Source organism: Haloferax sp. S2CR25 (genome assembly GCF_031624535.1).
Classification (GTDB): Archaea; Halobacteriota; Halobacteria; order Halobacteriales; family Haloferacaceae; genus Haloferax; species Haloferax massiliensis.
Genome location: NZ_JAMQOO010000001.1, coordinates 1 through 112351, shown reverse-complemented (window position 1 = coordinate 112351; position 112351 = coordinate 1). Strand labels below are relative to the sequence as shown.

At 67.9% G+C, this 112351-nt stretch carries 107 protein-coding genes and 3 tRNA genes (1 of these 110 cut by a window edge); 46 read left to right on the top strand and 64 right to left on the bottom strand.

Annotation, left to right across the window (positions count from 1 at the left end):
• Window positions 1–120, bottom strand: the 5' portion of a protein-coding gene (locus tag NDI65_RS00545; RefSeq protein WP_264371801.1) for a hypothetical protein. It extends 15 nt beyond the left edge of the window; 120 of the gene's 135 nt are visible here — the first part of the coding sequence; its start codon is at window positions 118–120; the stop codon falls past the left edge of the window.
• A 292-nt stretch (window positions 121–412) separates the two neighbouring features.
• Between NDI65_RS00545 and NDI65_RS00540 the strand changes: the two genes are divergently transcribed.
• Complete coding sequence (locus NDI65_RS00540) at window positions 413–712, top strand: hypothetical protein (protein ID WP_226908713.1); 300 nt, start codon at window positions 413–415, stop codon at window positions 710–712.
• A 30-nt stretch (window positions 713–742) separates the two neighbouring features.
• Here NDI65_RS00540 and NDI65_RS00535 read toward each other — a convergent pair whose 3' ends face one another.
• The 3 genes from NDI65_RS00535 to NDI65_RS00525 all read right to left on the bottom strand — a co-directional run bounded on the left by NDI65_RS00535 (window position 743) and on the right by NDI65_RS00525 (window position 4738).
• On the bottom strand, window positions 743–1639 hold the full coding sequence (locus NDI65_RS00535; RefSeq protein WP_042666224.1) for a hypothetical protein: 897 nt from the start codon (window positions 1637–1639) through the stop codon (window positions 743–745).
• 75 nt (window positions 1640–1714) lie between these two features.
• Window positions 1715–3748: a hypothetical protein gene (locus NDI65_RS00530; RefSeq protein ID WP_310893102.1), complete on the bottom strand. Its 2034-nt coding sequence runs from the start codon at window positions 3746–3748 to the stop codon at window positions 1715–1717.
• A gap of 156 nt (window positions 3749–3904) precedes the next feature.
• Window positions 3905–4738 (bottom strand): MBL fold metallo-hydrolase, encoded by an 834-nt coding sequence (locus NDI65_RS00525; RefSeq protein WP_089777709.1) that lies wholly within the window; start codon window positions 4736–4738, stop codon window positions 3905–3907.
• Window positions 4739–4986: 248 nt separating this feature from the next.
• Here NDI65_RS00525 and NDI65_RS00520 point away from each other — a divergent pair, with 248 nt between their 5' ends.
• Both NDI65_RS00520 and NDI65_RS00515 read left to right on the top strand, forming a co-directional pair.
• The gene (locus NDI65_RS00520) at window positions 4987–5109 is read left to right on the top strand and encodes a hypothetical protein (RefSeq protein WP_264371800.1); all 123 of its coding nucleotides are present in this window, start codon (window positions 4987–4989) and stop codon (window positions 5107–5109) included.
• Between the two features lie 177 nt (window positions 5110–5286).
• Entirely contained in the window at window positions 5287–5736 is a 450-nt protein-coding gene (locus NDI65_RS00515; protein ID WP_089777708.1) for a TIGR00725 family protein, read from the top strand.
• Between the two features lie 27 nt (window positions 5737–5763).
• On the opposite strand, the gene NDI65_RS00510 is transcribed toward NDI65_RS00515, so the two are convergent.
• The 3 genes from NDI65_RS00510 to dph2 form a co-directional block, all read right to left on the bottom strand.
• On the bottom strand, window positions 5764–7377 hold the full coding sequence (locus NDI65_RS00510) for a DUF6293 family protein (RefSeq protein WP_310893098.1): 1614 nt from the start codon (window positions 7375–7377) through the stop codon (window positions 5764–5766).
• 79 nt (window positions 7378–7456) lie between these two features.
• Complete coding sequence (locus NDI65_RS00505; RefSeq protein WP_089777707.1) at window positions 7457–8017, bottom strand: hypothetical protein; 561 nt, start codon at window positions 8015–8017, stop codon at window positions 7457–7459.
• A 158-nt stretch (window positions 8018–8175) separates the two neighbouring features.
• Window positions 8176–9210, bottom strand: coding sequence for a diphthamide biosynthesis enzyme Dph2 (dph2, locus tag NDI65_RS00500; protein ID WP_008574453.1), 1035 nt, complete (start codon window positions 9208–9210; stop codon window positions 8176–8178).
• 165 nt (window positions 9211–9375) lie between these two features.
• Here dph2 and NDI65_RS00495 point away from each other — a divergent pair, with 165 nt between their 5' ends.
• From NDI65_RS00495 to NDI65_RS00480, 4 genes are all read left to right on the top strand, one after another.
• Window positions 9376–10029, top strand: coding sequence for a dienelactone hydrolase family protein (locus tag NDI65_RS00495; protein ID WP_089777706.1), 654 nt, complete (start codon window positions 9376–9378; stop codon window positions 10027–10029).
• A 72-nt stretch (window positions 10030–10101) separates the two neighbouring features.
• Window positions 10102–10476: a YlbF family regulator gene (locus NDI65_RS00490; protein ID WP_004041523.1), complete on the top strand. Its 375-nt coding sequence runs from the start codon at window positions 10102–10104 to the stop codon at window positions 10474–10476.
• 64 nt (window positions 10477–10540) lie between these two features.
• Window positions 10541–11158 carry a CDP-4-keto-6-deoxy-D-glucose-3-dehydrase gene (locus NDI65_RS00485; protein WP_310893094.1) on the top strand — a complete coding sequence of 206 codons (618 nt, stop codon included), beginning with the start codon at window positions 10541–10543 and terminating at the stop codon, window positions 11156–11158.
• Between the two features lie 26 nt (window positions 11159–11184).
• Window positions 11185–11808 (top strand): transcriptional regulator, encoded by a 624-nt coding sequence (locus NDI65_RS00480; protein ID WP_089777705.1) that lies wholly within the window; start codon window positions 11185–11187, stop codon window positions 11806–11808.
• Window positions 11809–11842: 34 nt separating this feature from the next.
• On the opposite strand, the gene NDI65_RS00475 is transcribed toward NDI65_RS00480, so the two are convergent.
• Window positions 11843–12109 (bottom strand): hypothetical protein, encoded by a 267-nt coding sequence (locus tag NDI65_RS00475; RefSeq protein ID WP_089777704.1) that lies wholly within the window; start codon window positions 12107–12109, stop codon window positions 11843–11845.
• Between the two features lie 73 nt (window positions 12110–12182).
• Window positions 12183–13112: a peptidylprolyl isomerase gene (locus NDI65_RS00470; protein WP_089777703.1), complete on the bottom strand. Its 930-nt coding sequence runs from the start codon at window positions 13110–13112 to the stop codon at window positions 12183–12185.
• 155 nt (window positions 13113–13267) lie between these two features.
• Here NDI65_RS00470 and NDI65_RS00465 point away from each other — a divergent pair, with 155 nt between their 5' ends.
• Genes NDI65_RS00465 through NDI65_RS00450 form a run of 4 tightly spaced genes read left to right on the top strand, consistent with a single transcriptional unit; the run spans window position 13268 to window position 16149 of the window.
• Window positions 13268–13726 carry a hypothetical protein gene (locus tag NDI65_RS00465; protein ID WP_089777702.1) on the top strand — a complete coding sequence of 153 codons (459 nt, stop codon included), beginning with the start codon at window positions 13268–13270 and terminating at the stop codon, window positions 13724–13726.
• Window position 13727: 1 nt separating this feature from the next.
• Complete coding sequence (locus NDI65_RS00460; RefSeq protein ID WP_089777701.1) at window positions 13728–14435, top strand: hypothetical protein; 708 nt, start codon at window positions 13728–13730, stop codon at window positions 14433–14435.
• A complete protein-coding gene (locus NDI65_RS00455) occupies window positions 14432–15865 on the top strand; it encodes a hypothetical protein (protein WP_310893091.1) in 1434 nt (477 codons plus the stop codon). The genes NDI65_RS00460 and NDI65_RS00455 overlap by 4 nt, the downstream gene beginning before the upstream one ends.
• Window positions 15862–16149, top strand: coding sequence for a hypothetical protein (locus NDI65_RS00450; RefSeq protein WP_089777699.1), 288 nt, complete (start codon window positions 15862–15864; stop codon window positions 16147–16149). The genes NDI65_RS00455 and NDI65_RS00450 overlap by 4 nt, the downstream gene beginning before the upstream one ends.
• A gap of 16 nt (window positions 16150–16165) precedes the next feature.
• Here the strand turns inward: NDI65_RS00450 and NDI65_RS00445 are convergent, their stop codons facing one another.
• The 7 genes from NDI65_RS00445 to NDI65_RS00415 form a co-directional block, all read right to left on the bottom strand.
• Entirely contained in the window at window positions 16166–16381 is a 216-nt protein-coding gene (locus NDI65_RS00445; RefSeq protein WP_310893089.1) for a hypothetical protein, read from the bottom strand.
• 193 nt (window positions 16382–16574) lie between these two features.
• Window positions 16575–16976 carry a hypothetical protein gene (locus NDI65_RS00440; protein ID WP_089777697.1) on the bottom strand — a complete coding sequence of 134 codons (402 nt, stop codon included), beginning with the start codon at window positions 16974–16976 and terminating at the stop codon, window positions 16575–16577.
• A 219-nt stretch (window positions 16977–17195) separates the two neighbouring features.
• Window positions 17196–17429 (bottom strand): hypothetical protein, encoded by a 234-nt coding sequence (locus NDI65_RS00435; protein ID WP_089777696.1) that lies wholly within the window; start codon window positions 17427–17429, stop codon window positions 17196–17198.
• On the bottom strand, window positions 17426–17686 hold the full coding sequence (locus NDI65_RS00430; RefSeq protein WP_007274417.1) for a cytochrome C oxidase subunit IV family protein: 261 nt from the start codon (window positions 17684–17686) through the stop codon (window positions 17426–17428). Before NDI65_RS00430 ends, NDI65_RS00435 begins: the two co-directional genes overlap by 4 nt.
• Window positions 17687–17696: 10 nt before the next feature.
• Window positions 17697–20258: a cbb3-type cytochrome c oxidase subunit I gene (locus NDI65_RS00425; protein ID WP_310893086.1), complete on the bottom strand. Its 2562-nt coding sequence runs from the start codon at window positions 20256–20258 to the stop codon at window positions 17697–17699.
• The gene (gene coxB, locus NDI65_RS00420) at window positions 20255–21031 is read right to left on the bottom strand and encodes a cytochrome c oxidase subunit II (RefSeq protein ID WP_089777694.1); all 777 of its coding nucleotides are present in this window, start codon (window positions 21029–21031) and stop codon (window positions 20255–20257) included. Before coxB ends, NDI65_RS00425 begins: the two co-directional genes overlap by 4 nt.
• A gap of 239 nt (window positions 21032–21270) precedes the next feature.
• A complete protein-coding gene (locus NDI65_RS00415; protein WP_089777693.1) occupies window positions 21271–21786 on the bottom strand; it encodes a DUF6789 family protein in 516 nt (171 codons plus the stop codon).
• 114 nt (window positions 21787–21900) lie between these two features.
• Here NDI65_RS00415 and cyaB point away from each other — a divergent pair, with 114 nt between their 5' ends.
• Complete coding sequence (gene cyaB, locus NDI65_RS00410; protein ID WP_089777692.1) at window positions 21901–22458, top strand: class IV adenylate cyclase; 558 nt, start codon at window positions 21901–21903, stop codon at window positions 22456–22458.
• Window positions 22459–22583: 125 nt separating this feature from the next.
• A complete protein-coding gene (locus NDI65_RS00405; protein ID WP_089777691.1) occupies window positions 22584–23792 on the top strand; it encodes a methionine adenosyltransferase in 1209 nt (402 codons plus the stop codon).
• Between the two features lie 53 nt (window positions 23793–23845).
• On the opposite strand, the gene ppk1 is transcribed toward NDI65_RS00405, so the two are convergent.
• Window positions 23846–26308: a polyphosphate kinase 1 gene (gene ppk1, locus NDI65_RS00400; RefSeq protein ID WP_089777690.1), complete on the bottom strand. Its 2463-nt coding sequence runs from the start codon at window positions 26306–26308 to the stop codon at window positions 23846–23848.
• 253 nt (window positions 26309–26561) lie between these two features.
• Here ppk1 and thiI point away from each other — a divergent pair, with 253 nt between their 5' ends.
• The 3 genes from thiI (at window position 26562) to NDI65_RS00385 (ending at window position 28675) form a co-directional block, all read left to right on the top strand.
• Complete coding sequence (gene thiI / locus NDI65_RS00395; protein WP_310893084.1) at window positions 26562–27737, top strand: tRNA uracil 4-sulfurtransferase ThiI; 1176 nt, start codon at window positions 26562–26564, stop codon at window positions 27735–27737.
• 188 nt (window positions 27738–27925) lie between these two features.
• Window positions 27926–28180, top strand: a complete 255-nt coding sequence (locus NDI65_RS00390; RefSeq protein WP_089777688.1) for a hypothetical protein — start codon at window positions 27926–27928, stop codon at window positions 28178–28180.
• A gap of 42 nt (window positions 28181–28222) precedes the next feature.
• Window positions 28223–28675 (top strand): DUF5804 family protein, encoded by a 453-nt coding sequence (locus tag NDI65_RS00385; protein ID WP_310893083.1) that lies wholly within the window; start codon window positions 28223–28225, stop codon window positions 28673–28675.
• 33 nt (window positions 28676–28708) lie between these two features.
• Here NDI65_RS00385 and NDI65_RS00380 read toward each other — a convergent pair whose 3' ends face one another.
• Window positions 28709–29629, bottom strand: a complete 921-nt coding sequence (locus NDI65_RS00380) for a PLP-dependent cysteine synthase family protein (protein ID WP_310893082.1) — start codon at window positions 29627–29629, stop codon at window positions 28709–28711.
• A 145-nt stretch (window positions 29630–29774) separates the two neighbouring features.
• Between NDI65_RS00380 and NDI65_RS00375 the strand changes: the two genes are divergently transcribed.
• Together NDI65_RS00375 and NDI65_RS00370 are read left to right on the top strand one after the other, a co-directional pair.
• The gene (locus tag NDI65_RS00375) at window positions 29775–30155 is read left to right on the top strand and encodes a thioredoxin family protein (protein ID WP_089777685.1); all 381 of its coding nucleotides are present in this window, start codon (window positions 29775–29777) and stop codon (window positions 30153–30155) included.
• A gap of 151 nt (window positions 30156–30306) precedes the next feature.
• Entirely contained in the window at window positions 30307–31086 is a 780-nt protein-coding gene (locus tag NDI65_RS00370; protein WP_089777684.1) for a hypothetical protein, read from the top strand.
• Between the two features lie 14 nt (window positions 31087–31100).
• Here the strand turns inward: NDI65_RS00370 and NDI65_RS00365 are convergent, their stop codons facing one another.
• A complete protein-coding gene (locus tag NDI65_RS00365) occupies window positions 31101–33227 on the bottom strand; it encodes a thioredoxin domain-containing protein (RefSeq protein WP_089777683.1) in 2127 nt (708 codons plus the stop codon).
• A gap of 177 nt (window positions 33228–33404) precedes the next feature.
• Between NDI65_RS00365 and purD the strand changes: the two genes are divergently transcribed.
• Window positions 33405–34691, top strand: coding sequence for a phosphoribosylamine--glycine ligase (gene purD, locus NDI65_RS00360; RefSeq protein WP_089777682.1), 1287 nt, complete (start codon window positions 33405–33407; stop codon window positions 34689–34691).
• A 90-nt stretch (window positions 34692–34781) separates the two neighbouring features.
• On the top strand, window positions 34782–35330 hold the full coding sequence (locus tag NDI65_RS00355) for an acyltransferase (protein ID WP_089777681.1): 549 nt from the start codon (window positions 34782–34784) through the stop codon (window positions 35328–35330).
• A 75-nt stretch (window positions 35331–35405) separates the two neighbouring features.
• On the opposite strand, the gene NDI65_RS00350 is transcribed toward NDI65_RS00355, so the two are convergent.
• From NDI65_RS00350 to NDI65_RS00335, 4 genes are all read right to left on the bottom strand, one after another.
• Window positions 35406–36311 carry a mechanosensitive ion channel domain-containing protein gene (locus NDI65_RS00350; protein WP_089777680.1) on the bottom strand — a complete coding sequence of 302 codons (906 nt, stop codon included), beginning with the start codon at window positions 36309–36311 and terminating at the stop codon, window positions 35406–35408.
• 1 nt (window position 36312) lies between these two features.
• A complete protein-coding gene (dacZ, locus tag NDI65_RS00345; protein ID WP_004976646.1) occupies window positions 36313–37122 on the bottom strand; it encodes a diadenylate cyclase in 810 nt (269 codons plus the stop codon).
• 117 nt (window positions 37123–37239) lie between these two features.
• Complete coding sequence (locus NDI65_RS00340; protein ID WP_089777679.1) at window positions 37240–37602, bottom strand: group 1 truncated hemoglobin; 363 nt, start codon at window positions 37600–37602, stop codon at window positions 37240–37242.
• 301 nt (window positions 37603–37903) lie between these two features.
• A tRNA-Leu gene (locus NDI65_RS00335) sits at window positions 37904–37986 on the bottom strand.
• Between the two features lie 106 nt (window positions 37987–38092).
• Between NDI65_RS00335 and NDI65_RS00330 the strand changes: the two genes are divergently transcribed.
• Window positions 38093–38401, top strand: coding sequence for a cyclin (locus NDI65_RS00330; RefSeq protein WP_089777673.1), 309 nt, complete (start codon window positions 38093–38095; stop codon window positions 38399–38401).
• An 11-nt stretch (window positions 38402–38412) separates the two neighbouring features.
• On the opposite strand, the gene NDI65_RS00325 is transcribed toward NDI65_RS00330, so the two are convergent.
• From NDI65_RS00325 to NDI65_RS00300, 6 genes are all read right to left on the bottom strand, one after another.
• A complete protein-coding gene (locus NDI65_RS00325; RefSeq protein WP_089777672.1) occupies window positions 38413–38619 on the bottom strand; it encodes a hypothetical protein in 207 nt (68 codons plus the stop codon).
• A 29-nt stretch (window positions 38620–38648) separates the two neighbouring features.
• The gene (locus NDI65_RS00320; protein ID WP_089777671.1) at window positions 38649–39149 is read right to left on the bottom strand and encodes a phosphopantetheine adenylyltransferase; all 501 of its coding nucleotides are present in this window, start codon (window positions 39147–39149) and stop codon (window positions 38649–38651) included.
• Window positions 39150–39270: 121 nt separating this feature from the next.
• The gene (locus tag NDI65_RS00315; RefSeq protein ID WP_089777670.1) at window positions 39271–39735 is read right to left on the bottom strand and encodes a winged helix-turn-helix domain-containing protein; all 465 of its coding nucleotides are present in this window, start codon (window positions 39733–39735) and stop codon (window positions 39271–39273) included.
• A gap of 67 nt (window positions 39736–39802) precedes the next feature.
• On the bottom strand, window positions 39803–40879 hold the full coding sequence (locus NDI65_RS00310) for a glutamate--cysteine ligase (RefSeq protein WP_089777669.1): 1077 nt from the start codon (window positions 40877–40879) through the stop codon (window positions 39803–39805).
• 157 nt (window positions 40880–41036) lie between these two features.
• Complete coding sequence (locus tag NDI65_RS00305; RefSeq protein WP_089777668.1) at window positions 41037–41708, bottom strand: fibrillarin-like rRNA/tRNA 2'-O-methyltransferase; 672 nt, start codon at window positions 41706–41708, stop codon at window positions 41037–41039.
• Complete coding sequence (locus NDI65_RS00300) at window positions 41705–42547, bottom strand: NOP5/NOP56 family protein (protein WP_089777667.1); 843 nt, start codon at window positions 42545–42547, stop codon at window positions 41705–41707. The genes NDI65_RS00305 and NDI65_RS00300 overlap by 4 nt, the downstream gene beginning before the upstream one ends.
• A gap of 102 nt (window positions 42548–42649) precedes the next feature.
• Here NDI65_RS00300 and NDI65_RS22195 point away from each other — a divergent pair, with 102 nt between their 5' ends.
• From NDI65_RS22195 to NDI65_RS00265, 8 genes are all read left to right on the top strand, one after another.
• The gene (locus NDI65_RS22195) at window positions 42650–42784 is read left to right on the top strand and encodes a rubrerythrin-like domain-containing protein (protein WP_139043109.1); all 135 of its coding nucleotides are present in this window, start codon (window positions 42650–42652) and stop codon (window positions 42782–42784) included.
• On the top strand, window positions 42781–43203 hold the full coding sequence (locus NDI65_RS00295; RefSeq protein WP_089777666.1) for a hypothetical protein: 423 nt from the start codon (window positions 42781–42783) through the stop codon (window positions 43201–43203). Before NDI65_RS22195 ends, NDI65_RS00295 begins: the two co-directional genes overlap by 4 nt.
• Before the next feature lie 38 nt (window positions 43204–43241).
• Window positions 43242–43613 carry a hypothetical protein gene (locus NDI65_RS00290; RefSeq protein ID WP_089777665.1) on the top strand — a complete coding sequence of 124 codons (372 nt, stop codon included), beginning with the start codon at window positions 43242–43244 and terminating at the stop codon, window positions 43611–43613.
• Window positions 43614–43740: 127 nt separating this feature from the next.
• Complete coding sequence (locus tag NDI65_RS00285) at window positions 43741–44367, top strand: DUF6517 family protein (protein ID WP_193310945.1); 627 nt, start codon at window positions 43741–43743, stop codon at window positions 44365–44367.
• Between the two features lie 82 nt (window positions 44368–44449).
• Complete coding sequence (locus NDI65_RS00280; RefSeq protein WP_167344110.1) at window positions 44450–44605, top strand: hypothetical protein; 156 nt, start codon at window positions 44450–44452, stop codon at window positions 44603–44605.
• Entirely contained in the window at window positions 44602–45585 is a 984-nt protein-coding gene (gene corA, locus NDI65_RS00275) for a magnesium/cobalt transporter CorA (RefSeq protein ID WP_089777663.1), read from the top strand. Before NDI65_RS00280 ends, corA begins: the two co-directional genes overlap by 4 nt.
• Window positions 45586–45808: 223 nt before the next feature.
• The gene (locus tag NDI65_RS00270; RefSeq protein WP_089777662.1) at window positions 45809–46807 is read left to right on the top strand and encodes a transcription initiation factor IIB; all 999 of its coding nucleotides are present in this window, start codon (window positions 45809–45811) and stop codon (window positions 46805–46807) included.
• A 98-nt stretch (window positions 46808–46905) separates the two neighbouring features.
• On the top strand, window positions 46906–47085 hold the full coding sequence (locus tag NDI65_RS00265; RefSeq protein ID WP_008574529.1) for a hypothetical protein: 180 nt from the start codon (window positions 46906–46908) through the stop codon (window positions 47083–47085).
• Between the two features lie 58 nt (window positions 47086–47143).
• Here NDI65_RS00265 and NDI65_RS00260 read toward each other — a convergent pair whose 3' ends face one another.
• Complete coding sequence (locus tag NDI65_RS00260) at window positions 47144–47551, bottom strand: translation initiation factor IF-2 subunit beta (RefSeq protein ID WP_089777661.1); 408 nt, start codon at window positions 47549–47551, stop codon at window positions 47144–47146.
• 266 nt (window positions 47552–47817) lie between these two features.
• Between NDI65_RS00260 and NDI65_RS00255 the strand changes: the two genes are divergently transcribed.
• On the top strand, window positions 47818–48054 hold the full coding sequence (locus NDI65_RS00255) for a UPF0058 family protein (RefSeq protein WP_004041569.1): 237 nt from the start codon (window positions 47818–47820) through the stop codon (window positions 48052–48054).
• Window positions 48055–48220: 166 nt separating this feature from the next.
• On the opposite strand, the gene NDI65_RS00250 is transcribed toward NDI65_RS00255, so the two are convergent.
• From NDI65_RS00250 to malQ, 4 genes are all read right to left on the bottom strand, one after another.
• Window positions 48221–48661 carry a DUF555 domain-containing protein gene (locus NDI65_RS00250; protein WP_089777660.1) on the bottom strand — a complete coding sequence of 147 codons (441 nt, stop codon included), beginning with the start codon at window positions 48659–48661 and terminating at the stop codon, window positions 48221–48223.
• A 61-nt stretch (window positions 48662–48722) separates the two neighbouring features.
• Complete coding sequence (locus tag NDI65_RS00245) at window positions 48723–49637, bottom strand: DNA glycosylase (RefSeq protein WP_089777659.1); 915 nt, start codon at window positions 49635–49637, stop codon at window positions 48723–48725.
• A gap of 90 nt (window positions 49638–49727) precedes the next feature.
• Complete coding sequence (locus tag NDI65_RS00240) at window positions 49728–50672, bottom strand: mechanosensitive ion channel domain-containing protein (protein ID WP_310893070.1); 945 nt, start codon at window positions 50670–50672, stop codon at window positions 49728–49730.
• Between the two features lie 66 nt (window positions 50673–50738).
• Window positions 50739–52229 (bottom strand): 4-alpha-glucanotransferase, encoded by a 1491-nt coding sequence (gene malQ / locus NDI65_RS00235; protein WP_310893069.1) that lies wholly within the window; start codon window positions 52227–52229, stop codon window positions 50739–50741.
• A gap of 207 nt (window positions 52230–52436) precedes the next feature.
• Between malQ and thrS the strand changes: the two genes are divergently transcribed.
• Window positions 52437–54368: a threonine--tRNA ligase gene (gene thrS, locus NDI65_RS00230; RefSeq protein ID WP_089777656.1), complete on the top strand. Its 1932-nt coding sequence runs from the start codon at window positions 52437–52439 to the stop codon at window positions 54366–54368.
• A 12-nt stretch (window positions 54369–54380) separates the two neighbouring features.
• Here thrS and NDI65_RS00225 read toward each other — a convergent pair whose 3' ends face one another.
• The 3 genes from NDI65_RS00225 to NDI65_RS00215 all read right to left on the bottom strand — a co-directional run bounded on the left by NDI65_RS00225 (window position 54381) and on the right by NDI65_RS00215 (window position 57837).
• Window positions 54381–55823 (bottom strand): alpha/beta hydrolase family protein, encoded by a 1443-nt coding sequence (locus tag NDI65_RS00225; RefSeq protein ID WP_089777655.1) that lies wholly within the window; start codon window positions 55821–55823, stop codon window positions 54381–54383.
• A gap of 170 nt (window positions 55824–55993) precedes the next feature.
• The gene (locus tag NDI65_RS00220; RefSeq protein ID WP_089777647.1) at window positions 55994–56491 is read right to left on the bottom strand and encodes a pyridoxamine 5'-phosphate oxidase family protein; all 498 of its coding nucleotides are present in this window, start codon (window positions 56489–56491) and stop codon (window positions 55994–55996) included.
• A gap of 38 nt (window positions 56492–56529) precedes the next feature.
• Window positions 56530–57837 (bottom strand): MFS transporter, encoded by a 1308-nt coding sequence (locus NDI65_RS00215; RefSeq protein WP_089777646.1) that lies wholly within the window; start codon window positions 57835–57837, stop codon window positions 56530–56532.
• Between the two features lie 119 nt (window positions 57838–57956).
• Between NDI65_RS00215 and NDI65_RS00210 the strand changes: the two genes are divergently transcribed.
• On the top strand, window positions 57957–58208 hold the full coding sequence (locus tag NDI65_RS00210; RefSeq protein WP_089777645.1) for a hypothetical protein: 252 nt from the start codon (window positions 57957–57959) through the stop codon (window positions 58206–58208).
• On the opposite strand, the gene NDI65_RS00205 is transcribed toward NDI65_RS00210, so the two are convergent.
• Together NDI65_RS00205 and NDI65_RS00200 are read right to left on the bottom strand one after the other, a co-directional pair.
• Complete coding sequence (locus tag NDI65_RS00205; RefSeq protein WP_089777644.1) at window positions 58209–58439, bottom strand: hypothetical protein; 231 nt, start codon at window positions 58437–58439, stop codon at window positions 58209–58211.
• Between the two features lie 121 nt (window positions 58440–58560).
• Window positions 58561–58634: transfer RNA gene (locus NDI65_RS00200), tRNA-Lys, on the bottom strand.
• A gap of 132 nt (window positions 58635–58766) precedes the next feature.
• On the opposite strand from NDI65_RS00200, the gene NDI65_RS00195 reads away from it, so the two are divergent.
• Window positions 58767–60224 carry a DHH family phosphoesterase gene (locus tag NDI65_RS00195; RefSeq protein ID WP_004970563.1) on the top strand — a complete coding sequence of 486 codons (1458 nt, stop codon included), beginning with the start codon at window positions 58767–58769 and terminating at the stop codon, window positions 60222–60224.
• 4 nt (window positions 60225–60228) lie between these two features.
• On the opposite strand, the gene NDI65_RS00190 is transcribed toward NDI65_RS00195, so the two are convergent.
• The 5 genes from NDI65_RS00190 to NDI65_RS00170 form a co-directional block, all read right to left on the bottom strand.
• Window positions 60229–60522 (bottom strand): PRC-barrel domain-containing protein, encoded by a 294-nt coding sequence (locus NDI65_RS00190; protein ID WP_004041580.1) that lies wholly within the window; start codon window positions 60520–60522, stop codon window positions 60229–60231.
• A gap of 184 nt (window positions 60523–60706) precedes the next feature.
• Complete coding sequence (locus NDI65_RS00185) at window positions 60707–62908, bottom strand: LUD domain-containing protein (protein ID WP_310893061.1); 2202 nt, start codon at window positions 62906–62908, stop codon at window positions 60707–60709.
• Window positions 62901–63404, bottom strand: a complete 504-nt coding sequence (locus NDI65_RS00180) for an LUD domain-containing protein (protein WP_310893059.1) — start codon at window positions 63402–63404, stop codon at window positions 62901–62903. Before NDI65_RS00180 ends, NDI65_RS00185 begins: the two co-directional genes overlap by 8 nt.
• 78 nt (window positions 63405–63482) lie before the next feature.
• Complete coding sequence (locus tag NDI65_RS00175; protein ID WP_089779847.1) at window positions 63483–65327, bottom strand: Nramp family divalent metal transporter; 1845 nt, start codon at window positions 65325–65327, stop codon at window positions 63483–63485.
• Window positions 65328–65449: 122 nt separating this feature from the next.
• The gene (locus tag NDI65_RS00170) at window positions 65450–66100 is read right to left on the bottom strand and encodes an HTH domain-containing protein (protein ID WP_089777641.1); all 651 of its coding nucleotides are present in this window, start codon (window positions 66098–66100) and stop codon (window positions 65450–65452) included.
• A gap of 372 nt (window positions 66101–66472) precedes the next feature.
• Between NDI65_RS00170 and NDI65_RS00165 the strand changes: the two genes are divergently transcribed.
• From NDI65_RS00165 to NDI65_RS00155, 3 genes are all read left to right on the top strand, one after another.
• The gene (locus NDI65_RS00165; protein ID WP_089777640.1) at window positions 66473–68185 is read left to right on the top strand and encodes an L-lactate permease; all 1713 of its coding nucleotides are present in this window, start codon (window positions 66473–66475) and stop codon (window positions 68183–68185) included.
• Window positions 68186–68390: 205 nt separating this feature from the next.
• Window positions 68391–71471 carry an FAD-linked oxidase C-terminal domain-containing protein gene (locus NDI65_RS00160; protein ID WP_310893057.1) on the top strand — a complete coding sequence of 1027 codons (3081 nt, stop codon included), beginning with the start codon at window positions 68391–68393 and terminating at the stop codon, window positions 71469–71471.
• 165 nt (window positions 71472–71636) lie between these two features.
• The gene (locus NDI65_RS00155; protein WP_089777638.1) at window positions 71637–72425 is read left to right on the top strand and encodes a CBS domain-containing protein; all 789 of its coding nucleotides are present in this window, start codon (window positions 71637–71639) and stop codon (window positions 72423–72425) included.
• Between the two features lie 11 nt (window positions 72426–72436).
• Here the strand turns inward: NDI65_RS00155 and NDI65_RS00150 are convergent, their stop codons facing one another.
• From NDI65_RS00150 to NDI65_RS00135, 4 genes are all read right to left on the bottom strand, one after another.
• Window positions 72437–73564, bottom strand: a complete 1128-nt coding sequence (locus tag NDI65_RS00150) for a pyridoxal phosphate-dependent aminotransferase (protein WP_310893055.1) — start codon at window positions 73562–73564, stop codon at window positions 72437–72439.
• Between the two features lie 70 nt (window positions 73565–73634).
• Window positions 73635–74432 carry a winged helix-turn-helix domain-containing protein gene (locus NDI65_RS00145; protein ID WP_310893053.1) on the bottom strand — a complete coding sequence of 266 codons (798 nt, stop codon included), beginning with the start codon at window positions 74430–74432 and terminating at the stop codon, window positions 73635–73637.
• A gap of 222 nt (window positions 74433–74654) precedes the next feature.
• Window positions 74655–75176 (bottom strand): GIY-YIG nuclease family protein, encoded by a 522-nt coding sequence (locus NDI65_RS00140; protein WP_089777635.1) that lies wholly within the window; start codon window positions 75174–75176, stop codon window positions 74655–74657.
• Window positions 75177–75198: 22 nt separating this feature from the next.
• A complete protein-coding gene (locus NDI65_RS00135) occupies window positions 75199–75630 on the bottom strand; it encodes a DCC1-like thiol-disulfide oxidoreductase family protein (RefSeq protein WP_089777634.1) in 432 nt (143 codons plus the stop codon).
• 105 nt (window positions 75631–75735) lie between these two features.
• Here NDI65_RS00135 and NDI65_RS00130 point away from each other — a divergent pair, with 105 nt between their 5' ends.
• The 6 genes from NDI65_RS00130 (at window position 75736) to NDI65_RS00105 (ending at window position 85784) form a co-directional block, all read left to right on the top strand.
• Window positions 75736–78087: a DEAD/DEAH box helicase gene (locus NDI65_RS00130; RefSeq protein ID WP_089777633.1), complete on the top strand. Its 2352-nt coding sequence runs from the start codon at window positions 75736–75738 to the stop codon at window positions 78085–78087.
• Between the two features lie 127 nt (window positions 78088–78214).
• Window positions 78215–79372, top strand: a complete 1158-nt coding sequence (locus NDI65_RS00125; RefSeq protein WP_089777632.1) for an alpha-1 4-glucan-protein synthase — start codon at window positions 78215–78217, stop codon at window positions 79370–79372.
• 124 nt (window positions 79373–79496) lie between these two features.
• A complete protein-coding gene (locus NDI65_RS00120) occupies window positions 79497–80660 on the top strand; it encodes an iron ABC transporter substrate-binding protein (RefSeq protein ID WP_089777631.1) in 1164 nt (387 codons plus the stop codon).
• Between the two features lie 12 nt (window positions 80661–80672).
• Window positions 80673–82268 carry an iron ABC transporter permease gene (locus tag NDI65_RS00115; RefSeq protein ID WP_089777630.1) on the top strand — a complete coding sequence of 532 codons (1596 nt, stop codon included), beginning with the start codon at window positions 80673–80675 and terminating at the stop codon, window positions 82266–82268.
• Window positions 82258–83430: an ABC transporter ATP-binding protein gene (locus NDI65_RS00110; RefSeq protein WP_089777629.1), complete on the top strand. Its 1173-nt coding sequence runs from the start codon at window positions 82258–82260 to the stop codon at window positions 83428–83430. The genes NDI65_RS00115 and NDI65_RS00110 overlap by 11 nt, the downstream gene beginning before the upstream one ends.
• A 2-nt stretch (window positions 83431–83432) precedes the next feature.
• Window positions 83433–85784 (top strand): glycosyltransferase family 39 protein, encoded by a 2352-nt coding sequence (locus NDI65_RS00105; protein WP_089777628.1) that lies wholly within the window; start codon window positions 83433–83435, stop codon window positions 85782–85784.
• Between the two features lie 72 nt (window positions 85785–85856).
• On the opposite strand, the gene NDI65_RS00100 is transcribed toward NDI65_RS00105, so the two are convergent.
• The 3 genes from NDI65_RS00100 to malA all read right to left on the bottom strand — a co-directional run bounded on the left by NDI65_RS00100 (window position 85857) and on the right by malA (window position 92047).
• Window positions 85857–87155, bottom strand: a complete 1299-nt coding sequence (locus NDI65_RS00100; RefSeq protein ID WP_193310944.1) for an MFS transporter — start codon at window positions 87153–87155, stop codon at window positions 85857–85859.
• A gap of 282 nt (window positions 87156–87437) precedes the next feature.
• On the bottom strand, window positions 87438–89912 hold the full coding sequence (gene gghA, locus NDI65_RS00095; RefSeq protein ID WP_310893049.1) for a glucosylglycerol hydrolase: 2475 nt from the start codon (window positions 89910–89912) through the stop codon (window positions 87438–87440).
• Window positions 89913–90007: 95 nt separating this feature from the next.
• On the bottom strand, window positions 90008–92047 hold the full coding sequence (gene malA / locus NDI65_RS00090; protein WP_310893047.1) for an alpha-amylase MalA: 2040 nt from the start codon (window positions 92045–92047) through the stop codon (window positions 90008–90010).
• Window positions 92048–92221: 174 nt separating this feature from the next.
• On the opposite strand from malA, the gene NDI65_RS00085 reads away from it, so the two are divergent.
• Window positions 92222–96757, top strand: coding sequence for a glycoside hydrolase family 15 protein (locus NDI65_RS00085; RefSeq protein ID WP_310893046.1), 4536 nt, complete (start codon window positions 92222–92224; stop codon window positions 96755–96757).
• A 111-nt stretch (window positions 96758–96868) separates the two neighbouring features.
• A complete protein-coding gene (locus tag NDI65_RS00080) occupies window positions 96869–97351 on the top strand; it encodes an SRPBCC family protein (protein WP_089777624.1) in 483 nt (160 codons plus the stop codon).
• 27 nt (window positions 97352–97378) lie between these two features.
• Here NDI65_RS00080 and NDI65_RS00075 read toward each other — a convergent pair whose 3' ends face one another.
• From NDI65_RS00075 to NDI65_RS00040, 8 genes are all read right to left on the bottom strand, one after another.
• The gene (locus NDI65_RS00075; RefSeq protein WP_089777623.1) at window positions 97379–99427 is read right to left on the bottom strand and encodes a response regulator; all 2049 of its coding nucleotides are present in this window, start codon (window positions 99425–99427) and stop codon (window positions 97379–97381) included.
• Window positions 99428–99544: 117 nt separating this feature from the next.
• Window positions 99545–100426, bottom strand: coding sequence for a DMT family transporter (locus tag NDI65_RS00070; protein WP_089777622.1), 882 nt, complete (start codon window positions 100424–100426; stop codon window positions 99545–99547).
• 88 nt (window positions 100427–100514) lie between these two features.
• Window positions 100515–101267 carry a methyltransferase domain-containing protein gene (locus tag NDI65_RS00065; RefSeq protein WP_310893043.1) on the bottom strand — a complete coding sequence of 251 codons (753 nt, stop codon included), beginning with the start codon at window positions 101265–101267 and terminating at the stop codon, window positions 100515–100517.
• 98 nt (window positions 101268–101365) lie between these two features.
• Window positions 101366–102112, bottom strand: a complete 747-nt coding sequence (gene queC / locus NDI65_RS00060; RefSeq protein ID WP_089777621.1) for a 7-cyano-7-deazaguanine synthase QueC — start codon at window positions 102110–102112, stop codon at window positions 101366–101368.
• Between the two features lie 70 nt (window positions 102113–102182).
• Window positions 102183–102956, bottom strand: a complete 774-nt coding sequence (locus NDI65_RS00055) for a 7-carboxy-7-deazaguanine synthase QueE (RefSeq protein WP_089777620.1) — start codon at window positions 102954–102956, stop codon at window positions 102183–102185.
• Complete coding sequence (locus NDI65_RS00050; RefSeq protein ID WP_089777619.1) at window positions 102956–103432, bottom strand: 6-pyruvoyl tetrahydropterin synthase family protein; 477 nt, start codon at window positions 103430–103432, stop codon at window positions 102956–102958. The genes NDI65_RS00055 and NDI65_RS00050 overlap by 1 nt, the downstream gene beginning before the upstream one ends.
• A gap of 119 nt (window positions 103433–103551) precedes the next feature.
• Complete coding sequence (locus NDI65_RS00045; protein WP_089777618.1) at window positions 103552–103935, bottom strand: thioesterase family protein; 384 nt, start codon at window positions 103933–103935, stop codon at window positions 103552–103554.
• An 87-nt stretch (window positions 103936–104022) separates the two neighbouring features.
• Window positions 104023–104301 carry a hypothetical protein gene (locus tag NDI65_RS00040; protein ID WP_089777617.1) on the bottom strand — a complete coding sequence of 93 codons (279 nt, stop codon included), beginning with the start codon at window positions 104299–104301 and terminating at the stop codon, window positions 104023–104025.
• A 169-nt stretch (window positions 104302–104470) separates the two neighbouring features.
• Between NDI65_RS00040 and NDI65_RS00035 the strand changes: the two genes are divergently transcribed.
• Window positions 104471–104851 carry a 2Fe-2S iron-sulfur cluster-binding protein gene (locus NDI65_RS00035; protein ID WP_089777616.1) on the top strand — a complete coding sequence of 127 codons (381 nt, stop codon included), beginning with the start codon at window positions 104471–104473 and terminating at the stop codon, window positions 104849–104851.
• 138 nt (window positions 104852–104989) lie between these two features.
• Here the strand turns inward: NDI65_RS00035 and NDI65_RS00030 are convergent.
• The 3 genes from NDI65_RS00030 to NDI65_RS00020 all read right to left on the bottom strand — a co-directional run bounded on the left by NDI65_RS00030 (window position 104990) and on the right by NDI65_RS00020 (window position 107875).
• Window positions 104990–105063: transfer RNA gene (locus NDI65_RS00030), tRNA-Tyr, on the bottom strand.
• Between the two features lie 74 nt (window positions 105064–105137).
• Complete coding sequence (locus NDI65_RS00025) at window positions 105138–107222, bottom strand: DEAD/DEAH box helicase (RefSeq protein WP_089777615.1); 2085 nt, start codon at window positions 107220–107222, stop codon at window positions 105138–105140.
• A gap of 170 nt (window positions 107223–107392) precedes the next feature.
• Entirely contained in the window at window positions 107393–107875 is a 483-nt protein-coding gene (locus NDI65_RS00020) for a hypothetical protein (protein WP_042664402.1), read from the bottom strand.
• 1323 nt (window positions 107876–109198) lie between these two features.
• On the opposite strand from NDI65_RS00020, the gene NDI65_RS00015 reads away from it, so the two are divergent.
• Window positions 109199–110404: an orc1/cdc6 family replication initiation protein gene (locus NDI65_RS00015; RefSeq protein WP_089777614.1), complete on the top strand. Its 1206-nt coding sequence runs from the start codon at window positions 109199–109201 to the stop codon at window positions 110402–110404.
• 170 nt (window positions 110405–110574) lie between these two features.
• On the opposite strand, the gene NDI65_RS00010 is transcribed toward NDI65_RS00015, so the two are convergent.
• Both NDI65_RS00010 and NDI65_RS00005 read right to left on the bottom strand, forming a co-directional pair.
• Complete coding sequence (locus tag NDI65_RS00010; RefSeq protein WP_310893448.1) at window positions 110575–111144, bottom strand: hypothetical protein; 570 nt, start codon at window positions 111142–111144, stop codon at window positions 110575–110577.
• Window positions 111145–111441: 297 nt separating this feature from the next.
• Window positions 111442–112002, bottom strand: a complete 561-nt coding sequence (locus NDI65_RS00005; protein WP_004970502.1) for a TATA-box-binding protein — start codon at window positions 112000–112002, stop codon at window positions 111442–111444.
• Between the last annotated feature and the right edge of the window lie 349 nt (window positions 112003–112351).

Sequence of the window (112351 nt, the reverse complement as noted above, 5' to 3'; positions counted from 1 at the left end):
CGCGCGGGTGGTCTGGCTCTCGACCGACCGGAGCCCGTCCGACGTCTGGTCCGGTTCGGGAAACTGCTTGTCGTCGCACTCGACGACGCCGACGAAGTCCTGTCGGCGGTCATCTGTCACGCGAGGCGTCTCCTCACCGCCGTCTACGACGACCCGCTCACCGCCTCGGAACAAGAGAGGAAATCGTTGGCTGTTGGACAGATAGTTCCTCCCGGTACCCAGCACGGTCTAGCCTCAATAACGGCTCCGACTGGGAGTCCCACAATGGCGATATCGCAATGCTAAGGACTCAGTAGGGTCATAATCAACACGATAGTAAACCATGAATAAACGAATTGGAATCGCGGTAGCTATCGGGGTCATTAACGCGGTTATCGTCTATTTCAATGGATACTATCTACTGAATTTGTCTATGGATGCTGAAGGTCCCCAACGTCTCCTGTATAACTTCCTTCAGATATTCGGCATGTTTGTCTTGGGCGCAGGTTCATCTTACCTACTTCTCCGATACAAGCTGATACTCCCGGGGATGCTGGCCATTGTATTCACATCCTACAGCCTTTACGACCACTTCTCACCCTCCATGGAGAGTTTCACACCGCTTTACCTCGGTGTCTGGTTCGTGTTCGTCGTCTTCGTTGGCATCGTCGCCATTTTCGAGTATGGCATCCGAAGAGGACTCTCCATCTATCCACCGAACCCGCTGATATAGAACTGAAGTTCTGCTTCGTTTTGTGCTCGGTTAGACCGTCAATTCGGTCTCTACCTCCGGCGACGCGATGGCCCGCTTGACGGTCTCTGCGGCCGGCGTCGCCTCCGCGACGTTCTCCATCAGGACCGTCTCGCTCGGGAACAGGTGTTCGCCGAGGACGAGGCCGTGTTCGCGCGCGGTCGACCCGGTCATCGTGAGGTAAACGCCGATACCGGTCTCCGCGATGGCGGCCTCTTCTTCGGGCGCGCCGTTCGGATACGCGAACGTCACGTCGTCGAGACACCGCGTGCCGAGAACCGCCTCCACGAGGCGCTCGTAGCGCGGCGAGATACACAGGTCGCCCGCGTAGTCCGCGACGAAGTCGCGGTCGAGTTCGGAGCCCGGCGGGAGGAGTTCGGGGTCGGCCATGAGCGTGTGATACACCGTGTCGCCGAGCCCGGAGACGACCCGAACGTCGGTGTCCATCGGGTCGATGCGGGCGTTCACGTCCTCGATGCTCCCGAGGCCCTCGGGCCGGAGCTTGACGACCTCTTCGAGGACGAGGTCGGCGCTGTCGAAGCCGAGGCCGAACTCGTGGGTCCGGAGGGCGCGGAACGGCTCCTCGCGGCCGACGAGGTGGATGTCCACCCCGTCGATTTCGAAGACGACGCTGTCGAAGACGATGCGTCGCGGCATCCCGTCTCGGTCGTCGCGCAGGAGCGTGAACTCCGGCGCGGCCGGGTCCGAGAGGTCACTGTAGTCCGCGAGTCGCTCGTACACGTCGCGTTCCGGATGGGTATGGCCCTTCGTGACCGACTTCTCGTATCGGAGTGTCGAGGTGATTTCGTCCGCCACCTCGGCGATGCTCTCGGTCGTGGCGAACCGTTCGAGCACCGCTTCGAGGGGGCGACCCTTTCGCGGAACAGCGACGCGCACCGTCTCTGTCATCATCGGAACGTCGGGGCGGCCCGCTAAACAGGTTGCGCTTCGCGAAAACGTCTCTCGGGAAAAAGCTCGGAAGCGCTACTCCGCGTCGTCGGTGTCGCCGTCGTCGCCGGCGGCCGGGCCGCCGCCCATGCCGGTGCCGAAGGCACCCGCGAGGCGTTCGCGGAAGGTTTCGAGTTCGGCGACGGTATCGTTTAGCTCTTGGATGTCGTCGCGCAGAGCCTCGATTTCCTCGTCGGCCGCGGCGTCTTCGACCCGCGACTGAACGTCCGCGAGGCGGTCGTCGAGCGCCTCGCGCGTCTCCACGATGTCCCCGTCGAGTTCGGCGATGTCCTCGCGGATGTCGCCGACCTCGGCGTGGAGCGTCGAGGCCTGTTCGGTCGCTTCCGCCGCGTCGGTTTCGGCCCCTTCGAGCCGGTCGACCGTCTCGTCCAACCGACCGGCGATGTCGTCGAGACGCTCGCGGACGGTCACGAGCTCCTCCTCGCGCTTGGCGAGCGTCTCCTCGACGCTGTCGAGGCGGGCGGAACCGGCGTCGATGTTCCGCGAGGCGGTTTCGAGCCGCTCGTCGTGGTCCTCGAACCGGCCGTCGTGGTCGTCCAGCCGGCCCTCGACGGCCTCGAACTGCTCGTTGTGGGATTCGAGCCAGCCGTGGTAGTCATCGAGCGTGTCGTCCGCGGTTTCGAGGTCGGACGCGAGGCCTTCGAGACGGCCGTCGTGGTCGTCGAGGCGGCTCTCGGCGTCGGCGACCCGCGTGGCGACGCGGTCGGAGCGCTCGTCGACCGTGGCGATGGTCTCTTCGGCCGCGTCGAGCCGGGAGGCCGCGTCGTCGACCGACTCGACCGCGCCGTCGACCATCGAGTCGAGGGCGTCGAGGTCTTCGCGGAAGTCGGCCATCTCGGCGCGGAACTCGGAGACGAGTTCGTTCCCGGTCCCCTCCTCGTCGATGAACTCCGCGAGCGCGTCGGAGTACGCCGCGAGGTCCTCCATCTGCGACTGGAGGCGACGGATGCGAACGTCGGTGCTCCGGCGCGTCTCGGCGTCGACCGCCTCGCGCAGGACCTCGATGTCCTCCTCGTCGGCCGCGCCCGACCGAATCTCGGCGGCGAGCGCGCCGACGAGACCGCTCGCGTCGGTCGCGGGCGCGCTTCCGGCCGGAGCCGCGTCGGCGGGGGCGTTGGCGTCGGTGGCCGAGTCCGCTTCGGCGTCGATGTCGAAATCGGCTCCGGCGTCGGGCTCCACCGCCGGGTCGGGCTCGGGCTCGGGCTCTTCGAGATGTGCGGTCACCGCCGGTGTGGTGTCGGCCGCGACGGCGCGCGGGCCGACGGATTCGGCGGTGCCGGCGGCGGCGTCCGCGTCGTCGGTGTCGTCATCGCCGAGCACGTCGTCGTCGGGCGAAGGTGCGACCGGCCCGTCGCCCTCGTCGGACGTCTGCGACTCGGGTGCGTCTGCGTCAAGGTCCTCGTCGTCTCCACCGCGGAAGGCGGCCGCGAGGTCGCCGTCGCTCGGCTCGTCGTCGAGGGCTTCCGCGTCGGCGGTCGCGTCCGCCTCGGCGTCGACGGCGGCTCCGGGCTCAGAATCGGCGTCCGCGGGCGCGTCGAGGACGACTTCCCCTTCGTCCTCTCGGTCCGCGTCGGCGGCGGACGACTGGTCGCGGGGCGGGTCGCGATTGCCCGCGAGCACGTCCCGGACGATCTGACTGCGGTCTTCGCCGAGGATGTCGTCGATGTCGTCGGGGTCGATGCCGCCGTCGACCGGGATGCGTTCGAGCGTCGGCTCTTCGAGGAAGTCAGTCTGGTCGTGGCCGTCGGTGATGCGGATGCCGTAGACCGTCACGAGTTCCTCGCCGGGGTCGAGCGTCCGCTCGTACTCGACGCGGTGGTCCTTGTAGGCCGTCCAGTTGTCGCTCTCGAAGTCGGGGTGGAACCCGACGCTCTCCATCGGGAACGACTCGGGGATGCGGTCGATGACCCGGATTCGGGTCGCCTCGTCTCGCGTCGAACTGATGACGAACTTGATGGCGGGAACGGGAAACTCGTCGGCGGCGAAGGTCTTTTCGACCGTGACCTCGCCGTCGGAAACCGAGGTAACCCCTTCGGACTCGCGGCTCATGGCCGCCACTTTCCCGACATCCATTATAAAACAACCGGGGACCGCGAAGTCGACCCGACGCCGTCCCTCGATTAGACCGTTCCGATGGGATGACTGTCGGTCGACGACGACCGTCGCGGGGCCGCCGTCGCCGGAATTTCGGTCCCGGACGCGGCCTCAGAGATCGACGCGGTCGCCGATTTCGACGAGTTCGAGCGAGCGGGGGGCCTCGAAGCTCTTGGCGTGGTGATGCAGCACCTTCGGGTCGGCGGTCAGGCCCTTCCACATGTCCCAGTGGGTCGGCACGAGGCGGTCGAGGTCGAGGTCGCTCGCGGCCTCGATAATCTGGTTCTCGTCGTTGTACCACTTCGTGCGGACCGGTTCACCGGTCTCCTTGTCGGGGATGTTGCCGACGGTCCCGAACGCGAGGATGCCGAGGTCGAGGTCGTAGCGCTCGCCGATGTCGGCGAACTCCTCGGCGGGCTTGGTGTCGCCGCCGTGGATGAACGTGCCCGACTCGTGTTCGAAGACGTAGGCGACCGGGTGGCTCGCATCGGGGTCGTAGGCGGGTTCGACGTGGACCGTGAACTCGCCGATTTCGACGCTGTCGCCCTCCGCGACCTCCTCGAACTGGTCGTCGGAGAGGTCGTAGTCGTCGAACCACGCCTCGTCGTCGTAGGCGACCGAAAGCGAGTCGTCGGGGGCGACGAACGTCGCACCCGTGTTTTCGAGGATAGGGGCCTGACTCGGGCCGTGGACGTGGTCCGTGTGCTCGTGGGTGGCGAGGACCGCGTCGGCCTCGGTCACGTCCTCGGGGTCGAACGGGACGGGAATCATGCGGACCGTCCGCGGCGGGTCGCCGATGCCGACGTACGGGTCGACGAACAGCGTCGTCCCCTCACTACCCTTGATGACGAACCCGTTGCAGCCCAGATACCAGACGGCAACCGTCTCGGGGTCGGCCGACTCGACCGCACGCGGGAGCCAGTCGCTCCAGTCGCTGACTGTCATAGAGACGTGTCCTCACGCGGGGGGACTAAGCGTTGCGCTCTCTCCCGTTGGACTCGTCGAGCGGGAGCGGACCGCGCGCCCTCTCCCCCTTCCTCCCGGCCGCCTCGACCGCATCTTCAAAATTAGTGACTAATCCGAGAGTGAGTGGTCGAATATCTCAGAACTAGATAGAATTTGAGGACATATGTGTCGTATAAGGTGTTACCCTGACAAGATATTTAATGGTGTATCTCATGCTACCAAACACCATGTCAAGACCCCGCAAACAAACGGCGAACTTCTCTTCGATGGCTCGGACGATGCGCGCGTGCGGTGCGTGGGAAGCGGTCTCCCCGCTGGACGACGACTCGCGGCGAACGGACGAGTTCTGACGCGACCGAGAACGGCAGCCCGACCCCAGTCGGGCGACGCGGCCCCGCACTTATCTTCTTCGGCGCGGTCCGATACCACATGAGCGCAGCCACAATCCGCGGTATCGACGAACGCCGAGGCGACGACGACAGCGATACAGACACCGACACCGGCGGACGCCGAAAAGAGGTGCCGCCGTGCGCGTGAGCGTCGTCGGCGGCAGCGTCGTTCCCGCACCGGTCGAGACCGTCGCGGAAGACGTGGGACGCCTGCTCGCCCAGCGCGGCCACACGGTCGTCTGCGGCGGTCTCGGCGGCGTCATGGAGGCCGCCTGCCGCGGCGCGAAGGACGCCGGCGGCACGACCATCGGCGTCCTGCCGGGCGAGGACCGCGACGAGGCGAACCCCTACGTCGACGTGGCCGTCGCGACCGGTCTCGGCCACGCGAGAAACGCGCTCGTCGCGATGAACGGCGACGCCGTCATCGCCGTCGACGGCGGCGGCGGGACGCTCTCCGAGGTCGGCTACGCCAACGTCTTCGACCGCCCGACGGCCGGAATCAGGACCCAACAGGTCGGCTCGCTGGACGGCTTCGAGCCGTGCGACTCGCCGGAAGCGGCCGTCGCATTCGTCGAAAACGCGGTCTGAGAACCCAGTTCGGTCGCGCCGTTCGTGCTACGCGTCGGCGACGCCCTCGTCGCGCTCGACGCAGTCGCGGAGCAGGTCGTCGACGACGGTCTCGCGGAACGACTCCCAGTCGGTCGTCGACGCCCACAGCCGGCCGGCGTCCGTCGGTTCGAGCGCGTCTCGTCCGCGCTCGCGCTCGCGCGTCGTGACGAACCCGTTCGCGGCGAGTCCCTCGACGGCCACGTCGAGTCTGGGGGCGAGCGCGTTCGAGAGTCGCTTTTCGAAGCGGTCGCCGGTCACGCTGTCGCGAGCGACGCCCACGCAGAACGAATCGAACGCCGACCACGTCTCCTCGTCGCGCGCGCCGGCGACGATGCCGTGGTGTTCGGCGCGCTCGCGGAGTTCGGCGGCGACCGCGCGGCGGGTCCGCGGGCGGGAGCGCGGCGGCCCCGCGACGAGGACGGACAGCACCGCCGCTTCGAGGTCGCCCAACGGCGAGAGCGCGTGGGCGTCGAGTTCGAGGCCCGACTCGCCGGTCGCCGGACCGGACTCGTCGAGTTCGGAGAGGCTCGTCGCGGCCGCTGTGGCCCGCTCGGAGAGGTCGGCCGTCCGTTCTGCGACCGGAGCGGCGGCGGCCGAGAGCTGCGACCGGGCGTCCAGATAGGCGTCGAGGTGCGCCTCGAAGCGGTCGAGCGACTCGAACAGCTCGATGGTTGCCCGGTCTTCGAACTTCCCGAAGCGCGCCTCACAGCTCGTCCGGAAGCGCCCGACCAGTTCGCGGGGGTCGTCTTCGACCGACGCGAGCAGGCGGCTCTCGGCGTCGAGCCACCCGTCGAGCGCGTCGAGGACCGCGTTCGGGTCGCGGGTGTCTTCGGGGTCCGGGCGGGGGGCCTCGGACTCGACGAGGTCGGCCAACTGTTCGCGGGCGCGGCCGACGTAGGAACTCATCGCGCCGAGCGGCGAGTCGCCGCCGGAGCGCGCCCCACGAGCGCCCGCGGGGCGGCCGACACGGGAGTTCGGACGGGACCGGCGGGAGGGGCGAGACTCGCCGCTGGCCTCGGCGAGCGCGTCGCGCAGGTCCGACAGGGCGATGCGGAGCGGTCGAGCGACGGCCGCGGCCGCGGGGCCGTCGGCGACGCGCCGGAACTCGGCGAACGCGTCCGACGCGGCCTCGACGTCGGCGACGAGCGTCCGGAGGTCGTCGATGGCGGCGAGGTCGGGACGGTCGGTCGCGGGAATCGCCAAGAGCGAGACGGTCCCGCGGTCGAGGTCGCCGCCGTCGACGAGGGCGGTCCGCGCGGCGTAGAACGCGGCGGCGACCTGCGGGGGCGCGCCCGAGAGGTTCACCTGCACGTCGCCGTCCGCGGCGGCCTCGCGGAGCAGGTCGGCCGTCGCGGCGTACAGTTCCTCGAACGACGCGGTGAAGGGGAGCCGCGCTTCGTCGAGCGTCCCCCGGCCCGCGAGCCGTTCGGAGACGGCTTTCGCGGCGCGGGCGCTCGCTCGCGGCGCGCCGGGCGTACAGTCGTCCGGGTCGCGACCCTGCTCGGGGTCGGCCTCGTCGCGGACCAGCCGAACCCGGTCTGCGTCGACGTCGGCGGCTTCGAGCGGGGTGACGACCCGCTGCACGTCGAATCCGAGAACGGGGAGGTGGGTCGTCGGCATCTGTCTGACCAATTCGCTACCTGTACCCTGAATGTTGTGGTGCTCCTGAGAGCCGCCTGTCAGAAGCGGCGGCGCGGCGTCAGACCCACTGCCGGATGAGGTTGCGGCCGACGACGCCGAGGCCGAGCATATCGACGACGAACAGGATGACGCTACCGAGGATGGGGACGAGCGACAGGACCGCCGCGACGAGCGCGCCGACCGCGACCGAGACGCCGAGCGGGGGAGACCCGCCGGAGGCGGTGCCAGTCACGAGCGAGCCGAGGAAGACCGTCGAAACCGCGCCGCCGACGATACTAAGCAGGATGAGCGCGAGGAACCCCGGAATCGCCACGATGAGGCCGATGATGGTGATTGCGAGGAGGACGAGGACGATGACGCCGCCGATGCTGACGCCCAGACCCCAGAGGAACGACCCGCCGGGGTCGTCCCGAATCTCGGCGATGGCGTCTCTGGTGTACGCCGGGGCCGCGGCGACGAGGATGCCGCCGACGACGAGGTCGATGAGGAAGCTTCCACCGGCGCGGAACACCGGCGAAATCTGCTGTGCGGATTCGAGGTTCTGCGCGGCGGCGGTCCCCGCGAGCGCGAGGACGCCGAGCAGGCTCAGGAGGGCAGTTCGTGTTCGTGGAGGGACCATACGTGTCCGTCGAATGGCGACTCGTATAGGTATTCTGGATGGACTGTCAGAAAATCGGATACGTCCGAAGCGAGGCGGAAGAGTCGAAACAGGACGCTCCCCTCGGCGGCGTCGCGAGAGCCACGCGCCGGGGCGGGGCGCTCACCGGGAGTCTCGGGCTACCAGGTGCCGTGGAACGTGTCGAATTCGAGGGCGTCGAGCGGCTCGTCGCCGACGGCGATGCGGTACTCCTGCGGCGTGAGCATCGGCTTGTGGAAGCGCGGGCCGTCGTCGGTCGTGATGCGCGGACAGCCGGTGTTGACGAACGCGTCCATGTCGAAGTTGCGGAGGCGGTCCGGCGTCACCTCGTCCATGGTGATGAGATAGGCGTTGTCGTTGTCTTCGAGAATCTTCTCGGCGATTTCCATGCGACCCTGGCCGATTTTCGTACAGAAGATGACGCCCCACTTCTCGGCGTCCATCGCCTTGTGGACCGAGGCGTAGCGCTGTTTCATGAACTTCCGCGTGTCGGCGATGGTGACGACGTTGTTGACGGGGTCGGCGATGACGACGTTCTTGTCGGGGTGTTCCATCGCGAGGCCGAGCGGGTGGAACTTGCCGCCGCCGACGTAGAGAACGTCGTCCGCCGGGATGTCCGCGGAGGCGTAGTTACAACCGAGGACCTGTCCCTCGTAGGTGAGGCGGTCGTCGCCCTTGCGGGTCTGGACGGTGTAGCCGCGCTCTTCGAGCCAGTCGCACATGTCCTCGAAGCGGTTCATGTGCTGGGCGGTGGTGACGAGGCCGACCTCGTCGCCCTCGATGTCGTCGAGCGCGTCCTCCATGATGGGGAAGGGGTCGACGTTGGAGAAAAGCGGGACGTAGATGATTTTGTCCGACTCCTTCATCGGCGAGTGGCCGAAGTGGACGAACACGTCGGTCCGCCGCATGAGGTAGGTGTCGAGGTCGCACGCGCCGTAACACGGCTGACCGGAGAGCATGAACGTCACGTCGTCGTCGCAGAGCTGTCGGAGGTCGTCGGCGACCGCCGGGCCGCGGCGCTTCAACCCCTCGGGGAACTGGAGGCCGACGCGCTTTGCGTCGCGCTCCTCGATGGCTTCGACGATCTGTTCGAGTTCGTAGTCCCACTCCCGGTCGTGCTTGAGCGACATCCCGGTGTTTCGGAGGTCTCCCTCCGAGGTGGCGTCCTGACTCATTGCCCCATCGTTGCGGACGGAGCCGTTTAACCACCGCGCTTCCCCACGAATGAGCGTCACACACCCGCACGCACGCCGAATCGAACCGCGGCGTCGACGGCGGCGTCACCCGGTTACCCCGTTGTCACTCGGGGATTCAAGGCTCGCGGCGGCCTACCGCCGTCCATGTCAGACATCCCCCTCGAACACGTCCACGTCGAACCGTCGGAGCCGGGCGACGGACCGGCTCCCGCCGTCGTCCTGCTCCACGGCCGCGGCTCGAACGAACAGGACCTCCTGTCTATCGCACGGGAGTTCCCCGACCACGTCCACGTCGTGAGCCTCCGCGCGCCCGACCCGCTGCAGGGCGGCTACACGTGGTACGAACTCGACCTCTCCGAGGGCGGTCTCCACCAGAGCCAGCCCCACGCCGAGCAGTTCGAGCGTTCCCGGAGCCTCGTCCGCGAGGCAATCGCCGGCGCGGTCGAGGCGTACGACATCGACCCCGACCGAATCGGACTCCTCGGGTTCAGTCAGGGCGCGATTACCAGCCTGTCGCTCCTCCTCGACGACCCCGACGACTACGCGTGGGTCGTCGCGCTCCACGGCTACCTCGCTGACTCGCACGCCGACCTCGACCCCGACGGCATCGCCGGCAAGCCGGTGTTCGTCGGCGGCGGGTCGATGGACCAAGTCATCCCGGCCTCGCGGGTCGAACGCGCGGCCGAGCGCCTCCGCGAACTCGGCGCGGACGTGACCGCGAACGTCTACGGCGCGCCCCACGGCGTCGGCCCGGACGAACTGCGGGACGTGGTCGCGTTCGTCGAAGCCCGCGTCTGAGCCGCCGTCTGCGGAATCGCCCGTCCTTCCCCGTTCGGCAGGTTGAAACCGCTCGCACCCCAACGCGCGGCTATGAGCACGCAGACGACGCGGCTCGAAGAACTCGGGCGCGAACTCGGCGAAGCCATCGCCGACCATCCGAAGTACGAAGCCTACGAGGAGGCGAAGGCCGCCGTCGAAGCCGACGACGACGTGCAGGAACTCATCACGGAGTTCAACCAGCTCCGCGAGGAGTTCAACGTGTCCCGGCAGATGGGCGAAGCGACCCAAGAGGGGCTCCGAAAGGTCCAAGCGGCCCAAGAGGAACTCCACTCCGAGCCCGTGATGGAGGAGTACCTCCTCGCGCAGGCCGAACTCGTCGGCGAGTTGGAGAAGATTAACGAGGCCATCTCGGAGCCGCTTGCGGTCGACTTCGGCGGCGAGGCCGGCGGCTGTTGTAACGACTGAGGACGACTCGGCGCGACTCGTTTTCGCCGCAGGTTCAAGTACCAAGCCGGGGCCAGCCCCGGCTATGTTGGCAATCGCGGGCGGCAAGGGCGGCAGCGGGAAGACCACCACGACCCTCGGACTGGCGAGCGCGCTCGACGGCCCGGTGCTCGCCGTCGACGCCGACAGGGACATGCCGAACCTCCACGCGATGGCCGGCGTCGAACGCCCGGTGGACGCCGCCTCGGGCGCACCCGCCCGAGAGCCGTCGGTCCGGCCGCATCCGACCGACTCGACCGTCTCCGTGTTGCCGGCGCCAGCCGGGGCCGACGACGACGCCTTCGAGCGGTGGCTCCGAACCGCCGCGGACGACGAGCGGCGCGCGGTCGTCGACTGCCCCGCGGGGGCCGGCCCCGACGCCGCCGTCCCGCTCCGCGTCGCCGACGGCGTGGTCGTCGTGTCGCCGCTGTGCGCGCCGGCGCTCCGCGACGCCGCGAAGACGGCCGCGATGGCGCGGGCGCTCGGCACCCCCGTCGTCGGATGTGTCGTTTCGCGGTCACGAATGGCGCCCGAGGCGGTGTCCGACCTCGTGGGCGCGCCGGTGCTCGGGACCGTTCCGGAGGAGTCGTCGCCAGTCCTCACTCGTCCGACAGTTCGGGCGGCGTACAGTCGGATAGCCGACAAGATATCGGGGAAGGAGTAATATGAGCCTCCGCCTAACACACGGGCATGTCTCGACTGGCGACGGGAATCGACGTGCTCGACCGCCAACTCGACGGGGGCATCCCCGCGGGGAGCATCGTCCTCCTCGCTGCCGACCCTGCCAGCCAGTCCGAACTGTTTCTCCACGAACTGACGACCACGCGGGGGACGCTGTGGCTGACGACGGTTCGCTCCGCCGAGGCCGTCACCGACGCGCTCGAACGGAACCCCGGTCCGACGGGGAACCCCACCGTGCGCGACGTGGGCGGCGACGCCCCGCTGGACGCGGCGAGCAGTCTGGTCCGCGACCTCCCGGAGGGAGCGAACCTCGTCATCGACGTGGTCGACGTGCTCGAACGGAGCGAACCGCCCCGCTACCGGCGGTTTCTCAACGACCTCCAGACCCACATGGTCAACACGCGGGGGCTGACCGTCCTCCACGGCCTGAAAGGCGAGACGGTTCCCGACAACCGCGACCTGACCGAGCACATGGCCGACGTGGTGTTCGACCTCGATACGAAGATAGACGGCTCGGAGATCGTCAACCGACTCGCGGTCCCCAAGTTCCGCGGGGGGCGCGCGCTCAACGAGACCATCAAACTCCGGCTGGCGGAGCGCGTCACCGTCGACACCAGCCGCGACATCGCCTGACCCGAAAGTCGCGTCCGGCCGGGAGAGAGGTCGCTTAGAACGCGAAGTAACCGAACGTGGCGAGCGTGACGACCGCGGTGAGCGCCATCCACGTCCGGGCGGACAGCGCCGCGCCGCGGGAGAAGACGTAGGCGAAGTACGGTACGAGCGGGGAGAGGCGGTAGACGAACGGCACCTCGATACCGGCGCCGTATTCGAGCGAGAGCGTCAATGCGACGGCACAGAGCCCGGCGACGAGCGCGACTTTCACGTCTGTGATGTCGCGGAACTCGTCCGTCGCGGCGTCGTCTGACGAAGCCATAGCTACGAGGCGGTCGGAAGGCGAGTGTCAAGAAGCCGCCGATTCGCCGGGACGGCGAGGGCGGTTGACTCGCTTACTCTTCGTCGGCGTCGAGTTCCGCGGCGAGTTCGTCGGCGTCGATGTCGACGTCCTCGATTGCCTCTTCGATGTCGGCGCCGCCCGCGCCGCCCATCATACCGCCGAGGCCGCCCATGCCGCCCATGCCGCCCTCGATGGTCTCCTGGACGATGACGCGGTCGATGTCCAGCCGCTGCATGATGTCCTGGGCGATCTGCTGCTTGGAGAACATCCACTGCTGGTTCATCGTCATCTGCGGCGTCGCCTCGATGTAGAGCGTGTCCTTCTCGACGGTGACGGTCTCCGTCTCGGGTTCGGCGTCCTCGTCCTCGTCGTCGGACTCGACGACCTGCTCCTCTTCGACCTCGTCCGTCTGAATCCAGACTTCGGGGGCCTGCTGAAGGTACATGCCGAGGAGGCCGGAGGCCTGCTCCTCGCGGTCGTCGACGAGTTCGAGCACTTCGTACTCGTATTCGAGGTCCTCGCCGGCGAGGGGGTGGTTGAAGTTGACGCGGGCGCGACCGCCGATGATGGTCTCCAGACGACCCTGCTCGCCGTCGATGGTGACCTGCGCGCCGGGGTAGCGGTCGTCCTCGTCGATCTTGTTGGCGCTGACCGTGCGCACTTCGTCCTCGTCGTACTCGCCGAAGGCGTCGACCGCCGGAATCTCGACGGTGCCCTCGTCGCCCGCCTCGGCACCGATGAGGGCGTCGTCGACCTCGGGGAAGACGTGGCCGGCGCCGACGATGACGACGCGGGGCTCGAACTCGTAGCCCTCGACGTCGATCTCGGCCTCTTCGGCCACTTCTTTGTCCGTCGTGTCGACGACGTCGCCGTCCTCGATCGTTCGCACCGTGTACGCGAGGCGAACGAAGTCGCCGTCCTGAATACCGGACTCGACCTCTTCATCGACCTGCTCGGCCTCCGCCTGCTGTTCGTCGCTCATACACGCTACGTGACTCGTGCGACCCTTAAGAATCACGTTTCGCCGTCGCGGCGCGTTCGAGGCGGCCGACCGCCGGGAACTCGACCCCGAGGGCCGCTGTGGGGTCGAATCGCTTATATCATTGTCAATAGTTATAGAAAACGAGGCGTGTTCACATGGCACAGACTGGCTTGTTCCTCGGGTTCGTCCTCGGCGTCGTACTGCTGGCGCTGACCGTGTTTCTGACCGGTCGCGGCTGGCGACACTACTCCGTCACGAGCGTTCCGACGCCGACCGGTGGCGGGTCGGCGGGGAGCGGGGGAAGCGCCGCCCGCCGGTGGGCCGACGACCCGACGGTGCTGTCGGTCGTGTTCCTCCTCGCGGCGCTCGGGTTCGGCGCGGTGGCGGTGCTGTTCGTCGGCGGCAGCGCCATCCCCGAGGGCGTGTCGGACGCCGCGGGACCGGTCCTCGTCGCCGGGACGCTCACCGTCGTCGTCGCGTACCTCTTTTACGGCACGTATCACGCTGCACGCGGGCGGGGACTGGCGCGGTCGCAGGCGGCGCTTCTCGGGTCGTGGGTGCTCGGCCTGCTGTTCGTCGTCGGCATCGTGCTCAGGTTGGTGGGCCTCCTCTGAGATGGCGACCTCGTACGCGGGGCGACTCGACCCCCGCCACGCGCCGCGGTTGTGGTGGCTCGCGGCGCTCTGCTGGGTCGAGGCGCTCGCCGTCGGGGCGTATTTCTCCGCCTCGCCGGAGCGCGTCGAGAGCCTCCGGTACCTGTTGTACCCGCTCGTCTGGATAACCGTCGGCGCGGCGGCCGTCCTCTGGACCGACCCGCCGCGGGCGAGCCGTCGGGCGCGACTCGTCGCCGGCGCGGTCGCCGCCGCGTACTTCGTCGTCCTCGCGTCGCTGGCCGGACTGGTGTCCGTGGACTTCGCCGCGCTTCTCGGCGGGAGCCACGGCCACGCCGCCGCGCATCGCCCGACCGGCTGGCAGTTCTCGCTCGCCGCGCCCGGATGGGGGCCGCGGGTCGGCTACGCCGGCGAAGTCGTTTCGGCGACGTTCGTCCCGTACCGCGTGGCCGGCTACCTCGCGCTCGCGTACCTCGTCTACGCCGCCGCCCTCGACGCCGCGAAGAGCGCGCTTTCGGGGGCGCTCGGACTCGTTTCGTGTGTCGGCTGTACCGTCCCGCTCGTCGGCGGTCTCGCCGCGGGCGCGGCCGGCGGAACCGGCGTCGTGAGCGCGCTCCGGGCGCTCTCGGTCGACATCTCGACGCTGGTGTTCGTCGCCGCCGTGGCCCTGCTCGCGGTCGGTCCGTCGCTTGCGGGGCGGACGCGACGATGAGCCGCCGCGCCGAGGGAGGAGAGGTCCGCGCCGCGGCTCGACGCGGAGCCGTCTGGACAGTCGCGCTCGCGGTCGCGTCCGCCGTCTGTTCGACTCCTGCGCTCGCGCACGCCGGCTCGCTGGCCGGGTCGCTCCGCTCGGTTCCGGCCCCGTTCTGGCTCGTCGTCGTCTCCGGCGGCGGCGTCGTCTGCGTCTCGTTCCTGCTGTCGGCGTTCGTCACCGACGACGAGACGCTCGACGCCTTCGGGCGCGCTGGCGTTCGAGTCGGAAGGATCGCCGGGGGCGTCGGCGTCGAAGCCGCGGAAGCCGCGCTCAGGCTCCTCGGCGTTGCCGCGCTCGCGCTCGTCGTCGCCTTCGGACTGTTCGGGCCGCCCGTCGGCATCGCCAACCTCGGCGTCCTGCTCGTCTGGGTCGGCTGGTGGGCCGGATTCACGATGGCCACCTACCTCGTCGGGAACGCGTGGCCGCTCGTGAACCCGTGGCGGACGCTCGGTGCGGCGCTTCGAAGTCGATTCGAGGGGAGGTGGGGGCTGCCGCGGCCGTACCCCGACCGACTCGGGTCGTGGCCGAGCGTCGTCGGTCTCCTCGGACTCGTCTGGCTGGAGGTCGTCAGCCCGCTCGCGGCGGACCCGCGGGCGCTCGCGGTCGTGGTCGTCGTCTACAGCCTCCTCACTGTCGGCGGCGCGCTCGTCTACGGCGACGCGTGGTTCCGCCGCGCCGACCCGGTCGCGCGGGTGTTCCGACTGTACGGCCTGCTCGCGCCGGTCCGACGAATCGACGGCGGCGGCCTCTCGATTTCGATTCCCGGCGCGGGGCTGGCGCGCACCCGCGAGCGACTCGGTGCCGACGACGTGGCGTTCGTCGTCGCGCTCCTCTGGGTGACGACGTTCGACGGCCTCGTCGTCACCGTCGCGTGGGGGCGCGTCCTCGACGCCGCGGCTCCGGCCCCCGCGTGGCTCGCGAACCTCGTCGGAATCGTCGCGGGCTTTCTCGTCTTCGTCGGCGGCTACCGACTGGCCGCGAGCGTCGCCCGCGGAACCGCCGACACGTACGTGACCGTCGGCTTCGTCGCCGGCTGGTTCGCGCCCGCGTTGGTTCCTATCGCCGCCGGCTACCACCTCGCGCACTTCCTCGGCTACGTCGTCGGACTCGCGCCCGCGTTTGTCGCGGTCGCGGCCTCGCCGCTGTCGCCGCCCGCGAACCCCTCGGTGCTGGTCGTTCCGGCGTGGTTCGGCGGCCTCCAGTTGGCGTTCGTCGTCCTCGGCCACCTGCTTTCGGTGTGGGTGGCCCACGCCCGCGCGTTCGACCTCTTTCCGGGTCGGCTGCAACCGCTCCGGAGCGAGTACCCCTTCGTCGCCGTCACGGTCGGCTACACGATGGCGAGCCTGTGGGTCGTCGCCCAACCGGCGGTCGGGGGTGTCGCCGGATGAGCCGCCAAGAACCGGTCGTCGTCCCCGAAACCGCCGTCCCCGACGGCGAGACCGCGGCCGCGACGTGTCCCTACTGCGACCGCCCGTTCCGACGGGAGCGACTCCGAGACCTCCACGTCGGCGACGCCCACGAGGGACTGCGCGACGGCGAAAAAGCGGCGTACGAGGCCGCGGTCGAGGCAGAGGACGAAGACCTATTCGTCTACCATCTGAAGGTTGCGGGCGCGCTCGGCGTGGTCTTCACGGCGCTGTTCCTGCTCGCAGTCGTCGGCTTCAGTCTGTGAGCGCAGCGCGAGTCATTCAGGCGTGACCGCTGTCCCCGCCGTGTTCTCCCTCGTGCGGGTCGGGCAGGCGCATCACGACCCCGGTGAGGACGGCGACGCCGGCCAGCGCGACGACGCCGCCGACCACGACGAACGATTCGCTTGCGCCAACCGCCTCCGAGCCGAGGAGGACCGCGAGTCCGACCACGACGGCTCCGAAGGCGGCCGCGAGTGCGACGGTATTCTGATTCATGCGTGATGTTACCACACCGAGGTCAAAGAAGGTACGTGCGAGTGCGGGAGAGGAGAAACGAGACGTTGTTGAAGTCCTCAGTTACTGATAGTTTGCTGTGGCCGTGCTGAATAGCGTGCGCGAATACGCCACGGAGTGAGTACGTTGCGAGTGATTCCAGCTCGACTGACCTGTACACGCCTGTCGTGAGATCTCAGTCTGACCCAAACAGCGCTTGCGTGAGTGCGCCACCGTAGGCGAATCGCGAACCGAGCCAGAGCGCGCCGAGGGTGACGCCCACTGCCATGAGGTAGGGTCCCGGCTCCGGAAGGCGACCGCTCGCCACGCGGGCAAGGCGGTCCGCCAGAACGATACCGCCGAACCAGACCGCCAAGAACGCGACATGTTGGTGAAGGGACTTCCGTCGGCGCGCGTGACGGTAACCGACGACGAGGAAGCCCACGAGCAGCAAGGTGCTTACAGCCGCGAGGGCGAGAGAGCGGAGCCGTCCGCCGAGCGCAAACGCCGAGGGGATGCCGATTACCATCGCGAGAACAAAGATGGTCTGGACGACCAGTCCAAAGGATGGTTCAGTGTTGGAGGGCTGTTCAGACACAGATTGCGGTCACGGACGACGAAGCAATGAATCTTCTCCACACGGCCGGATACCGGTCGTTCAGGTTGGCTCTACCCTAGTTACCGACCAGACCATCTCTCGTGACGCTCCCCGTTATCCCGGATACTTCGCTGAGTACACCCTCTTTCCGTGTCACACGGATTCTGTCAGGTTCTGAGAGATTCGACAGAGCCACAAAACGGAAACGACAGCGCCCAGTCAGGCCGCGTTCTCGCCGGTCGTCGCGGCGGCGACGACGAGCACGAAGACGGCCACCGCGAGCACGAGACCGGGGCCGACGACGAGCGGGTCGGTGAGTCCCCCGGGGGCGACGCGAGTCATCATGACGGTCACGCCGACGCCGACGGGGGCCGAAAACAGGAGCGCGTAGCCGACCGCGACGAGGGTTTCGCGGGAGCGCCAGCGGGAACGGGAGTCGGCTCGCACGGTCACAGGAGCGAGTACGACGCCGCGAGCGTGAGCGCCAGCGCGGCCGCGAGGCCGATGCCGACCAGATACGTCAGCGAGCGCGGCTCGAACCGGAGGTGCTGGAAGTACGCCGCGACCAACACCGCCTTGGCGGCCGACAGGACGAGGATGACACCGAAGGCCAGCCAGTAGCTCAGTCCGGCGAACTCGACCAGCACTTGGACGGTCGCCGAGACGAACAACACCGCGTAAATCGCCGTATAGAGTTTCGTGGATACCATTTCTGTCACCTCACAGGATGTAGAACAGCGGGAACAGGAACAGCCAGACGATGTCGACGAAGTGCCAGTAGAGGCCGAAGTACTCCACCGATCGGCTGTCTTCGAGGTACGCGCCCCGCCAGGCGCGCGCGGTCAGGTACAGTGCGACGACGAGGCCCGCGATGACGTGGGCGGCGTGCAGGCCGGTCGTGAGGAAGAACGTCGAGGCGCGGACGTTCGTCGAGAGCCACAGCCCCTCGTGGAACAGGTGTTGCCACTCCAGTCCCTTGTTGACGAGGAAGCCGACGCCGAGGACGAACGTGGCCCCGAGGCTCGTCACGACGCCCCACTTGTGTTGCTTCTCGGCCGCGACGAGCGCGAGGACGACCGTGAAACTGCTCGTGAGCAGGATGTAGGTGTTCACGAGCCCCGGAATCGGGTCCGGCGGAATCGGCTCCCAGCCGGTCCAGCCGAAGGCGACGCGGGTGAACACGTAGGCTCCGATGAAGCCCCCGAACAGCACCACGTCGGACGCGAGGAATATCCACATCCCGACCTTGCCGTTGTCGATGCCGGCGAAGGGCCACGCCTCGCCCTCCTCGAAGACCGGGCCGTGGAACGGTTCGAGCCCCATGGCGACGAGCGACCCGAGGGTGACGACGCCGCCCGCGACGGTCGTGGTCGCGTAGGCGGCCCCGACCATCCCCTCGGGGAACGCGGCGTCCTGAAGCGGCGAGAGGCCGAGGAGGACGAGGAACGCGCCGGCGGAGAGGACGAACGGCCAGATGCTCGCGTGGCTCGGCCCCTCGACTTCGGTCGCTTCGGCCGTCGAGAGCGCGGTCGAGACCGGAGTCGTCGCCGAGGCGGTGACGCCGCCGTCGGAGACGGCCGCGCCGGTCGGTCCGCCGGACCGGTCCTCGCTCGGTTCGACCTCGCCGATGTCGAGGAATTCGAGGTGACCGTTTCGGTAGGTCGGCGTCCCGTCGAAGTTCTCAAGCGGCGGCGGCGACGAGACGGCCCACTCGGCCGTCGTCGCGTACTCCCACGGGTTGTCGGGCGCGGGGTCGCCGACGAAGGCGCTCTTGAACAGGTTATAGAACATGATGAGAAACGACAGCCCGAGGACGAACCCGCCGACGGTGGCGAGTTGGTGCCACGGCGCGAGTTCGGGCGCGTAGTCGAACACGCGGCGGGGCGTCTCCCACGCGACGAAAAGCGGGAAGTACAGCAGGTTGAAGCCGACGAAGTAGACGGCGAAGTGGAGTTTGCCGAGGAACTCGTCGTACATCCGGCCGGTCATCTTCGGGAACCAGTAGTAGAGGCCGCCGACGAGCGCCGTCACCCCGCCGACCATCACGTAGTGGAAGTGGGCGACGACCCAGTAGGTGCCGCGGAACTCGTAGTCGAGGACGACCGCGCCGAGGAAGACGCCGGTGATGCCGCCGATGATGAACAACAGGAGCGCCCCGAAGACGAACAGAAACGGGGTCGTAAAGCGAATCTTCCCCTTCAGCATCGTGTAGATGAGCGCGAACACCATCAGGTCGAACGGCAGGGAGATGCCGATGGTGGTTATCATGAACAGCGTCTTCACCTGCAGGTTGATGCTCGTCAGGAACATGTGGTGCATCCAGACGGCGAAGCTCTGGATGGCGACGAGCACCATCGCGAGGATGAACCACTTGCGGCCGACGATGCGGCGGCCGGTGAACGTCTGGAACACCTCGGCCATGACGCCGAGCGCCGGGAAGAAGACGATGTACACCTCGGGGTGACCGAAGAACCAAAACAGGTGCGTCCACAGGAGCGCCCCCGCCGGCGACTCCATGGCGAAGTAGGTCGTCCCGAGCAGGCGGTCCGACGACAGCACCAACAGCGCCGCCAGAAGCGCCGCGAAGGCGAACAGCATCATCCAGGCCGTCAGGAGAATCGTCCAGCTGAACAGCGGGAGGTTCCGGAGCGTCAGCCCCTCGGCGCGCATCCGGTGCATCGTCGTCAGGAAGTTGACCGACGAGACGGTGACGGAGGCGACGAACAGCACGAGCGCCAAGACGGCCGTCGACGCCCCCACGTCCGGCGTGAACGTCGGAACGTTCAGCGGGGCGTACATCGTCCACCCGCCGGAGAAGGTGCCGCCTTGGAAGAACGAGACGCCGAACAGGATGCCCGAGAACAGATACAGCCAGTACGACAGCGCGTTGAGCCGCGGGAACGCGAGGTCCTTCGCGCCGAGTTGGAGCGGGACGACGTAGTTGGCGAAGCCGAACGCGAACGGCGAGAGGAACCAGAACACCATCAACAGCCCGTGGGCCGAGACGGCCTGATTGTACGCGACGGGCGCGAGAATACCCTCGCCGAGCGCGCGCGGGGCGAGCAGTTGGACGCGCATCAGCCACGCGAGGACGCCGCCGAGAACGAGGAAGAAAAGCGACGTGACGATGTAGAGGATGCCAACGTCCTTGTGGTTCGTCGTGACGAACCAGCGCTTGATGCTCCCCGTGCCGGGGAAGTCGTGGCCGTGGTCGTCGCCGCCGTGGGCGACCTCGTGGCCGCCGTCGGCCGCGGCGTCCCGCTCGGGAGACGCGTCGGTCATGGAACCACCGCCGGTCGGAGGTTCGACTCGTTCGCGGTCGCGCTGTCCGTGGTCGCGTTATCGGCGGTCGCGTTCTCCGCGGTCGTGTTCGCGTACCACGCCTCGTACTCGTCGGGCGGCATCACGATGACCTCGGCGGACATGTAGGAGTGGCCCACGCCGCAGAGCTCGTAACACTGCGCGGTGTAGGTCCCCGGTTCGTCGGCGGTGAACCACGTCTCCGTCTCCTGACCGGGGATGGCGTCGGACTTGACGCGTAACTCCGTGATGCCGAAGTTGTGGAACACGTCCGCCGTGGTAATCGTCAGTTGGACGGGCCGGTCGGCGGGGACCCGGAGCACGCCGTCGGTGGTGTGGCCGTTCGGGTAGGTAAAACGCCAGCCGAACTGATAGCCCTCGACGGCCACGTCGAGCGAGTCGTCGTCCGCGGGACCGTCCTCGACGTACAGGAGCGTCAGGTACGTCCACGAGACCAGCGAGACGACGATGACCATGCTCATGAAAAACGAGGTGAACAGCTTCCGGCCCCCGCCGCTCCCCGACGGGAGCTCCCCGAGGACGAGCCGGTTCTCGTCGTCGACGTGACCGTTTCCGGAACCGGAGCGATACCTGTACGCGTTGTAGAGCATGTACCCGACGACGACGACCCCGACGAGCGTCCCCAAAAGCAGGAACACCTCGAAGATGCTTTCGAAGACGAACTCGCGGGTCCCCCGCGGGACTAACCCCGACTGGAGCGGGAACGCGGCCGTCAGTACGAGATCCGTGACCATTGATAACACCACCCAAATAAGATAATTAACGTTCGTGATGATTATTGTTTCGGAGCTATCGGGTTCGAACGGTGTCGAGCGGCCGGTTCCGGTCGTTCACGGCGAGGCGGGGAGAACGGCGCGAGTGCGGACGGTGGAAGCGGGAGACGACAGACGCCGAACGAAAGGCCAAAGAGACGCATGTGGCGGCGAGAGGTGCGGACGACGGCGGACAACAGCGGCCGCGCCCCCGCCGGCGCTCAGACCTCGTGTTGCGGGATATCCGCGAACAGGTCGAGCAGGTAGCCGAGCGAGAGGCCGTACACCCAGTGGGCCAGAAGCGAGAACACGAGGAACGAGGCGACGACGAACGCGTCGGCGGGCGGCCAGAACGCCGGCACGAAGCCGACCCAGTAGAGCGTCGCGAACGACACGCCGCGGAGGTACTCCGGCGACTCCGGCGGGAGGAACGCGCCGACGACGACGAACGTCACCGGGAGGACGACCACGCCGCCGATGCCGAAGAGGAAGGCCCCGAGGGCGAGCGTCGGTTCGTAACCGAAGAACCTCGCCATCCCGGCGAATCGCGTAATCGGTTCGGTCGTAAAGAGGCCGAAGAGTTCGGGGATGCCGACGAGGACGGGCAGCATCAACACCGTCCCGACGAACCCGCTCGCCATCGCGGTGAGGACGACGCGGCCCGTGATTTCGTAGTCGGCGGTCTCGCCGACGTGCTGTCCAACCGCGGTAGCCGGGTTCGGCGTCTCTTGGCTCATACTCCCGTCATACTACGGGTTCTTACATGATAAAAGATAACAAATGCCACAGTACTGAGGGGTCGCCGACGCGAGTCACCGACGTTTTTGCCCCCCGGACGCGCCCGTGAGAGCATGTACGAAGTCGAGGTCAAGGTCCGCGCGGACCACGACGCGGTTCGCGAGCGACTCGACGCGGCCGAGGCCGAACGGGTCAACCGCGTCGCCCAGACGGACACCTATTACGACGCCCCGCACCGAGATTTCGCCGAGACCGACGAGGCGCTGCGCCTCCGGCGCGAATCGCGCTACGAGGGCGGCGAACTCGCCGACGAGGAGACCGTCGTCACCTACAAGGGACCGCTCGTCGACGAGTCGTCGAAGACCCGCCGGGAGTACGAGACGGGCGTCGACGACGGCGAGACGATGGACGACATCTGCGAGGCCGTCGGCTTCGAACCCGCCGCGACCGTCGAGAAAGAGCGCGAGCGGTTCGCCCTCGACGGCTACACCGTCTCGCTCGACTCGGTGTCCGGACTCGGCGAGTTCGTCGAGGTCGAAGTCGAGGTCGAATCCGGCGTCGACGACGCCCGCGAGGGGGCGTTCGCCGTCCTCCGGGAGCTCGGTCTCGACCCCGACGACCAGATTCGGACCTCCTACCTCGGAATGCTGCTCGGCGCGCCCGAGGAGTAGGCGGGCAGACGGCTCTCGGTCGTCCGCGCTCTCGGCAGATACTGCCCGAGCATACTCTCAAGTAATACGATTGTGGCCAAAGGTTTCCGCAAGTTATAGAACCGCCCGCCGGGTACGTCCCGCCAATGAGCGACCGAAATATCCGCCTCGAATCCGCCGACAAGCGCGCGGTCGAGGACCAGGAGGTCGAAATCGTCGAGCGAAAGGGCATCGGGCACCCTGACTCCATCTCCGACGGCATCGCCGAGAGCGTCTCCCGCGCCCTCTCGAACCTCTATCTCGACCGCGTCGGCAAGGTGCTTCACTACAACACTGACGAGACGCAACTCGTCGCCGGCACGGCCGCGCCCGCCTTCGGCGGCGGCGAGGTCATCGAGCCCATCTATCTCCTCATCGTCGGCCGCGCCACGAAGGAGTACGACGGCGAGAAGATTCCCGTCGACTCGACGGCGCTCCGCGCCGCCCGGGAGTACCTCAACGAGAACATCCCCGGGCTCGACGTGGGCACGGACATCATCGTCGACGTGAAGCTCGGCGAGGGCTCCGGCGACCTCCAGGACGTGTTCGGCGAGGAGACTCAGCAGGTCCCGATGGCCAACGACACGAGCTTCGGCGTCGGCCACGCCCCCCTGACCGAGACGGAGCGCATCGTCCTCGAAGCCGAGCGCGCCCTCAACGGCGCGGCCTACGGCGACGACCACCCCGAACTCGGACAGGACATCAAGCTCATGGGCAAGCGCGAGGGCGACGTCATCGACGTGACCGTCGCCGCCGCGATGGTCGACAAACACCTCGACGACATCGACGACTACGTCGCCGCCGTCGACGACGTGCGCGAGTTCGTCACCGACCTCGCCACCGACTACACCGACCGCGAGGTCAACGTCGAGGTCAACACCGCCGACGACTACGACGAGGGCTCCATCTACCTCACGACGACCGGCACGTCCGCCGAGCAGGGCGACGACGGCTCCGTCGGCCGCGGTAACCGCGCCAACGGTCTCATCACGCCGAACCGCCCGATGAGCATGGAAGCGACCTCCGGCAAGAACCCCGTCAACCACATCGGGAAGATTTACAACCTGCTTTCGACCCACATCGCCGAGACGGTCGTCGCCGAGGTCGACGGCATCCGCGACCTGCAGGTCCGCCTGCTGTCGCAGATCGGCCGCCCCATCGACGAACCGCACGTCGCCGACGCGAAGGTCATCACGGACGAGGGCGTCACCGTCGCCGACATCGAAGACGAGGTGGTCGCCATCATCGACCGCGAACTCGCGGACGTGACCGACATCACCCGCCGGACCATCGAGGGCGAACTCAGCACGTTCTGAGGCGTCGCGTCGGCGGTCGCAGAAAAGACCGCGCCGCCCGCGAGGGCGGACGATTACTTCTCGCCGTAGTACTTCTCGACCAGCCGCGCGGCCGCTTCGGCGGTCTTCCGGTAGTCGCGGTCGCCGTCCGGCGTCCGAACCGCGTACTCGTAGTGCCGACTGCTCGGCACGTACCACTTCTCGGGGAAACTGTCGAGGACGTGCCGCGGGTCGCCGTTCTTCGGCGCGCCCGCATCCGCCTCGCCGACGGGGTCGGAACCGGCGGCAACGTGCTTCTCGGACCCGTCACGGGGAGCCATCACGGACGGGTCGGACTCGACGAGAAGCGTCTCGGGCACGTCCGGGTGCGACGCCGAGATACCGCGGTGGACGCCGGGCGTGTTCGACGCCGCGAGCGTCTGATCCATCAGAATCCGCTGCATGCTAATCTCGTGGCCGTCGCCGGGGGCGCGCTGGTCGTAGGTGCCGTCGGCGTTCATCTCCCACGCCTTCCGGTTGTCGGCGAAGCCGAGTTCGAGGACGAACCGCAGCTGCTCGCGGATGTCCGGGTCCTCGACGGGCGCGACGGCCTCCACGCGCTTGTCGAGGTTGCGGGTCATCCAGTCCGCCGAGCCGACGTAGTAGTCCGGGTCGCCCGCGTTCTCGAAGTAGAAGATGCGGGAGTGTTCGAGGAAGCGGTCCACGACGCTCCGGACCGTGACGGTCTCCGAGACGCCCTCCAGCCCGGGGCGGAGCCGACAGATGTCGCGGACGAGCAGGCCGATATCGACGCCGGCCATCGACGCCTCGTACAGTTCCTCGACGATGACGGGGTCTTCGAGGGCGTTCATCTTGGCGACGATGCGGGCGTCGCGGCCGGCGCGGGCGTGTTCGGCCTCCCGGCGGATGCACTTCGTGAACTCGCTTCGCATCGTCACGGGCGCGATGAGGAGCTTCCGGAACTCCTCGTCCAAGGAGGGGCCGGTGAAGAAGTTGAACACCTTCACGAGGTCCTGTCCGATGTCGCGGTCGGCGGTGAGAACGCCGAGGTCGACGTAGCCCTTCGCGGTCCCGGAGTGGTAGTTGCCGGTGGCGACGTGGGAGTAGAGGCGGACGCCGTCTTCCTCCTCGCGGACGACGAGCGCGGTCTTCGTGTGCGTCTTGAGGCCGATGGTGCCGTAGGCGACGTGGATGCCCTCCTCTTCGAGCCGCCGCACCCATTCGAGGTTGTTCTGCTCGTCGAACCGCGCTTTGAGTTCGACCATCGCCGCGACCTGCTTGCCGTTGTCGGCGGCGTCGATGAGCGCCTCGATTACCTTCGAGTCCGAGGCCGTCCGGTAGATGGCGGCCTTGATGGCCAGCACGTCGGGGTCGGTGGCGGCCGCGTCGAGGAACTGTTGGACGGTGTCGCCGAACGAGTGGTAGGGGTGGTGCAACAGCACGTCCTTGCGGCGAATCTCGTCGAAGACGGTGTCGCCGCCCTCCCCGGCCGCCTCGGGAGAAGCCCCGCCCGAACCGATTCCCGCGTCGGTGGGGCCGAGGGCCGAAAACCGCGGGTGCGGCTGGGGCGTCCACGACTCCAACGAGAGGTCCGGGCGGTCGAGGTCCGCGAGGTCCATCAGCTCGCGGTAGTCGAGCGGCCCGCGGAGTTCGAACACCTCGCGGTCGTCGAGGTCCAACTGCTCGACGAGGAGGTCCCGCGCCGCCTCGGGCGCGTCGGCCTCGATTTCGAGGCGGACGACGGTGGCGAAGCGGCGCTGTTCGAGCACCTCCTCTATCATGTCGATGAGGTCTTCGGCGACCTCCTCGTTGCGGCGGACCTCGGCGTTCCGGGTGAGTTTGAACACCGCGGTGTCCACGACCTCGACGTTCGGGAACAGGAGGTCGAGGTTGGCGCGGATGACCTCCTCAAGGAGGACGTACCGGACCTCGTCGCCGTCGGTGTCGACCTCGACGAGTCGGGGGCGGTTCTGCGGAATCTTCACGCGCGTGAACGTCTGGTCGCCGTCGTCGTCGCGGGTGACGACCGCGAGCGAAAGCGAGAGGTTCGAGATGAACGGGAACGGATGGGCCGGGTCGAACGACAGCGGGGTGAGCGTCGGCAACACCGAGAGTTCGAAGTAGTCGCGCATCTCCGCGCGCTGGGCGGGCGTCAGCTCGTCGTAGTCGCAGATGCGGATTCCCGCGTCGGCGAGCGCGGGGCGAATCTCCTCGCGGTAGCACGCGGCCTGTCGCTCGAACATGGGTCGGGCCTTGTCGATGGCCTCCTCCCACTGCTCGCGGGGCGTCCGGCCGTCGGTCGTCCGCTCGGTCACGCCGGCGTCTATCTGCTGTTTCAGCCCGCCGACGCGCTTCATGAAGAACTCGTCTAAGTTCTTCGTGAAGATGGAGAGAAAGCGGACCCGTTCGAGAAGCGGGTTCCGGTCGTCGAGGGCCTCGTTGAGCACGCGAGACTGGAACGCCAGCTCGCTCAGCTCGCGGTTGAGGTAGTACTGCGGGTCGGCGAGGTCGATGTCGGCTGGCGACTCGTCGATCATTGGCATCGAGTGGGCATCGAAGTGGCGGCAGTTGTTCGTCGAGAGCGGCCGCGGGCGGTCGGCGATCGTACGAAACAGAAACGGCGTGAAATCTATTAAGCGGTTTATATTGTTTCGCCGTCTGTCTACGGTTCGGTAAATTGTACTATTTACAGATATATAACACTAATAGCGGTCGAGCGAGCCGTGCCGAGCCGGGTACGGACGCCCCCCGAAACGAGACGCTGAAGGGTGCCCGCGGAGAACGTCGACCGTGAATCAGACGGCGCACGTCGTCCTCGTCGGCTACGGCGAGGTGGGCACGAAGAGTTCGAGCGTCCGGGCGAAGATGGAGGAAAGACTGCGGACGAACCTCCAGGCGGTCCTCGACGACCGCTCGCTCTCGGGCCGCGTCGAGCGGGAGTGGTCCCGCCTGCTCGTCCGCGACGCGGCCGACGCCGAGGCCGTCGCGGCCGCCTGCGCCGAGGTGCCGGGCGTCGTCTGGGCGCGCCCCTGCGTCGCCTGCGACCCCACACTCGACGACATCGTCGCGGTCTGCCGCGGCCTCGCGTCCGACCACCCCGACGGGGCGGCGTTCGCCGTCGACGCCGACCGCGTCGGCGACGCCGACCAGCACGACTTCGCCAGTTCGGACCTCGAACGCGAGGCCGGGAGCGCCGTCGTCGAGGCGACCGGCGCGCCCGTCGACCTCGACGAGCCCGACCGAACCTACCGAATAGAGTGCCGCGAGGAGACGGCGTATCTCTCCGTGCGGCGGTTCGACGGCCCGGGCGGACTGCCGCTCGGGACGCAGGGACGGGCCGTCTCGCTCGTCTCCGGCGGCATCGACTCGCCGGTGGCGACGTGGGAGCTGATGCGCCGCGGCTGCGAAATCGTCCCCGTCTACGTGGACTTGGGCGACTACGGCGGCGCTGACCACCGCGCGCGGGCCATCGAGACGGTTCGGACCATCGCCCGCCGCGCCCCGAACGCGGACATGCGGGTCCACGTCGTCCCCGCCGGCGACGTGGTCGACCGCCTGATGGACACCGTCGAGGACACCCGGATGCTCTCGCTGCGGCGCGCGATGCTCGCCATCGCCGCCGAGGTCGCCACCGACGAACACGCCCACTCCGTCGTGACCGGGGAGTCGCTCGGCCAGAAGTCGAGCCAGACCGGCGAGAATCTCGGCGTCACCGAGGCCGCGGTCGACTACCCCGTCCACCGCCCGCTTTTGACCCGCGACAAGACCGACATCGTCGCGGCCGCCCGCGACCTCGGCACCTACGACGACTCGACGCTCCCCGTGGGGTGCGAGCGCGTCGCGCCGAGTTTCCCCGAGACGAACGCCTCGCTGTCGGCCGTCGAGGCCGCGGAACCCGACGACCTGTTCGACCTCGCGGTCGAGGCCGCCCGGGAGCGGGTGGTCGTCTCGCCCGACGGCGGATGAGAGCGCGGGTGAGCGCGTCCGAGCGAGCAGACCGCGGCTCCCCCCGGACGAACCGTGGCACGGTATCGATACACATCCGAACCGTGTAAACGACCACCACAGTAACGATTTATCAAACGTTCAGATTCGTTTCGAATGAACAATTGCACAAAAATGAATTTATCTACCGTGAGCGCTAGGGTTCTCCCATGTCGAAAACATCGCGTCCCGGTCGCGGACACTCCGGCCCCGAGTGGCGCGTCAGCCACCGGGCGTCGCGGACCGACTGGAGCGACACCGTCGAGCGCTGCGCGGCGTGTCACGCCCGCGTCGACCTGAGCGAACCCCACTATCAGGTCCTCCTCGAACGGGACATCGACAAGCCCGGGAAGATAACCCTCGAACGCGAGCGCCTCGTCTTCTGCGACGAGTCCTGCGCCGCCGAGTGGGAATCGACCGCCTGAGTACCGGAACCGCTTTACCGAGTCCGGCCCCTCCCTCTCGACGTGACGCAGGTCTGTCTCGTCGGCGCGGAGGACGTCCACCTCCAGTACGAACTGCTGTCGCGCGACACCGCGCGCGCGGCGCTTTCGACCTACGACATCTCCGAACCGTTCGACAACTCGCTCGCGGTCGACACGGTGAGCCTCGGCGCGGCCGTCTCGCTTCTCAACGACCTCAACTGGTATCTCGTCCGCTTCGTCGACTTCTCGCTGGTCCGCGAGCCCTCCGTCTCGCCCGACGAGTGGCTCTCGCGCGACCTCGCCCGGCAGATTCGAGACGGAAAAGTCCAACCCGAAGACACCGGCGACCATCTCGCCATCTACGGCGTCGAAGACGGCCGCCTCGTCGAGCCGATGTACGTGACGCGCGTCGACGGCTCGGTGCCCGACTACGACCTCAGAGACGTGGAGCGAACGCTCGTCGTCAGAGTCGCGGAAGACGAGTTCGGTCGGTAAGCGAGGCGACCGGCGAAAAGCCGCTCTGGACCGCTATTCCTCGGCGTCGAACATCCCGGTCGACATGTAGCGCTCGCCGGAGTCCCAGAAGACGGTCACGACGAGCGGTTGGTCTTCCTCGTCGGCCTCGGGGTCGGCGAGTCGCTCTGCGACGCGCTTGGCCGCGAGGAGCGACGCGCCGGACGACTGGCCGACGAGGATGCCCTCCTCGCGGGCGAGGCGGCGACACTCGGCCTCGGCGTCGGCGAGTTCGACGATTTCCACGTCGTCGATGAGGTCGGTGTCGAGGTTGGGGCTGACGAAGCCCGGCCCCATCCCCTGAAAGTCGTTGTCGCCGACCTCGCGGCCCGAGAGGACGGCGCTCTCGGCGGGTTCGACGCCGACGACGCGCATCGAGGGGAACTCCTCGACGAGGCGGCGGCCGTTGCCCGAAATCGTGCCGCCGGTGCCGATGCCGGCGACGAAGGCGTCGATGCGGCGGTCGCCCACCTGTTCGAGAATCTCCTCGGCGGTCGTCCGGTAGTGCGCCTCGGGATTCGCGGGGTTCTCGAACTGCCGGAGTTGGTACATGCCCTCGGCTTCGAGTTCGTCGGCGCGGTCCTTCGCGGCGGAGATGTCGCCGTCGACGAGTTCGATGGTCGCCCCGTAGGCGCGCATGATTTCGCGGCGCTCGGGGGACATCGAGTCCGGCATGACGATTGTGAGGTCGTAGCCCTTCGCCGCCGCGACGACGGCGAGTCCGATACCGGTGTTCCCGGACGTGGGTTCGACGAGGTGGTCGCCCGGCGAGATGTCGCCCGCCTCCTCGGCCGCCTCGACCATCGCCAGCGCGGGGCGGTCCTTCGCCGACCCGCCCGGGTTCTTCGACTCTATCTTCGCCGCGACCGTCGCCCCCTCGGGGGAGTCGACGCGGACCAGCGGCGACCCGATAGCGTCGAGGATACTGTCGTCCATCGACCCTCCGTTGACGGTGCGACACTAAACGACTGGCGGAGGCGGACGATACGGCCACCGTCTCAGGGAGAGACAGCTCCGCGCGCGGACGGCGAGCCCCGCCGCGAGCGCACCCGTTAAATCCGCGCGGCCGGTACGCCCTGTCATGGCTGAAGCCGAGACGCTCGAAACGATGCAACCGAACCCCGCGTGGGACGCGGCCTCGTACCCCGACGTGGTCGACGCCCTCGCGGGCGAAGACTACACGTTCAAGGTCTGGGGCGGCGACTGGTGCGGCGACTGCCGCGGACAGCTTCCCGACTTCGCGGCGGCGCTCGACGCCGCCGGCGTCCCCGCCGAGCGAATCGACCACTACCCCGTCGAGAAGGCCGACGACGGCTCGAAGGTCGGCCCGCTCGTCGAGGAGTACGACATCGAACTCATCCCGACGGTCGTCGTCGAACGCGACGGCGAGGAGGTCGCTCGCTTCGTGGAGGAAGAAGACGTTCCGATTGCGGCCTACCTCGCAGAGCGGCTCTCGAACTGAGCGCCGACTCCGGTTTTTCGTTTTCTCGAACCCACTAATCCGCCCACACAGTCGAATCCCCTGCGTCAATCGAGCCCGCCGAAACCGTGATACGACACCCGCGGGTACGCCGATGCGATGCGACGAGCGCAGTTGTCGCGGGAGTCGGAAGGTGCCTGAGAAGCGCGGTGGAGACGCGGGTGAGCGCCCGGACGACGGGGACGAACCGCGGCACTATCTCCTCGACAGCGACGACTACCGCCGCGACCTCGTCCCGGTGTTCTCCGAAGCCGTCCCCGTCGCAAGCGCGGTTCGGGCGGAACTCGACGAGAGCTGTCTCGACGGAGAGCACGGAGCGTTCGGAGAAGACGGTATCGAGCGATGCGCCGATGCGCTCGCAACCGTCGACGCGCTCGACCCCGAGCGCCCGGACGACGGGACCCGCGTCTTCTCTCTCGACCGCGACGGCGAGGACGCGCTGTTCGCGCTTCTCGACGCCGCGACGACGATGGTCGGGGAGAACTTCGTGTTTCGCCTCGCGCTCCTCGACGAGCGCGGCGACGAACTGCTCGTAACGATTCCCCACGAATCGATGCTCTGGGGCGAGTCGCCGCCGCTCCCCGAGGCGGCCGTGGCGTCGATTCGGGACCTGCTCGCTGACCGAGTCGGTCTGTTCGCGGCGTCGACAGTCCACGAACGTTGGGAGACCGACGACCACGCCTACCGCTTCGAAACCACGGCTATCGTGCAATCGACGCTGGACGGATGGCGGAGTCGAACCCACTGTTCTGCGCTCTCGGCGCGCCGTCTCGACGTCGTCGACGGAACGACGCTCGTCTTCGACACGCCGACGGGTGAGAAAGTCGTCCCGTGCGTGACTCCCGAGCGCGCCGAGCGAGTCGCAAACACGGTGCGGTCGTTGCGGCGGCGGTACGACGGGACGCGGCTCTGAGTCGGGGGGCCTGCTTAGTTGTCGTCGCCCGCGCCCGCGTCGCCCGCCGTGAACCACGCCAGCGCCTCGTCGAGGTCGCGGGTCGGCGCGGAGCAGGTGAAGTTCTCGCAGGCGTAGACGGTGGGTTCGCCGTCGGCCGCCTCGCGACCGGCCCAGATTGGCGGGGCCTCGTCGAGTCCGAGTTCGTCCAGCCACGCGTCGAGTTCCTCGTCGGTGCCGGGGCGACGGGAGACGACGAGGCCGGGGAGATACCGCGAAGCGAGTGTGGCGCGCCACTCGTCGGGCATCTCGTCGGCCGCGACGGTGAGTTCGGGGACGCCGCTTGCGGCCTTCTCGGCGGCGAGCGCGAGCGAGACGTGTTCGAGCGGACTGCCGCGGACGCGGTTGGCGAACGACCCGAGGATCGCGTCCGCGACGTCGCCGAAGCCGTCCTCGGGTGCGAACTGTTCGAGGTCCAAGAACAGCGACGTGGCGACGCCGAGACTCGACGGCGTGGACTGGTCGGTCGGCTCCTGCGGGCGGGTGACGAGCGATTCGCCGCTCTCGGGAGTGAAGTAGAGCGTGCCCGCGTCGGCGTCGTAGAACTCGCGGCGGGTCGCCCGCGCGAGGTCGAGCGCGAACGAGAGCGGCGCGAGGTCGCCGGTCGCCTGATAGAGGTCGAACGCGCCGCGCGCGAGGAAGGCGTAGTCTTCGAGGTAGCCGTCGCCTTTGACCTCGCCGTTCATCACGCGCCGCGAGAGCGTCTCGGTCTCGTCGTCCCAGAGCCGTTCGCGCACGAAGTCGAGGGCGCGGCGGGCGTCGGCCGCGAGCGAGTCGTCTTCGAGGACGGTCGACCCCTGCGCGAACGCCGAAATCATCAGGCCGTTCCAGCCGGCGAGCACCTTCTCGTCGCGGGCGGGGCGCTCGCGTCCCTCGCGGGCGGCGAACAGGGCCGTTCGAGCCTCTTCGAGGCGGGCTTCCACCTCGGACTCGTCGAGGTCGTACTCGTCGGCGAGTTCGGCGGTCGTCGCTGAGACGTTCAGGACGGTCGTCTTGTTCTCGAAGTTGCCGCCGGGCGTGACGCCGTAGCGGTCGCAAAACAGGTCGGCGTCGAGTTCGGGGAGGAGACCGCGCACGTCGTCGGGCGTCCAGACGTAGAACGTGCCCTCCTCGCCGCCGGACTGGGCGTCGAGCGTGGCGAAGAAGCCGCCGTCGTCGTGGGAGAGTTCGCGGCGGACGAACTCGAACGTCTCGGCGGCGACGGTCGCGTACGACTCGTTGCTGGTGAGTCGCGCGGCGTCGAGGTACCGGGCGGCGAGGCCGGCCTGGTCGTACAGCATCTTCTCGAAGTGCGGGACGGTCCACTCGCGGTCGACGCAGTAGCGGTGGAAGCCGCCGCCGAGGTGGTCGCGGAGGCCGCCGTTGGCCATCGCGTCGAGGCTCTGCCGCGCCACGTCGAGCGCCTCGCGGCGGCCGGAGACGGCGTAGCCGCGGAGCAGGGCGTCGATGCGGCCGGGTTGGGGGAACTTCGGACCGTCGCCGCCGAAGCCGCCGTGGTCGCGGTCAGCGCCGCGGAGCGCGGCCTGCACGGTGCTATCGAGCACCTCCGAACCGGGGGCCTCGCCGGCCACGTCGGGCGTCTCCTCCAGTCGGTCGGTGATGGCGCTCGTCCACTGCTCGGCGCGGTTCTCTATCTCGTCGCGGTCGGTCCGCCACGACTCGGCGAAGCTCTCGACCAAGTCGCGGAAGCCCGGCGCGCCGCGGCGGGGTTCCGGCGGGAAGTACGTGCCGACGAAGAAGGGCTTGCCCTCGGGCGTGAGCCAGACGGAAAGCGGCCACCCGCCGCCGCCGGTGACGAGCTGGCAGATGGTCTGGTAGATGCGGTCGAGGTCGGGGCGCTCCTCGCGGTCGACTTTCACCGGGACGAAGTGTTCGTTGAGCACCTCGGCGATGTCGGGGTCCGAGAAGCTCTCGTCGGCCATGACGTGACACCAGTGGCACGCCGAGTAGCCGACCGAGAGGAAGATGGGCTTGTCCGCCTCGCGGGCGGCGTCGAGCGCCGTCTCGTCCCACGGCTGCCAGTTGACCGGGTTGTCGGCGTGCTGGCGGAGGTACGGGCTCTGCTCCTCGTCGAGTCGGTTGCGTCCCACCGGGTCGGACATGCGTCGAGGTCGGCGCTCCGGGAACTAAAGCGGCGTGGAGACGGCCGTCGTGGCCGGCGCGGGGCGTGGGCCGGACAGCGAGTCACCCTCGTTGGCGACCGGACATAACCACAATCGTGCCTATTTCGTCGGCGATAAAGAGCAATCTTTACACTCCCGTGCGCAGGGTATGCGACCATGAGCGAGACCGTCCTTCTCGTCGGCGGCGGCGGCCGCGAGCACGCGATTGCCCGCGCGCTGGCCCCCGACTGCGACCTGTACGCCTGCGCCAGCAACCGAAACCCCGGCATCGCCGCCCTCGCCGAGGGCTTCGAGACTATTTCGGAGACCGACGCCGAGGACATCGTCGCCTACGCCGAGTCGGTCGGCGCGACGCTCGCGGTCGTCGGTCCCGAGTCCGGCCTCGCGGCCGGCGTCGCCGACGCCCTCGACGACGCCGGCGTCTACACGTTCGGCCCGCAGGCGGCCGAGGCGCGCATCGAGACGGACAAGGCGTTCCAACGGCAGTTCATGCGCGACGAGGAGATTCCGGGCAACCCCGACTTCGCCACCTTCGACGACATGGAGGCCGCCTGCGACTACATCGACGACTACGACGGCGACCTCGCGGTCAAGCCCGCGGGCCTCACCGGCGGCAAGGGCGTGAAGGTCATCGGCGACCAGGTGACGCCCGAGGAGGCGAAGGCGTACCTCCGCGACTCGGACTACGAGCGCGTCGTCCTCGAAGAGCGCCTCGTCGGCGAGGAGTTCACGATTCAGGCGTTCGTCGCCGACGGCGAGTTCCGGGTCAGCCCCGCCGTACAGGACCACAAGCGCGCCTACGAGGGCGACGAGGGACCGAACACCGGCGGCATGGGAAGCTACACCGACGTGACGCCCTCCCTGCCGTTCATGGCCGACGGCGACTACGAGGCCGCCGTCGAGGTCATCGAGGCCGTCGTCGAGGCGCTCCCGGAGTACAAGGGCATCCTCTACGGCCAGTTCATGCTCACGACCGAGGGCCCGAAGGTCATCGAGTTCAACGCCCGCTTCGGCGACCCCGAGGCGATGAACACGCTTCCGGTCCTCGAAACGCCCTTCATCGACGTGCTCACGGCCGCCCGCGAGGGCGAGTCGCTCCCCGAACTCGACTTCGCCGAGGCCGCCACGGTCTGTAAGTACGCCGTCCCCGAGGGCTACCCGACGGACCCCGAGGCCGGCGCGGAAATCACGGTCGAGGTGGACGAGGACGCCGACGCCCTGCTGTTCTACGCGAGCGTCGACGACCGCGAGGACGGCCTGTACACGACGACCTCGCGGTCGTTCGCCGTGGTCGGCGTCGCCGACAGCATCGCCGCGGCGGAGGAACTCGCCGAGGACGCGCTCGCCGACGCCGGCGAGGGCTTCCACATCCGCCACGACATCGGCACGGCGGCGCTCGTCCAGCGCCGCATCGACCACATGGCCGAACTCCGCGGCGAGTAAGCCGGGAGCGGTCCCGCGGGACCGGTTCGCTATTTCTCTCGTCGGCCCCGCGCCGAGGGCGCTTTTACCCCCGCGGTCCAATCGACTGACGTGACCGACGACGATGCCGCACCGGCGGACGCAGAGGGCCGCCGACACGACCGAATCCAGCACCACCCGACGCCCGGCCCGCGGAATTCGCTCCAGTACTGGACCGACGCCAAACCCGTCTGGCGCGTGATGCTCAACTACGTGTTCGTCCTCGTCGCCCGCATCGCGCCGTCGCTCCGAGTCAGAAACTGGGCGCTCCGACGCATCGGTGTGACCGTCGGAAGGGGCGTCTCGTGGGGCCTCGAAGCGACGCCCGACGTGTTCTGGCCGGAGCTCGTCACCGTCGAGGACGACGCCATCGTCGGCTACGACGCGGTCATCCTCTGTCACGAGTTCCTGCAGGACGAGTACCGGACCGGCGAGGTCGTCGTCGGCGAGCGCGCCATGATAGGCGCGAAGGCGACCGTCCTCCCGGGCGTCCGCATCGGCGAGGGCGCGCAGGTCGCGGCGAACTCGCTCGTCACGCGCGACGTGCCCGCGGGCGAAACGGTCGCCGGGGTGCCCGCGAGACCGATGTCCGGCGGCGAGGCCGACGGGGACGGGGAGTGACCGACTCGTCGTCGCCGTCAGGTGGCCGTTAGGGCGACGAGCGAGCGACTTCTCGCGGGGCGGTGGGCGTTCGGGTCACCTGCGGACGCGGCCGACGCCCTTGTTGAGGACGCGCGCGTTCGGCACGACGAACTCCGTCTCCTCGGCTTCGACGTGGGTGACGAACATATCGAACTCCTGGACGACGCCGCGGACCTCGCCGACGACGATTTCGTCGCCGATGCTGTACGGCTGGGTGAAAAGGAGGTACGTCCCCGCCGCGCCCGAGCGAAGCAGGTCCCGGAAGGCGACGGCGCTGAAGACGATGAGGCCGAGCAGGTACGCCCCGAGGAGGACGATGAGCGCGAGCGTGGCGACGCCGACCTGCGAGAGCGCGACCAGCGTGGCGAGAAAGAAGACGGTGTACTTGGCGAGCGCGGGGAGGAGATTCACCTGCGGGAGTTTGACCGCGCGGAACCGCTCGGCGACGAGGAGTTCGACCTTGTCGCCGACGACGACCCCGGTGATGAGGACCAGAATGGCGATGAACAGTTGCGGGAGGATGGCGATGACGAGGCCCCAGAACCGGTCGGCGTAGTTGACGCCGGCGAACGACAGCGCGGCGAAGACACTGATTCCGAGGACGAAGTACCGCGTCAGCCACGACAGGATTTCGACCGTCGAGGTCTCGAAGTCGCGGGCGGTCCGCTCGAAGGCCGTGCCCTCGATGGCCTCCGGAACGCCGACGCTGACGAGGAGTCGGTGGACGAGCGTCCCCGCGACGTACGCGAGCACCAAGCCGAAAAGCAGGATGGTGAGCACGCCGAGAAACCGAATCCCGGCGATTCGAACGATGTCGTCGACGACGCCGCCGACCGTCTGGAGCGGGACGACGGGCGCAGACACAGAGACAGATGCGGATGCGGATTCGGGTGCGACCGTGGGCGCTGACGCGGGACCGACCGACGAGTGGACGAGGGACGCCGAAGCGGACCCCGGCATCTCAGTACGCCTCCGGGTCGATTTCGAGAATCATTTTGCCGCCCTTGAACGCCCGAACGAGGCCGTCGGACTCCGAGAGGACGATGGCCGTGGCGTTGGTGTCGCGGGTGATAGCGCCGCCGGCCATGTGGCGCGCGCCCAGCCCCTTCGGGATGTCGACGCCCTCCGCCGAGGGTTCGAGGTAGCGGTACGCCGAGACGATTTTGCCCGAGTCGGAGATGACGAACGCGCCGTCGAGCCGCGAGAACTCCTTGAGCATCACGTTGACGATGGGGTCGCCGACGTAGACGTGGGACTTCTCGAAGGGGTTGTACGAAAGCGGCCGGGACTTGTTCATCACCTTGCCCGCGTCGCCGACGATGAACAGCGCGCCGACGGGTTCGCCCTTCTGGCCCTTCTTGCCCAGTTCGATGGCCACCTCGAACACGTCGCGGATGACGCCCGGGTCCGCCCGGGAGTTCGCGAAGAGGTCGTAGATGCCCGACCGCATGTTCTCGTCGACGCGAACGCGGACGAGCGAGTCGAGGTCGCCGCCGAAGACGCCGACGTTGCAGGCGATGGTGTCGCCGGCCTCGACGATGCTCTGTTCCATCGCGCCCTCGACGCCGAAGCGGATGCGGTCCTTGACGTTCTGGAACTGCAGGGGCAGTTCCACGAACGTCTCGGCTTCGACCGTGTTCTCCGGCGCGATGACCACCGTCGGAACGTCCGTCTCGGCGAACTGCTCGTAGTGGGAGTGGCTCGGCGTGAACAGAAACAGCCCATCGACGTCCGCCACGAGGTCGCCCAATAATTCGGATAACGCCGCCATTGGTGGAGAGACACACCGGGTGAGAAAAAGGGTTGTGTCGCGTCTGACGCGTGGCGTGCGCGATTCGACCGGTCGAGACCGGCGACTGATTCTCCCCGAAGAGGGGTCGAACGGGACCTATCGCCCCAGAATCGGCGCTCTGAGCGCGGCGACCTCGTCGAGAATCGCGTCGGCGTCGTCCGGGGCGACGCCGTTTTCGTTGAGCGCGGCCGCGAGGTGTTCGGCGATGGCGTCGAAGTCCTCGCCCGAGAGGTCGAGGTGGTCGTGGGCCGCCCGCATATCGGCCCCGTCGTACTCGACGGGACCGCCCGCGACGGCGCTGATGAACTTGACCTGGTGGGCGCGCTGTTCGACCATGTCGATGTCGTCGAAGTAGTGCGCGACCGAGTCGTCGGCGAGGACGCGGTCGTAGAAGTCCGAGACGACTGCTTCGACGGCCTCGCGGCCGCCGATGCGAGCGTAGAGTGACTGCGCAGGCATTCGTCCGCGAATTGGACACCACGACGGTAAGGTTTCCTCCGAACGTATGCGGGGTCTTTAAACGCGGAGTACGGGGTCGCGGCGGGGGAACGTACTGACCCGACACCCGAGACCCGACTGTCACTCTATCCAGAGGCCGGATTCACAGGGTGCGTCGCTGTCGCAGTCGGCGGTGAAGAAATCTTCAACGAGAGTTTCAACGGCAGGCGCGCGGGACAGGGTTCGAACCGGGCCGAGACTCGCTGTGCTCGTCTCGTAGGGTTCGAACCTGTCTGCTCCCTCGCTCACTTCGTTCGCTTAGTGCGCGGGACAGGGTTCGAACCTGCGAAGGTCTACACCACAGCGTCCTAAGCGCTGCGCCTTTGGCCACTTGGCTACCCGCGCGCAGTCGGGCGACACGCGCCCTTCGACCGCACATTTCCCGCAACGATATATAAACGTCACGAGCGCCCGCCGCGAGGATTATGCCCCCGCGGCCGCAACGACGACCATGTACAGCGCCCGAGACCAACGAGACAACCGGGAGTGGCTGGCCCGCATCGACGCCGCCGCCGACGGCCTCGAACTCGGCAGCGAGGCCCGCTCGTACGCCTCGGACATGTTTCTCACGCAGTTGCCCGACGAGGAGCGTTCGAAGCGGGCCGTCGCCGCCGCCAGCCTCTACGCCGGGGCGCTCATCGCCGGCGAAGAACGCTCCCAGACCGCCGTCGCCGAGTCGATGGACGTGTCGCGGCTCAGCATCCAACAGCGCTGGAAGGACCTCCTCCGAGAGGCCGGCTTCCGACCGCCGAGTTGGTAGTTGGGAGGCGCTCACTCTGGAGAGTTCGACGGTGCCATCCGGCGAGTCAAGACCGCGTAGGTCACCGCGGTGGCGAGGACGCCGGCGACGAGACCGGCCGGGATACCGACGAAAAGCGAGAAGAAGACCCACCGAGCGGCCATCTCGGTGACGGCGATACCGACGAGGACCGCGGCGACGACGCCGACGGCGAAGCTGGCGAAAAGCGGGTGTCGCATGGGCGACAGTACGACCGTGGGCGTGAAAACTATTCGTCGCTGGGGGGCGTCCGGCCGCGGCCCTCGCGGTCGGGCGTGACGTTGCCGTGGCGGTCTATCTCCCCGGAGACGATTCGCGTCGAGGAGATGCGGTCGCCGTCCTCGGCGGGGACGTGCTCGACGACCTCGATACGGAGGGGTTCGAGGCCCTTCTCCTCTCGAATCTCGTTGACGCGCTCGCCGCCGCGTCGCGTCTCGGGCGAGACGATGAGGACGTCGAATCCGGGCTCGGTCGCGATGCCGGTCGGTCTGTCGAGTTCGCGGACCTCGAACTCGCGGTCGTACGCCTCGGCGAGCGGCCGGAGTTCGGCTTCGAGGTCCGCCTTGCGGTCGTCGAAGGGCCGGACGTAGCGGTCGACGTGTCGCGTCTTCGGCGCGAGTTCGTCGCTCGTGAGTCCGACCGTGACATCACCCAATTCGAACGCCCGTTCGAACAGCGCGAGATGTCCATCGTGGACAGGGTCGAACGTCCCGCCCAGCGCGACGTGCATACTCTCGCGGTAGGCGCGGCGCGACTTAAGCGGGTCGGGTTAGCCTAACGGGCCAACGCGCGGGGTGAGCGGGGGGCTACGAAGCCGGGCGAACCACCGTAGAAGCCGGGAGACCGCGGGGCTACTCCTCGCGGACCGTAATCGTGACCGGTTCGGTCTCGTCGGTGCGGTCGGTTCCGAGGTGTCGGTCGAGGTTGAACACGGCGTTCAACTGCGCCTGCACCTGTCCGGTGACGCCCTTCACGAGGTCGCTCGGAGCGATGGCGACGTACTCGTAGGGGTTGTTGCCCGCGCCGGAACTCTTCCGCTTGCGGCGCTCGACCGTCTCGTCGTCGGCGAGTTCGGCCAGCGCCTCCCGAACCGTACTGGGGTAGAGGCCGGTCCCCTCGGCGACTTCCTCGCTCGTCGAGTGTGGGTGCTGTCGGAGGTGGACGTAGATTCGCGCGCGGGTCTCGGTGTCGAGAATCCACGCGAGCAGGTCCACCAACCCGTCGTCGAACTCGGAGACGGCGCAGTCGGCCGCGCCGCCCGAGTTGTCTTCGTCCGTCGACTCCGCGCTCCCCTCTGTGCTCTGGTCCGCAGACATTTGTGCTACGGCAAAGGTCAAAACTGGGGCGCTAAAAAATGTTTCCTGTCGCGCGTCGGCGTGCGACTCAGTCCAGCGTCAAGTGTTCGCACAGGGCGTCGAGCCCGGATTCCTCGTGAATCCGTCGCTGGACGGCGGTTCCGGATTCGGCGTCGAGAAGCGACCGGAGGCCGTCGACGCCGAGGCGGTCGGACTCGCGTTCGACGAACGATTCGAGGCTCACGACGCCCTCGGAGTCGGGGGCGATGAAGTCGGTGTCACGACCGTAGCGGGTCGCGCGCCACTTGTTCTCGTCGAGGAGTTCGCGGCGGACCGGCGTCCCCGACTCGCCGGACTCGTAGCGGTCGGCGAGGTCCAACACGAGGGCGTGGACGTACTCGACGAAGTCGGCGACGCGCTCGGGGTCGGTCTGGGCGTCGGGGGTGCGGATTTCGACTGTCCCGTGGCCGGTGTGGGGGCGCACGTCGTACCAGAGTTCGCCCCGGTCGTCTATCGAGCCGTACTCGACCATTCGGCGCTCGAAGCGCTGGAAGTCCTCGAAGTCGTCGAAGGCGGTCGGCATGCCGGTGTTCGGGAGGTTCTCGAACACCTTGGCGCGGGCGGAGGCGAGGCCGGTGTCGAAGCCGTTCCAGAACGGGGAGTTCGCGGAGAGCGCCAGAAGCGGCGCGAGATACCAGCGGAGTTCGTTGGCGACCCAGACGGCCTTGTCCGCGTCGTCGACGCCGACGTGGACGTGGAGGCCGGCGGTCGTGTTCCGGTGTTGCGGATACTGAATCCGGTCGAGTTGCGCCTGATACCGGGGTTTGGTCGCGTGGTCGAGTTCGCGCCACTTGGCGGCGGGGTGGAGCCCGGCCGCGGCGATGCGGTAGCCGTGGTCAGCGGCGTGGTCGACGAGCGCCTCGCGGACCGTCTCGACGGCCGAGCCGGCCTCGTCGGGGGCCTCGATGAGCGGCGTCTGCGTCTCGATAGTGAACTTGAACAGCTCGTGGTCGAGCCGCCCTGCGAGCGGTTCCGGAGGCTCCGGACCGTAGACTAAGTCGTCGATACCCGAGGTGGGGCGGCCGTCGGCATCGACGATGTAGAATTCCTCTTCGACGCCGAGCGTCCCCATTCGGTCGAAGGCATCCGCCGACCCTAGTTCCATCGCAACGGCGTAAGTTGCGCCGAATTAAAAACACCGTGGGAGCCGGCGAACGCGTCGCACGACCGCGGGCGAGCGATTCGGGAGCTAGTGACGCTCGGAAATCACGTCTCGGGACACAGTCGTCGGACGGTGCGATGACGGAACCGCCGCCGGCGACCTACTTCGGCCGGGCGACGATGCCGAGGTGGTCCGCGTGAAAGCGGTCGAGGCGGGCGGTTTCGAGGAGTTCGTACGCCGAGTCGAGTTCGGCGAGCACGCCGTCGAACACGTCGTCCGGGTCGGCGGTCACGTCCTCGCTCCGCGCCTTGACGGCCATCAGGAGTCGGCCGTCGTCCGCGAGGAACTGTCGGTTGCGGACGGCGACGGTCGCCTGCCCGCGGGTCGCCACGTCCATGACGAGGCAATCGATGCCGGATTCGACCACGTGAGCGTAGGACTCGGGGTCGCGCGCGTCCTTCAACAGCGGAAAGAGGTTGTCGCGGTCCTCGGCGACGCCGACGAGGTCGCGGACGGGGCGCGGGGCGAACTCCACGGCGTAGGTCGGCCCGGCGAAGTCGGCGACGTGCGAGACGGTCGTCCCCGAGGCCGCCCCGAGGTAGAGCACCGACTCGCCGCCGACGAGGCCCGTGTCCATGCCGAGTTCGAGCATCGCGCCGAGCTTCGAGCGCCCGGCGTCCCACGCGCGCCAGCCGTCGGCGTCGACGGGTTCGCCGTAGACCTGTGCGCCCTCGGTCGAGAGGCGCTCGCGGCCGCCGAACGTCCGGCGTTCGACGCCGTCGGGAAGGTCGGCATCGGCACCGGCGTCGGCCGCGGAACTGTCGTCGCTCATTCGTCGGCCTCCGCGTCGGCGCGGGCGCGAATCGTCTCCATCCGGTCGGCGAGTTCGGCGTGCAGGTCCGGCCGGTAGTCGCCCGAGTAGTGGTCGATGCGCGCGGCGATAGAGAGCTTCCCGGCGAACGCGCGGGCGGCCGACCCGCGGTCCTGCGGGCGCGTCCCACGGACGTACTCGTGGGTGAAGATGACGCCGTGTTTGGGCGACGTGGCGCGGCCCTTCAGGTGCGCGAACAGGGCGTCTTCGGCCCCGAGCACTTGGACCGTGCCGCTCGGCTTCTTGGCGAGGGGTTCGAGACCGCCCGCCAGTGCGATGAGCCGCGCCGCGAGGACGGGACCGGCCATCTCGGCGAGGTTCGGCGCGGCCGTGGGCGCGCGCTCCTCGATGAACGACCGGAGGTCGTCGCGCTCGTCGAGCAGGTCCACCGCGCGGGTGGCGTAGGAGACGACGCGCTCTTCGGCGGCGGTCTTGGGGTCTCGGGCGGCGATGTCGCGGACGCCGTCGAGGCCGCGCGGGACGTCCTCGTAGAGCGTGCCGGCCCACTCGACGACCCGCTCGGCGAGTTCGTTCGCGGTCCGTTCGGCGTCGTCCATCGCGCGCACGGCGTGGGCGAGCTGCACGTCGTCGGCGCGCTCGCGCTCCGCGACGGCCTCGCCGGCGGCGGTGAGCGTCGCCGAGCGGAGTTTGGCGTAGTAGTCGGTCTCGTCGGCGGCGAACCCGGCGTCGACGGCCTCGGCCGGCCAGTCGGCGGGGGCGGGGGCGCGGCCCGTTCGGACTCGCGTCGCCCCGGATTCGGGGTCGTCGGGGTCCGCGCCGGCGAACCATGCGTCTGTCATACTGGCGGATTGCGCCCCGTCCGGGTAAAAGGACACGGACCCGCGGGCGTGACTCCTTATTCGTGGTAAGTTTTAACACACCATATCTCGTACGAATGTTCGATGGAACGCGCTTCGTACGTCTGTCGTGAGTGTCAAACGACCGTGAGCGCCGCGTCGTACCGCTCGACCTGTCCGGAGTGCAGCGGCGAACTGCGGCCCACGTCGGTGACGACCCGCGGACGCGTCGGAGATTGAACGACGCGCGCGGGTCGTCCGACCCGACCGCCGTCCGCTCGCTCGCAGTCACGACCGACGACCTCGTGACCGCCCTCGAAGCGAACCGACGGGGCGACGACCCCGTCGTCCTCCGGGTCACCCCGCCGTTCTACGGGCGGATGCGGGCGCGGATTCACCGCACCGGCGGCGAGGCCTCGGACTACGCCGACCCCGAGCCGATACACCTCGACCCTCGGGTCTTCGTCGCCGACGACGCCCCCGCGTATCCCGAGGTCGACGAGACCCGCCCGGAACCGTACGAGGTCGAAGCCCACCACGAGCGCCACACCGAGGCGGTCCGTGCGTGGCGCTCGGCGGTCCGCGAGCACCTCCGAGAGACGGTCGCGCTCCCGACGGACGCCGGCCCGCACGAGGTCGACGCCAAGTACCTCGGCTGAGCGAACCACTTTTTCCCCGCGGGCCACACCGTAGCGACATGAGCACCGACGAGTACCGCCGCGGGACGGCGGTCGAGCGCGAGCGGCAGCGGAAACAGCGCCCGGCGCGCGGCCGCTACCGCGGGGTGCTGCCGGTCATCTACGTCATCGGGTTCGTCATCTTCACCGCCGTCTCGCTGTACATCGGGCCGGAACCGGCGTTCGCGGTCTACCTCGTCACGCACATTTTCTACGCGGGGCTCGTCCGCGCCGACATCAGGTCGCTCCGCGGACAGGGCATCGACTGGGGCGCGTCGCGGCATCTCTGGTTCGGCGCGGCGTTCGCGCTCCCGTTCGTCGCGCCCGCCTACTACCTCTACAGCGGTCGCGTGATTCGCCGCGAAAACGAGTCGCGGGACCTCGACGACTGAGGCGAAACCCGCAGACCGCTCCGCGGGCCGCATCGCGAACCGCGCCGAAGACCGAACCGCCCGGCCACCGAACTTATGCCCGGTGAGGGGAAATGGCGGAGCAATGAGTTCCAGACGCGTAGTCGCGGTGCTCGCGCTCGCCGCGCTCGTGTTCACGAGCGGCTGTATCGGCTTTCTGACCGGCGAGGAGACGCTGACGTTCGAATCTGAACCCGCCGCGGCCGACGCGACGGTCGCCGCGAACGCCGGCTACGAGACGAACGGGACCGAGACGTTCGCGGTGAACCGGACGCTCTCGTTCGGCGGACAGGAGCGCAAAATCGCCGCCAGCAACCACATCACGACCTACGAGAAGACGCTTGACCTCGGCTTCTTCGGCGAGGCCAGACTCGGCTCGTTCAGCGTCATCTCGACGCCCGCCGTCGAGGTCGCGGGCCAGCCGCGGAGCCCCATCGGCGACTACTCGAACGACGACCTCATCCGCCTCGTCGACAACCGGTATCAGGGCCTCAGCGACGTCGACCCCGTCAGTTCGCGGAACGTCCAGATGCTCGGACAGACGACCAACGTCACGAAGTACAGCGCCACCGCGCGGTTCGGCGGGGACGAGGTCGACGTGTACGTCCACGTGACGAAGGTTCGGCACAACGAGGACTTCATCGTCGCGATGGGGCTGTACCCACAGCAACTCGACGGCGAGGAGGAGAACGTTCTCGAACTGATTCGCTCGGTCGAACACCCGTCTGAGGCGTAGGCCGCACGGGTGAACCGCCGACGGTGGCTCGCGGGGTCGCCTCGGGGGTGCCTTTTTCTCGTCGCCGCGGGTCGGTGAGTCCATGACTCGCGTACGGACCGCAGGCATCGCGGTGACGGCGCTCGGCGTCGTCGGCTACGGCCTCGGGACGCTCGTCACCTATCCGGGACGAGCGTTCTCCGTGACGGCCGTCATGGTCGGCATCACGCTCTGGGCCATCGGGGGTGACGTGCGGTGATTTCGGCGCTCGTCTACCGCGACGACGGCGTGTCGGCCTACGAGGAGACCGCGCTGGACGCGGCGCGCGACGCCGACGGAACCACGTGGGTTCGCGCGACCGCAGCCGAGGAGTTCGACCGCGTCGCCGAGGCGTTCGGCGTCCACCCGCTTTCGGTCGAGGACGTGCGGAACGACGCCCGGCCGAAAGTCGAGGAGTACGACGAGTACACGTTCGTCGTCGTTCGGGTGGCGACGCTCCGCGCGGGCGAACAGGTGTTCGAAGAGGAGGTCCAGACCAGACCCGTGGGGCTCTGCTTCGGCGACGACTGGCTCGTGACGCTGACGCGCCGGGAGTTGGAGCCGATAAACTACGTGTGGAACGCCATCGAACGAGAGGAACCGCGGATGCTCAGGTTCGGGCCGGACTTCGTCGCCTACCGCGTCATCGACCGCATCGTCGACGAGTACTTCGGGCTGTTGGACGAGGTCGGCGAGGAGATAGAACTCATCGAGGACATCATCCTCGAAGGACCGGACCCGGAGGTGCTCGAAGGACTGAACGCGGTCCGGCGCGACCTGCTTTCGTTCCGGAAGACCGTGTGGCCGACGCGGGAGGCCGTCGGCGTGCTCGCCCGCGGCGACCCCGACTACGTCCGCGAGGTGACGGAGAAGTACTACCGCGACGTGTACGACCACCTCGTCGAGTTGGTCGACCTCACGGAGACGTACCGCGACCTCGCGCGCGGCGCGCGGGACATCTACCTCAACACCCTCTCGCAGTCGACGAACGAGGTGATGAAGACGCTCACCGTCGTCGCGACCATCATCCTCCCGCTCACGCTCGTCGTCGGCGTCTACGGCATGAACTTCGACCCCGGCGCGTCGGCGTTCAACATGCCCGAACTCGGCTGGGCCTACGGCTACCCGGCGACGATGCTCGGGATGGCGCTCGTCTCCGTGGTCCTGCTCGTCTACTTCCGGCGGGAGGGCTGGCTCTGAGCGACGAAAGAGATATACTACCCGATTACTCACGCCGACCCGTCGATTCCCGTCGGCTCAATGACGACAAAGCGGCCACATCGTGCGATTCATCCACACGGGGTCAGCGAAACATTTATAAGACTTTCGAACTTACTGTTGGTAAGGCCCCGTCCAAGCCGGATTATTCTTTCGTCTTCTGTGGTCTTCCCGGCCGAGACGTATCCGCGCCTTCCACCCCACCATGAGCGACACCATAACCACCCGAACCTACAGTGCCGACGCAAAGACCCGGGACGCCCGGTCCCGAGAGTCGGAGCGAGACGAATCGCAGCGAGACGAAAAGCAGGTCTGCCCCGAGTGCAGCGGTCACCTCGTCACCGACGAGGAGCACGGCGAGACGATCTGCGAAGACTGCGGCCTCGTCGTCGAGGACACCGTGGTCGACCGCGGTCCCGAGTGGCGCGCGTTCGACTCCGCCGAGCGCGACAGCAAGTCCCGCGTCGGCGCGCCCACGACCAAGATGATGCACGACAAGGGGCTGTCGACCAACATCGGCTGGCAGAACAAAGACGCCTACGGGAAGTCCCTCTCGCCGCGCCAGCGCGAGCAGATGCAGCGACTTCGCACGTGGAACGAGCGGTTCCGCACCCGCGACTCCAAGGAGCGCAACCTCAAGCAGGCGCTCGGCGAAATCGACCGCATGGCCTCGGCCCTCGGTCTCCCCGAGAACGTCCGGGAGACCGCCTCGGTCATCTACCGCCGCGCGCTCAACGACGACCTGCTGCCCGGCCGCTCCATCGAGGGCGTCGCCACCGCGGCGCTGTACGCCTCGGCCCGGATGGCCGGCACCCCGCGCTCGCTCGACGAGTTGGAGAAGGTCTCCCGCGTCGACAAGATGGAGTTGACCCGGACGTACCGCTACATCGTCCGCGAGCTGAAGCTCGAAATCAAGCCCGCCGACCCCGAGCAGTACGTCCCGCGGTTCGCCAGCGAACTCGGTCTCTCCGACGAGGCCGAGCGGCAGGCCCGACAGCTCCTCCGCGACGCGAAGGAGACGGGCGTGCACTCCGGCAAGTCGCCGGTCGGCCTCGCCGCCGCCGCCGTCTACGCCGCCGCCCTCCTCACCAACGAGAAGGTGACCCAAAGCGAGGTCTCGACGGTCGCGGACATCTCCGAGGTCACCATCCGCAACCGCTACAAGGAGCTGCTCGAAGTCCAAGACGGCACCCTGTTCGCGTAAGCGCTCTGTGGTCCCGGTGACTCCGGTGGCCCGCACTTTTTCTCGCCCGTGCCAGCCCGTAACAACATTTATCCGCGCTCCCGGAGGATATACGGGGTATGGTTGAAGCGTTCGTCCGACTCTTGTGCCCCGAATGTGGAAAGGACTGGGAGACGAATCCGACCGAACTCCCCGCTCACCGCGACAACTACTCGTGTCAGGGCTGCGGCGCGACGCGTCGCACGGCCGAGTTCATGCGGACGGAACGCGACCTCCAGACGCTCAAGCAGTTCGAATAGCGAGGCGTGACGGCGGGGCCGTCTCCCGAACGGGAGCGACCCGCCGGGCGTTCGTTTTTCAGATGTCGGGAATCGCCGAGAGCGCACCGCACGCGTCGCACTTCAGCACTTCTGCGCCCTGCTCCGTGACGAGTTTCGTGTCGGGCGACCCGCACTCGCTACAGCGGACGAACGACTCGACGTACTCGTCGAGCGCGTCGGCGATGCGACGCTGTCTGAACTCGCCGGTAAAGCGCGCTCGACCCCGGTCGTCGATCTGGGCGCTCGTTCCCAGTTCCGTCTGGAAGAACTTCAGGACGTGCGTCGCCTCGCGAGCGAGCCGGTCGTGGGTCGCCGCGAAGTTCTCGTAGACCGTGACGCTCCCCTCCTGTCGGACCGTCGGCTCCGGGACGCTGAAGCGGTCGCCGCCTTCCGCCACGTCCGACGACTCCGAGAGCGCGCGGTCCAGTTGGTCGTCGTAGTCCATGCGCGACAGTACGCGCGCGCCGGCGTAAAATTCTCACGACCCCCGGCGCGCGCGGCCGCCGTTCGGCGCGCGAGCTACATAGCTATATAAACTGCTCGTGAGATTCCGCCGAGGCTCACTATCGACGGGCGAAACAACAAACGAATTGCAAACTGACGAATACGAAATTTTCCCTGAGACACCCATAATCGGCGGTTTAAGGGAGTCGGATGCTAACGTGACTCAAGATAATACTATATCCCTCCGGTCTCAAGCCGTGGTTGCTCATGAAGAAGCAGGAACTCATCCACCTGCACGGTCTGCTCGCAGAAGTCCACACCCAGATTGAGGCCTGGGAGGACGAGGAAATCAGTCTCGTCGAGTACAACGAACTCGGCGTACGACCGACATCCATCCACAAGTCCAAGACGGACCACAAAGCAGCCGTGTTTAAACTGGCGAAAGGAATCACCGGAGCGATGCGCGAGGCCGAACCAGAGCCGCTCGCACCGCAAGCCGACTGAACCGAGACAAGAAACGCGTTCTCCTCTGCGACCCTACACCTCAGAGCGACTGCGCCGTGCTCTCGCGGACGACGACGCTTCCGAGCGACCGCCGCGTCGAAGCGGTGGATGAGTTCAGTACGGGCAGAAACAGCGGGCGGGACTGAGGCGGCGGCCCGCCGACGCCTCAGTGGTCGTCGACGAGGTCGTCGAAGTCGACGAGCGTTTCGTCGGCGTCCGACGCCCCGGTTTCGGCGCGGGTGTCGCCCTCGCCGTCCGTCTCGACGGACTCGTCGTCGACTCGTTCGACCGACAGCACCTTCAGCGGGATGTTTTCGAGGCGTTGGCCGATCTCCTTCCGGGCGATGCGCGAGGCGTGTTCCTCCTGTTCGACGTTGAACACCGTCATCTCCAGTTCGAGGGCGACGAGCGCCTCGTCCGCGGCGATGAAGGCGGGTTGGAGTTCCTCGCCGCCGGGCGAGGTCCGAGCGCCCATGCTAATCTCGACGTACTTCAGGTCGGGATTGAGCATCTCCCCGGTCTTCGAGATGGCGATGCGAATCGCCTCGTCGACGGTTTCTACGTCGTACACCGGGACCGCGGCCTCGACGACGACTCTGCAGTCCATGGGTACGAGGAGGTAGTGTGCCGAAGGGTATCAACCTTCTTGCCACGCCGTCTCGCGGCGCTCACTCCCCGCCTGAGCGGAGGTAGTGGAAGACGTACGTCTGGGTGTAGCCGGCGTAGCGGCCGCCGAGGCGCTCGCGGATGGCCCGCGAGGTATCCGCGTAGTTCCCCCGGTCGCAGTCGGGGTAGTGCTCCTCGATGGCCGACCGAATCCACGTGTCGAGCGGGACGGCTTCGAGGTAGTCGAGCGAGAACAGGAGGACGCAGTCCGCGACCTTGTCGCCGACGCCGACGAACGTCGTCAGGAAGTCGCGGGCGTCCTCGTAGTCGCGGCCGCGGGCCTCGGCGGGCGTCGCCTCGCCCGTGGCGACCATCTCGGCCGTCCGCCGGACGTACGGCGCGCGGTAGCCGAGGCTGAGGTCGCGCAGTTCCTCCTCCGTGGCCTCGGCCAGTCGCTCGGGCGTCGGGTACGCGAAGTACGTCTCGCCGTCGAACTCGACGCGCTCGCCGTAGCTCTCTCTGAGCCGCGACTGCATCCCGAAGATTCGGGAGACGCGCATCTGCGCCGAGCAGATAAAGGAGACGAGACAGCCGAACGGCGGGTCGCGGACGAGCCGCATGCCCGGATACGCCTCGTAGGCCCGCCGAAAGAGCGGGTCGTCGGGCATCTCCGAGACGATGGCGTCGAGGTCGTCGTCGAGGCGGAGCAGGTGGGTCAAAAGCGGGACGGCGTCGAGGTTGGACTCCCACTCCAGTCCGCCGTCGGACTGGCGCACCCTGACGACGGCCGACTGGTCGGAGACGCCGTCGAGCGGCGGGACGACCGTCTGGTACCACGCGTCGCCGCCGTGGGCCGCGTCGCGCTCGTACATCCGGCCGTCGGGGCGGTCCCAGAGGTACGACTGGCCGCTCTCCAGCGTCGATTGGAGGTCGAACGCTCCGTCGAGGCTCGCGAGGTCGATGACACCCGTCTCCATCGCTTCGACGTTGGGCGCGGGGGATTTGCGGGTTTCGATGCCGGCGGGCGAGGCGGCGACCCACGGCGCACCATCTCAGGTCGCGTCGCGTCAGCGGTTGCGGCTCACCGGGAAACTGACGCGGTCGGGGTGGTCGCCCAGACGGTCGAGAATGCGCTCGTACAGCCGGTTTTTGACGCGCTGGGCGCGGGTCGGCGGGACGAGCACGCGGAGTCGGAAGACGACCCACGACTCCTCCTGCGCGACGTTGACGGTCGGGCCGTCGGCCACGTCGAGGTCCAGCGGCGACTCGGCGAGTCTGTCCCGGTAGCGCTTCATCGCGGCGTCCATGTCGTCGCCGAGCGCCTCGTCGGCCACCTCCAAGAGGAGTTGACGGACGAACGGGAGGTCCGTCTCGTAGGACACCTGCACCGGCACCTCAGTCCAGACGCGGTCGAACAGCGCGCCGTAGTTGACGACCTCCGAGGAGAGGACCAGCGAGTTCGGGACGGTGACGGTCCGGCCGGTCGGCTGGTTCGACGCGAGGGGGCCGCCGGTCTCCCAGAGCGTCGTGACGAGGAAGTCGACCTCTGCGACGTCGCCGGAGACGGAGCCGATGTTGACGCGGTCGCCGACCGCGTACGGCCGCTTGACGAGGATGTAGAACCAACCGATAAAGGAGAGAATCGGCTGTTGGAGCGCGAAGGTGACGGCGAATCCGATGACGCCGAAGGAGACCAACACGCCGAGCCACTGTTCGGTGAACGCGCCGAGGACGCCGACGAGCGCCACGCCGCCGACCCCGAGTCGCAGGACGTTCCGAACGTCGTGGGCGCGGCGGCGGTCCGCGATGCGCGCGACGAGGAACGCGGCGAGAAAGCGGTAGACGCCGTAGGCGACGAGCGCGACCGCGGCGGCCGACAGCCCCGTCGAGAGGAGCAGGTCGGCGTTGGGCACGTCGAAGTCCGAAAGCGGGGTCGTCGCGCGGACGAGCGCCGAGACGACCGCGGCGAGGAGTCCGGCGGCGAACGCGCCGAGACCGAGGCGGCGAGACATACCGTGGCCGTCGGGTGGGCGACCCAAAAAGGTGTAGTCGAACCGAGGCGAGGGGCGGCGACGGCCTCAGTTGCGGATGTGGAGGTCCGTGAGGTCCGCGAGGCGGTCGGCGACGGCGCTGTCGAGGCCCTCGCGGGTGACGCGCCACTCCCAGTTGCCGGTCTGCGTGCCGGGGGTGTTGAACCGGGCGTGCGAGTCGAGGCCGAGGAGGTCCTGCGTCGTCGTGAACGCGAGGACGGACGCGGAGTTCCAGACGGCGTCGATGATAGACCAGTGAATCTCCGAGCCGTCCGCGCCGATGTTGTAGTGGAGGCAGTCGCGGGTGCGGTCGTCGAGGTCGCGGTAGTAGCCGACGAACGTGTCGGTGTCGTGGGTCGAGGTGTAGGCCACCGAGTTCTCCGGGTAGTGCATCGGCTGGTACATGTCGCCCTCGCGGCACCAGTCGGCGTACTGCGGGACGCGCATGCCGGGGAAGGCGAACCGGTCGCGGAGGTCGACGAGCGAGGGGTCGAGAAAGCCGAGGTCCTCGACGATGAAGGGGAGGTCGCCGAGTTCGCGCTCGACCGTCTCGAAGAAGTCGTGGCCGGGCGCGTCGCGCCACTCGCCGTCGCCGGGGTCGTCCGAGTCGGCGTCGATGGCCCAGAACTCGTCGAAGCCCTTGAAGTGGTCGATGCGGGTCACGTCCACGAGGTCGAACAGCCGGCGGAGGCGGTCGAGCCACCAGCCGTAGCCGTCCTCGCGGAGCGTCTCCCAGTCGTACAGCGGGTTGCCCCAGCGCTGGCCGGAGTCGTCCGGGTTCGGCGGGACGCCGGCGACCACGGCGGGTTCGTTCGACTCGGTGAGGTCGAACGCCTCGGGGGCGGCCCACACGTCGGCGCTGTCGAGCGCGACGTAGATGGGGAGGTCGCCGACGAGGGTGACGCCCTTCTCGTCGGCGTAGTCGGCGAGGGCGCTCCACTGCTCGTCGAAGCAGAACTGGACGAACTCGCGGTAGCGAATCTCGTCGGCGTACTCCGCGCGGGCGTCGGCGAGCGCGCCGGGGTCGCGGGTCTTCAGCTCGGTCGGCCAGTCTATCCACGCCCGCCGGAACTCGTCTTTCAGGGCGGCGAACAGTGCGTAGTCTTCGAGCCAGCCGGCCTCGCGCTCGCGGAAGGCGTCGAAGGCGGCGCGGTCGTCTTCGGTGGCCTCGGCCTCGAAGCGGTCGAAGGCGGTGCGGAGCCGCGAGCGCTTGTACTCGCCGACGCGCTCGTAATCGACGGCGTGGGGGTCGAACTCGGGGACGGGTTCGAGGTCGTCGTCGGTGATCCACCCGCGGTCTACGAGGTCGGTGAGGTCGATGAGAAGCGGATTGCCGGCGAACGAGGAGGTCGATTGGTACGGCGAGTTCGCCATGGCCGGCTCGGTCGGCCCGAGGGGGCAGAACTGCCACATCGACTGTTCGGCGTCGGCGAGGAAGTCGACGAAGGCGCGCGCGCCGTCGCCGAGGTCGCCGATGCCGTGGGGTCCCGGGACCGAGGTGACGTGCATGAACACCCCGCTCTGTCGAGAAAGTCGCATACCCACAGGGTCCGCGTGCGACCCAATTGGTACTTTGGGTCGAAACGGCGGGCCGACGACGAGGGCGCGACCGCGGGAGAGGGGACCGCGTCGGGCCGACGACGCCACAACATCCGTGCTAGCAAATCGCACGAAATCGGGCGCGAGCGGGCGTCGCTCGCGCTCGTCTCAACAACACTTATTCTCCCCCGTCCGTTCCGTGCGCGTATGAGTGAAATCGCTGTCATCCTCCCCGACGGGACGGAACTCTCCGTCGAGGAGGGTGCGACGGTGCGAGACGCCGCGTTCGCAATCGGCCCCGGCCTCGGCAAGGACACCGTCGCCGGCGTCGTCGATGGCGAACTCGTGGACAAGGAGACGCCGCTCCACGACGGCGCGGACCTCGTCATCGTCACCGACCAGTCCGACGAGTATCTCGACGTGCTCCGCCACTCGGCGGCCCACGTCTTCGCACAGGCCCTCCAGCGGCTCCACCCCGAGGCCAAACTGACCATCGGCCCGTGGACGGACGACGGCTTCTACTACGACGTGACGAGCGTCGACCTCGAACAGGAGGACCTCGAAGCCATCGAAGACGAGATGCGCGACATCATCGAGGATGACCTCGACATCGAGCGCGTCCTCGTCGACCGCGAGGAGGCCCTCGAAAAGTACGCCGACAACCCCTACAAGCGCGATATCCTCGAAGACGAAGCCGCCGGCGACGACGAACTCTCGTTCTACCAGCAAGGCGAGTTCGAGGACCTCTGTAAGGGCCCGCACGTCGAATCGACGGGCGAAATCGGCGCGGTCAAGCTCCTGAACATCTCCGCGGCCTACTGGCGCGGCGACGAGGAGAACGACACGCTGACGCGGGTGTACGGGACGGCGTTCGAGTCCGAGTCCGACCTCGAAGAGTTCCTCGACATGCGCGAGGAGGCAAAGGAGCGCGACCACCGAAAGCTCGGCCAGGAGCTGAACCTGTTCGCCATCGACGAGACGACGGGGCCGGGCCTGCCGCTGTACCAGCCGAACGGCAAGCGCATCCTCGACGAGCTCGCGGACTACGCGAAACAGCTCAACCTCGACGCGGGCTACGACCCCGTCGAGACGCCCCACCTGTTCCGGACGGAGCTGTGGAAGAAGTCGGGCCACTACGAGAACTACGTCGACGACATGTTCCTCCTCGACGTGAACGACGAGGAGTACGGTCTGAAGCCGATGAACTGCCCCGGCCACGCGACCATCTTCGACCAGCAGTCGTGGTCGTACCGCGACCTGCCGGTGCGCTACTTCGAGGACGGGAAGGTCTACCGGAAGGAACAGCGCGGCGAGCTATCGGGCCTCTCGCGCGTCTGGTCCTTTACCATCGACGACGGCCACCTGTTCGTCCGCCCCGACCAGATAGAAGACGAAATCAACCTCATCATCGACAACATCCTGACGGTGTTCGACACGTTCGGACTGGACGCCGAAGTCGCGCTCGCGACGCGCCCGGAGAAGTCCGTCGGGAGCGACGAAATCTGGGAGCAGGCCGAGACGCAGCTCCGCGCGGTCCTCGACGACAGCGGCATCGACTACGGCATCGAGGCCGGCGACGGCGCGTTCTACGGCCCGAAAATCGACTTCGCGTTCAAGGACGCCCTCGGTCGCAAGTGGGACGGCCCGACGGTCCAGCTCGACTTCAACATGCCCGACCGCTTCGACCTGACGTACACGGGCGAGGACAACGAGGACCACCAGCCGGTGATGATTCACCGCGCGCTCTACGGCAGTTACGAGCGCTTCTTCATGGTGCTCATCGAGCACTTCAACGGCAAGTTCCCGTTCTGGCTCGCGCCCGAGCAGGTCCGCATCCTGCCCATCTCGGACGACCAGCTGGGGTACGCGAAGAAGCTCCAGTACGAACTCGGCGACTTCCGCGTCGACATCGAGGACCGCTCGTGGACGCTCGGCCGGAAGATTCGGGAGGCCCAGACCGACCGCGTCCCGTACATGGTCATCGTCGGCGGCGACGAGGAAGAAGCCGAGACCATCTCCGTCCGCGACCGCAAGGAACGCGAGGCCAAGGACGTGAGCGTCGAGGAATTCCGCGACCACCTCCACAGCGAGTACGACGAAAAGCGCCCCGAACCCGACTTCCTCGCCGACGCGGAGTGAGGAACGCGGCCGTCAGGCGGTAACTGATTCTCTGTTCCGGCGGTTCCGCGCCGCCGCGTCCAACTCTCGTCGGACCGTCGTTCGGAACGACTCGTCTCTGATGAGGTTCGCGAGCACGCCGAAATGTCCGCAGTCCCACTCGCGGCGGTTCGGCCTCGGGACGCCCCACTCGTCGAGGAGCGCGCGGGCCGTCGAGGCGGGAGCCATCTCGTCGCGGGTCCCGACGAGCGGGAAGACGCGTTCGGGCGCGAGACACGGGTCTTTCGGCGGGTTCAAAAGCGGCGCGAACTCGTGGAGCGCCGCGCCGGTCCAGCCGGCCGCGTCGAGCGCGTCGTCGATGTCGAGCAGTTTCGTGAGGCCGCCGGCGAGGAGCGTCTGGTCGATTGCGCCGGGCATCCCCGCGGGGAACAGCAGGTCGGGGTGCATCGACTCGGGCCAGTCGCCGCACCGGCCGCCGACGTGGAGCGCGACGGTTCCACCGAGGCTGACGCCGCCGACGCCGACGACCGGCGCGCCCTCGGTCCGCGCCCAGTCGGTGAGGACGGCGGTCTCCAGCGCGGCCGCCGAGTAGAGCGTGAACAGGCCGACGGGCGCGCTGGCGATGTAGGGCTCGCCGCTGTACCGGCCGAGTAGCTCGCGGCGGCCGTGCCACGGCGCGTCGGGGAGGACGACCCGGTAGCCCTCGGGGGCGAGCGCGCGGCCGACGTACTCCTCTTCGGGCCAGTAGGTGAGCTGGTCGTCGAACGTCCCCCACCCGGAGTGAAAGACGAGCGTCGGTAGGTCGGCGTCGGTGGCGTCGGCGGGCTCGTACACCCGCGCGGTCGCCCGGTCGCTGAGGTGCGGCGAGGGCGACCGGAAGCGAAGCAGGTACTCGACGGTTCCCGGCCCGCGGACGGTCGCGGAGCGCTCGACGCGGGGGAACTCCTCGGCCGCGCTGGACTCGGCGAAGCCGTACAGTCGCTCGGGTTCGGCGAGCTCGTGGTGCCAGCGGGTCCGCGCGTCCTCGGGCGACGGCGTCTCGAACTTCACCGGCGGCACGAGGTGTTCCTTCGGGAGGAAGCCGAAGATGTCGGTCGGTTTGGCCCGCCGTTCCGACACCTCGCGGCGCTCGCGCTCGACGGCGACGCGCTCGTCGGGCGTCGATTCCTCGTCGCCCCAGAAGACGCGCTCCCAACGCTCCATCGTCTCGTCGTACGCGCCGCGGAGGCGGGCGTACTGCGCGAGAGCGCGTTCGATTCGGTCGTGGAGGTGCGGCGCGGGCGGCGCGCCGACCTCGCGGAGGTACGCTTCGGGCCCCTCCGAGAGCGCCACGTCGGCCGCGGCGCGAGCGCGGACGGCGCCGAACTCGCGGGGGAGCGAACGGGTTTTGAACGCCTCGAACGGGCGCGAGGTCAGCAGTCGGCCGGCGGGGGAGGTGAGCAACCGGTGTACCGCCGGGGTTTCGAGATGGTCCATACGGTGTGATACGAGTGACACGATAATGACCCTAGGCCCGCGTGTCGGAGCGTTAGAACGGCCGAGGGAGTACCAGAACCGGCCTCTCGCACTAATAAATCAAATGGCGCGATATGAAATCCGATTTGCGGTGGAAAACAGACGAATCGAACGGAACGAGACAGCGGCGCTCAGGCCGAATCGAACCGCCACCGCGTCGCGTCGGCGGGGAATCCGGACCACGCCAGCACGCGCTCGGGTCGAATCCGAAACACCGGCGTCCCGTGGCGAATCCCGTACTTCGCCTCGTAGGCGTCGTCGACGCGGGCGAGCGTGGCCTCGTCGGCGGTCTCCGCGTCCAGTCGCTCGGCGACGCCTTCGAGGATGACCACGTCGGTCCCGCTTTCCGTGTGGACCGCGAGGCGCGGGTCGCGCGCGAGGTTTCTGACCCATCTGGTTCGCTCGCCGCCGCCGCAGTGGAACGCGCCGTCGACCCAGACGCCCCAGACCGGGCGGGCGTGCGGTCGGCCGTCGGGACGGGTCGTCGCGACCCAGAACACCTCGCCGTCGGCGAACGCGGCTTCGACGACGCGCCACTCTAGGAGCCCTCCCTTCGAGTCGGGAATGCCGTAACTCGCTTCGGTCTCAGGGCGGTCGCGGGTGGTCGCGGGCGGCGCGTCGTCGGGCATGAGAAAGAGAGGGGCCGCGAGAGATTAAGCGCGAAGTCCTACCACGCCGTGAGCGCGTCGGTCCCGTGGGTCCACGTCAGGGCCGCGAGGAAGGCGAGGACGCCGGTGATGGCCGCCGCGCCGCCGACGAAGAACACCCACTCCATGCCGATTTCGGCCATGAGGTAGCCGCCGAGGAGGGGCGCGACGACGCTGCCGGGCCGCCAGAGGAGTTCGCGGATGCCGAAGCTACTGGCGACGCCCGCGCCGCCGGAGCCCTCGTCGGCGAAAAGCGCCATGCTGGCCGGTTCGCGGAGGCTGTCGGCGACGCCGAGCAGACCCGCGAGGCCGACGAGCGGGAGGAACGCGGGCGAAAGCGGGCCGAGGAGGGGGAACGTCGCGGGGAGCGCGAGCGCCTCGCCGACTGCCGGCGAGAAGGGAACGGCGAGCGCGATGAGACCGTAGAGGCCGCCGCCGACGAAGACGAACCGCGCGCGGCCGTACCCGTCGGAGACGCGGCCGGTGTAGGGCTGACAGAGCATGTTGGTGAACTTCTCGGCGACGACGGTGGCGGCGACGGCGATGCCGCCGTATTCGAGGCCGCCGGAGGCCGCGGAGACGCCGGCGTAGATGGGCACCCACGTTCGGACGAGGGTGACGGCGACGGCGTACTGGACGCGGAACGTCGCCATCGTCAGGATGCGCTCGTTGAGCGCGAGGTCCGTGAACGGAAAGCCGTGGACGCGAGTCTCGTCCGGCGGGAGGAACACCCAGATGGCGACGACGGCGATGGTCAGGAGAATCGTGATGACGATGAAGATGGGCGTGAAGCCGAACAGGTCGTAGAGGATGCCAGCGCTGATACTGCCGAGGATGGAGGCCGCGAAGCGGGCGGCGTTCGCCTTGCCGATGTGGTTCGCGCGCGTCCCCTCGCGGGCGAGTTCGCCGACGAGCGCGAGCGACATCAGCCCCGCGCCGGTGACGGCGACGCCCTGTGCGGCCCGCGCGACGATGAACGAGAGACTGGAGTCGACGAGCGGAAAGGCGGCGTAGACGACCGCGCCGAGACCGACCGTGCCGGCGAGCACGAGGCGTTTGTCGTAGCGGTCGCCGGCCCACGACAGCGGCACGACGGCGACGGTCTGGGCGAGCGTGAAGCCGGTGGTGAACATCCCGATGACGAAGCCGCGGGAAAGCGAGAAGCCGCCGAGCGCGAGGCCGCCGAGGGCGAACTCGGGGACGACGACCGCGCTCGGGTCGAGTTCGTTGATGTACTTCGGGAGGAGGGTGACGAGCGTGATGAAGCCGAAACCGCCGGCGAACCGAGTGAGATACAGCGTCCAGAATCTGAGACGGGTGCGGTCCATGGGCTGTGTGCGGTCAACCGGCGAAAAGAAGTTCCGGAACCGGCGGTCGCCGTCGGCGAGATAAAAGCCCGTCAGATAGCGGCAGTGAACTTTATCGTTCAGGACGAGTGACACATTGCATGGAACAGGTGGGTGGAGAGACGACGGTGAGAGGTTCGGAGACGCGCCTCGTTCGGGTCGAGCGGGAGATGAACGACCACGGTGCGATGACCGTTCGGGTGGTCGAAACCGGAGAGCTACGCACCGTGGTGGCGTGTTCGACTTCGGACCTGCGAGCGCGACTCGCCTCGACGGCGGCGGGCGCGGAGTTCCCGCTTCGACTCGCGCCGTCGCCGGGGCGCGGGAACTCGTGGGTCGCACTCGGGCGGTAGTCAGGAGTCGAAAAGCAGTTTCGCGCCGACCGCGAGGCCGCCGAACAGCACTACGAGCACCGCGCCGGCGACGACGTCGGAACCGAAAAGCACCCCGAAGTCCGGGGTGAGAACCGCAAGGAGCCGTCCGGGGTCGAAGTGGTCCTCGACGCCCGTGGCCAGTCCGAAGACGATGGCGACGAGAAGCGTGATGAAGACGAGGACCAGTTCGGTCCTGTCGCTCTGGTTCATAGTCGGTAGCGTTCGGAGCGGGACATAAAACATCCGAGGGTGGGAAGCCACTCACCTATCAGCTATCCGAGTGATATAGACGGAGCGCCTCGGCTGTCGGAGTTGGTCTGGAAGGAAGTAGTGGGCCGGACGCGATTTGAACACGCGACCGTCTGATTAAGAGTCAGACGCTCTGCCTAACTGAGCTACCGGCCCTTGCAATCTCTCGTAACTGCCGGTAGGTAAAATGACTTTCCTTTCTGTACGACGACGGCAGGGACGCACACGCGCGAAACAACGGACAAACGGTGGGTGTTAAGTGGCGGCCGGCCGGAGTAGCGGGCAACGATGAGTGCAGGGGTCAGCATTTCCTCGATGTCTACGTACGCGATACTCGGCTGCGGGAGCGTCGGGCACGCGGTCGCCGAGGAACTGACAGACGAGGGAAAAGACGTCCTCATCCTCGACAAGGACGAAAGCCGCGTCGAAGCCCTGCGCGACCAGGACTTGAACGCGCAGACCACGAACATCGCCGACCCGGAGCTCGCCGACGCCGTCACCGGACGCGACGTGATTCTCATCCTCTCGTCGGACGTCGAGGCCAACAAGGCCGCCGTCTCGACCATCCGCGACCGCGACGAAGACCAGTTCATCGTCGTCCGCGCCTCCGACCCCGTCTCAGAGGACGAACTGACGAAGCTCGGTGCCGACGTGGTCATCAACCCCTCCGAGGTCATCGCCGACTCCGCGCTCCGAAGCGTCGAGTCCGGCGAGCTCGAATACAAGGCCCGCCAACTGGCCGATATCCTGCGCGACACCGACCACGGGATGGCCATCCTCACCCACGACAACCCCGACCCCGACTCGCTCGCCTCGGCGGTCGCCTTACAGGCCATCGCCCGCGAGTACGACGTCGAGGCCGACATCCTCTACTCGGGCGACATGGGCCACCAGGAGAATCGGGCGTTCGTGAACATCCTCGGCATCGAACTCACCCCGCGGAGCGACTCGAAACCGCTCGAAGAGTACGGCGCTGTCGCGCTCGTCGACCACATGAAGTCGGGGATGCCCGACCTCGGCGACGCCGACATCACGGTGTTTATCGACCACTTCGAACCCGACGACGGCATCGACGCCCGCTTTACCGACGTGCGGCCGAACGTCTCGTCGACCTCGACGATTCTCACGAAGTACATCCAAGAGTTCGACCTCAGCCCGTCGCAGGCGGTCGCCACGGCGCTTCTCTACGGGATCCGCGCCGAAACGCTCGACTTCAAGCGCGACACGACGCCCGCGGACCTGACCGCGGCGGCGTACCTCTACCCCTTCGCCGACCACGACACGCTGGAGAAAGTCGAGTCGCCGTCGATGTCGCCGGAGACGCTGGACGTGCTCGCCGAGGCCATCCAGAACCGCGACGTGCAGGGGTCGCATCTCGTCTCGAACGCGGGGTTCATCCGCGACCGCGACGCGCTGACGCAGGCGGCCCAGCACCTCCTCAATCTTGAGGGAATCACCACGACGGCGGTTTTCGGCATCGCCGACGACACCATCTACCTCGCGGCGCGGTCGAAGGACATCCGCATGAACATCGGGAAGATTCTGAGCGACGCCTTCACCGGCATCGGCGAGGCCGGCGGCCACTCCACGCAGGGGTCGGTCGAGATTCCGCTCGGCATCTTCACGGGCATCGAGTCCAACGACGACAACCGCGACACGCTCCTCCAACTCACCGAGGAGGCGGTAAAGCGCAAGCTCTTCCGTGCGATGGGCGTGGAGGGTGGCGAGAGCGGAAACGGGAGTTAGAACGTCAGGCGACGAGCGACTCTTCGTCTTCTTCTGGGTTCTTCAGGCGCTCGATGACGTCGTTGATGAGGATGACGTCGCCGACGGCGCGAACCCACCGATACGGGATGAGAACGCCCTTTCCGGGTTCGATCTGGTTGCGGAACAGTTCGTCGTTTAGCGCCGTCAGCGCGAGGCCGGTGACCGTCTCGTGGTCCAAGTCGAGGCGGACGTCTTCGACCTCGCCGACGAACACACCGTTGTTCGAGTAGACCTCCCGGCCTACGAGCGTCGTAATCTCTTCGGGCGTCCCGTCCATATCCGCCAACATGGGATGCCGGGTCTTAATTGTTCGTAGCCCGCGAGTCGGGGCGCAGACGCGCGGCAGACGGGCGTCCGACGCCGGCGAGAAATCACCGGACGAAGACGTGTTGTTCGGTTGAGAAGACGGCGAGAGAGTCGCCGCGAACGACGGCCGCGGCGGGGGCCGAAAGCGGGGCGCGTTACCGCCGCGGCGCGACCAGTTGAATCGGGTGTTGCGTCGGCCGGCTGAGCAGCGAATCGAGCTGTTCCAGACAGGAGGTGCCGCTGGCGACGACCGTTCGGTCCCTGTTCTCGTCGGTCTGGAACTGCCCCTGTAACTCGGAGCCGACGTCGACGCTGAGTTCGTAGTACTCGGACTTGTAGCCGAACGACCCGGCCATGCCGCAGCACTCCACGTCGGAGGTGGCGACGTCGTAGTCGAGCTCCGAGAGGACGGCCTCGGTGTGGCCTTCGAGGCCGAGGGTCCGCTGTTGACAGTGGCTGTGGTAGGCGACGCCCTCGCCCGCGCCAGCCGAGAGCGCGTCGGCGTCCGCGCCGTGTTCGAGCAGGCCGAAGACGTACTCCATGACCTCGTAGCTGGCCTCCGAGATGCGCTCGAAGGACTTCTCGGGCAGGAACTTCTCGTACTCGGTTCGGAACATCGCGAGGTCAGACGGCTCGATGACGACGATGTCGCGGCCGTCGTCGATGTGCTCCGCGAGGCCGGCGTACACGTCGTGAGCGTGGTCTTCCGCGGTCGCAATCATGCCCTGCGAGAGCGGGGCGCGGCCCGAGGAGCGAACGTCGGGGACGATAACGTCGACGCCGAGCGCTTCGAGGGTACGGACCGCGGCCTTCCCGCGTTCGACCTGCACGTGGTTCGTGTACACGTCGGGGTAGAGCACGGCGGTACGAACCGGGTCGTCGACCCGAGAGGTGCGGCTCTCGAACCAGTCTTTCAGCGTCTCGCGCTGGAATTCGGGGAGTTCGCGGCGGGCGTCGATGCCGAGGAACCGCTCCATGAGGTCGCGGGAGACGTCGAGGCCGGCGGCCCAGTTGGAGACGGGCGCGAAGAAGCTCCCGACCTTCGCGGCCGTCTCGAAGTTGCCGAAGAAGCGCTTCTGGAGGCTGACGCCGCCGGGTTCCTCGTCGGGGGTGAGTCCCTCGACGAGCCAGTCGAGTTCGGACACCTCGCCGCGGTTGACCCGGTCGCGGACGACCGTGTTTATCCACGGGATGTCGATTTCGACCGGGCAGGCGGTGGTACACCGGCTACAGCCGGTACAGAGGTCGTTGAACTCCGCGGCGCTGTCGAGGCCCTCGACGCCGGCCTCCCAGCCGGTGCCGATGCCGCCGGAGTAGGTCTCGCCGCCGAAGGCGTGGCCGCCGACGTGCTGGAAGTTGGCGCAGACGTTGGAACACGCCGAACACCGGATGCAGTAGAGCGTCTCGCGGAGTTGGTCGTCCTCGCGCATGTCGAACCGCCCGTTGTCGATGAGCACGAGATGGAAGTCGCGGTCCGTCTCGGTCGCCGAAAGCGGCGTGTCGGGAGCGTCGAAATCGACGGTCGGCGACTCGACCGGCGGCGTCAGAAGCGAGATGTAGGAGGTGATGTCCTGTCCCGTCCCCGACTTGCCGATGAGTTCGACGAAGGGCCGGAGGTCCTCGACGGTCGGGATGACCTTCTCGACGCCGGCGACCGCGACGTGCGTGTCGGGCACGACGGCGGTCTTCCGGGCGTTGCCCTCGGAGGTGACGAGCGCCATCGTCCCGGTGTCGGCGGTGATGAAGTTCGCACCGGTCATGCCGACGTCCGCGCCCTCGATGAGTTCGCCGAGCTGTTCGCGGGCGAACATGGTGAGTTCCTCCGCGGTTTCGAGGGGTTCGTCGGGTTCGAACGTCTCGTTGAACAGGTCGGCGATGGCGTCCCGCGACTTGTGGATGGCGGGCGCGACGATGTGCGACGGGGACTCGTCCGCGACCTGCAGGACCCACTCGCCGAGGTCGGTCTCGACCACGTCGATGTCGGCGGCTTCGAGGTCCTCGTTGACCTCTATCTCCTCGGAGGTCATCGACTTCGACTTGACGACGCGCTCGGCCTCCTTGTCCTCGCAGACCTCGCGGATGTACTGGTTCGCGTCGGCCGCGTCGTCGGCGATGTAGAGCGTGCCGCCGTTGGACTCGACGGTCTCGCGCAGTTGGTCGATGAGTTCGGGGAGCCGCTCGATGGCGTCTTCCTTGATGGCCCGCGCTTCGGACTTCAGCCCGTCGTAGTCGTCGAGCGACTGGACCGACTGGTAGCGACCCTCGTTGAACCCGCGGGTGCTCGTGCCGACGGCGTCGCCCTCGGTCTCCATCAACTGTCGAATCTTCGCCGCCTTGGCCTCGCGCGCCTCACTCATCGATAATCACCACGTGGACCTCCTTGGGACCGTGCGCTCCTTTCACCAGCGCGCCCATGTCGGCGGTGGCGCTGGGGCCGGTGGCGATGATGGCCGAGGAGCGTCCCGTGCGGAATTCCTCGCCCAGCCAGTCGAACGCCTCGGGCATGCCGGGGACGATGTCCGACCGCCGGAGGACGGCGACGTGGAGGTCGCCGAACAGGCTCACCGGTTCGATGCCGTCGGGCGTGCCCTGCACGACGACGCTGCCGTAGTCCGCGATACCCAGCCCCGCGGCCGTGATTCCGGCGTTCGCCTCGCGGAGGTCCGCGGGGGTCGGGTCCGTGTTCACCCAGTCGGGGAGGTCGGCCCCGTCGTACGGGAGTTCCACGCCGATGGTCGGGTCCGAACAGACGCTTTCGAGCGCGTCCGCCAGCCCATCGGGAGACGCGTGTGTCCAGCCTACTTCGAGTCGTTCGAGGGAGTCCTCGAACGTCGCAACCGTGCCGGTTGACATACGTGAAGCTAGCGCGTTCTACATAATCGTTCTTCGGGTTCGAGCGCCACGCTGTCGGTTAATTATGAACGATTCGAATCAGGGGAATCGGCCGACTGCTTCGTCCGCGTCGGCGACTGTGCCGGCCGCCTCGCGCTTGCCGGCGGCGGACTTCGTCACCGCGTAGGCCTGCACGACGAAGTAGCCGGCCCAGAGGAGGTAGCCGCCGGTTCCGCCGCCGAGGACCGTCGGGACCGTCCGGAACGTCGCGAGGCCGAGGGTGGTCAGCCACGTCCCGACGAGGAGGACGCTGAAGTAGCCGTAGAAGCCCGTCGCCCACCACATGCCGACGACGCGCGCCCAGCCGGGTTGGACGTGTTCGGGGAGCCGCGTCGTGTTCATCACGAGGACGAGGGCGGTGTAGGGCCACATGATCACGCCGGACATCGCGGCCCCGACGACGAGGAAGAAGAACGGTTCTTGGCCCTCGAACGGCGAGGAGAAAAGCAAGATGATGACGACGCCCCAGACGCAGAAGGCGGTGAGGAGCCGCCAGAACAGCTTCGGGAGGTCCCAGCCGGCCTCGCGGCCGTAGGACTCGTAGAGGGCGTCGGCGCTGTTGCGGACGAACGACTCGACGATGGCGTACTCGGTGGTAAACAGCGCGACGAAGAGGACGGCGAAGACGAGAAACGAGCCGACCGGGCCGAGAAGCGGGACGACGTCGCCGAGCCACATCTGGATGGCGTCGGCGGTCGACCCCGACGCGTAGCGCATGGCGACGCTCATCAGCGCGGGGGCGACGAGGAGCAGGCCGAACACGAACGTGAGCAGGTGTTCGAGTTGGACGACGCGCCACCAGCCGCGCCAGCGGCGGAGGTTCGTCAGCGTCGGGCGGAACGCGAAGCCGTCGCGCTGGATGGGTTCTGGGTCGTCGCCGCGGAGCGGGTTCTTCACGCGCCCCTGATAGTTGCCCATGCCGTAGCCCTTCTCCCGCATCCAGAGGCTCTGAGAGAGGTTCAGGTAGCCGCCCGCGCCGGCGAAGGCGAGGCCGCCGAGGAAGACCGCGATGTCCAGTCCCTCGGGGAGCGTTCCGACCGACCCTGCGGCCGCGGGGAGGTCGGCGAACTCGACCCACGAGCCGGTGACGGCGACGAGGAGCAGGGCCGCGCCGATGGCGACGAACAGGAGGCCGATTTGGAACACCTCGACGGCGTTGTACATGACCGACGACACCTGATACGAGAGCCAGATGACGCCCATGAGGGCGGCGGCGACGAGTTTCCACGTCGCGAGCGACGCGCCGAAGAGCGCGACCGACCCGTCGAGTCCGAGCGCCGTCGTGGCGACCTGCGCCGCGCCTGCGGCCCACCCCGGCCAGCCGAGGCTGATGAGGCCGCCGACGAGGAACGCCCACGGCCAGTACGACCCCACGCGTGCGAACGCGCGGAAGATGCTCTCGCCCGTGGCGAGCGTCCAGCGCTGGAGTTCCGTGTTGATGAGGAACTGCGTGAAGACGCCGACGACGAACGCCCAGAACACCGCCCAGCCGTACTGCGCGGTCAACACGGGCCAAAAGAGCGTCTCGCCGCTCCCGAGCGACGCCCCGAGCATGATTGCCGAGGGGCCGACGACGTGGCCGACGCGCGGGACCCGCGGGAGGTCGGCGAGGCGGAACGACCCGCCGTCGCCCGACTCGGGGTAGTCGTCCGAGTCGTCGGACTCCTCTAACTCCTCGTAGCGAAGCGGGAGATACCACGTGCCGCGGTACTGCTTTCCCTCGACTTCGGAGGCGTAGACGTCGTCGCCGCCGGCGACGCTCGGTTCCGTCGAGGGCGCGGACTCCGAGAGGTCCGAGAGGTCCGCGTCGGAGTCGTCCGACTCGTCGAGCGCGTCCGACCGCGCGGACGCGTCGGCGTCGGAACCGGGGCGACCGTCGCTCACGAGACGGGACACCCCGGAACGGAACTATCGGACGGCGAATCGCTTGACATCGATGCGTTTGCCGGAATTGTGGCCCGATGGTGTATAAATTCGTAGGGTGGCTGTGACGTTCGAAAACCGGACTACCCCCCGAGGAAGTGCCAGATGTGACCGCGCTCTTCCGGCGGGTCGACGCCCGGCAGTTGCTTGAGCGCCGGCTGAATCGCGTTCCACCAGCCCTCGGCCGACTCGAAGCCGGCGGGGTAGTCGTGGTACACGTCCCGCAGGAAGTCCGCCTTCTTCGCCTCCGGGTGGTCGGTGAGGTACTGGTACGCCGCCGACAGCGCCTCGCGGCGGGCGTCGAGCATCGGGCCGCTCCCCGGCAGGTCCGCGCGCTCGATGGCGGACGAGACCGCGGGCGGGTGGTCGAGGGCGTCCGAGTCGTCAGGACCGTCGGCCTCGCCCGAGGCCCCGGTTTCGGAGGGCGAAGCCGGGTCGGTCGAGTCGGCGGCCCGCCCCGCTGTCGACTCCCCGCGGGCGGGCATCGGAACCCAGAACACCCGGCTCCGAGCGCCGACCTTCCGGGTGGCGAGGTCGCCGCGTTCTTCGAGTTCGTTCAGCTTGTTGTGCGCGGTGCGCCGCGAGCAGTCGAGCGCCTCCATCACGTCGGTGGCGGTGAGGGGGCGAGCGGCGTCGTCGCGCTCCTCGAACACGTCCAAGACGGCGTCCAGCGAGATGCGTCCCACGTACTGTCCGTGCTCGTTTCGAGAGCGCGCGCGAGACTCATCGTCCATGATAATTCCAGTTTACACGACTGCATAAGCCTTTGCACACGAGTGAATCTCCAATTCACTCGTGTATTATGGCCGGGAAACACGTGTGTTGTGGCCGTTTCGAGAATCGGTTTTCCAAGATTGGCTCCGAACGCGAATCGACAGGATAGACCATGTAAAACTCGAATTCGCCGGTTAACCGCGTATTTGTCCGGATATTCACGAGTGTACTGGGTTGTGTACTCCGAGTAACACGACCCCGACCGATATGTCATGAATAGCGACGAACGATAGATATATATCACAAAAGTTGTGTATCGGATTCCACGATGCACCGCATCAGGCACGAATCTGGAACGGCACAGGCTGGAACGAACTACGGAGGTGTGCGGCATGGTTAACGCGACCGACGCGCTCATCGCCCTGCTCCCGCTCATCACCATCGCCTATCTGATGGTCGGGCGGTACTGGCCCGCGACGCGGGCGATGCCCGTCGCGTGGGTCGTCGCAATCGGGGCCGGCGTCCTCGGTTGGGGCATGACGCCGCAGTGGATTATCGCCTCGACCATCAACGGCTTCATCACCGCCTCGAACATCCTGTACATCGTCTTCGGGGCGATTCTGCTCCTGTACACGCTCAAGCAGACGGGCGCGTTCGACGCCATCAACAACGGCTTCGCCTCCATCAGCGAGGACCGCCGCGTGCAGGTCGTCCTGCTCGTGTTCCTCATGGGCTCGTTCATCGAGGCGGCCGCCGGCTTCGGCACGCCCGCGGCAATCGTCGGCCCGCTCCTCGTTGGCCTCGGCTTCCCGCCGCTCGCGGCCGTCGTGGTCGCGCTGACGGGGAACCTCATGGCCATCACCTTCGGCGCGGTCGGCACGCCGCTCATCATCGGGATGATAGACATCTTCGACGACGTGCCGGTCATCACGAACGCGCTCGACGCGCAGGGCATGGGCGTCGAGCAGTGGGTGTCGGAAATCGCCGTCTTCGCGGCGATGAACCACGTCGTCGTCGGCATCCTGCTCCCCTTCATCGGCGTCGCCATGATGACGCGTTTCTTCGGCGAGGAGCGCTCCATCAGGCCGGCGCTCGCAGTGCTTCCTCTCACGCTGTTCGCGTGGGCGTCCTTCTCGGTGCCGTACTTCCTGACGGCCTACTTCCTCGGCCCGGTGTTCCCCGGCCTCGTCGGCGCGATGGTGGGGCTACTGCTCACCGTCTCCGCGCTCAAAGCCGGCTTCTTCCACCCCGACGAGGAGTGGGACTTCGCGCCGCAGACCGAGTGGCCCGACCACTGGGTCGGCGACATCCAACCCGGCGAGACGAGCCAGCGCGGCGGCGCGGTCGCCGCCGACGGGGGGGCGGTCCAGCAGATGTCGCTGTGGAAGGCGTGGACGCCGTACGTCCTCGTCGCGGCGCTGCTCGTCGTCACCCGCGTGTTCGACCCGCTGACGAGTTTCCTCACGTCGAACCTCGTCTTCGAGTACGCCGACATCTGGGGCACGGGGCTGACCGGCGACTTCCAGTTGCTCTACCTGCCCGGTGCGGTGTTCCTCGTGGTCCACCTCGCCACCATCGGCCTCCACGACATGGACGCGAAACAGGTCAAAGCCACGTGGGCCGAGACCGTCGAGAAAGTCACGCCGGCGGTCATCGCGCTCCTGTTCGCGGTCGCGACCGTCCAAATCATGCTCCAGTCGGGCAACGCGACGGGCACCGACAGCATGCTCATCGTCCTCTCGGAGGGCATGGCCGGCATCGCGGGCGGCGTCTACCCGTTCTTCGCCGCCTTCGTCGGCGCGTTCGGCGCGTTCCTCGCGGGGTCGAACACCGTCTCCGACATCCTGTTCGGCACCTTCCAGTACGGCGTCGCCGACCAGATCGGCACGCCGAAGACCGTCATGCTGGGCGCGCAGGCGGTCGGCGGGGCCATCGGCAACCTCATCGCCGTCCACAACGTCGTCGCCGCGCTCGCGGTCGTCGGCCTCGTCGGCGAGGAGGGCCGCGTCATCCGCCTCGAACTCATCCCGCTTCTGTACTACGGGACCGCGACCGGCGTCCTCACGCTCCTGTTCAGCTACGTGCTGTTCCCGGGCGTGTTCTGAGCGGCCGGCGCTCCCCGACCCGGCCCTGCCGAGCTACCTCGGCCCGACTCGACTCGACTTGATTCGGTTCGACTTGACTCGGCTCGGTCCGGTTCGATTCGAACCTCGAACCGACTCGCAAACCACCCGGGCGCGACCCGGAGCGACACCCGTCACCGGGTGTCTTTATCCGTTCACGCCAACCGACATACGACAGAGCTAATCAATGGCATCCAACACGCACGAACCGGCCACCGACCCCGCGCTCGCTGGCGATTACGACTACGTCAGCTACGACGTCGAGCGGCCGGGGCTGGTCGACGACCTCGAATCCCTCGTCGAGGGCGACGTGCGCTTCGACACCTACACGAGAACGCTGTACGCGACCGACGCGTCGGCCTACGAACAAGTCCCCATCGGCGTCGTCATGCCGACCTCGACGGCCGACGTGGCGGCGGTGATGGAGTACTGCGCCGGCCGGGAGATTCCCGTCCTCCCCCGCGGCGGCGGCACGAGCCTCGCCGGCCAGACCGTCAGCGAGGCCGTCGTCCTCGACCTCGTCCGCCACATGGGCGGCGTCGAGGAGATCGACCCCGAGGCGCGGACGGCCACGGCCGAAGCGGGCGTCCGCCTCGGCGAGCTCAACGAGGAGCTCGCACCCCACGGCCTGAAGTTCGCGCCCGACCCGGCGTGGGGCGACCGCTCCGCGCTCGGCGGCGCAATCGGCAACAACTCCACCGGCTCGCACTCGCTGAAGTACGGCAAGACGGACTACTACATCGAAGAGCTGGAAATCGTCCTCGCGGACGGGACGGTGACGACGTTCGGCGAGGTGAGCGTCGACGAGCTCCGCGAGTCCGGCGACCCCGACGGCGACCTCGAAGCGCGCATCTACGCCGAAATCGCGCGGATACTCGACGAGGAGGCCGACGAGATTGCAGAGCGCTTCCCCGACCTGAAGCGCAACGTCTCCGGCTACAACCTCGACATGCTCGTCGACGAGATGCGCGGCGAGCGCCGCACGCCGGACGATACCGGCATCGACGGGGACTGGGAGGCCGGCCGCGTCAACCTCGGCCGGCTCATCGCCGGGAGCGAAGGAACGCTCGGTATCGTGACGAAGGCGACCGTCTCGCTGGAGGAGATTCCGAACACCGCGTCGGTGGCGCTTCTCACCTACGACGACGTCATCGACGCGATGCACGATGTCGCGCCCATCCTCGAACACGAGCCCGCGGCCGTCGAGGTGATGGACGACGTGCTTCTCGACCTCGCGCGCGATACCGCCGAGTTCGCGGACGTGGTCGGGATGCTCCCAGAGGGCACGGACTCGACGCTCCTCGTGGAGTTCTACGCCGACTCCGACGAGGCCGGTAAACAGAAGGTTGCGAACCTCATCGAAGACCGCGTCATCGACCCCGACGGGACCGAGTTCGACCCCGACGAGGGCTCGGCCTCGGTGACCGAGACGGAGCGCCGCGCGACCGACTTCATGGAGGCCCACGACGCCGACACCCGCGCGAAGTTCTGGAAGATGCGCAAGTCGGGGCTCCCGATTCTCCTCTCGCGGACGACCGACGAAAAGCACATCGCGTACATCGAGGACACCGCCATCCCGGCCGAGAACCTCCCGGCGTACGTCTCCGACTTCCAGGACATCCTCGACGAGCACGACACCTTCGCGTCGTACTACGCCCACGCGGGGCCGGGCGTCCTGCACATCCGCCCGCTCGTCAACACGAAGACGGCCGAGGGCGTCGAGACGTTCGAGGCCATCGCCGACGAGGTGACGGACCTCGTCGTCAAGTACGGCGGCTCCGTCTCCGGCGAGCACGGCGATGGCCGCGCGCGGACCCAGTGGAACCGCAAGCTGTACGGCGACCACCTCTGGAACGTCTTCCGCGACCTCAAGACCGCGTTCGACCCCGATTGGCTCCTGAATCCGGGGAACATCTGCGGCGACCACGACATGACCGAGAACCTCCGCTTTTCCCCCGACTACGAGTTCGACGCCGGCTTCGAACCGGCGCTGAACTGGGACAACGACAACGGGTTCGAGGGCATGGTCGAACTCTGCCACGGCTGTGCCGGCTGTCGCGGCCAGCAGTCCACCGTCGGCGGCGTGATGTGCCCGACGTTCCGCGCCGCCGAAGAGGAGATTCAGGCGACCCGCGGCCGCGCCAACATGCTCCGGCAGGCCATGAGCGGCGGCCTCCCCGAAGACGAGATGTTCACCGACGAGTTCGTCGACGAGGTGCTCGACCTCTGTGTCGGCTGTAAGGGCTGTTCGAAGGACTGCCCCAGCGAGGTCGACATGGCGAAGATGAAAGCCGAGGTCGTCCACGAGTACCACCAGCGCAACGGCTCCAGCTTCCGCGACAAGCTGTTCGCCAACATCGACTCGCTGTCCAAACTCGGGTCGGCGTTCGCCCCGCTCGCCAACGCGGCGACGAAGGTGCCGGGCGCGCGGACGCTCATGGAGAAGACCGTCGGCATCGCCAAGGAGCGCTCGCTTCCGACGTTCCACTCGACGAGCTTCGTCGACTGGTTCGAGAGCCGCGGCGGGGCCGGCGTCCCGGAGGCGGAGGCCGACCGCAAGGCGCTGTTGTTCCCCGACACCTACACGAACTACAACCACCCCGAGGTCGGCAAGGCCGCCGTGAAGTCGCTTGAGGCCGCGAACGTCCACGTCCGGATTCCGGAGGGCGTCGCCGGCTCCGGTCGGCCCCCGCACTCGAAGGGCTTTCTCGACAAGGCCCGCGCCGACGCCGAGCAGAACGTCGAGGTGCTCGCACCGTACGTCGAGGAGGGCTGGGACGTCGTCCTCTGTGAGCCCTCCGACGCGGTGATGTTCCAGTCGGACTACCTCGACTTGCTCTCAGGCGACGACGTGGAGGCCGTCGCCGAAAACGCCTACGGCGTCATGGAGTACGTCGACGCGTTCCGGCTGGACGAGTCGCTGTCGTTCCGCCCGCAGGACGACTACCTGACGTATCACGGACACTGCCACCAGAAGTCCACGAAGAAGGACCACCACGCCGTGGGCGTCCTCCGCCGCGCCGGCTTCGAGGTGGACCCGCTGGACTCGACGTGTTGCGGGATGTCCGGGTCGTTCGGCTACGAGGCCGAACACTACTCCATGTCGAAGGCCATCGGAAACATCCTCGAAGGCCAAGTGGCCGAGAGTCCGGGCGACGTGGTCGTCGCCCCCGGCGCGTCCTGCCGGACGCAACTCGAAGACATGGACGGCGCGACCGACGACCCGCCGCACCCCGTCGAGGTGCTCGCGCGCGCCATCGACGCGTAACGCGGACGCCGCGGCGCGTCTCGGCGACTCGGCGGTGTGGCATCCCCGGCCGGGTTCGGGCACGACGCCAGTCGCCGTCGCTCCTCGTTTTTCGTCGCAGATACGTTTAGGGCGCTCCGCGGTCAACCGCGGGACGACCGAGATGCGAGGAATGCCATGACACCGATGGAACTCGACGACGTGCGCGTCGACGCGTACATGACGACCGGCGTGGAGACCGTCGGCCCGGGCGCGTGGGTCACCGACGTGGTCGACAAACTCAAGGCCGGCCCGCAGTACGGCGGGCTCCCGGTCGTCGACGACGAGCACCGCCTCCTCGGGTTCGTCGGCGCGATAGACCTGTTGGAAGTCAACGGCGACGTGCGGGTCGAGTCGGTGATGAGCCGCGACCTCGTGGTCGTCCGCCCGGAGATGACGGTGAAGAACGCCGCGCGCGTCATCTTCCGCACCGGCCACCAGTTCCTCCCCGTCGTCGACGACGACCGGGTGTTGCTCGGCCTCTTTTCGAACGGCGACGCGGTGCGGAGCCAAATCGAGCGGACGACGCCCTCGAAGGTCCAGAGCACCCGCGAGATGCTCGAACGGACCCACGACACGTCCATCGGCGTCGGCGAGCGGGAAGTCGAGGTCGGCTCGCTGATTCCGACCCAGCGGGAGGTGTACGGCGACGAGCTCGAAGGCCGGAAGTACGAACTCCAGAACGGCCTCGCGGAGCCGCTCATCGTCGTCTCCCACGGTCCCGAGACGCTGCTCGTGGACGGGCACCACCGGGCGATGGCCGCGAGGCGACTCGGCATCGACCGGATGCTCGCGCACGTGCTCACGGTCTCGCCGGAGGACGTCGACGAGTTGGGCCTGCGCAGGATGGCCCGCCTCGGCGGCCTCCGGTCGCTCGCGGACGTGGAGGTCAACGACTACCTCCAGCACCCGCTCATCGAGAAGACCGAACAGTAAGAAACGCCGCGTTACTCGGCGAGGTCGTCGAGCGCGTCGCCGAAGGCGTCGAGTCCGGCGTCCATCGCCTCGGGGTCGCCGCCCAGCGAGATGCGGAACGACTCCGGCGCGTCGAAGAAGCGGCCGGGAACGACGAGGACGCCGCGGTCCCACGCGGCGTCGACGACCGCGTCGCCGTCGGCCGAGGCGTGGTCGAGGAAGGCGAACGTCCCGCCGGCGTGGATGCGCCCGTCGAGGTCGTCGCGGTCGGCGACGAACGTCGCCAGCAGGTCGTGGTTCGCCGAGAGGTGTTCGCGGGCGGCGGTCTCGATGTCGTCGCCGTGGTGGAGCGCGCGCCGGGCGAGCTTGGTGCTCGGCTCGGCGACCGCGGGCAGGTACATCGACGCCGAGCGGGCGCGCTCGACGACCTCCTCGGGGCCGATAATCCAGCCGACGCGGAGCCCGCCGAGGCCGTAGAACTTCGTCAGCGACCCGGTGACGACGGTGTTGTCGAGACCGGACGCCGTGGTGCCGCCGAAGGGGCCGTCGACCGCGGGGTCGACGAAGGGCGCGTACACCTCGTCGACGAGGAGGTAGCCGCCGGCGTCGCCCGCGGCGGCCGCGACCTCGGCGAGTTCGGCGCGCGGCGTGAGTTTGCCCGACGGGTTGTGGCGGTTGGTGACGATGGCGTAGGCGAAGGCGTCGGTCGAGGCCCCGTCGAGGCGGTGCGGTTCGAGTTCGTAGTCGTACTCCGGCGGGCGGACGAAGCGGTCGACGCGCGCTCCGAGCGCCTCCGACGTGGCCACGAGCGGCTGGTAGCCGGGTTTCTCGACGAGCACCTGCGGACGCGGGGCGTCGGCCTCGTCGCGGTCTTCGTCGTCGCCGGACGCGAGGTCGAGGAGGGCGCAGGCGGCGAGGAAGTTCGCGTTCGTCGCGCCCGCGGTGACGAGGACCGACGACTCGGAGACGCCGTAGCGTTCCGCGAGTTGGCCGGCGAGCGTCGCGTCCTCGGGGTCCGAGCGACCCGCGAGAACCGGCGGAACGAGGTCGTCGCCGCGCCGGGACGAGCCGAGGTCGCTCGTCGCGAGGTCGTGGGTGGCCTCGGCCGCCCGGTCGACAATCCACTCCAGATAGGGGATTCCGGGAAACGTCGTCGTCATTAGGACTCCTTCGCGGTCGCTCCCGTAAGTCGTTGGGGTCTCGGGGACATCGGCCGCAGGCGGCGGGGACTCAGTCGCCCGACGGCCGGGGGAGCGGCGCGGCGTCGTTCCGCCAGTCGTCGATGCGCCGTCTGGCCCACGCCACCGCCGGCCGCGACTCGTTGTAGATGATTCCCGCGAGGCCGCGCTCGGAGTACGCGACGAGAAACGCGACGGGGCTGTCCGGGAGGTCGGAGACGACGAGGCTGTAGGGAAGCGACTCGACCGCCTGAAGCGAGAAGGAGTCGACCGACCACGCCTCGGCGAGCTGCGGCCGATAGGCGGTGACGAGTCGCTGGACCACGTCGTCGGTGGCGACGAGGTCGACCGGGGTACCGTTTTGGACGACGGTCCGGTAGTAGGCGTCGACCTGCGAGGGGAGCGCCCCGCGGACGCACCCGCGCACCGACTCGGCCTCCTCGACGAACGACGTGAGCTTCGAGAGCGCGGGGCCCGAACCCCCGTCGGCGACGGCGATGGCCTCACAGCCGTCGAGGAACGCCGGCGCGAGCGGCACGTCCGAGTCGAGCGAGTCGAGCACCGCGGCGGCCGCGTCGATGTCGTCCAGACACTCGACGAAGTGCGAGTACGTGTCGAGCGCCATTCGACCGGCGAGCGTCGGGCGGTGGACGCCGTCTTTCGTCTCGACGAAGCCCGCGCGCTCTAGCTCGCGGAGCCCGCGGTCGACCGTCGACCGCGACACCGGGAGGTCGCCCGCGAGTTCCGCCGTCGTCCGAGGCTGGCGAACGACGGCGGCGAGCACGTCTGCCCGCGACGCGAGCACGTCGAACACCTCGTTCGCCTCGGGCTGAACCATGTCGAATCTCATGCGCGTGTTACTACTTAAATGGCAGGAGGGAGGAGGGTTAGAATATAAATGAGCGAATTGCTTTTATAGTTCGAGTCATCCGCTGAGTGAGTGATGCGATGGGTGAAGTAAAGCGTGTGGCGGGAGTAGAAGGGTGTGCCGGGGTGCCTCTGACAACCGGCTTATCGTCCGAACCGGGGTGCCCGGTCCGGTTCGGGCGTTAGAAGGGGAAGACATTCCCCTTCACATTTTGCTCCGAAACGCTTCTTCGACGAGCGGAATCGCCGTCTCCACCGAGTCGCCGCGCGCGAGGTGCGCGTCGCACGAGCAGTCCGACGAGCCGAAGCCGTCGACGCCCGCCGGACCGAGCGACGACGCGAGTTCGGTCGCCACCGCGCACTCCACGTCGCGGTCGGTGACGCAGACGACGCGCGCGAGGTCGACGGCGGGGGAGCCGCCGAGGTAATCGACGTGCCAGTGGCGAGCGTCGTGGTCGCCGGCGGCGACGCGTCGGTGGCGGAGAACGCGACGGAGACCGCCCGTCCCGAACGCGCTCCCGACGTAGACGTAGGCTCCCGCCGAGAGGCGGTGTTCGCCCAGCGCGCCGACATCGATTGTCGTCTCGGGCGCGTCGAAGACCAGCGCGTAGGTCCCGACGGGCGACCGGGAATCGAGCGCCAGCGGGTCGGCGTCGGTGCCGAGGGCCGCGGGGTCGAGCGAGTGGACTGTCGGGGCGACGTCGGTCGGGTTCCGCGGGGCGGTCATCGAGTGACGAACGTCGCCCCGACTACGAAAGTTCGGCGGGTCGCTTTTCGGCGTTATCGAGGAGCGCCGAGAACAGACCGGCCGCGTCGGCGTCGAGGTCGTAGACGCTGTGGACGTCGTCGGGGTCGCGGCCGCGGCCGCTGGCGGCGCCGACGACCTTGGCGATTCGGTCGTAGTTGTCGCGGACGAGACTGCCGAGGAGGCCGGGCATTCCGGCCCGGTCGGTGAGTTCCTTCGCGGCGGCGCGGCCGGCGTACACGCGGCGCTCTCGGCGGTCGACGAACACCATGGCGAACGGGACGTCCGCGAACTGGGCGTCGAGGAACGCCTGCGCCGCGTCGTCGTACCACGAGATAGCCGCCACGTCGTCGAGGCGCTTCAGCGCCGATGCGGCGACCGAGCAGTAGGCGCATTCGCCGTCGTAGATGAGCACGGCGTCCGCGGACTCGTTCATACCTTTCGTCGGGACGCAGAGAACAAAAGCGGCGCGGCGGGCGTGCCGCGTGCTATCAGTTCCGGCCTGCGACAGCGTTAGGGCGACCACGTCCGCAGTGGGCGTGTGGACGACCTCATCGAGTGGCTCCGGACCAGACCGTACTACGAGGGGCAGATTCGGTCTCACCGCCGGTTCGAGGCGCGCGACCCCGCCTTCGCCGACGTGGACCTCGAACCGCGGTTGGCGTCGGCGCTCGACGACCGCGGCATCGACCGGCTTTACCGGCATCAGGCCGAGGCGGTCGGGGCTATCCGCGACGGGAACAACGTCGTGTTGGCGACGCGGACCGCGAGCGGCAAGAGCCTCGCGTACACCGTGCCGGCGTTCGAGCGGGCGATGGACCACGGCGGGCGGACGCTCTATCTCGGCCCGCAGAACGCGCTCGTCGCCGACCAACTCGACACGCTGTCGGACCTCGCGCACGGTCTCGGCTTCGGCAGTCGCGTCTCGGTCGACCAGTACACCGGCCGGCTGTCGAAATCCGAGAAGCGCGAGGTGAGAAAGCGGATGCCGACGGTGCTGCTCTCGAACCCGGACATGGTACATTACGCGCTGCTCCCGCACGCCCACCGGCTGTGGGAGTGGTTCTTCTCCTCGCTGGAGACGGTCGTCATCGACGAGGTCCACGGCTATCGCGGGGTGTTCGGGAGTCACGTCGCCCTGCTCGTTCGGCGGCTCAAGCGCGTCTGCGAGCGGTTCGGGGCCGACCCGCAGTTCGTCTGCTGTTCGGCCACCATCGGCAACCCCGTCGAACACGCCGCGCGCATCACGGGCGAGCGCGAGGACTCGTTCGCGCTCGTCGAGGAGGACGCGAGCGGGACCGGCGAGACCGACTGGCTCCTCTGGAATCCCCCGGAGTACGACAATCCCGACGCCGGCGGGTCGGGGCGGCGGCGCTCGGGTCACGTCGAGACCAAGAACCTCTTCGTCGACCTCGTGGCGCGCGGCCACCAGACGCTGGCGTTCACCCGCGCCCGACAGGCCGCCGAGCGGTACGCCTCCGAGAGCGCGAGCGACCTCCGGAGTCGCGGCGAACACGCGCTCGCAGGCGAGGTGGCGGCGTATCAGGCCTCGCTGACCCACGACCGGCGACGGGAGATAGAGGCCGGCCTGCACGACGGCGACATCGCGGGGGTCTGGAGCACCAACGCGCTCGAACTCGGCGTCGACGTGGGCGGCCTCGACGTGGTGCTCATCGACGGCTACCCCGGCACGCGGATGTCCGCGTGGCAACAGGCCGGGCGGGCGGGTCGCGGCGACAGGCCCGCGTTGGTCGTCCTCGTCGGCGGCGAGGACCAACTCGACCAGTACCTGATGAACCACCCCGCGGAGTTCTTCGACGGCGACCCCGAACGCGCCGTCTCCGACCCGGAGAACGACCATCTCCTCCCCTCCCACGTCGCCTGCGCGGCCGCGGAGAACTGGCTCTCGACCGACGACGAATCGTACTTCGGCGGGTCGTTCCCCGGCGTCGTCTCCGACCTCGAAGCCGAGGGCACGCTGGCGCGCCGGGAGACCGACGACGGCCTCCGATGGACCCACGACGGGAGCGAGAGCCCGCAGCACGCGATGAGCCTCCGAACCATCACCGACCGCGAGATACAGTTGATGGACTCGCGGAACGACGAGACCATCGCCACGCTGGCGTTCGACGACGCGCTTCGGGACGCCCACCCCGGCGCGGTCTACCACCATCAGGGTCAGACGTACGAGGTCGCCGAGTTGGATTTGGACCGCGACGTCGCCCGGCTCCAACCCACGTGGGCGGACTACTACACCCGCGTCCTCCACGACAAGCACATCACGGTCGAGCGGGACATCCTGTCGAAGCCGCTTTCGGCGCGGTCCGACGTGGAGGTCCGGTTCGCCGAGGTGACGATGCGCAAGCAGATAACGGGCTTCGAGCGCCGCGACCCGAAACGCGGGACGACCGTCGGCCAGCAACTGCTCGACCTGCCGGAGACGAGTCTGCGGACGAAGGCGCTGTACTTCACCGTCCCCGGCGACGTGGAATCGGAGATGCGCGAGCTATCGAGCGACCGCCCGGAGGGCCGCGACTACGGCTTCGACGGCGGCATCCACGCCGCGGAACACGGGATGATTTCGCTGTTTCCGCTCCGACTCCTCTGTGACCGCGGCGACATCGGCGGCCTCTCGACGCCGTACCACGCTCACACCGACCAGTCGACTATCTTCATCTACGACGGTCACCCCGGCGGGGTCGGCATCACGCGCGCCGGCTACGACATCGTGGAGGGGCTGATGCGCCAGACCGCCGACCTGATTTCGGACTGCGACTGCGAGGACGGCTGTCCCTCCTGCGTGCAGTCGCCGCAGTGCGGCAACGCGAACGACCCGCTGGCGAAGGACACGGCGGTCCTGCTGTTGGAGTCGCTGACGGGGACGCGGGCCTGAATCCGGCGGGGCGGTGCGAACCGCCAGCCTCCGCCGACCCGGCGGGTGAAATATCACGATACCGGCATTTCAGGGCCGCTATTCCGAACCAACAGCTATTTTTGGGAACCCTAAATCTATAGGAGCAATGAACGCGGACATCTGCGTCGTCGTCCCGACCATCCGGGAGTACGAGTGCATGCGGGCGTACTTCGATAACGCGCGCGCACACGGTTTCGACCTCGACCGGTTGTTCGTCCTCCTCGTGACGGAGGACTTCTGCGACACCGAGGGGATGGCGTCGATGCTGGACGACGAGGGGGTTTCGGGCGCGGTCTTCGACGAGGCGGCCCGCGAGGAGTGGTACGACGAACGTGATATCTCCGAGTACTCGCACCTCGTGCCGGCGGCGAGCCACGCCCAGACGAGCTTCGGCCTGCTGTACATGTGGGCGCACTCCGAGTTCGACTACGGCGTCTTCATCGACGACGACACGCTCCCCCACGACGAGTGGGACTTCTTCGGCCGCCACATGGCGAACCTCGACCGCACCGACGAGGTGGAGTCGGTGTCGAGCGACGAGCGCTGGGTGAACGTCCTCTACCAGAACGCCGACGAACACGGGCTGTACCCCCGCGGCTACCCTTACTCGGCGATGGACGAGACCGTCGAGACCGGGACGCGCGAACTCCGCGACGTGGTCGCCTCGCAGGGGCTGTGGACGAACGTCCCCGACCTCGACGCGGTCCGCATCCTGATGGACGGCGACCTCGAAGGGCAGGCCCAGACCCGGACCGACTTCGGCGACTTCGACGGTGATTTCGTGGCCGAACCGGGACAGTACCTCACCGTCTGCTCGATGAACCTCGCGTTCGAGCGCGAGGTCGTCCCGGCGTTCTACCAGCTCCCGATGGACGACAACGAGTGGGAGGTCGGCCGCTTCGACGACATCTGGTCGGGCGTCTTCCTCAAGCGCGCCGCCGACGTGCTCGGGAAGGACATCGTGACGGGCTACCCGCTGTGCGAGCACAACAAGGCCGCGCGGCCGACGTTCGACGACCTCAACAACGAGGTTCCGGGGCTCGAACTCAACGAACACCTCTGGGAAGTCGTGGACGCGGTCGGCGACGACGCCGACAGCTACGCCGGCGTCTTCGAGGCGATGGCCGACGCCCTCGCCGACGGCGACTGGTCCGAGTACCGCAACGGCGACTTCTTCAACTACGTCGGCGAGCACATGCGCGACTGGCTGGACTGCCTCGACGCGCTCGCCGCGCCGCGGGCCGCCGCGCCGGCCGACGACTGATTGGCCGACGGCTAGCTGACGGCGCGCGCCGCCGAACAACCCACCGTCGCTCCCTCTCGCGATTCGACCGCCTCGCTCGGCGAATCGGTAGGTATAAATGATTTAGGGAGACCTAAATCCATATATGCACGAACGCGACCGAGAGCTTCGCGGCCACAGTCGCCGCCGGTTCATCGCGACGACGGCGGCCCTCGGGGTCGGCGCGCTCGCCGGGTGTACCGGCGGCGACGAGGAGACGGAGACGACGACCGAAGCCGGTACCAACGAGTCGGTCGGACAGATCGGGTCCGGGCGCTCCCCGTTCGGCGACCGCGAAATCACCGGCGGCGTGTCCGTCACGGAGATGCCGGACCTCTCGGGCGAACTCACGCTCTACTCAGGGCGCGGGCAGGCGCTCGTCGGCGAACTCATCTCCTTTTTCGAGGAGTACTACGACGAGTTCACCATCCGCCCGCGGTACAACTCGGCGGCCGAACTGGTCAACCAGATTCAGACCGAGGGGCAGAACAGCCCCGCGGACGTGTTCTTCTCGGTCAACGCGGGTTCGCTCGGCGCGCTGAAGGACGCCGGTCGCACGCAGGAGCTCCCGAGCGAGGTGCTCGACCTCGTCCGCGACGAGTTCCACGACCCTGACGGGCAGTGGACCGGGACCTCCGGTCGCGCCCGGACCGTCCCGTTCAACACCGACCAGTTCGACGAGTCGGGCATCCCCGACGACATCATGGCCTTCCCCGACACGGAGGCGTTCCGCGACAACATCGGCTGGGCCCCGACGTACTCGTCGTTCCAGGCGTTCATCACGGCGATGCGCGTCCTCGAAGGCGAAGACGCCACGAGAGAGTGGCTGCGGGGGATGCAGGACCTCGGGGTCACGGAGTACAACGACGAGTTCCTCGTCTCGCAGGCCGTCGCCGACGGCGAAATCGGCGCGGGCTTCGCCAACCACTACTACATCCAGCGCATCCTCGCCGGACGACCGAACGCGCCGCTTTCGACCGCCTTCACCGCGGGCGACGCCGGGTCGATTTTCAACGTCGCGGGCGCGCTCGTCCTCGACAGCACCGACGACGCCGAACTGGCGAGCAACTTCGTTCGCCACCTGCTTTCGGCCGAAGCGCAGGACTACTTCGCGCGGACCACCTACGAGTACCCGCTGGTCTCCGGCGTCGACCCCATCGGCGAACTGCCGAGCATCGACGAACTCAGCCCGCCCGAGGGCCTCGACCTGACGCAGCTTTCGGACCTCGAAGGAACCGTGGAACTCTTGCGTGAGGTGGGCGTCCTCTGAGGTAGCTCACTCATGGCGACCGAACAGCAGACGGGGACCGGTGGGGGAGACGACGAGCAACCGCTCGGTCTGACCGTCGCCAGCGGGGCCGTCGCCGCCGCCGTCGTCGTCCCGCTGTTGTGGCTCGTCAAGACCGCGCTCGACGTGGGGTTCGCCGAGGCGGTGTCGCTCGTCACCCGGCCGACGACCGTCGAAGTGTTCCTGAACAGCGCCGTGCTCGTCACGCTCGTCACCGCCGCGTGCATCGGGCTCGGCGTCCCGCTGGCGTATCTCACCGTCCGGACCGACCTGCCGTTCAGGCGCTTTTGGACCGTCGTCGTCTCGCTCCCGCTGGTCATCCCGAGCTACATCGGCGCGTTCGCGTTCGTCTCGGCGTTCGGCCCGCGAGGCGCGTTCCAGCGGCTCTTGGCCCCGCTCGGCGTCGAGTCGCTCCCGGAGATATACGGGTTACCCGGTGCCGTTTTGGTGCTGACGCTCTACACGTACCCGTACGTGTTCATCACCACCCGGGCCGCGCTGAAGTCGATGGACACCACGCTCATCGACGCCGCGCGGACGCTGAACCACAGCCGCTGGGAGGCGTTCAAGCGGGTAACGATTCCGCAGATTCGCCCCGCGGTCGCCGCCGGCTCGCTCCTGACGGCGCTGTACGTCCTCTCGGACTTCGGCACGCCGGCGATTATGCGGTTCGACGCCTTCACCCGCGTCATCTACGTGGAGTTCGGGACGTTCGGCCGCGACACCGCGACGCTCCTGTCGCTCCAACTCATCGCCGTGACGCTCCTCATCTTGACCCTCGAATCGAAGATTCGGGGCGACGAGCGCACGACGACCGGCGGGCGCTCCGGAAGCCCGATGCCGCTCGGCCGGTGGAAGTACCCGGCGCTCGGCTTCGCGGCGCTCGTCGCCACCGTCGCGCTCGTCGTCCCGCTCGGCATCCTCTTCACGTGGCTCGCGCAGGGCGTCGCCGCGACGAGCGGGTCGCTCGCGTTCCAGCCCGAGTACGCGTTCAACTCGGTCCTCGTCGCGGCGGCGACCGCTGGCGCGGCGACGCTCGCCGGCCTTCCCGTCGCGTATCTCGCCGCGCGGCACCCCTCGCGGCTCAGTTCCGTCTTCGAGCGCGCGACCTACGTCGGCTACGCGGTTCCGGGCGTCGTCCTCGGGCTGGCGCTCGTCTTCTTCGGAAGCTCGTACGCGACGCCCATCTATCAGACGCTCTACCTCCTCGTGTTCGCCTACGTCATCCGTTTTCTCCCGCAGGCCATCGGGTCGCTCCGGGCGTCGTTCCTCCGGGTCGACCCCGCGCTCCCGGAGGCGGCGCGGACGCTCGGCGAGACCCCGTCGGGGGCGTTCCGTCACGTGACGCTTCCCCTCGTCGCGCCCGGCCTGTTCGGCGGCGCGGCGCTCGTCTTCCTGACCACGATGAAGGAACTGCCCGCGACGCTCCTGCTGCGCCCCTCGGGGTTCAGCACGCTCGTGACGCACATCTGGACGGCCTACGAGCAGGGCTACTTCGGCCAGGCCGTCGTGCCCGCGTTCATCCTGCTTTTCGTCTCCGGGCTCTCGATGCTCGTTATCATCACCCAAGAGGGATACGATGTCAAATAGCACACTCTCGACCACCGACCGCTCGAACCGCACGGAATCCACCGGCTCTGAGGCCGACGACGCCGACGCCGCCGGCGTCCTCGAACTCGACGGCGTCTCGAAGTCCTACGGCACCGAGTCGGTCATCGACGACCTCTCGCTCAGCGTCGAGGAGGGCGAAATCCTCACGCTGCTCGGTCCCTCGGGCTGTGGGAAGACGACGACGCTCCGGCTCATCGCCGGACTCGACCGCCCCGACGGGGGCGAGGTCCGACTGAACGGGAACGTCGTCTCCGGTGGCGACACCTTCCGCGCGCCCGAGGAGCGCGGCGTCGGCGTCGTCTTCCAGGAGTTCGCGCTGTTCCCGCACCTCACCGCGGCCGAGAACATCGCCTTCGGGCTGAAGGACCTCAGTGAGTCCGAGCGCGACGAGCGCGTCGCCGACCTCCTCGACCTCGTGGGACTGGAGACCCAAGGCGAGAGCTACCCCGACGAACTCTCCGGCGGCCAGCAACAGCGGGTCGCCCTCGCCCGGTCGCTCGCGCCCGAACCCGCCATCCTGCTCCTCGACGAACCCTTCTCGAACCTCGACGTGGACCTCCGCGTCCAGATGCGCGAGGAGGTCCGACGCATCCTCAAGGAGGCGGGCGTGACGGCCGTCTCCGTCACCCACGACCAGGAGGAGGCGATGTCCATCTCCGACCGCGTGGCCGTGATGAACGACGGCGACCTCGAACAGGTGGGCGAGCCCGAGCAGGTGTTCCAACACCCCGAATCGCGGTTCGTCGCCGGCTTCCTCGGCTACGCGGGGTTCCTGCCGGGGCGCATCGCGGGCGACGTGGTCGAGACCGAACTCGGGACGGTCGGCCGCGACCAGATTCACGGCCTCGCGCCCGAGTACGACGACACCGACATCGACATCCTCGTCCGCCCCGACGACGTGTCGGCGCATCCCTGCGACGGCGGCGGCGACGGCCACGGCGAGGTCGTCGGCAAGCGCTACCTCGGCCCGACCATCCTCTACGAGGTCGAACTCCACGGCGGCGACAACCTGCTGTGTATGCACAACCACGACGAGACCGTCCCGACCGACGGCTGCGTCGAGGTGACGCTCGACGCCGGCCACGAACTCGCGTGGTTCCCGCGCGAACAGCGCCCCGAGACCGGCCTCTACTCGGACTGAGGATGGGTCGGCGAGACTCGAACTCGAACACCGGCTGGTCGCTCCCCCTCGGCGGGCGGGTTCGAGCCGCCGTCCGCCGCCTCGCGTTCGATTTCGATTTCACCGTCGACATCGACCGTACCCGGACGCGGCGGCGACTCGCCGCGCTCTGCGTCTCGCTTTGCGTCGGCCTCGTCGTGACGTGGCTCGCGGTCGACCTCTTTCCGTACCACACCGTCAACGACGACGAGGGCGTCTACCTCACGCAGGCCGCGATGCTCCTCGAAGGCAAGCTGTTTCTCTATCCCGGGGGACTGACCGAGGCCGTCAGGCCGTGGTTCTTCGTGGTGCAGGAGACGCCGAGCGCGCCCGGCGGCGTCCAACTCTACTCGAAGTACTCGCCGGCGGTGCCGGCGCTGTTCGCGGTCGGCCTCGCGTTCGGGCTTCCGAACCTCGTGTTGGGAGCCGTCGCCGCGACGTCCGCCGCGCTGGTCTACATCCTCGCGGCCGACGCGTTCGACCGGACGACCGGCGTCGTCGCGTCGGGCCTGCTCGGCCTCTCGCCGCTGTTTCTGCTCACCTCGGCGACGTTCCTCGCGTACGCGCCGACGACGATGCTCAACCTCGGGTTCGCCGTCTGCTACGTCCGGGCCGCCCGCCGCGACTCCTCGGGTTACGCCGTCGTCGCCGGCGCGCTCGTCGGCGCGGCGTTCTTCGCCCGGCCGTACACCGCCGTCCTGTTCGCGCTGCCCTTCATCGCCCACTCGCTGTGGGCGCTGGCGACCGCCCGGCGCGCGGGGACCGGCTGGGTCGTCTTCCGCCGGTACGTCGCCATCGCGCTCCCCGGCCTCGCGTTCGTCGGCCTGACGCTCGCGTACAACGCCGTCGTGACGGGCGACCCGCTCACGTTCCCGTACATCGCCTTCGCTCCGCGGGACGGCATCGGCTTCGGCGAGCGGGCCATCCTCGGCTACGAGGTCGTCTATACGCCCGCCATGGGCGTCGAGACGGCCGTCGAAGCGCTCGACATGCTCGCGACGCGCTGGGGGCCGATGGGCTGGCTCGGCACCGTCGCCGCGGTGTTCGGTCTCGGCGTCACCGCCCGCCGCTGGTGGGGCCACAAGACCGGCCGGAACCTCCGCGGGAGCGCGAGACGCCGCCACCACGGACTCGGCGGCCGAGACCGCGCGTTCGCCGAACTCTCAGACGACGCCCTCGCCTGCGTCGTCGCGGGCGTGTTCGCCTCGGTGCTCGTCGGCAACGCCGCCTTCTGGGGGACGCACAACGGCCTCCGAAACGGCCTCATCGACCTCCTCGGCCCGTTCTACCACTTCGACGCGCTCGTCCCGCTCGCGGTGTTCGGCGCGGCCGGCGTCGTCGCCGGCGCTCGACTCCTCCGCCGACTGGCCCATCGCCGCTTTTCGGCCTCGGAGGCCCGCGGCGTCGTCTTCTCGGTGCTTCTCGTCTCGGCGCTGTTCGCCGGCGGCGTGACGGTCGGAGCAGTCGAGGACCCCTACGACGAAAACCGGCTCCGAACGGAGAACCTCGCGGCGACCTACGAACCGCTCCTCGACGCCGGCTTCGAACGGCCGCCGCTGACCCCGTCTGTGCCGGGCGTCGATGCCGGCGGTGTCGGGAGCGGTGACGACGGCATTGGCGTCGCCGGTGACCCGGCCGCCGCGGGCAACGACACGAAGGTTCTCGTCTTCCACCCCGACCCCTACGGCGACTGGTCGGCCCATCCCTTCCAGACGCTCCGCAACGACCCCGGCTTCGACGGCCCGGTGGTGTACGCCATCGACGGCGGGGCCGAACGGGACTTCGCGGTCCTCGACGCGACGAACCGGACGCCGTATCGATTCACCTATCGGGGAGCGTGGACCGGAGCAACCGAGTCGGTCGAACCGGAACTGACCCGCCTCGACGTGCTCGCTGGCGAGCGGGTCGACGCGACGACGACGCTCGGCGCGCCCGCGGGGGCGAACACGGCGTCGGTCCGCGTCGAGACCGAGGAAGGGTACGCCCGCTACGACGCCGCGACGGCCGAGAACCTGACCGTCGAGTGGTCGCTTTCGCCCGACGGCGTGGCCGTGACGAACCGCCCGCTGGCCGCCGGTCCCGAGCGACTGTCGATTCCGCCCGGCGCGAGCGAGGTCGACCTCGCGGTGACCTACGTCGGCGACTTCGGCGAGACGGTCACGTACCGACAGACCGTGTCGGTCGCGCGCTCGGGCGGCGAGGTGCGCGTCGTCTGGCCGCCGGAGACGCGCGTCTGCCGGCTGACCACCGACTGCGGGACCGAAGGCGAGTGGGTCGCCCCCGACGGCGACTACCTCGACGGCGTCTCGGTCGAGACCGACGCGCGCGTCGCCTGAGGCGAGCGTCGAGAGCCGGCGGCTCGCGGGCGGTGAGTGTCGGGTGAAAAATGAAACGTCGCGGTCGGCGGCTCAGTCGTCGGCCGGGCCGGTCGAGCCCGACGAGCCGAGGAAGCCGTCCACGGTCGCGCGCTTCGCGATGTGCGGGCGGTAGACCCACGCGTTCAGGAGGACGATGGGAACCATCGTCGCCGCGACGAGCGCGTAGCCGACGTGCAGGTTCGGCAGGAGCACCGAGGAGTAGACGAGCGGGTAGGTGATGCCGCCGATGGTGCCGACGCCGCCGACGACGCCCGCGACGGCCCCGGAGCTGTTGGGGAACATCGCGGGGACCTGCGCGAAGATAGCGCCCTCGGCGAACGCGCAGGCCATGCCGACCATGAAGCCGGCGGCCACCGCGATGAGGACCGTCCCCGAGAGGCCGGCGAGCGTCATGACGAGCATGGAGACGACGATGAACGACAGCGCCACGAACGTCCACTGTTCGCGGTAGCGACCCTTGAACACGGGCAGGATGTCCATCTCCCTGCGCGCCAGCACGTCGCTGACGTAGCCGCCGATGGGACGGAGCAGGCCGGCCGCGACGGAGAACGTGGCCGCGAACGTGCTCGCGAGCACGAGGTTGTTGGTGTTGAACGCCTCGCGGTAGTAGGTCGCGAGCCAGCCGTTCATCGAGAGTTCGAGGCCGAAGCTCATGACGTAGGCGAGCGCGAGGGCGACGGTCCCGTACCGGGTGGCGGTGTGGACCCACTGCTTGAGCGTCGCGTTGTCGGCGGTCGCCTGCCGGCGCTCGTCGTTCGCCGCGGCCTCGCCGAGGAGGTAGTAGGCGACCGCGAGCAGAATCGAGACGATGCCGGTGTAGAAGAACGCGGCCCGCCAGTTGGTCTGGAACAGCGGGCCGCTCCAGTCCGCCCCGAACACGCGGGGCAGGATGAGCGCACCGCCGGCGGCCCCGGCGTTCCCGATGCCGGCGTAGATGCCCTCGGCCATGCCGAGGTTCTCCTCTTCGAACCACTCCGAGACGTGCTGGATGCCGATGACGAACGTGATGCCCGCCGTGGCGACGATGAGGCGCTCGACGAAGAACACGGTGTAGCTCTCGGCGAAGGCGCTCGCCATCGAGAACACCCCGACGTAGCCGAGGACGATGGCGAACACCACCGGCGCGCCGAACTTATCCGAGAGCCAGCCGGTGAGGATGCGGCCGAAGGGCGCGAGCCAGATTGCCGCGCTCGCCAAGATGCCGATTTCGGCGAGCGAAAGCCCGAACTCCTCCGCCATCGGCCCCGTGAAGGGCGCGAACGAGAACCAGATGAGAAAGGAGAAGTTGAACCCGATAGTGGCGAGAAGGAGCGTTCGCCACTTGGTCATCTTTACGAGACCCATACAGCAACCTCCGAAATAGGAGCACAATCGTGTACAATCCTACCGTTCTTCTGCATTGGTTTGAACATCATGTAGCGGATAGCACAGAGACATCATAGAAAAGTACTGTCCACAATTCTCCATAAACACTTACCGAGTGTTTAGAGAATTGAACTAGATAAGGAGTATATTACCCATATTATCCGATAATATACCGAGTTTCACTATGGACATACGTCCAAAAACACTCGGAGAGTATGAATCTGGTGGTGAGTTCTCTCCCGTCGGCTACGGGTCGCGCCGCCAGACGACGGCCGCCCCGTTGGCGAGTTCGACCGCGAGCGGATTGGAAGCGGCGGTCGAACCGTCTGGTTCCTCGACGCCGGGAGCGACGAGCGCCGGCTCCCAGCCGTCGGTCGGGACGGCCGGCGCGTTCGCGTCCCCGGCCGCGTCGTCGGCGAGGGTCGCGGGCGACACCTCGACGGGGACGCCCTCCATGTTGGCGGCGAAGAGCAGTTGTTCGCCACCGGTCGAGTCGGTCGCGTCGCCCCTGTCCGGCGCGGTTCGGAAGCCGTAGTAGAGGACCGTCCCGTCGGTCGGGTGGCGGTAAGTGAAGTAGTCGTCGTCGGCATCGAGGTCGGCGAGGAGCCACGGGCGGTCGTGACGGAACTCGCGGGTTTCGAGGCGGAAGGCGGTCCGCTCGTCGTCCTGTTCGTCGCGCCAGTGGCCGAGGTTCGCGAAGTCGTGCACGTCGCGCATCCACGCGTAGCCGTAGGCTTCGAGGTCCGCGGCCGAGAGGTCGTCGCCGAGCGGTTGGTCCATCGCCGAGAGCATGGCCGCCATCACGTCGAGGTCGTAGTCGGTCGCGCCGACCGCCGACGAGAGGGCGTTCATGAAGGTCAACAGTCCCTCGCGGGAGTCGAAGCCGAGGTCCTTCACGCGCCGGAAGAAGCGGTCGTCCTCGAAGTCCTCGTCGCGCACCTGCCAGTAGCAGAACTTCGACTCGTCGGAGACGACCTTGACGTTCCACGTCGGGTCGGTGTCGCGGACGAACCCCCACGGCGCGCGCATGTTGGCGTGGACGAAGTCCATCGGGACGCCCGGCAGGAAGCAGTGGAACAGCATCGACGATGCGGCGTTGTCGTACGCCTCGCTCAGCGTCTCGGGGTAGTCGTCGCCGAGGTAGGGGTTGACCGGCGACTGGTTGAACTCGACCGTCGGGTCTATCTGCGTCCCCCGGCGGACGGTGTCGTGGTTGGCGACGCCCGTCAGCCAGTTGCCGCCGAACTCGCCGACCTCGCGGACGCGCCACCACTTCGTCGCCCAGAAGGTGAGAAGCGCGGGGGTGTTGTGGGCGAAGGTGATGGGCGACCACTGGAACGAGTGGGGGTGTTGTTCGATGAGCGCCCGGTACGAGGAGGCGAGTTCCCAGTCCTCGCGCGGCCACGGCCGCCCGTCCTCGTAAATCATCCACGGCCGGTACTCCGTGCCGGCGACCTCCTGCGTCACGCGGTCCATCTCCGCGAGGAAGTCGTCGTCGTGGTACATCTCGCCCGTCTCGGGGTCGTGGGAGGTGAAGTCCTGCGCGCCGTCGACCCGGATGCCGTCGGCACCGAAGTCCATCTTGCGCTCTTGCATCTCCAAGAAGACGGCGCGCGCGGTCGGTTCGGTGTAGTCGAGGTGCTTGCCGTACATCCCCGGGCCGAGGACGTACCGGTCCGAGAGGAGTTCCGCGCCGCGGTTGTCGGCGTGGCCGAGCGCGATGTCGAAGACGACCTTTATCGGTCGCGGGAGGTCGTGGCAGGCGGCGATGAAGTCGACGAGTTCGTCCGGGCGGCCGGTTTCGAGGACGGCCGGATTCGGCGCGGAGAAGGCGCTGACGACGATGTCGTAGCCCCAGTTTATCATCTCCGGGCGGGCGACGTCGACCGTCACCTCGCCGGCCGAGCCGTCGGCGACCGCCCAGAAGTCGTGTTCCGCCTCGTTCTCGGTCAACGGCTCGACGGGCATCAACTGAATCCCGTCGTAGCCGGCGAAGGCGCGCTCCCACGGGGCGAGGTCGTCGCCGGCGCGCTGTTTCGCGGCGATTCCCTCGTACACCTCGGCGAGGCCGGCGAGCGACCCGCGTTCCGTGGCGGTTCCGGGGTGGATTTCGAGCATGCTCGTCGCGGGGTCGATACGCGGGAGGCCACCGTCGTCGGTCGTGGCCACCCGCTCGTCGTCGGTGCCGAGCGCCTCGAAGTAGGCGCGGTCGGCGCGGGTCTCGTCCAGCCTGTCGAGGTCGTACACCTCCGCGGGCGCGAACGCCCCGAACGGAACCGAGTACGCGAGGGGGTCCTGAACCGTTCGCTCCTCGCCGTCGTCGCCCTCGTAGACGAGACGATAGAGCGCGCCGAGGGTGTCGCGCGTGCCGGCGCGGACGCCCTCGACGGCCGCCCAGTGGTACTCGCCGACCCGACGCGTCGGGACGCGGTGGCGGTCGAACGTCACGCGCCGGTGGTCGGTCTCGCCGGGGTCGAGGTCGGCCGGCGGCGTCAGCAGTTCCAGTTCGACGGCGGCCTCCGGCACGCCGTCCTCGACGAGGTCCGGCGTCCAGAAGCCGAACTCGACGACCTCGTCGCGGCGGTGCGCGCCGAGTTTCGTCGTCAGCGTCTTGGCGGCCGAGAAGTCGTCGTCGCGGCTCTCGACGACCGACTCGTGCCACGAGGCGAGGTCGTCGGTTCGGTCGGCGTGCAGGGTCGGCGTGGGGGAGTTCGTGCTCATGGTGTATCGGGTCGGTCGGGTCGGACGGAATCGAAATCGGAGGTGGAGTCGAAATCGGGGGACTACGCGAAGTTGAAACGGGACGTATGCGGACGTTACGCGAGCGGGCAGACGACCACGTCGTCGACGCGGACGCCGCCCTCGGCGGCGACCGAGTCACCGGAGACCACGTCGGTCGCGTCGACGTCGAGGTCGCCGACGTCGACCGTGGTCGCGCCGGGCGCGAAGTTGAGCGCACAGAGGTACGAGCCGTCGTCGTGGTCGCGGACGAACGCGACCGCGCGGTCGGAGTCGGCCTCGTAGTCGATGCGGCGGAACGTCCCGTCGTGCCGGAGCGCGGGCGTCTCGTCGCGGACCTCGATGAGTCGCTCGTAGTGCTCGCGGACGTCGTCGCGGGCGTGGTCCCACGCGAGGGCGTCGCGGCGGCCGCGCTGGCCGATTTCCTGCCCGCCGTAGACCATCGGCACGCCGGGGAGCGTAAACAGCGCGCCCGCGGCGGCCAGCGCCTCGTCCTCGCCGCACTCGACGATGTAGCGCGTCTCGTCGTGGTTTTCGAGGTAGAGCATGAACGACGCGTGGTCCGGGAAGCCGACCTGCGTCCGCTGTTCGATGGCGTCGAGGACGCGCTCTGCGGGTTCGTCGCCGCGGCCGACCTGCCGAAGGGTGAAGTACAGCGTCGTGTCGAAGTGCATGTCGAACATGCCCTCGTGGAAGTCGGCGATGTAGGGGATGGTCTCGTCCAGAAGCAGGAACTCGGGGTCTTTCGCCTTCACGCGGTCCCGAATCTCCTGCCAGAACGTGTCGGGGACGGCCCACGCCATGTCACAGCGAAAGCCGTCGACCACCTCGGCCCACATGTCCACCGCGTCGAGCAGGTAGCGCCGGACTTCGAGGTTCCGGTGGTCGAAGTTGGCGATGTACTCCCAGTCGAAGTAGGTGCCCGGCTCGCCGTTCTCCTGCCACTCGTACCAGTCGTAGTACTCGGAGTCGGGGTTCTTGTAGGCGTCCTCGAAGAAGGGGTGGGCGCGCGCGGAGTGGTTGAGCACGAGGTCGAAAAGCACCTTCATGCCGCGGTCGTGGGCGGCCTCGACGAACCGCTCGTAGTCCTCGCGGGTGCCGAGGTCCTCGGCGACGTCGTAGAAATCCACGATGTTGTAGCCGTGGGGCGCGTGGTCGTTCTCCAGAACGGGCGTGAGCCACAGGCAGTCGACGCCGAGCGATTCGAGGTAGTCGAGCCGCGTTTCGAGCGCCTCGAAGGTGTTGTCGGCGTCCTCGACGTCCGAGGCGTAGCCGCGGACGTAAATCTCGTAGAGCGTCACCTCTTGGGCCCACTGCGGCGGGTCGTTCGGCCGGGAGACGGAGACGGACGCCTCCTGCGCGCCGGAGCCGTCAGTGTGGCCCGTCACGTCGGCCCGTACCGCCTCCGTCTCCGCCTCGGCGACCCCGCCGTCGGCGATGGCCTCGCGTTCGACGGTCACGGTGTCGGGGACGCTGTACGTCTCGTCGAGGGCGACGGCGTGGACGCGGAGCCGGTCGCCAATCGCCGAAAGCGGGACGCGGAGCTCCCAGCCGTCGGTCTCGACGGCCGCGTCGTCCACCTCGTCGCGGTCGTCGACGACGAACTCGACCACGAGGTCGTCGCGGTCGGTGTCGCTTTCGGGGTTCGGGTGCGGGTCGGCGCGGACGACGACGACGCCGTCCTCGACGGTCGCGTCGAGCCTGATGCGCGGCCGACCGCCCCGTCCCCGCTGGGCGTCGCCGGCGCCGCTTCCGGAGCCGGACGCGCCGCCGCTGGACCCCGTCGGGCGCGCGGAGCCGCTCTGTCCGCTGTAGCCGCTCATCCCGCTCATCCCGCTCGCGCCGCTCCTGACCGAGCCGGCGGGCAGGTAGGAACCGGGGAAGACGCGGACGGTGAGCGTGTACGTCACGTCTGGCGCGTCGAGTTCGACCACGTACCGCCCGGCCGCGTCGGGCGTGAACTGCACGACTGCGGTGTCTTCGTCGAGTTCGAGGCTACTGGCGACCGGCGCGCTCCGAACCCGCCACGAGTAGTCTGCGTCGGGGTCCGGGTCGCGAGGCGCGAGTTGTACCGACTCGCCGACAGCCATGAACTGCGGCGGTCCTGGGTGTTGCATACTCACAATCAACGTGCCGGGTGACTTTGAGTTTACCCCTGACGTGACCGGCGTTCCGGTGAGAGACGGGTTCTACCGAGTCGCGCCGGCGTCTCCCGAATTCGTCGGTCTACAGGCATAAATGATGGCAAACGGGCGGCCAATACTTATGGTTCGGGACCCTCGTCTACCTCTATGCGACTTCGGACCGCGTTAAACGAATACAAGCGCGACCGGGGCGGACGCTTCCCAGAGGAGTGCCAGACCTCGGACGGCGCGTTTTCGGGTCACGGGGACCGACTCGTCTACGTCGGCCTCGACGGCTCCCTCCGGGACTACTCCGCTTCTCTTTCGGGCCTCTACGGCATCGACCGCTCTCGGTTCGGCATCGAGACGGACGGCGAGACGCACTGGTTCGACGAACTGGAGTCCGTGCGACAGCACTACTACCGGGAGACGAGCCTCGTCGAGACCGAGTACGACGCCGGGGAGTACACCGTCCACCAGTACGACCTGACGCTCGGCCGCGCCCACGTGACGCACGTCGAACTCCGCGGTGCGATTCCCACCGACGCCCACCTGACGGCGTTTCTCACCTTCGCCCCCGAGGGCCGAGAGACGCGGGTCGGCCGGCTCATCCACGAGGCCGGCGGCCCGAACGACACCCAAGCGGTCGAGGTGTTCCACCGAAACGAACACGACTACGTCACCGCGTCGACCGGCCTCACCGACGTTCGGGGGCAGATTCCCGAGCGGTTCGACGAGATTCTCTCCGACGACAGCTTCGACTTCCCGCGGGAGGCCGTCCTCGACCGCTACGAGGACACCCACCTCTCGGGCGACGTGGTCGTCAGCGCCCCGCTCGAACAGGAGGGCCGCGCCGCGCGAACGACGCTCGTCACCCAGCTTTCCGACCACAACGAGATGGCGCGGACCGACGCCCTCGCCGACCTCCGACACTGTTCGGTCCAGCACGCGACCGCGGACGCGCTCCGTGGGGCCGCCCGCGAGCAGGCCGAGGTGTCCGTCCCCGACGGGACGCCGCGCGAGCGAATCGTCCGCGCCGACCTCCGGGCGCTGTCGCTTCTGACCGCCCCCAGCGGCGCGCGCATCGCCGGCCCCGAGTTCGACCCGTTCTACGCCCACTCCGGCGGCTACGGCTACACGTGGTTCCGCGACGACGCCGAGGTCACGCAGGCGCTCGCGCACGCAGACGACGCCTTCGGCCTCGGCCTCGGCGACCGCCTCGCGACGAGCGCGGCGTTCTACTGCGAGACGCAACTCGAAGACGGCACGTGGCCCCACCGCGTCTGGGCGGTCGACGGGACCGTCGCTCCGGGCTGGGCGCACGGCCGCGTCGAGGGCACCGGCGACGAGGAGTATCAGGCCGACCAGACGGCGAGCGTCGTCGCCGCGCTCGCGTCGCTCCTCGCCGAGCGCCGCGACGAACTCGACGACGAACTCGTCGGGCGCATCCGCTCGACCGTCGCGGCGGGCGTCTCCGGACTCGATAGCAGTCTCGAATCCGACGGGCTCCCGAAGCCCTGTCAGAACGCGTGGGAGAACATGAGCGGCCGGTTCACGCACACGACCGCGACGTTCCTCCAAGCGTACGCCACGGTCGCCACCGCGCCCGTGAACGACGACCTCCGGGAGCACGCCGCCGAGCAGGCGACCGCGGTGTGCGAGGGGCTCGACGAGCTCTGGTCCGACGAGCGAGAGGTGTACGCCCTCCGAATCGACGGGAACGGCGGCCTCGACGACCGCCTCGACTCGTCCACGTTCGCCCTCGTCGACGCCGTCGACGCCTACGCCGACGTCGGAGAGGTCGACTCGAAGACCGCCGACCGGCTCGTCAAGCACATGGCCGCGACGCTGAAGGGGCTCTATCGGAACCCCCGCGGCGACGTAGCCGGATTGGTCCGGTTCGAAGAGGACTACTGGCGCGCCGACGGGCAGGACGGCGAGAAGGTCTGGTCCGTCTCGACCGCGTGGGGCGCGAACGCCGCCGCGAAGTTCGGCGTCCTCTGTGACCGCCTCGGGAAGGACGGCCGCCGCTTCGTCGAGCGCGCGACGAACCTCTACGAACTGCTCCAGCCCGACGGCCCCTTCACGACCGACGCGGGCTACCTCGCAGAGCAGGTGTTCGACGACGGGGGCTTCGACAGCGCGACGCCGCTGGGGTGGCCCCACGCCATCCGCATGGAGACGACCGCCATCCTCGCCGACATCGACGCGCTCCCCGCGCCGAAGCCCGCGCCGACCGGCCCGGAGAACCGGCCGCGGTGGACGACCGGCGAGAAGTACGGCATCGGCACCGTCGCGGACCACTACGCCGACGACCCCTCGCGCGTCTGGTTCACCCTGACCGAGGGCGCGCTGACCGAGGTCCGCTTCCCGCGGGTCGACCTGATGAACCTCCGGACGCTCGACTTCCTCGTCGTCGACGCCGACCCGGACGACGAGTACACCGCGCGGACCCACAACGAGACCCGCCGCGACGACCACGCCGACACGGTCGAGCGCCGGGCCGAAATCGTCGACGACGACGCGCTCGTCTTCCGGCACGTCGTCACCGAGACGGGCGACGGCCGCGGCCACGAGTGGGAGCTCACCGTCGAGTACGTCCTCGACCCCGAACACGACGCGATGCTCGCGGACGTGCAGTTCGTGTCCATCGACGGCGACGACTACGAGCTGTACACCATCGCCGACACGGCGCTGGCGAACACGGGGACGAAAGACCGCGGCATCCGCCTCGGCCAGCTCGGGAGCTACCACCTCGTCGCCCGCGACGCCGGCGCGTTCGACGCCGGCGACGGCCACGAACCGCTCCTCATCGACCGGGACGGCAGGGAGTACAGCGTCGCCATCGCGCTCACCGCCGCCGGCCGCTTCGAGTGGGCGACCGTCGGCGTCGCCGGCTCGCGGTACCTCGCGGACTTCTTCTCGAAGGGCGCGCTCCCGAGCGCCCAAGAGCGCGTCGACGACGAGAACGTCGTGCTCGTCGGGCGCATCGGCACGGGCGACGAGCTCGGCGAGACGCTGGCGCTCGGCTTCGCCGAACACGCCGACACCGCCGCCGCGCTCGGCGAGGCGGCCGGCGCGCTCACCCGCGGCTACGAGACGGCCCGGTCGGCCTACGTCGACTCGTGGGCCGACTTCCTCGCCGACAAGGAACTCCCCGGCTCCGTCGCCGCCGCCGACGACCTCGCCGCGCAGTACAAGACCGCGCTCATGAGCCTGCGGGCGGTCGAGGACAAGACCTACCTCGGCGCGGGGCTCGCCTCGCCGTCGGTCCCGTGGGGCGAGGCCGTCGCCGCCGAGGAGCCGAAGGGGTACGGCTACAACTTCGTCTGGTCGCGCGACCTCTATCAGGTGTTCACCGTCTTCGAGGCCGTCGGCGACGTCGAGACGGCCATCGACGCGCTGGAGTACATCTACACCTACCAGCAGGACGACCGCGGCTTCATCCCGCAGAACACCTACCTCAACGGGCGGACCCGCTGGGGCGGCGAGCAGATGGACAACATCTCGTTCCCGCAGGTGATGGCGTACATGCTCCACGAGCGCGGCGTCACCTTCGACGACGTGGGCTACGGCTACGAGAACGTCAAGCACTCCGCGGACTACGTCGCGCGGAACGGGCCGCCGACCGCACAGGAGCGCTGGGAGGAGGAAGCCGGCTACTCGCCGTCGTCCATCGCGGCCGAAATCGCCGGTCTCGGCTGCGCGGCGGCCATCGCGCTCGACGAGGGCCACGCCGAGGACGCGCTCGTCTGGCTGGCGCTGGCCGACGACTGGACCGAGCGCGTCGACGACTGGACCGCGACGCGGACCGGCACCGACCGCAACACGCACACGCCGTACTACGTCCGCATCACCCGCGACGGCGAACCCGACGCCGGGCACCTGCGGACGCTGGCGAACAACGGGCCGACGCTCGACGAGCGCGAGATAATCGACGCGGGCTTCCTCGAACTGACTCGCCTCGGTATCAAGCCCGCCGACGACGAGATAATCCGGAACTCAGTGAAGGAGGTCGACGAGACAATCCGCGTCGACACGCCCCACGGGCCGGCGTTCTACCGGTACAACGGCGACGGCTACGGCGAGCGCGAGCGCGACGAGGAGGGCGCGCCGTGGTCCGTCGACGCCAAGGGGAAAGGTCGGCTCTGGCCCATCTTCACCGGCGAGCGCGGCGAGTACGAACTGCTCGCGGGAACCGAGGAGGGCGACCTCGCGCCGGACAACCTGCTGCGGACGATGGCCGCCTTCGCCAACTCCGGCCGCATGCTCGCAGAGCAGGTCTGGGACCGCGAGCACGCGACCGACTACAACTGGGAGTTCGGCGAGGGCACCGGCAGTGCGACGCCGCTGGCGTGGTCGATGGCCCAGTACGTCCGCCTCGCCCACGGCGTCGACGCGGGCGAACCCGTCGAGACGCCCGCGTTCCTCCGCGAGCGGTACGTCGAGTCCGACCGCCCGGACGGACCGTCGCTCCGCGTGAGCACGCGCTTCAAGGGCGACAAGCTCGTCGTCTCGGGGCAGACCGACGCCGCCGTCGTCGCGGTCAAGACGCCCGGCGAGACCCGACTCGTCGAACCCGACGGCGAATCGTTCGAAGTCGAAGTCGCCATCGAGTACGGCGAAAACCAAGTGACGGTCGCCGCGGCGACCCACGAGGACCTGACGAAGGCCGGCACGACCGTCTCGCGCTTCACGCTCTGAGGCGGCGCGACCGACCGGCCGCCGACCCCGACCCCCGCGGTCGGCGGTTCGCTTCCGTTTTCGACCCGCTCCGCCAGCACCGCTTTTCCGTCTCCGGCCGAAGGGTCGGGTATGCCGGTCTACCAGCGTCGAACCCGCATCGCCGCCCCGCTCGAACGCGTCTGGGAGTTCCACTCGGACGCGTCCGGACTGGAGGCGCTCACCCCGGCGTGGATGCACCTCGAAATCGAGTCGGTCCGCGGCCCCGACGGCGAGGACGACCCCGACGAACTCGTTTCCGGGACGGAAATCGAGATGTCGATGCGACCGTTCGGGGTCGGCCCGCGCCAGCGGTGGACCTCGCGCATCCTCGACCGCGAGGCCGGAGAGACGACGGCGTGGTTCCGCGACGACATGGTCGGCGGCCCCTTCCCGCGGTGGGTCCACACCCACCGGTTCGTCGCCGACGGCGACGAGACGATACTCGAAGACCGCGTCGAGTACCGACTCCCGTTCGGCCCGCTCGGCGACCTCGCGGGCGTCTTCGGCGGCGTCGGCTTCGAGGGGATGTTCCGCGGGCGTCACGCCGAGACGAAGCGACTGCTAGAAGAGTAGGAGCGGAAGTCGAGTCGGAATCGACGCTCAGTCGTCGCTGAGCGAAAAGCGCGGTTCGACCTCGGAGCGGACGCCGCCGATGTCGAACTCGAAGCGCGCGCCGCCGAGGTCGGGTTCCGGGGCGGTCACCTCGATGTCCCAGCCGTGGGCCTCGACGATGCTCTCGACGATAGAGAGGCCGAAGCCCGTGCCGGACTCGGAGGTCGTGTGGCCGTGCTCGAAGACGGTGTCGCGCTCGTCGTCCGGGATTCCGGGGCCGTCGTCGGCGACGTAGAAGCCGGTCTCGGTGGGGCCGACGCGGACGACGAGTTCGTCGGCCGCGTCCGCCGCTTTTCTCGACGCGTCTGCCGACGCGTCCCCTGGGTCGCGACAGGGCCCGCCGTGTTCCACCGCGTTCCGAAACAGGTTCTCGAACGCCTGTTGGAGTCGCCCTTGGTCTGCCTGTGTGGACCCGAGGCCGTCCTCGACGACGAGCACCGCGTCGTCGCCGGTGTCGACCGCCTTCCACGCCCGCTCGGCGACGTTCTCGATGGCGATAGAGCGCGTCTCGCCGACCGTTCGTCCCTGTCTGGCGAGTGTGAGCACGTCGTTGAGAAGCGTGTCCATCCGAGTGACGCCGTCGAGTGCGCGGTCGAGATAGGTCACGTCGTCTTCCTCGCGGGCGAGTTCGACGAACCCCTTGGCGACGTTGAGCGGGTTCCGGAGGTCGTGGGAGACGACCGACGCGAACTCTTCGAGGCGGTCGTTCTGCCGCTGGAGTTCGCACTCGCGTCGCTGGCGGGCCAGCGTGTGGGTGACGTTGTTCCCGACCGACCGCAGGAGGTCGACCTCGGTGTCGGTCCACGAGCGACTCGACTCGACCACGTCGAAGACGACGAAGCCGACGAGCGCCCACTTCGACACCATCGGCACGGCGACGAACCCGCCGGTCTCGGCGTCGGTGAGCACGCGCTTCGTGTCCGACGCCTCGGGCGGGAGGTCCGAGACGCGGTGGAGGCGGACGTTCTCGAAGCGGTGGAGTCGTTCGAGCAGCCAGCGGGCGTCTTCGAGGGCGACGCGCTCGGGGTGGGCGCGCCGGTCGCCGCCGCGCCAGTCGTGCATCCGGGCGGCGACGTTCGTCTCGTCGTCGTAGAGGTAGACCGAACAGCGGTCGAGGTCGGCCACCTCGCCGACCGACTGGAGCGTCCACTCGATTTTCGTGCCGATTTCGTCGGTCTCGGCGCTCATCAGCGACGTGGAGGTGTCCAAGACGGCGTCTTTCAGGCGCGTCTCGTAGCGCAGTCGGTTCCGTCGCCGGCGGCGCTCGGTCACGTCCTGGAGCGTCCCGATGACCGCGGGTTCGTCGTCCTCGGTGGGGCGGAGCGCGAGGTGGCCCTCACAGAGGAGGCCGTCGTCGTGCGGGTACGCCGGGCCGGGCGACAGCACCGTTTCGAAGCGCTCCGTGTCGGGGGCGTCAGGGGCGACGACCCGCTCGAAGGCGGCGCGAATCTCGTCGTCGGACTCGGCGGCGAGGTCGGCGAACTCCCGACCGATGACGGCCTCTCGGTCGTAGCCGGTGAGGTCGCAGAAGACGCCGTCGGCGGAGGTAAAGCGCCCCGCGGAATCGAGCGAGTAGACGCCGCTGTCGAGCACCTCGATGGCGGTGCCGTAGCGCTCGGAGGCCGCCTTCGCGCGGTACTGCGAGACGGCGTTGACGACGCGGTTGGCGAGGACCGTGTACTGGTCGGTGCCGGTGTCTTTCTGCATGTAGTCGGTCGCGCCGACGCGGAAGGCGTCGCGGGCGACCTCCTCGGAGCCCTTGCCGGTAAAGAGGATGAAAGGGAGGTCGGGGTGTTCGGAGCGGACCGCGCGGAGGAACTCCAGTCCGTCGATATCCGGCATGTCGTAGTCCGAAACGACGCAGTCGAGTCGTTCCTGTCGGAGTCGTTCGAGGGCGTCGGCCCCCGAGTTCGACGTCGAGACCGAGAGGTCGACGTCGCCGGCCTCGCGTTCGAGGTAAATCGATACGAGGTCGGTCAGACTGGGTTCGTCGTCGACGTGGAGGACACGTACGTCTGCCCCCGACCCGTCGTCCATACCGTGTAGCGACCGCTCACCGTAATGAGCGTTGTGACGCGGTTATCACCACCGATAACTAAATTTCCGATTCTGGTCCGAAGTTCGAAATCGGAGGTAAACGCCCCGAAACACCGTTCAAGACGCGCTGACGTAGATGCCGCCGAGGACGACAGCCCCGCCGAGAACCGTCGGGAGCGTGGGAATCTCACCGAGGAGAAAGAGCGCGAGTATCGTACTGCCGACGGGTTCGCCGAGGAGCGAGACGGAGACGACGCTCGATTCGAGGTGGGCGAGCGCCCAGTTGATGACGGTGTGACCGAAGACGCCCGGCCCGACGGCCATCCCGAGAAACAGGAGCCACTCGCGGGGCGGATAGCCCGTCAGCGGGTCGCCCCGGCCGACCGCGACGACGAGGAGCGCGGCGGCACAGACCGTGTAGACGACGACCACGTAGGGGACAAGCGAGACCCTGCTTCGGACGCTCCGGCCCGTGAGGACGTAGGCGGCCGCCGTCACGGCTCCGATGACCGCGAGCCCGTTTCCGAGAAGTGGCCGCGGCGCGCCGCTGGCGGTGAGGAAGTCGGAGACGGACATGAGCGCCATGCCAGCGAGCGCGACGCCGATGCCGATTGCGGTGCGGCGGCTCACGCGCTCGTCGAGGACGGCCCACGCGCCGACGGCGACGAAAAGCGGTTGGGACTGCACGAGCGTGACGCTCGCGGCGACCGTCGTGTGGTTGAGGCTCTCGAACCACGACGCGAAGTGGGCCGCGAGCGCGACGCCCGCGCCCCCGGCCGCCAGCAGGTCGCGCCCCGAGATGGTCGCCAGCGCGTCGCGGTGGCGGACGAGCGCGACGGGCGCGAGCAGAGCCACGGTGAACAGGACCCGGTAAAAGGCCTTTATCAGGCTCGGCGCGGCGCTCCAGCGGACGAGGATGGCGCTCGTGCTGACCGCGAGGACGGCGATGCCGAGGCCCGCGAGCGGCGAGATTGGGGCCTCGGAGTCGGGCGTTGACACACCCCCACGTCGCGGGGGGCCCGCTTACCGTTTGTGGGTCCACGCCGGTCGGCGTCAGCCTGTCAGCCGCGGGGCCGACGCGGCGGACCTACTCCTTCCGCGCTCGAATCAGCGCCTTCGGATTGGCGAACGAGACGACGGAGTCGCCGTCGAACTCCACGTCGAACAGTTCTTTCGCCTCGTCGGACGCCTCGCGGAAGCGACGTTCGAGTTCGTCTCGGTCCGCGGGCGAGACGTTCGTCCGCTCGGTCCACGGGTCGAATTCGAGGCGTATCGCGGCGGTCTCGACCGCCTCGACCGACAGGCCCGCGGCCTCGAACCACTCGCGCCACCGCGAAATCGGGCGGAGTTCGACGTGGGTCGGGTCGCGGAGCACCTCGACGCCGTTGAGGAACGCCGCGAGGGATGCGTCCTCGGGCGCGACGTTGTCCTCGAAGGCGAAGACACCGCCGGAGTCGAGGACGCGCGCGACTTCGGCGACGAACGACTCGGGGTCGGGGAAGTGGTGCGCGGCGATGCGGCAGGCGGCCGCGTCGAAGGACGCGTCCGCGAAGGGAAGGCGCTCCGCGTCGGCGACGACGCCCGCGACGGGGTACTCGCGGACCGCGGTGGCGACCATCTCCGGGGCGGCGTCGGCCGCGACGACCGACTCGACCCCGACATCGGCTATCGCGCCCGCGGTGTGGCCGGCCCCGGTCGCCACGTCGAGCGCGCGGGTCGCGCCGCGGCACCACGACGCGAGCGTCTCGCGGTCCTCGCCGAGACGGTGGACCTCGCTGTCGAAGTACGACTCGGCGGCGCTTCCGAACTGGGCGGCAGTCCGGCGTTTCTCGTCGCTCATGGCGCGGAGTTCGCGCAGGTCGGTGAAAAAGGGACGCGAGGAGACAGGCGGGGACAATCCGCAATCCGCAATCCGCGTCGGCGGCGGGCAGAGGGGCGCTACGACGCGTCCGCGTCAGCGTCCACGTAGTCGGGTCGCTCGGCGTACGGAATCGGGTCGCGCTCGCCGAGGTTCTGGAACGCCTGCAGGCGGAACGCACAGGAGTCGCAGGTGCCGCAGGCCGGTTCCTCGGCGCGGTAGCAGGACCACGTGTGCTCGAAGGGGACGTCGAGTTCGAGGCCGCGGCGGGCGATGTCGGTCTTGGAGTCGTGGACGAACGGGACTTCCAGCGAGATGGTCGTGTCGGGCTTCGTGCCGACGTCGACCATGGCCTCGAAGGCGTCGAAGAACTCGGGGCGGCAGTCGGGATAGCCCGAGTAGTCCTCGGAGTGCGCGCCGACGAAGACGGCGTCGCAGTCGTTCGCCTCGGCGTACGAGACGGCCATCGACAGGAGGTTGGCGTTGCGGAAGGGGACGTACGAGGTCGGAATCTCGTCGGCGTCCATGTCGGCGTCGGCGACGGCCATCGAGTCGTCGGTGAGCGACGACGCGCCGATTTGCTTCAGGTGGCTCGTCTCGATGTGGAGGAAGTCGCGGGCGTCGAGTTCGTCGGCGAGCGCGCGGGCGCAGTCGTACTCTTTCGACTCGGTCTTCTGGCCGTAGGACGTGTGGAGCGCGTAGAGTTCGTAGCCGCGTTCTTTGGCCTCGTAGGCGGTCGTCGCGCTGTCCATGCCGCCGGAGAGGAGGACGACGGCGCGCTTCTCGTCGGACGTGGTGTCGGTGTCGGTGTCGGTATCGGAGGTCATCGTTGTCGTGGAATAGTTCGGAGGTCGTTCGGAGGTCGTTCGGAGTCGGTTCGGGGGTGGTCGGCGTGCCTCACGTCTCGGGCGCGTCGTTCCAGAGGTCGACGTGGAGTCGCGGCGTGTAGCGGTAGCCGAACGCCGCGGCGAGGTCGGCGACCTCGGTCCGAGTCCGGGCGAGTTGCTCGCGGGTCTGTCCCTCGGGCATGAGCAACACGTCGCTGTCGCGGACTTCGCGGTCGGCGACGCCGCGCACGTCGGCGACGAGCGACTCGATTTCGTCGAGGTCGCCGCGGCCGGTGACGACGAACTTCAGTTGGAACTCCGCCGCGCGTTCGACCAGCGAGGCGAGCGCGTCGAGGTCGACGCGGGCGTTCTCGTGGCGCTCGGTCCAGACGCCGGGGTCCACGTCGGCCGGGGCGTTCTCGGGCGTCGGCGTCGACGACGCGAGTTTGGGGCTGACGCTCGCGAGGTCGACCGGGGCGTCGGTTTCGAGCGTCCCGTTCGTCTCGACGGTCAGGTGGTAGTCGTCGGCGAGCGCCGACAGGAGCGCGTCGGTCTCGTCGTGGACGAGGGGTTCGCCGCCGGTGACGACCACGTGTTCGGGGGACAGCGACTCGACCTCGGCGACGATTTCGTCGAGGCCCATCCACGCGTGGGTCGGCTCCCACGAGGTGTGAAACGAGTCGCAGAACCAACAGCGGAGGTTACAGCCGCTGGTGCGGACGAACGTGCTCGGAACGCCGGCGAGTTTGCCCTCGCCCTGGAGCGACGCGAACAGCTCGTTTATCGGGAGGCGGTCGCCCTCGGCGTCGGTGTCGTCGCGGGCGACGGTGTCGGAGACGGGCATCAGAAGCCGGCGCAGAGTTCCGACGTTTCGCTGACCGAGACCGATACCTCGGAGACGGTGTCGGGCAGCGCCGCGAGCAGTTTCTCTTCGAGGACGACGGCCATCACCTCGGCCGTCGGCGGCGCGTCGAGGACAACTGTCCCGTCGGCGTCGCCAGAGCGCTCGAACGCCTCGACGAGCGGGTCACCCGACTCGACGAGAAATCGGTGGTCCCACTCGTCGATGACGTCGGTGACGACGCCCTTGTCGACGACCCAGCCCTCGTCGGTCAGGTCGCCGACGACGCGGACCGAAATCTCGTAGTTGTGCCCGTGCGGGCGGCTACACTTGCCGTCGTGGTGGAGGAGGCGATGGCCGGCGCTGATGCGAATCGGCCGGTCGCGCCCGATGTGGAGGACGCGCTCGCCCGCTCGGGACAGCGGGGTCTCGTCGTCGGTGTCCGCCGACCGTGCGTGTTCTAGTGTTCCCCGAGGCATATCCGAGGATTATCATGAGAGTATTTAATTCTCCTGTCTCGGCTCCGTCGGTCGAATCGAGGGTCCCAGCGGTCGCGGCCCGTGTCGAGAGGCGAGAAGGGAAGTGGCGCAGCCGCGCGTTACGGTTGGTCGGCGATTGCCTCGCGCCACTGGTCGGGGACGCGGGTCGGGCGGCCCTCGTCGTCCATGGCGACTTGGACCGTCTCGCCGGTGGCGACGGTCTCGCCCTCGTAGGAGAGCGTGTAGTAGATGGGGAAGCTCTTCCCGCCGGGCTCGCCGGCCTCGATTTCCACCTCGACGGTGCCGACGCCCTCGATGGGCGCGCGGTAGTCGAGTTCGAGGTGCGCGACGACGATGTGCGGGTCGGAAAGCGGCGTCCCCAACACCTCCTCGAAGAAGCGGACGCGGGCCTGTTCGCAGTAGGTCGCGTAGACGGCGTTGTTCACGTGTCCGAACGAGTCGTGGTCGCGGAACCGGACTTCCACCTCGGCGACGAAGCTCATTGCGGTGCGGGACACGCGCGAGGAGTATAGCACCGACGGTTCGTCTCCGGTGAACAGGGCGCAGTCAGAGAGGGGGCCGCGGACGACTCAGTTGGCCGTCCGCGCGGACTGGTCAGCGGGGGAAGTCTGTCGGCCGTGCAGCGCGACGGCTTTCCAGACGTTCGAGCGCGAGCCGGCGCGCACCATCTCGACGGGGACGCGAGCGCCCTCGGGGAGAGACGCGAGCGTGTCGCGGATGCGCTCGGACTCGTAGGCCACGAGGTGGCGCGTTTCGTTCGTCTCGTGCAGCTCCACCGTCATCGTCTCGTGGTCGTTCATCTCGACGCGGACGTTCACCAACACCGGAGCGGACGCGGGGGTCACCATCACGCTCACCTACGGATTCGCCCGTCATAAGCCGTTATAATACTGATATCTTCGGGTATGGACTCTACATAGGTGACCGGGTTCTCACCGAAGAGCCGTCAGTGAGTCGCCGGGCGAGGAACCGACCGGAGGGGCACATCCATGCCGAGTCGGCCCGAACGACCGACCGATGAGCGACCGCGAGTCTCGACCCGAGCGCGACCCGGCCGGCTCGACCGTCACGGTCCGCGCCTGTGACGCCAGAGATGAAGACGCCGACGGCGACCGCGTCACCGACCTCGACGTCGAACGCGGGACCGTCCTCCGCGACGCGCTTCTCGACGCCGGACTCTCGCCGTACGCGCGGCTCACGAAGCGAGTGAACTGCGGCGGCCGCGGTCTCTGTGCGACGTGCGGCGTCCGGGTTCGCTCGGGCGAACCGACGGCCGACCACTGGCACGACGACCTCGCGGCGAGATTCGGCTATCCGCGGCTCTCCTGTCAGCTTCGCGTCGACGGACCGATGACCGTCGAACTGGTCGAGAAAGCGGTGTGGGGCGGCCGGGAGTAGAGGGCGCTGTGGGGCGAGACTAAGGGAGCGAACCGACCAGTACGAAAGAAGGCGATCCGCTCTCCCCGATTTGAACTCACTCGCAACGTTCGCGTTGCTCGCTACTCGAACCGGCTCGACCGGATTTTGCAAGCGAAATCCGCTCTCCCCGATTTGAACGGGGGACAAGCCGATCTACAGTCGGCTGCTCTGCCAGGCTGAGCTAAGAGCGGTCAAGAGAATCTCAATCTACGGGTAGACTTAAGAATTCTCATTCCGGGCGGCGAAGCGCCCGACGACGGCTCGGTTACTCGTCGGGCGTCGCCGAGTCGGAGCCGTCCGCAGACGCCGACTCGTCGCCTTCGGGGTCAGTATCGCCGTCGCTTGAGTCGGGGACCCCGTCATCCGACTCAGTGTCGAGGTCGTCAGCACTGACCTCACGGACGCGGATACCCTTTCCGGCGAGGTGTTGCATCTGACGCTGGGCGAAGTCCTCCTCGCTGGTCCCGCGGGTGGCGAGCACGTAGACGAGCGCGCTCCCCGTCGGTCGCATGGTTCGGCCGGCCCGCTGAGAGCCCTGCCGGCGGGAGCCGCCGAGGCCGGAGGCGACAATTGCGAGGCCGGCGTTCGGGAGGTCGATGCCCTCGTCGCCGATGCGGGAGATGACGAGCGTGTCGAGGTCGCCGTCGCGGAACGCCTCGAAGTACGCCTCGCGGCGGTGGTGGCGGGTCTCGCCGCTGACGAAGGGGACCTCAAGCGCCTCGGAAATCGCCTCACCCTGGTCGAGGTAGTCAACGAAGACGAGCGTCTTCGAGTCGGCGTGGCGGGCGCGGAGCCGACGGATCTCGAATATCTTCCCGGGGTTCATCGCGGCGAGCATGTGCCGCTCGCGGCCGTCGCTTGAGGCCCACTCGTTTCTGGCCATGTCGCTTCCCCAGCCCACGTAGCGAATCTCGACTTCCGGCTCCTGAACGTGGCCGGCGTCGAACAGTTTGTCCCAGTCGGTGCCGATGGGCGGGCCGATGAGCGTGAAAATCTCGGCTTCCTTGTCGTCCTCGCGGATGGGCGTCGCCGACAGCCCGAGGCGGTGTTTGGACTGGAGGTCGGCGCTCCGTTGGAAGACGCGACTCGGGATGTGGTGGGCCTCGTCGTAGATGATGAGCCCCCAGCGACGCGAGTCGAAAAGCGAGCGATGGCGGTCCATCCCCGCGGTCTGGTAGGTGGCGATGGTGACCGGGCGAATCTCCTTTGCGCCGCCGTGGTACTCGCCGATTTGGTCGGCGTCGAGGTCGGTCGTCGAGCGCAGTTCCTCGCGCCACTGGCGGGCGAGTTCGCGGCTCGGAACGAGAATTAGCGTCTCGCCGCCGACCGCGGCGAGCGCGCCGATACCGGCGATGGTCTTCCCCGCGCCGGGCGGGCCGACGAGGACGCCGGCGCGCTGGTCGACGAAGCGGTCGACCCAGTCTCGCTGGTAGTCGCGGAGGTCGACGCCGAGCGCGACGTCGAGTTCCTCGCCCTCTTCGAGGTCGCGGTCGTCCTCGACGGGGTAGCCCGCGTCGTAGAGGATGCGCTTTATCGCCGCGATTTCCTCGTCTCTGACCCACGCCTCGGTGTCCGAGATGGGCGCGTAGACGTGGTCGTCGTCGAGTTTCTGGAGCGCGACGTTGCCCATGAGGCTCTCGGTGGCGGCTGCGAGGACGGTGTACCCCTCCTCGTGCGAGTAGAGGCGGAACTGGTGGGCGCGCTTCCACTGGTCTTCGACCCACGCTTCGAGGTGCGGCGACCGCTCGGGGAGGACCGACCGGAGCATCGAGAGCAGTGACTCGACCTCGTCGAAGGGGGCCTGCCACACGTCTTCCTGCCGGATTCGGTAGAGGTAGCCTCGGCCGCGACCCTCGCGGTCACCGGTGGTGTCGACGAGGTGCGCGAACTGCGAGAGTCTCGCCCGCGTGTACTGGGTCGGGTTGTCGACGACGACCTCGCGGCGCTTCGGAAAGAGGACGACCCGCTCGCGCGAGGCGAGTTCGCCCCACTCGGTCGGGTACCAGACGACCGGGTCGGTCTCGACGTTCACCCGCTGGACCCGCCCCGCGTCGGCGAGGGCGTCGAGTCCGTCCATTGCGTCCGCCTGCGAGACCCCGAGACGGCGCGCGACCTGCTGGGCGGTCGCGACGGGACGACCCTCGGATTCGAGCGCCCCGTAGAACGACGCGAGCGAGACGCCGTCCGCCGCGTCGCTCGGGTGGTCCGCATCGGCCGGAGACGTCTCGGGTACGTCGAGCGCTTCGGATACGTCGGCCGCACCGGCCAATCGGTCGAGTACGTCTCGGGACGTGCCGTCCCCGTCGCCGTCTCCGTCGGGAGGACCGGGGTCCTCGTCCTCGGCAGTCATCGAACGCGAGTACGGCCGCGACGGGGAAACGGCTTGCGACACCGGGAGCCGTGAGATGGGCGGGGAAACCCGCTCGTCGCGGGTGAGAGCAGGTGGGCTTCGACGGGAGCGAGCGAGGAACCGAGAGGACGCGACTCGATTTCTCGAAGCGGTTCTGCGTCGACCCGACGTTATCGAGACGTGCTCGACCGCGCCGGAGCCATCCGGTCGAAGACGGCCCGGAAGTCGTCGTCGACGGTGAGGAACTCGGGGAACTCTTCGAGGGTCCGGACGCCGTCGAGATAGACGTACTCGACCGGTTCCGGGGGTATCTCCTCGAAGACCTGAACCGGGCCTCGCTCGGTGAGACCCACGAACGGTCGCCCCTCCGGGTCGGTCTGTGGCGTCAGTTCGTGTTCGAGGTAGAGCTTCGCCATCGCGAGGGCGCTCGCGAGCGGGACCTGTCCGGGCGTCAACTGCCACGTGACCTCCCGGTCTTCGTAGTGGACAGTGGTCACGTAGCCGTCGTCGAACCGAAAGCAGTCGACTCGCTCTCCCGAACGCGACCACCGCGTCTCCGTCGTACGGGAGCGTTCGAGGGACCACTCCTCGTCGCCGCCGCGATCTAACACGGCCTCGCCGAGGCGCACCCACACGCGACTGAGCGCACGCATATGTCACCAATTCGTCCCCCTTGGTAATTGCATTGACGCCACGGGAACGAAACAGTCCGTCACGAGAGGATGTTGGGACGGGAGGACGTTGGGGCGAGAAAACGCTGGGACGAGTGGCGGTTTCGTCCGTGGACGCTCGCCGCGGACGCTTGGGTGTGAACAGCCGAGTGCGCGTGAGTCGCATGCACACCACGTTTCCGGTGAACGAGCGGAGTCGAATCTCGGCTCCGGGACTGCAGTAAACGTCGGCGTCGGCGGTCGGTCACCGGCGATACCTCACCGAGTCGTGCCGCGAGCGACCCACACCTCGCTTCCGGTGAATCGCGAGTCCGTGTGAGACGGGCAGAGACACCACGTTTCCGGTGAACTAGCGCGAAGGATCGGGAATGGAAACGCGGACCGATGGGAAGGGACAAATAGAGAGCACCGTTCCACAAGCCGCCGCCGCGAGTCGACTCAACGGAGAACGTAGCAGCGCTGACAGACACCACGTTTCCGGTGAAATGCGGCGCGAGGGAACGCCGGCAGTAACACCGGGGAGCAGTGACGCGGCGCGTCGGTGAGTTCCGAGAGCGGAGTCACGCGCACACCACGTTTCCGATGAACTGGACCGAGCGACCGGCAGCGAGAGACGCGGCGGAAAGCGAGGGACGACCTGCGGTTGTCTCGTGCCTCCCAGCTATGGCCGAATCGGACCACTTATAACGGCCACACCACGTTTCCGGTGAAACCAATCGTTTCAGACGCCGTATCGGCGCTTCCGCCTTGGGTTACAGAATCCGTGCGGGACACCACGTTTCCGGTGAGTTAGCGTGTGGGACCGGTTAGTGAGCGTCGGACGGCAACCCGGTTCACGTTGGCAGGGTTGGACACCACGTATAACAACAGTTAAATAGTTTATTTGTGTTACCGTCCATTGATACACTCGTGAAAGTAAGAATGAACTCAAACATCGAGTACTGCTCGACTGGAATAGAGTGTCTCAGTCAGGCATTTTCGAGAGGTTCGCGAGTTCGGAAACCGGTTCGAACTCGTCGGCTCTCGTCGGTTCTGTTGCGGTGACTGCGAGTCGCTTCGACACACGATTACCCCACTGTTCGCCCGTTTCGAGCGTTCTATCTTCGGTCCTCGCCGGGACGCAAAGCGCAGCCCCCTGTTTTCGCGTGAACTGAGAGGAACCCCCACACCGTGTTTCCGGTGAACCGAAACCCCCGTTTCGTGTGGACCGGCACCCGGGGTTTGTGGTCGTTCACCGGAAACGTGGTGTGTGTGTGCTGCGTCGAATGGTAAGTCCTTTCACCGGAAACGTGGTGTGTTGCGAACATGCCTAACGCCAGCGACGACCTCTTCACCCGGGAGGACCCCATCTTCGCCAACAAGGAGTTGTTGGAGATCAACCACCTCCCGGGTGAGGGTCGCATCGTCGGTCGCGACGACGAGATCTCGGATCTCGCGACCGCGGTGAACCCCGCCATCTTCGGACAGAGTCCGAGCAACGTCCTCATCTACGGGAAGACGGGGACGGGTAAGTCGCTCTGTGCGAAGTACGTCTCTCAGCGCCTCGTCGAGACGGCCGAAGAAGAGGGCGTGAAAGCGACGTTCGCCTACGTGGATTGCGCGCAGGACACGACCGAGACGCAGGCCGTCCAGACCATCGCCGACAGCGTCAACGACACCGCGATCACCGGGATCAAAGTTCCAGACAAGGGGCTTTCGACGTCGACGTACTACAAGCGGCTGTGGCGCATCCTCGACTCGCTGTACGACGTCGTCCTCATCATCCTCGACGAGATCGACAAACTGAGCGACGACGACATCCTCATGCAGCTCTCGCGGGCCGGTGAGGCGGGGAAGATTGCCGGCTGTAAGCTCGGCGTCATCGGTATCAGCAACAAGATCCAGTACAAAGACCGGATGGACGAGCGGGTGAAATCCAGCCTCTGCGAGCGCGAGTTCGTCTTTCCGCCGTACGACGCGAACCAACTCCGCGACATCATGGACGCCCGCAGCGACGCGTTCCGCGACGGCGTGTTGGACCCCTCGACGATTCCGCGTGCCGCGGCGCTCGCCGCCCGCGAACACGGGGACGCGCGGAAAGCCATCGACATCTTGCGGTACGCGGGCGAAATCGCACAGTCGATGGGAGCGAGTACGGTCAAGGAGAACTTCGTCACGCAGGCGCGTCAGCGCGCCGAGACCGACCGCTTCCGAGAGCTGATTCGCGGGTCGACACCGCACTCTCGTTACGTGTTACAGGCGCTCGCTATCCTCTCGCTTTCGAACGAAAAGCAGGACGGCTTCCGAACGAGTCGCGTCTACGAGGTCTACGAGAACATCTGTCGACAGCAGGGCTCCGACAGCCTGTCGCTCCGGCGAGTCCGAGACCTACTGAAAGAACACGCGTTTCTCGACATCATCGAGCAGTCGAAACACAGCGGCGGAAGTGCGGAAGGAAGCTACACCAAGCACCAACTGCTCGAAGATCCGGACGTGGTGAGAGACGTCCTCATCGAGAACACGGACACCTGATTGAAACCGGAATCTCGCGGGGCGTGTGAGGGCCGAACCGACTCGCGGGGACGCTGCACCGCTGCAGGCGTATCTCCGTAGAGCGGCCTCTTATATTTTATTGCAGCATCACGTGACCGGAATATTCACGTGTGACCGGTCCGATCACACTCTCGGTTGTCGGTGGAGACTCACGGTTCGAGTCGGTCGATCGGGACCGACTTCGAGCGGACCGATTCGTACAGGCTTTCGACCCACGAGACGACTTCAGGCGTGTCGCCGTCCACGAGGGCCGTCAGGTTGTTGTGCTCGTCGTAGGCGGAGACGACGCCGTGGCCGTCGACCACGAGCAGTCCGAAGTCGAGGCTCTCCTCGGCGATTCGAAGTTCGAACTGGTCGAGTTCCCGCGCGCGCTCGAAGGAGTCCGGATAGGCGTCTATCGACCGTTCGAGGACCCCGCGGTCGACGATGAGTTCCATCCGGGTGTTCTCCCCCAGCACCGCTTCGGCCGATTCGTTGAAGACGCGACTCACGATGGGCGCGACACCGCGGAAGCGGTCGACCGGTTCGTTTCCGACGATAGTGAGATATCTGTTAAGCGGCGCGTGCGGGTCGTTGTCCGCGGCGGTCGTGATGTTCATCTGACCGAGGACGCCGGGTGGAGCGTTCTCACAGATTTCCGCGGCATCCGCCAGGAACTCGCTCATTCGGTCGGCGCATTCGACCGCCTCAGTGAACCGCTCGTACTGCTCGTGGACCATCGTTCCGCCCGGCGTGAGGTGATACAGCCCATCGGCCTTCTTCACCCATCCCCGGTCACAGAACCCCGCGAGTGTCCGCTGTGCCGTCTCTCGGGCGCAGTCACAGCGTTCCGCGAGCTCTGTCGGTCGGTGTGGCTCGACCGCCAAGGCTCGGAGAATCGCCTCCCTGCTTTGCGACCCGACGAGAAACGCCACGTCCTCCCGCGCGCTCATGTCCTTCCGTTAGACTATCCGGTATTTTACATTTATGGGTGTTCGTACCCGTGGTGCGGCGAAAAATCGATGGTTCGGAAGTGCCTATCCGAGAAGGCCGAGCGCGTCGATGCGCTCGACGATCTCTTCGACGGCGGTTTCCGCGTCGTCCGTCCGCTTTCCGCCGGTGATGACGATTTTTCCGGAACCGAAAAGCAGGATGACGACCTTCGGCTCGTCCATCCGGTAGACGAGACCGGGGAACTGCTCGGGTTCGTACTCGACGTCTTCGAGTCCGAGACCGATAGCCAGCGCGTTCAGGTTCAGGTTGTGTCCGAGGTCAGCGCTTGAGACGATGTTCTGGACGGTTATCTCTGGCTCGTCGTCGACGGGAATCTGAAGCTCGCGGAGCTTGTCGAAGATAATGCCGAGTGCGTCGTGCACGTCGTCGATACTCTTTGCACCCGTGCACACGATCTTCCCCGAACGGAAGATGAGCGCAGCGGCTTTCGGGTCCTGGGTGCGATAGACGAGGCCCGGGAAGTTGTCCGGGTTGAAATCTGCACCGGGGAGGTCGTCGGCGAGGGCTTCGAGGTCGAGCTCCTGACCGATCCCGGTCGATGCGACTACGTTCTGAATCTCGATGGAGTCTGCCGGCCCACTCATTGCTCGCACGTGAATCGTACCTCCGGCCTTATAAAGCGACCCGTTATAAACCGACTTCAACGGGTCGATTCTATCCACGCTTCGTACGCGCGCGAAACTAATACATTGATTTCTCGCTCAACCGAATTGATGTCACAACTGACCGCGCGTGAAGTTATGGCACGCCTCGTGTCTATTTTTCTCACAGAGCCACTAAATCAACGGGGTTAAATGTATCCCCGGCATTCGGACTAATGCGAAGAAGCGCACGGGGGCACTCCCCCCGACGGCTTCCACCGAACGCCCCGGCCCCAAGGTCGTCAGGCGCTCACCGGGATGACACACCTTCCCGGGGGTCGCCACGATACGA

Bases quoted from the DNA above. Each gene is read 5' to 3' on its own strand.
- NDI65_RS00540 (WP_226908713.1), top strand. From the start codon at position 413: ATGGATGCTGAAGGTCCCCAACGTCTCCTGTATAACTTCCTTCAGATA.
- NDI65_RS00535 (WP_042666224.1), bottom strand. From the start codon at position 1,639: ATGACAGAGACGGTGCGCGTCGCTGTTCCGCGAAAGGGTCGCCCCCTC.
- NDI65_RS00530 (WP_310893102.1), bottom strand. From the start codon at position 3,748: ATGAGCCGCGAGTCCGAAGGGGTTACCTCGGTTTCCGACGGCGAGGTC.
- NDI65_RS00525 (WP_089777709.1), bottom strand. From the start codon at position 4,738: ATGACAGTCAGCGACTGGAGCGACTGGCTCCCGCGTGCGGTCGAGTCG.
- NDI65_RS00520 (WP_264371800.1), top strand. From the start codon at position 4,987: ATGTCAAGACCCCGCAAACAAACGGCGAACTTCTCTTCGATGGCTCGG.
- NDI65_RS00510 (WP_310893098.1), bottom strand. From the start codon at position 7,377: ATGCCGACGACCCACCTCCCCGTTCTCGGATTCGACGTGCAGCGGGTC.
- NDI65_RS00505 (WP_089777707.1), bottom strand. From the start codon at position 8,017: ATGGTCCCTCCACGAACACGAACTGCCCTCCTGAGCCTGCTCGGCGTC.
- dph2 (WP_008574453.1), bottom strand. From the start codon at position 9,210: ATGAGTCAGGACGCCACCTCGGAGGGAGACCTCCGAAACACCGGGATG.
- NDI65_RS00495 (WP_089777706.1), top strand. From the start codon at position 9,376: ATGTCAGACATCCCCCTCGAACACGTCCACGTCGAACCGTCGGAGCCG.
- NDI65_RS00490 (WP_004041523.1), top strand. From the start codon at position 10,102: ATGAGCACGCAGACGACGCGGCTCGAAGAACTCGGGCGCGAACTCGGC.
- NDI65_RS00485 (WP_310893094.1), top strand. From the start codon at position 10,541: ATGTTGGCAATCGCGGGCGGCAAGGGCGGCAGCGGGAAGACCACCACG.
- NDI65_RS00480 (WP_089777705.1), top strand. From the start codon at position 11,185: ATGTCTCGACTGGCGACGGGAATCGACGTGCTCGACCGCCAACTCGAC.
- NDI65_RS00475 (WP_089777704.1), bottom strand. From the start codon at position 12,109: ATGGCTTCGTCAGACGACGCCGCGACGGACGAGTTCCGCGACATCACA.
- NDI65_RS00470 (WP_089777703.1), bottom strand. From the start codon at position 13,112: ATGAGCGACGAACAGCAGGCGGAGGCCGAGCAGGTCGATGAAGAGGTC.
- NDI65_RS00465 (WP_089777702.1), top strand. From the start codon at position 13,268: ATGGCACAGACTGGCTTGTTCCTCGGGTTCGTCCTCGGCGTCGTACTG.
- NDI65_RS00460 (WP_089777701.1), top strand. From the start codon at position 13,728: ATGGCGACCTCGTACGCGGGGCGACTCGACCCCCGCCACGCGCCGCGG.
- NDI65_RS00455 (WP_310893091.1), top strand. From the start codon at position 14,432: ATGAGCCGCCGCGCCGAGGGAGGAGAGGTCCGCGCCGCGGCTCGACGC.
- NDI65_RS00450 (WP_089777699.1), top strand. From the start codon at position 15,862: ATGAGCCGCCAAGAACCGGTCGTCGTCCCCGAAACCGCCGTCCCCGAC.
- NDI65_RS00445 (WP_310893089.1), bottom strand. From the start codon at position 16,381: ATGAATCAGAATACCGTCGCACTCGCGGCCGCCTTCGGAGCCGTCGTG.
- NDI65_RS00430 (WP_007274417.1), bottom strand. From the start codon at position 17,686: ATGGTATCCACGAAACTCTATACGGCGATTTACGCGGTGTTGTTCGTC.
- NDI65_RS00425 (WP_310893086.1), bottom strand. From the start codon at position 20,258: ATGACCGACGCGTCTCCCGAGCGGGACGCCGCGGCCGACGGCGGCCAC.
- coxB (WP_089777694.1), bottom strand. From the start codon at position 21,031: ATGGTCACGGATCTCGTACTGACGGCCGCGTTCCCGCTCCAGTCGGGG.
- NDI65_RS00415 (WP_089777693.1), bottom strand. From the start codon at position 21,786: ATGAGCCAAGAGACGCCGAACCCGGCTACCGCGGTTGGACAGCACGTC.
- cyaB (WP_089777692.1), top strand. From the start codon at position 21,901: ATGTACGAAGTCGAGGTCAAGGTCCGCGCGGACCACGACGCGGTTCGC.
- NDI65_RS00405 (WP_089777691.1), top strand. From the start codon at position 22,584: ATGAGCGACCGAAATATCCGCCTCGAATCCGCCGACAAGCGCGCGGTC.
- ppk1 (WP_089777690.1), bottom strand. From the start codon at position 26,308: ATGATCGACGAGTCGCCAGCCGACATCGACCTCGCCGACCCGCAGTAC.
- NDI65_RS00390 (WP_089777688.1), top strand. From the start codon at position 27,926: ATGTCGAAAACATCGCGTCCCGGTCGCGGACACTCCGGCCCCGAGTGG.
- NDI65_RS00380 (WP_310893082.1), bottom strand. From the start codon at position 29,629: ATGGACGACAGTATCCTCGACGCTATCGGGTCGCCGCTGGTCCGCGTC.
- NDI65_RS00375 (WP_089777685.1), top strand. From the start codon at position 29,775: ATGGCTGAAGCCGAGACGCTCGAAACGATGCAACCGAACCCCGCGTGG.
- NDI65_RS00365 (WP_089777683.1), bottom strand. From the start codon at position 33,227: ATGTCCGACCCGGTGGGACGCAACCGACTCGACGAGGAGCAGAGCCCG.
- purD (WP_089777682.1), top strand. From the start codon at position 33,405: ATGAGCGAGACCGTCCTTCTCGTCGGCGGCGGCGGCCGCGAGCACGCG.
- NDI65_RS00350 (WP_089777680.1), bottom strand. From the start codon at position 36,311: ATGCCGGGGTCCGCTTCGGCGTCCCTCGTCCACTCGTCGGTCGGTCCC.
- dacZ (WP_004976646.1), bottom strand. From the start codon at position 37,122: ATGGCGGCGTTATCCGAATTATTGGGCGACCTCGTGGCGGACGTCGAT.
- NDI65_RS00340 (WP_089777679.1), bottom strand. From the start codon at position 37,602: ATGCCTGCGCAGTCACTCTACGCTCGCATCGGCGGCCGCGAGGCCGTC.
- NDI65_RS00330 (WP_089777673.1), top strand. From the start codon at position 38,093: ATGTACAGCGCCCGAGACCAACGAGACAACCGGGAGTGGCTGGCCCGC.
- NDI65_RS00325 (WP_089777672.1), bottom strand. From the start codon at position 38,619: ATGCGACACCCGCTTTTCGCCAGCTTCGCCGTCGGCGTCGTCGCCGCG.
- NDI65_RS00320 (WP_089777671.1), bottom strand. From the start codon at position 39,149: ATGCACGTCGCGCTGGGCGGGACGTTCGACCCTGTCCACGATGGACAT.
- NDI65_RS00315 (WP_089777670.1), bottom strand. From the start codon at position 39,735: ATGTCTGCGGACCAGAGCACAGAGGGGAGCGCGGAGTCGACGGACGAA.
- NDI65_RS00310 (WP_089777669.1), bottom strand. From the start codon at position 40,879: ATGGAACTAGGGTCGGCGGATGCCTTCGACCGAATGGGGACGCTCGGC.
- NDI65_RS00305 (WP_089777668.1), bottom strand. From the start codon at position 41,708: ATGAGCGACGACAGTTCCGCGGCCGACGCCGGTGCCGATGCCGACCTT.
- NDI65_RS00300 (WP_089777667.1), bottom strand. From the start codon at position 42,547: ATGACAGACGCATGGTTCGCCGGCGCGGACCCCGACGACCCCGAATCC.
- NDI65_RS22195 (WP_139043109.1), top strand. From the start codon at position 42,650: ATGGAACGCGCTTCGTACGTCTGTCGTGAGTGTCAAACGACCGTGAGC.
- NDI65_RS00290 (WP_089777665.1), top strand. From the start codon at position 43,242: ATGAGCACCGACGAGTACCGCCGCGGGACGGCGGTCGAGCGCGAGCGG.
- NDI65_RS00280 (WP_167344110.1), top strand. From the start codon at position 44,450: ATGACTCGCGTACGGACCGCAGGCATCGCGGTGACGGCGCTCGGCGTC.
- NDI65_RS00270 (WP_089777662.1), top strand. From the start codon at position 45,809: ATGAGCGACACCATAACCACCCGAACCTACAGTGCCGACGCAAAGACC.
- NDI65_RS00265 (WP_008574529.1), top strand. From the start codon at position 46,906: ATGGTTGAAGCGTTCGTCCGACTCTTGTGCCCCGAATGTGGAAAGGAC.
- NDI65_RS00260 (WP_089777661.1), bottom strand. From the start codon at position 47,551: ATGGACTACGACGACCAACTGGACCGCGCGCTCTCGGAGTCGTCGGAC.
- NDI65_RS00255 (WP_004041569.1), top strand. From the start codon at position 47,818: ATGAAGAAGCAGGAACTCATCCACCTGCACGGTCTGCTCGCAGAAGTC.
- NDI65_RS00250 (WP_089777660.1), bottom strand. From the start codon at position 48,661: ATGGACTGCAGAGTCGTCGTCGAGGCCGCGGTCCCGGTGTACGACGTA.
- NDI65_RS00245 (WP_089777659.1), bottom strand. From the start codon at position 49,637: ATGGAGACGGGTGTCATCGACCTCGCGAGCCTCGACGGAGCGTTCGAC.
- NDI65_RS00240 (WP_310893070.1), bottom strand. From the start codon at position 50,672: ATGTCTCGCCGCCTCGGTCTCGGCGCGTTCGCCGCCGGACTCCTCGCC.
- malQ (WP_310893069.1), bottom strand. From the start codon at position 52,229: ATGCGACTTTCTCGACAGAGCGGGGTGTTCATGCACGTCACCTCGGTC.
- thrS (WP_089777656.1), top strand. From the start codon at position 52,437: ATGAGTGAAATCGCTGTCATCCTCCCCGACGGGACGGAACTCTCCGTC.
- NDI65_RS00225 (WP_089777655.1), bottom strand. From the start codon at position 55,823: ATGGACCATCTCGAAACCCCGGCGGTACACCGGTTGCTCACCTCCCCC.
- NDI65_RS00220 (WP_089777647.1), bottom strand. From the start codon at position 56,491: ATGCCCGACGACGCGCCGCCCGCGACCACCCGCGACCGCCCTGAGACC.
- NDI65_RS00215 (WP_089777646.1), bottom strand. From the start codon at position 57,837: ATGGACCGCACCCGTCTCAGATTCTGGACGCTGTATCTCACTCGGTTC.
- NDI65_RS00210 (WP_089777645.1), top strand. From the start codon at position 57,957: ATGGAACAGGTGGGTGGAGAGACGACGGTGAGAGGTTCGGAGACGCGC.
- NDI65_RS00205 (WP_089777644.1), bottom strand. From the start codon at position 58,439: ATGAACCAGAGCGACAGGACCGAACTGGTCCTCGTCTTCATCACGCTT.
- NDI65_RS00195 (WP_004970563.1), top strand. From the start codon at position 58,767: ATGAGTGCAGGGGTCAGCATTTCCTCGATGTCTACGTACGCGATACTC.
- NDI65_RS00190 (WP_004041580.1), bottom strand. From the start codon at position 60,522: ATGGACGGGACGCCCGAAGAGATTACGACGCTCGTAGGCCGGGAGGTC.
- NDI65_RS00185 (WP_310893061.1), bottom strand. From the start codon at position 62,908: ATGAGTGAGGCGCGCGAGGCCAAGGCGGCGAAGATTCGACAGTTGATG.
- NDI65_RS00180 (WP_310893059.1), bottom strand. From the start codon at position 63,404: ATGTCAACCGGCACGGTTGCGACGTTCGAGGACTCCCTCGAACGACTC.
- NDI65_RS00170 (WP_089777641.1), bottom strand. From the start codon at position 66,100: ATGGACGATGAGTCTCGCGCGCGCTCTCGAAACGAGCACGGACAGTAC.
- NDI65_RS00165 (WP_089777640.1), top strand. From the start codon at position 66,473: ATGGTTAACGCGACCGACGCGCTCATCGCCCTGCTCCCGCTCATCACC.
- NDI65_RS00160 (WP_310893057.1), top strand. From the start codon at position 68,391: ATGGCATCCAACACGCACGAACCGGCCACCGACCCCGCGCTCGCTGGC.
- NDI65_RS00155 (WP_089777638.1), top strand. From the start codon at position 71,637: ATGGAACTCGACGACGTGCGCGTCGACGCGTACATGACGACCGGCGTG.
- NDI65_RS00150 (WP_310893055.1), bottom strand. From the start codon at position 73,564: ATGACGACGACGTTTCCCGGAATCCCCTATCTGGAGTGGATTGTCGAC.
- NDI65_RS00145 (WP_310893053.1), bottom strand. From the start codon at position 74,432: ATGAGATTCGACATGGTTCAGCCCGAGGCGAACGAGGTGTTCGACGTG.
- NDI65_RS00140 (WP_089777635.1), bottom strand. From the start codon at position 75,176: ATGACCGCCCCGCGGAACCCGACCGACGTCGCCCCGACAGTCCACTCG.
- NDI65_RS00135 (WP_089777634.1), bottom strand. From the start codon at position 75,630: ATGAACGAGTCCGCGGACGCCGTGCTCATCTACGACGGCGAATGCGCC.
- NDI65_RS00125 (WP_089777632.1), top strand. From the start codon at position 78,215: ATGAACGCGGACATCTGCGTCGTCGTCCCGACCATCCGGGAGTACGAG.
- NDI65_RS00120 (WP_089777631.1), top strand. From the start codon at position 79,497: ATGCACGAACGCGACCGAGAGCTTCGCGGCCACAGTCGCCGCCGGTTC.
- NDI65_RS00115 (WP_089777630.1), top strand. From the start codon at position 80,673: ATGGCGACCGAACAGCAGACGGGGACCGGTGGGGGAGACGACGAGCAA.
- NDI65_RS00110 (WP_089777629.1), top strand. From the start codon at position 82,258: ATGTCAAATAGCACACTCTCGACCACCGACCGCTCGAACCGCACGGAA.
- NDI65_RS00105 (WP_089777628.1), top strand. From the start codon at position 83,433: ATGGGTCGGCGAGACTCGAACTCGAACACCGGCTGGTCGCTCCCCCTC.
- NDI65_RS00100 (WP_193310944.1), bottom strand. From the start codon at position 87,155: ATGACCAAGTGGCGAACGCTCCTTCTCGCCACTATCGGGTTCAACTTC.
- gghA (WP_310893049.1), bottom strand. From the start codon at position 89,912: ATGAGCACGAACTCCCCCACGCCGACCCTGCACGCCGACCGAACCGAC.
- malA (WP_310893047.1), bottom strand. From the start codon at position 92,047: ATGCAACACCCAGGACCGCCGCAGTTCATGGCTGTCGGCGAGTCGGTA.
- NDI65_RS00085 (WP_310893046.1), top strand. From the start codon at position 92,222: ATGCGACTTCGGACCGCGTTAAACGAATACAAGCGCGACCGGGGCGGA.
- NDI65_RS00080 (WP_089777624.1), top strand. From the start codon at position 96,869: ATGCCGGTCTACCAGCGTCGAACCCGCATCGCCGCCCCGCTCGAACGC.
- NDI65_RS00075 (WP_089777623.1), bottom strand. From the start codon at position 99,427: ATGGACGACGGGTCGGGGGCAGACGTACGTGTCCTCCACGTCGACGAC.
- NDI65_RS00065 (WP_310893043.1), bottom strand. From the start codon at position 101,267: ATGAGCGACGAGAAACGCCGGACTGCCGCCCAGTTCGGAAGCGCCGCC.
- queC (WP_089777621.1), bottom strand. From the start codon at position 102,112: ATGACCTCCGATACCGACACCGACACCGACACCACGTCCGACGAGAAG.
- NDI65_RS00055 (WP_089777620.1), bottom strand. From the start codon at position 102,956: ATGCCCGTCTCCGACACCGTCGCCCGCGACGACACCGACGCCGAGGGC.
- NDI65_RS00050 (WP_089777619.1), bottom strand. From the start codon at position 103,432: ATGCCTCGGGGAACACTAGAACACGCACGGTCGGCGGACACCGACGAC.
- NDI65_RS00045 (WP_089777618.1), bottom strand. From the start codon at position 103,935: ATGAGCTTCGTCGCCGAGGTGGAAGTCCGGTTCCGCGACCACGACTCG.
- NDI65_RS00040 (WP_089777617.1), bottom strand. From the start codon at position 104,301: ATGGTGACCCCCGCGTCCGCTCCGGTGTTGGTGAACGTCCGCGTCGAG.
- NDI65_RS00035 (WP_089777616.1), top strand. From the start codon at position 104,471: ATGAGCGACCGCGAGTCTCGACCCGAGCGCGACCCGGCCGGCTCGACC.
- NDI65_RS00025 (WP_089777615.1), bottom strand. From the start codon at position 107,222: ATGACTGCCGAGGACGAGGACCCCGGTCCTCCCGACGGAGACGGCGAC.
- NDI65_RS00020 (WP_042664402.1), bottom strand. From the start codon at position 107,875: ATGCGTGCGCTCAGTCGCGTGTGGGTGCGCCTCGGCGAGGCCGTGTTA.
- NDI65_RS00015 (WP_089777614.1), top strand. From the start codon at position 109,199: ATGCCTAACGCCAGCGACGACCTCTTCACCCGGGAGGACCCCATCTTC.
- NDI65_RS00010 (WP_310893448.1), bottom strand. From the start codon at position 111,144: ATGGTCCACGAGCAGTACGAGCGGTTCACTGAGGCGGTCGAATGCGCC.
- NDI65_RS00005 (WP_004970502.1), bottom strand. From the start codon at position 112,002: ATGAGTGGGCCGGCAGACTCCATCGAGATTCAGAACGTAGTCGCATCG.